We start from the raw sequence: 115,343 nt of genomic DNA, 5'->3' as shown, positions 1-115,343 counted from the left end.
CAGGTAAGGAACAAATAGAAGAACATGGTGTTGAAGACTTTGTTAAACAATGTAAAGACTCAGTTTTCACATATGTTAACATGTGGGAAGATATGACTAATAAGGTTGGATACTGGGTTGACATGGAGAATCCATATGTAACTTATCACAACCCATACATTGAATCAGTATGGTGGGCTTTAAAACAAATGTGGGATAAGGATTTACTATACAAAGGTCATAAGGTTATGCCTTACTGCCCTAGATGTGGAACTTCTCTTTCTTCGCATGAAGTTGCTCAAGGATATAAAGATGTAAAAGATAATACTGCAGTAGTTAAATTCAAGGTTAAAGGTGAAGAAAACAAATATATATTAGCATGGACAACAACTCCATGGACTTTACCATCAAACTTAGCTTTAACTATAAACAAAGCTTATGACTATGTAGAAGTTCTTTGTAACGAAGAGCGCTATATATTAGCTAAAGAATTAGCTCCAAAAGTATTAGGAGAAGATTATGAAATAGTTAAAGAGTTCAAAGGTGAAGAACTTTTAGGTACTGAATATGAACAATTATTTAAATTTGAAAAACCAGAAGGTAAAGCATTTGTAGTAATACATGGAGATTTCGTTACTTTATCAGATGGTACAGGAGTAGTTCATACAGCTCCTGCTTATGGTGAAGATGATAGTCTTGTATGTAAGAAGAATGATATAGCATTCTTAAACTTAGTAGATGCTGAAGGTAAATTTGTAGATTCGGTTACGCCTTGGGCTGGATTATTTGTTAAAAAAGCAGATGAGAAGATAATAGCTTATATGAAAGAACATAATATGCTATTCAAATCAGAAAAGCATACTCACTCATACCCTCACTGCTGGAGATGTGATACACCACTTCTTTACTATCCAAAAGCAAGCTGGTTTGTAAGAATGACATCTTTAAGAGATAAATTAATAGAAAATAATAATAAGATAAACTGGTATCCAGACAACATAAGAACAGGAAGATTTGGTAAGTTCTTAGAAGGAGTTATTGACTGGGGAATATCAAGAGATAGGTATTGGGGAACTCCACTTCCAATTTGGGAATGTGAATGTGGTCACAGAGAGCTTATAGGAAGTATAGCAGAACTTAAAGAAAAAGGAATAAATGTTCCAGATGATATAGAATTACACAAACCTTATATAGATAAAGTTAAGCTAAAATGTTCTTGTTGTGGAAAAGAAATGACTAGAACAGCAGAAGTTATTGACTGTTGGTTTGACTCAGGTTCAATGCCATTTGCTCAACATCACTATCCATTTGAAAACAAAGAATTATTTGAAGCTAATTTTCCAGGACAATTCATATCAGAAGCTGTAGATCAAACAAGAGGATGGTTCTATACATTACTTGCTATATCAACAGCTATATTTGATAAGAATCCATTTGAAAATTGCATAGTTTTGGGTCATGTTCTTGATAAGAAGGGCTTAAAAATGTCAAAATCAAAGGGAAATGTTGTATCTCCAGATGAAGTTATAGAATCTGCTGGAGCAGATGCTACAAGATGGCATTTCTATACTTCAAGTGCACCATGGATACCTACAAGACTTTCTAAAGAAGATGTAGAAGAAACTCAAAGAAAGTTCTTAAGTACTTTATGGAATGTATTTAATTTCTATGTTTTATATGCAGAGTTAGATAAATTCGATGCTACTAAATATAGTGATTTTGAATCAGAAAATGTAATGGATAAGTGGATAATATCTAAATTAAATACTTTAGTGATTGAAGTTGCAGATCACTTAGAAAACTACAGAATAACTCAAGGTGCTTTAGCTTTAGATGCATTCGTAGATGAATTATCTAACTGGTATGTAAGAAGTAACAGAGCTAGATTCTGGACTACAGAACTTAACGATGACAAGATAGGAGCATATACAACTTTATATAGAGTTTTAGTAACTTTAAGTAAGATATCAGCTCCATTTGTACCATTTATGAGTGAGCTTATATATCAAAGCTTAGTAGTAGGATTAGATGAAAATGCTATAGAAAGTGTTCATTTATGTAAATGGCCACAAGCTGAAAGTTCTTTAGTTAATAAAGAATTAGAAAAAGAAATGGACTTAGCATACACAATAGTTAAGCTTGGAAGAAGTGCAAGAAATGCTGCTAATATTAAGAATAGACAGCCACTTTTAGAAATGCTAGTATCAACAGATGCTATTCCAGCATACTATGGCGAAATAATAAAAACAGAATTAAATATAAAAGAAGTTTTATTTGGAGCTGACATTTCAAAATATGTTAATTTTGAAATAAAACCTAACCTTCCTGTACTTGGAAAGGCTTATGGTAAGTTAATACCTGGAATAAGAAAAGAAATAGCATCTAAAAATCAAATGGAATTGGCCGCTAAAATCCAAAGTGGTGAAAGCGTGGTTATAAATGTTAATGATACTGAAATAGAACTTAACAAAGAAAACTTGCTAATCACAATGCAAGGTCTTGAAGGTTATGCTTTTGCTAGTGAAGGTTCAGTTGGAGCTGTGCTAGAAACAACTATAACTGATGAACTAAGAGAAGAAGGTCATGTAAGAGAGATAATATCTAAAATTCAAAACATGAGAAAAGAAAGTGGTTTTGAGGTTGCAGATAAAATAAAATTATATGTAGCTAATAATGCTATGTTAGAAACTATAGTTAAAAAGTTCGAAGATGTTATAAAAAGAGAAACTTTAACAACAGAGATTATTTATAATTCAGAAGTTAATTATACTGAATGTATGATTAATGGAGAAAGTCTAAATTTAGCAGTAGAAAGAATGTAATTAATTTTGAATAGATAAGAGGCAGTGTACTTCACTGCCTCTTATTTTTTGCGATTTTGTAGTTTAAATTCTGCTTGTATTTAATAAAAATTGAAAAATAAATAATTTAAAATAGAAAAATAAAAAAATTAATAAAGAAAATTAAGATATTTTGTCAAAATATGAAATTTTATTAACCCTATATTATAGTTATAAATTTCATGATATAAATATTAATGGATTAAAAAAATAATATAGATAAATTCCAATAAAGATTATTCAAAAATCAAATTTGCTTTAACTCATAATTTATCATAAGTAAAAATCTAAATTTTAATTTAGTTATTTTAATTTACTTATATGAATGTAAATGAGTAGTAGTTTCATTTTATTAAGTCTTTTATGGAACTTATAAAATCAAATTAAATAGTATATATGATTTTAATTAGCTATTTTTAACTAAAAATGTTTAGTTGCTATTATTTGTTAGTAAATTTGTTTTTTATATAGGATATTAATTAGAACATATATATTTAAGAGAGGAAATTAAGACATGAGTAAACCACAAAATAAAGAGGGATTTTCTTCAGCATTAACCATATTTTTTGCTACATTAGGTTCAGCAATAGGTCTGGGGAATATATGGAAATTTCCGTATCTAACAGGTGTTAATGGGGGAGCGGCATTTATAATTATTTATTTAGGTTTTGTACTTATATTAGGTATTCCATTAATGCTTGCAGAATTCTACATAGGAAGGAGCACAGGCTCTAATCCAATAGGTGCTTTTGATAAAATAAAAGATAGTAAATGGCCTAAAGCAAATAAAATTTTTAAAGTATCAGGTGTATTTACTATGATTACTTCTATGTTTGTTATGTTCTACTACAGTGCAGTAGCCGGATGGGTATATTCATATCTATTTAAGGCTATAAAAGGAGATTTTAATGTTTTAGCTACAATGAATGTATCAGATGCTGTTAACTTTACTAAGACAAGCTTTACACAAACAGTATCTGATGGAAAGGTAGCTGTGTTTTGGCAATTTGTAGTTCTTCTTATAGTTACAATTGTTTTAGCAAAGGGGGTACAAAAAGGTATAGAGAAGGTTACATCTACTTTAATGCCAGTACTTCTAGTTCTTATAGTTGTTTGTGATGTTAGAGCATTAATGTTATCAAAAGCTGGTGAAGGTATAAGTTTTTTAATGAAACCTGACTTTTCAAAAGTATCAACAGATATGATATTAACAGCTATGGGGCTAGCATTCTTTAAATTAGCAATAGCAATGGGTGTGCTAATTGTGTTTTCTGGTTATTATAAAAAAGATACTAATTTAATAGGGATATCATTTAAGGTAGCTATATCTGATGTGGTTATATCAATAATGGCTGGACTTGCTATATTTCCAGTAGTATTTGAATTTGGACTTAACCCAAGCGAAGGAGCAGGGCTTTTATTCCAAAGTATACCGTTATCTTTTGCAAAGCTTCCGATGGGAAATATACTTTTAATAGCCTTTTTCTTATTAACAGCAATAGCAGCAACAACAGCTATGATATCATTATCAGAAGTACCTGTAAGATTTTTATCACAACAATTTAATATAAGTAGAAAGCTTTCAGTAATAATCAGTACTTCAATTATGTTTTTAATAGGAGCTCTTACAGTACATCCTAGTTCTATATTTGGTGGAGTAAGAATCTTCAACAAAAACTTATTTGATTTCTTTGATTTTACGACATCTAATGTATTAATACCAATAACAGGACTTTTAACAGCAATATTTGTAGGATATGTAATTAATAAAAAAAGCTTCGTAAATGAAATAACAAATGAAGGTGCTTTAGCAAAATATAAAGGCTTTGTAAATTTTGTTCTATTTTCATTAAAGGTGTTATGTCCTATACTTATAATTTTAATTTTTATAAGTTCATTTAAGTGAGAATATAAATTTTAATTTAGTTAATAGAGTTTACTTTGAAAGTATGCTTATACTAACAATAATGAATAGGCTTTTTATTAATAATTAAAAAAATAAAAAAGCGGTATAGTATTTATTGTACTATACCGCTAACTAATTTAAAAAAATTTTCTTATGAGCATTTCTTTTCTACAAATCTATTTTTTAAGTTTCAAATTCATATGTCCAGGCTGCAAAGCCATTAGCCATGTTATAAAGATCAGTAAACCCATTATCTTCGAGAATAATAGAGGCTTGATAGCTTCTGCCACCTCTTTGGCAATAAACGAGTACTGGAGTATTTTCATACTGTGCAATTTCATCTATTTTAAGTGGTAAAATAGCTAATGGAATATTAGTACTTTTAGGTAAATGTCCATCTGAATACTCTTCTATAGTACGAACGTCTAATATAAGAGCATTAGGGTTTTCATGTATAAAATTATAGGCTTCTTTTATAGTTAAATTTTTCATTGAAGGCCTCCGTTAAATAAATTTTATATTTATAGCAAATAATATAAATATGCATAAATAAACTTAATATTTATATTTTAGTATACGATATAAATATTATAGTATTCTCAAAAAAGTTTTGTCAATAAAGACAATTTAAAGAAGAAAAATGGAAAATAATAAAATTAATACAAAATATTGAAAACTTTACAGTAATTCTTTATAATTAAATAAAGAAAACGTTTCATGGGAGTTTTGTTAATTTGAATTTTATAATAAACTACAAAAAGTAGCAAAAAAGGAACAAAAAAAGTCAAAATTCTTGTATTAATCACTAGGAAACATTATAATATTAAAATGCTAGTATTATAGGCGTATAAAAGTTTATTAGTGATTACTTGGTTAATTAATAATAAGATGATTAAAATATATAATTTAGAAGAGGAGTGATAGTGTATGGCTACGTCAATTAAGGATGTTGCAAAAGAAGCAGGAGTATCTATTGCTACAGTATCAAGAGTGTTAAATGATATAGATGTAGTAAACGAAGAAACTAAGAAAAAGGTATTAGATGCGATAAAAAAGCTTGGATATAGACCTAACATAGTTGCAAGAAGTTTAAAAACACAAAGAACTAGAACTGTAGGTATATTAATTCCAGATATATCAAATCAATTTTACCCAGAAATAGTAAGAGGAGCAGAGGATGTTGCTAATATTTATGATTACAATGTAATGCTTTGTAACTCAGATTTTGACCCAGAAAAAGAAAAAGAATACTTAAGAGTTTTAAAAGAAAAAATGGTTGATGGCGTACTATATATGAGTTCATCATTAAGTGATGAAATTGTAGGTCTTATAAATGAATTAGATTTAAAAACCGTGTTAGTAGAGACAAAAGATAAAGAAGGTATATTTCCAAGTGTAACTATAGATAATGTTGCAGCATCTTATGATGCAACTAAACATCTAATAGAGAATGGATTAAAGAAAATAGGATTTATAGGAATAGATAAAGAAGCAGAAAATGCTTGGGGAAAAAGATATGAAGGCTATGAAAAGGCTATGCTAGAAAATGGACTTCAAATAGATGAAAATTTAGTATGCTTTAATGGACTAAAAGTCAAAGCAGGGCATAAAGGTGTTAAAGAAATGCTTCAAAAGAATGTTAAGCCAGAAGCTATCTTCTGTGCATCAGATGAAGTTGCTATGGGGGCTATAAATGCATTAAGAGAAAGAGGATTAAGAGTTCCTGAGGATGTTAGCGTAATAGGGTTTAATGATATAGATTTAGCTCAAGTTTTCTATCCAAAGTTAACAACAGTAGCGCAACCTATGTACGATATGGGGTCTGTGGCTATGAGAATGTTAATCAAGTTAATAAATCAAAAAACATTAGAAACTGGTCATTATATGCTTCCATATGATTTAATAAAAAGAGATAGTTCAAAATAATATAAACTGCCATGAAAATGGCAGTTTTTTAATATAGCAAACTATTAGTGGTATGCTGAGTTATATAAATACTTTACATTTTTATGAAGAAGTACAATTACAATAGAATTTATAAAAGTAATTTTTTATAACTATAAATTAGGAGTAATAAAATAATGGAGTATAAACTTATAAGAAGTAAAAGAAAGAGTATAGGTATAAAAATTTCCTTAGAAAAAGGTATAGAAGTAAGAGCGCCATTAAAAGCCAGTGAAAGAAGTATAAATAAAGTTATAATGGACAATAAATTATGGATAGCAGAAACTTGGGAGAAACTTTTAAAAGAAGAACGAGGTAAAAAAGTTATAAAATATGAAGAAGGTAATAAACTGTTCTTGTTCGGGAAATTGTTACCTATAGAAATAAGAGTTGGTAGTAATAATAAACTTAACTGTGAAAGAGATAAATTTATATTTACATTAGTAGAAGAAATAATTAGAGACCAGAAAACGAAAGAAATAATATGTAGAGATCTATTTGAAAATTTTTTGAGAAATACGGCAAAAACTTATTTAATAGATAGGACTATAGCTTTAGCAAAGATGTACAATTTTACTGTAAATAATATAAGAATCAAAAAGGTAAAAACTAGATGGGGAAGTTGTTCAAGTAAAAACAATATAAATTTGAACTTGAAATTGATAATGGCAGATAAAAAAGCTATTGATTATGTTATAATTCATGAGTTATGTCATACTAAAGAATTAAACCATTCAAAAAGATTTTGGACATTAGTGGAGGATTTAATACCGGATTATAAGGAACAACAAAAGTATTTAAAAGAAGTTAATAGTTATTTTAATGTTTTGGATTAATATGTTAATATAGTTTATAATAAGCCTTTGTTTTGGATATGAAACTTTTTAATTTAAAAAAATAATAATAAAATATACTAATAAACTTAGAATATATTTATATGAAAAATAGTTGCGTATGCAACTATTTTTTCATATAATAATAAAGTAAGAATTAAGAAAGGATGATTTTTTTGTCAGCAGATAATATTAAATGCGAAGCTCTAGGGAAATATATATCTATAGTTTATAGGCAAGGAAATGCATTTTTAACAAAGAAATTTAGTAAATATAACTTAAGTTCTGGGCAATATATGTTTCTAATACAGCTTTATGCAAAGGATGGATTGAGCCAAGAGGAATTAAGCTATAAGCTAAATATAGACAAAGGAACAACAGCAAGGGCAATTCAAAAATTAGAGCAAGAGGGATATATAATAAGAATTAAAGACGAAAAGGATAAAAGAACAAATAGAATATATTTAACCGAAAAGGCTAAAGAAATTAGAATAGGATTTTTTGATATATTAATAAATTGGAATAATATATTAACTAGTGGCCTTACGGAAGATGAAGTAGAAATTGCTATTATGTTAATGAAAAAAATAGCATATAATAATTTAAATGAAACTCCTACTCATATTGATTCATAGATGTAAATTCAAATTATAGAATTTAAGATTTTAATTTAAGGAGGGATAATATGGATAAACAAAAGAGACTTGGAGAAGAAAAAGTAAGTTCATTGTTAGTTACGTTTTCAGTACCAGCAATAATAGGGATGTTAGTTAATGCATTTTATAATATAGTAGATAGAATGTTTATAGGACATATACCAGAAATAGGGAAACTTGCTATTACAGGTGTTGGAATAACAATGCCTATCATGACTATTATGATGGGTTTTGGTATGCTTGTGGGAATAGGTACAGCTGCTGTAATATCTATAAAACTTGGACAAGGAAAGAAAGATGAAGCTGAAGAAATTTTAGGAAATGCCTTTACGCTTCTAATTATATTTAGCGTTATAATAACTATTTTAGGACTTTTATTTGTAGATAACATATTAGTTGCTTTTGGAGCAAGTTCAGATACTATTGTTTATGCTAAAGAGTTTATAACAATAATATTTATAGGAACAATTGTTAATATGGTGAGTTTTGGACTTAACCATTCTATAAGATCAGAAGGAAATCCAGGAGTTGCAATGGCAACTATGCTTATAGGAGCTATTTTAAATGTGATTTTAGAACCTATATTCATATTTGTTTTAGGACTTGGAGTTAGAGGAGGAGCTATAGCAACAGTAATATCACAGATGGTAGCTACTGTATGGATATTAAGATATTTTACTAAAGGAGATTCATTTTTGAAGCTTAAAGTTTCGAATATGAAATTAAAAAAGGAATATGTTAAAAGTATATTTGCTATAGGAATTTCACCTTTTGCGATACAAGTTGCAGCTAGTGCTGTGCAAGTAGTGTCGAATAATTCATTGAGAATTTATGGTGGGGATTTGGCTATTGGAGCAATGACTGTAATATCTTCTGTAGCTATGATATTCTTAATGCCTATATTTGGTCTTAATCAAGGTTCACAGCCTATAATAGGTTATAATTATGGTGCGATGAAATATGATAGAGTTAAAGATACTGTAAAATATGGAGTTATTGCTGCTACTACAGTAGTAGTTATAGGTTTTATAGTAATTCACCTTTTTCCGCAAGCTATAATAAAGATGTTTAATAGTGATGAACAGCTTATAGAAATTGGGGTAAAAGGGTTAAAGATATTTTTATTTATGATGCCTGTAATTGGATTTCAAATAATAAGTGCAAACTTTTTCCAATCCATAGGGAAGGCGAAAATATCAATATTTTTGAGTCTTTTAAGACAAGTAATAATATTGATACCTATGCTAATAATACTTCCTAAATTTTTAGGACTTACTGGAGTTTGGTTATCAGGTCCAATAGCTGATTTTACATCATCAGTTATAACAGGAGTATTTTTATTTAGAGAATTTAATAAGCTTACAAATCTTCAGAACCAAAAAGAATCAAAAAGTGAATTAGCAATATAAGAAAGACATGTTATCACAATAAAATGTGATAACATGTCTTTTTATTATAGTATTCCTTCACTTTTTAAAATATCTTCTAAAGCTTGAACTTTTTCAGTTAAAGTTAAAAATTTTTCTTTTAAAATTTCTTTTGGTAAATCTTCTTTATCCATATAAGTTTCCAAAGATTCTACTGCTTTTAGTGCTTCCTCAACATCTTGTTGAGCTAATTTAAGATTATCTTCATTCATTGTCAAAATCTCCTTTAGTATGTTAATTAGTACGATAATTTTAAAAAAATTTGGAAAATTTAAATTAAACAATCTATAGATTTATGTTAACACTACTAAAGCTAGCTTGCAAGACATATATTGTATAGAAAATGTAAAAAAGGAGAGATATGAATGATTAATTACATATGGTTTATACTTTTAGTATTTGGCATATTAGTAGGGATCTTTACAGGTAATGGTGAGGCTATATCCAAAGCAATAATAGATTCAACATCATCTACAACCAATTTGATACTTGGTCTTATGGGAATAATGTGTTTTTGGTGTGGAACAATGAAAGTTGCAGAAAAGAGTGGATTAACTTCTAAGCTAGCAAAGGTATTAACTCCAATTTTGAAGCTTCTATTTAGAGATGCATCTAAGAGTGAAAAGGCTATGGGAGCTATAGTTATGAATCTAACTGCAAATATGTTAGGTTTATCAAATGCAGCAACACCATTTGGAATAAAGGCTATGGAAGAATTAGACAAGCTTAATCCACAAAAAGGGCGAGCATCTAATGATATGGCTCTATTTTTGGTTATGAATGCAGCTTGTATTCAGATATTACCTTCTACAATTATATCTATAAGGGCAGCAGAAGGATCTAATAATCCAGGAATCATTATAATTCCAGCTATGATAGCTACAGCTACAGCAGCTACTGTTGGTATTTTATGCTCAAAGATACTTCAAAGATATTTTTAGGGAGGACAAGCATGTTTAATTATTTATTAAAAAGTATTATACCTATAATTTTTCTTGTAATTATAATCTATGGAATGTTTGCTGGTAGAAAGGTATATGAATGGTTTGTAGAGGGCGCTAAAGAAGGACTTAAAGTATGTTATAGGATATTTCCATATCTTTTATCTATGATAATAGCAATAAGAATTTTTAAAGAAGCTAAGCTTTTAGATTTACTAAATTCGATATTAGCACCAATAGTAGGCTTGATAGGTCTTCCTAAAGAACTTGTACCACTTATATTAATAAAGCCACTTTCAGGCAGTGGAGCGCTTGGAGTATATACCGAAATATTAAAGCAATATGGTACTGATACTAAGATAGGTCTCATAGCATCTGTTATAATGGGAACTACAGAAACTATATTTTATACGATAACTGTTTATTTTGGAGCTGTAGGAATTAAAAAGATAAGACATACTTTATGGGCTGCTATTTTTGCAGACTTAGCAGCTATAATAATGTCTGTAACAATTATTGGGATATTCTTAAGAAGTTCTTAAGGTTTTTTTAATAATTATATGCTACTATAAAAGAGAGATAAGACAAATCTCTCTTTTATAAATGAAAAATATAAAATTAGTTATGTTTACAAATAAAAAATGACATTTTGGGTTTAAAAACGTATAATTCAAAGATTTACTATAAATAAATTTAGAGATTCGTATTAAACTATATAATAAGGAAATGAAATTGTTACAAATTTATTACAATTTCGAAATTAACGGAACTTTTTTCACTTTAGATACGTCTAATAAGTAGAGAGGTATTTAATAAAAATATTAAATTTAAAAGTTAGGAGGAGAAAATATGGCTGAGAAAGTAAAAAGGATACTAGAGTTTACAGAAGCAGATGTTAAATATACAGCTTATGGTATTGTGACAGGTTGTGGTGTAGGAACAATATTAGGTTTGTTTTTTGAAAATGTTGTATTAGCATTTTCATTGGGAGGAGTTATAGGAATAATTGCAGCTACCATATTTTCTACGATAAAAAAACTTACTTAATGATGTATTAAAAAATAGAAGGCTACTGACTTTGAAAAATGTTGGTGGCTTTTATTTTTTGTATTTAAGAAATGAAGGTTTATTGAAAGTTATAAATAACTTTAAGATTTTTCTTATAGAATAAATTTAATTAATTGAATTTAAATTTAGAATACTACTTACCTTGAAATAAGCAAATTAAAGATTTAGCTTCTCTCTTAACTAGTGAATAATAGTTATTTAAAAACTTAATAATAATAAAGAAGTTTTCTACTTGTATTTATTAAAAGTAGAAGCCCTATATAATAAAAGTTCATAGTTAAGTATTAATTTAATTACTTAAGAAAAGGGGTGTAAATCTAATGAAAGTAACTAATATGGAAGAATTACTTGATAAAATAGATCAAGTTAGAGAAGCACAAAGAAAATTTGCAACTTATAATCAAGAGCAAGTAGATGAGATTTTTAGAATGGCAGCTATTGCAGCAAATAATGCGAGGATTAAACTTGCAAAAATGGCTGTAGAAGAATCCGGAATGGGGATTGTAGAAGATAAAGTAATAAAAAATCATTTTGCATCTGAATATATTTACAATAAATATAAGGATGATAAAACTTGTGGTGTTATAGAAAGAGATCAATCTTTTGGATTAACTAAGGTAGCTGAACCTATAGGAGTAGTAGCTGCAGTAGTACCTACAACAAATCCTACAGCCACAGCTATATTTAAAGCACTTATAGCATTAAAAACAAGGAATGGTATTATATTTTCACCGCATCCAAGAGCTAAAAATTCTACTATTGAAGCAGCAAAAATAGTTTTAGAAGCAGCAGTTAAGGCTGGAGCACCTGAACATATAATAGGATGGATTGATGAACCTTCAGTTGAGCTTTCACAAGTTGTAATGAGAGAATCTGATATAATCTTAGCTACAGGCGGACCAGGAATGGTTAAAGCAGCTTATTCATCAGGAAAACCAGCCATAGGGGTCGGAGCAGGAAATACTCCTGCAATTATAGATGAAACAGCTCATCTTAAAATGGCAGTAAGTTCTATATTGCTATCAAAAACTTTTGATAATGGTGTTATTTGTGCGTCAGAGCAAACAGTACTAGTTTTAGATGAAGTTTATGATGAAGTTAGAAAAGAGTTTAAAGAAAGAGGAGCATATTTTCTAAAAGATGATGAGTTAAAGAAGGTAGGCAATGTTATTTTAATAAATGGAGCTTTGAATGCTAAGATAGTAGGTCAATCTGCATTTAAAATAGCTGAACTTGCAGGGGTTAAGGTACCAGAACATACAAAGGTATTAATTGGTGAAGTTGAATCAGTTGAACTTGAAGAGCCATTTTCTCATGAAAAGTTATCGCCTATTTTAGGTATGTATAGAGTAAAGACTTTTGATGAAGCTTTAAATAAAGCTCAAAGATTAGTTGAACTTGGTGGATTTGGGCATACTTCAGTCCTTTATACAAATCAAATAAAGTGTAGAGATAGAATAGAAAAGTTTGGCTCAACTATGAAGACTGGAAGAACTATAATTAACATGCCGTCTACACAAGGAGCCATAGGTGATATATATAACTTTAAACTAGCACCATCCTTAACTCTAGGTTGTGGATCATGGGGCGGAAACTCAGTTTCAGAAAACGTTGGACCTAAACATTTATTAAATATTAAAAACGTAGCTGAAAGGAGAGAAAATATGCTTTGGTTTAGAGTTCCTGAAAAAATATATTTTAAATATGGTTCATTAGGGGTTGCTTTAGAAGAACTTAAAGATATGCATAAGAAAAAGGCTTTCATAGTAACAGATAGGGTGCTTTATGATTTAGGATATGTAGATAAAGTTACAGAGATATTAAGAGCTAGTAATATAGACTTTAAGGTATTCTTTGATGTAGCACCTGATCCGACTTTAGCTACAGCTAAGCAAGGAGCAGCAGAGATGGATAGCTTTAAGCCAGATACAATAATTGCTGTAGGTGGAGGCTCACCAATGGATGCAGCTAAGATTATGTGGGTTTTATATGAACATCCAGATGTTAAATTTGAAGATTTAGCTATGAGATTCATGGATATAAGAAAGAGAGTATATCCATTCCCTAAGCTAGGAACTAAGGCTATGATGATAAGTATACCAACATCTGCAGGTACTGGTTCAGAAGTAACTCCTTTTGCAGTTATAACAGATGAAAAGACAGGGGTTAAATATCCTTTAGCAGATTATGAATTAACTCCAGATATGGCTATAGTAGATGCAGAACTTATGATGAATATGCCAAAAGGGTTAACTGCAGCATCAGGAATAGATGCCTTAACTCATGCTATTGAGGCTTATGTATCAGTATTAGCATCAGAATATACAAATGGCCTTTCATTAGAAGCTATAAGACTTATATTTAAATATTTACCACAAGCCTATAATGAAGGAACAACTAATATAAAAGCAAGAGAAAAGATGGCCCATGCAGCAACTATGGCTGGTATGGCATTTGCAAATGCTTTTTTAGGAGTGTGTCATTCCATGGCACATAAGCTTGGAGCTATTCATCATATTCCTCATGGAACAGCAAATGGAATACTTATAAATCATGTAATAAGATTTAATGCTGTAGATACACCAACAAAACAAGCAGCATTTCCACAATATAAATATCCAAATGCTAAATGGAGATATTCTATAATAGCAGATTATTTAGGTTTGGGTGGAACAACTCAAGAGGAAAAAATAGAAAATTTAATAAAAGCTATAGAAGAGTTAAAGGAGAAAGTTGGTATACCTAAGACTATTAGTGAATTTGGAGTAAATAAAGAAAAGTTTTATGCTACTTTAGATGAAATGTGTGAAGAAGCTTTTGATGATCAATGTACAGGAGCAAACCCTAGATATCCTTTAATTGATGAAATTAAGCAAATGTACATTAATGCTTTTGAAGGAAATAATATGGATATTTAATAAAAGGTTAAAAATGAGATGTCATTAATTTATAATGATATCTTATTTTTTATGGGCTAAATTATAAATATTAAATAAAGTCTGCATTGTTAATTAAATTTTGGATAAAGTATATAAAAAAGTAAAATGTAAACGAGTATAAAGTATAGACATTATAATATAACGATTATATTACAAAAGTGTAAGAAAAGAAGTCAATACTGTAATTCAGCTGTAATGGTGATTTTTAAGCTTTCATTCTATAATAAGTACATAAGATAAAACAAATTAAAAAACAGGGGGAAAACAAAATGAAATTAAGAAATTTTTTAGACAAGCTTTTTTTAACAAAGGATGATAGTGATATTATAGAAGAGGTTAAAAGTTCTTTAGATGACAAAGAGTATGGTAAGGAAGTAGCAGATTTATTATTAAATATAAATACCAATACATTTAATTTTTAATATTTCTAAGGAGAATAACTATGCTTAGTTCTGTTAATAAAACAGTCTCGTGCCTATTAATTTAGAAGATAGGAAATGAGATTGTTTTTTTATTTTAATTCAAATAATAAAAGTATGATAAATATTAAGATAAGGGAATTTAATTCATTTAGGTATTATTAGTTTTTAGATATATAATATAATTGAATCAGACATAATTTTTGGTAATATGAAATATAAAGGTTTGTTTTAAATCTAATAGAATTTTAAAATAGATTATAATATAAAAAACAAATGAAATTTCGAACCATATTGAAAAATATGGTATACTTAATAAAAGAAATTTTATAAGAAGGGGCAGATAAAATGAATAACGAGGTTTTTAAAAAGAATAGAAAAAACTTAATGGAGTTGCTAGAAGATAACAGTTTAGCAATATTTTTCGCAGGAAATGCAGTTCAGAAGACAGCTGATGAGCAATATAGTTTTACTCCAAATAGAAATTTTTATTATGTAACTGGAATAGACGAAGAGGAACATATACTTTTACTTAAGAAAGTACAAGGTAAAGTAGAAGAAACTTTATTTATAAAAAGACCAGATCTTGTTATGGAAAAATGGGTTGGAAAGACTATAAGAGAAAATGAAGCAAAAGAGGTGTCAGGGGTAGAAAATGTTAAGTTCTTAGATGAATTTAAAGCAGCATTAAATGTTATATTTACTTCAGGGGAAGCTGAAAATCTTTATTTAGATTTAGAGAGAAGAAGTTTTGACGCTTCAAGTACTCAAAGAGAAAAATTTGCAGCTGAAGTAACAGCATTATATCCATATGTTAGAATTAGAAATATATATAATATAATATCAGAGCTTAGACTAGTCAAATCTCCAGAAGAAATAGAAGAAATGAGAAAGGCTATTAAGATTACAATTGAAGCAGTTGAAACCTTAATGAAAAGTTCAAGACCTGGTATGAAGGAATTTGAATTAGAAGCTTATTTTGATTTTATATGCAAACAAAGAGGGGTTAAGGACTTGGCATTTAATACTATAGCTGCAGCAGGAAAGAATGCTACTATATTACATTATGTAGATAATAATTCAGAAATGAAAGCTGAGGACTTAATGCTTTTTGACTTAGGAGCACAGGTAAATTATTATAATGCAGATATATCAAGGACTTTCCCAGTAGATGGTAAGTTTAGAGATAGACAAAGAGAAGTCTATGAATCAGTTTTATCAGTAAATAAAGCAGTTATAGAGATGATGAAGCCAGGAGCAAACTGGGGTAAAATCAATGAAAAAGCTACAGATTTGTTAGCAGAAGAATGTATAAAACTTGGTTTAATTAAAGAAAAAAGTGAAGTTAAGAAGTATTATTTCCATTCAATAGGACATAGTTTAGGACTAGATACTCATGATGTAGGTAAAAGATGGGGAGACTTAAAACCAGGTATGGTATTCACTGTAGAGCCAGGTATTTACATTGAAGAAGAAGGTATAGGGGTTAGAATAGAGGATGACGTGCTTGTAACAGAAAATGGTTATGAAGTTCTAACAAAAGACATGATAAAAGAAGTTGAGGATATAGAAAATTTCATGAAAAAATAAATTAATTTAAAGTATAGAGTTGATTATAAAAATTAAAATTTATATTATCAACTCTATATTTTTTTATAATATTTATGATAGTAATGATAGATTGATAAAAGTTATTAAATGGGTTAATATAGTTGATAATAATATTGCAAATAGTAACGAAGAATCTATTTGTTTACTTCAAAATATAATCTTTCAAGGAATTTAGAACAAACATCTTGGGAATTTTTAAAAGTTGATTCTGCAACCTTACTATAATCGTCTGATAAATAATAATAGACTAAGTTTTTCTTACTGAAACCAAACTTTCTAGCATTTGAGACACTATCATTAACTAATTTATTTAATGAGCTATTCCACTCAATGAAGTCATATGCTTTTATATCACAACTTGTTAACATGAAACTTTCACAGTTATTATCTACCCAATCTTCAAAGGCTGAATGGTCAGAGTTTACTGCTGTCATATTTTGAGCATGATGTGGTACATTCATATCAGCTAAATAATGCATTGCTGAGCCTATTAACCTATCTGTTTCCTCAGATGGATTATATATGTTCTTTTCAGACTTAAGAGCTTTTAAAGCATCATTTGCATATTTAATAAATCTATCTTTAGCATTAGGAGAACTAAATCCCATCCAATTCTTGCCGTTAGCACCGTAAAAATGTCCTACCCATGTATAAGTATCATTTTCATTCTCGTCTGGCCATGCTGAGTAGTTGGCTATAGATTTACCTAGTGTATAGGGTAGGCCTGATAGCTTTGCTGCATTTAGTTCTATTTGTCTATGGCTATTATATTTGCCACCTGTTCCCCATTTTGGCTTAACATTATTAGATGGTACAACTTCTGAATACTTATCAACAATTTCCTTAGGATATTGAATAGTTTGACCATTGTTTAGTTTTGCTTCTAAAACAGTTTCTCCGGATTCGTTAACATAAAAATCTATTTCAGGTTTTTCTTGATGAAAACCTGAATTTTTTACATCTGTTGTTTGTTTAATATCCTTTGTTGTTTGATTAATATCATTGGCGTGTGCAACAGTACTTACTGAAAGTACTATTGTTGAAATTAGACTTAGCGAAAGAATAGTGAATCTTTTCATATTATGAAAGTCCCCCTTTAATAATGATTTGTATAAATGATATGAACTACAAATTCATTGTAAAAAACCAAGATTACATTTAAATCAATAACAGGTTAACTTTGGGTAAAAAGTTAATGTGAAATATTTTTTTAATTTTATATTGGTTTCATTAGTAAACATTAGAAAATATATGATAGATTAAGAAAAATGTTTAATTTAAAGGGGACTAGAGGTTTTTTTAATAATTAGCTTTGAGATTTAACTTCTTCAATATCAAGAATTATTATTTCAGTTCTATTATAATCTATAATGCCTTCTTCTTTCATCTTTATAAGTTCTCTAGATAAAGATGGCCTCTGAACACCTAGTTTTTCTGACCATTCCTTTTTAGACATTCCAAGTGGAATAACTAAAGAATTAGATTTTTTATATTTAATCATCAGAAAGTGGCAAATCATTTGTCTAAGCGACTTCATACTAACTTGTTTTAATTTACTACTAAGAGATAAAGCCTTATTTGATAAAACTCTAAGTAGTTGGGTTAAAAACTCGGAATCCGTTTGACAAAGAGAATATATTAGAGATTTTGGAAGATGAATAACCTTGGCGGCAGTTTTACAAACTACAGACATAGGATATTGATTTCTATCCCCAAATAATAGATTCTCACCAAATACATTTCCGGAGGATAAAGTGGCCACGGTAAGCACATTACCTTCAGGATCTAATTTTTGAATTTCTATTATCCCTGTAATTATAATACTTAAATAATTGCAAGTGTCATCCTCGTTAAAAATAATATCAGAAGAATTATAAGTTTTTGATATTAACTTATCATTTTTAAAAAGCGAGTTTATCTTATCTTCATTAAAATGAGAAAACAATCTGCATTTTTGAATAGAAGTAATTATTTCGTTTAAATTATTCATCTTTAAATACCTCTCAGAAGTTTTTAATTATATTATCGCAATAAAATCTAAAATTGCAAGTAATGTCAATTAAAATTTAAAATATGAATAAACTTATAAATAATGTTAAAAATATAGAAAGCTATGAAAATTTGAAACAGAAATCAAAAACATAATTCCATTATTATCAACATTATATGTTTAAATATTAAGTAAAATGGTATAATTATCTTAAGACTTCAAAGTAAGACATAATTTTATTAGTCATATAAACAAAATATTTTTAATGGGGTGTTTAGAATGATAAATGAGTTAAAAAAAGTTATGTTAGCAGGTGTCGGAGCTGCTGCAAATACCTATGAAAAGGCAAATAAATTAGTAGATGATATGGTTGAAAAAGGAAAGATTACAGTTGAAGAAGGTAAGGAACTTTCAGAAGAACTAAAAAGAAATTTCACAAATAAAACCACTGCTACTACAAAAGTTGTTTCAGAAAAGTTTAATGAAATTAAGCCACTTACTAGAGAAGACGTTAAAGAACTTTTATCAGAATATGAAGTGGTAAAAAAAGATGAGTTCGATACTCTTAAACAAATGGTTTTGGAATTAAAAGAAAGAATAGATGCTTTAGAGAACAAATAAGTAAGAATCCAAATTTCAATTTGGTTGATGTGAACTTACTCTGTAAGAGTACTCCTATGAATGATGATGAATAGGAGTTTCATTTTAAAATAAGAGGTGTAGGTATGCTTAGATATTTATACACCTCTTTTTTGCAATTAGGGTTAAAGGATGAGAAAAGGAGGTCAAGGATGAAAAGAAAGGGAGCCAAAAGATTTAGTGAGATTGTAAGAGTTTTTGCAGGTTATGGTTTTGGATATTTACTAGACTCAAAAAATAATAACTCTAAAAGTAAGTCTCCAGAAAATCTTAGAAAAGCCTTTGAAGAGCTTGGTCCTACTTTTATAAAAATAGGTCAAATTTTGAGTACAAGACCTGATATTTTACCAAAAGAATATATAGATGAACTAGAGAAATTACAAGATTCTATAAATAAAGATAGGATAGAGAAGGTTAAAGATACATTTTTTAATGAATTTAACATAAGTATAGATGATGCCTTTAATTATTTTGAAGAAGAACCTATAGCTTCAGCATCGATAGCTCAAGTTCACAGGGCACAGCTTAAAGATGGTAAGTCTGTTGTAGTAAAAATACAACATGAAGACATAAAAGAAAAAATGGATTTAGATATAAAAATACTTATGAAACTTGCTAGAATAACAAAATCAAGATTTAAGAATTCAATAATAGATCCTATAGAAGCATTACAAGAAATTAAAGATGCTACAGAGGCGGAATTGGATTTTAACTTAGAAGCAAGTAATATGATTAAGTTTAAAAATTTAAATAAAGGTGTAGTGTGCGTTTATTCACCTAGTGTTATAAAACAGTATTCAAAAGTTAAAGTTATAACTATGGAAGCAATAGAGGGATTTAAAATTAATGATATAAGAAGGCTGGAGGGCTATGGGTATGATAGAAAAGATGTAGCTAAGAAGCTTGCATTATCATTTTGTAAGCAAATATTTAATGATGGATTTTTTCATGGAGATCCTCATCCAGGTAATCTTTTAATATATGATGGTTGTATTTGTTATATAGATTTTGGAATAGTTGGAGAACTTTCAGATAATATTAGAAAATGGATGAATGAGGCAATTATAGCTATTGCAACAAAGGATATAGACAAGGTTATTAGCTTTATAATGGCAGTAGGTATAAAAAAAGGTAAAGTAACTACTAATAGATTATATGAAGATTTAGATTATTTATTTGAAAGCTATTTAACAACATCCCTTAAGAATATAAGAATATCATTATTACTTGAAGAAATTTTTTCAATAGCAAAAAATAATAACATACAGCTACCTAAGGATTTAGTTTCCTTAATAAGAGCAATGGTTGTTTTAGAGGGTGTTGTAGCTCAAATAGAACCAGATATTGAAATACTTGATGTTATAATTCCATTTGTTAAATCAAAAAATAAGGCTTATATAAAAGAAAAAATAGATAAAGATGAATTGGCCTTTAAATTATATACTTTCACAAATGATACTATAAAATTGCCGTCTAAAATAGTAGATTTTATAAATACGTGTACAAGGGGACGTCTTAAGGTTCAATTAAAAGTGGATAGTTTGAATTCATACATCAATCAGTTAAATAAGATGGTAAATAGAGTGGTTTTTGGATTTATAGTTGCTGCGATGATAGTATCTTCCTCAATGATTTTAAATTCTAATGTAGGACCCAAGGTACAAGGGGTATCCATAATAGGAATAACAGGATATGTAATAGCTGCAGTTTTCGGACTTTGGCTTATGATTTCAATAATAAGATCAGGATTTATGTAAAAAAGTGATTAAGCAAAATGCTTAATCACTAAATTTTTAATCAATTGATTTTTCAGGTTCATCTTGTGGAACTATGAGTTTATTAATAATTATAGCTACGATTATACCTACAAAAGTTTCGAACATTCTATTAATACTATAAACAAAAGGTGTAGTATCCCTAAGATTAACCATAATAGCTAAGAAAACTATACAACTTATAGAAATAGAAGAGTGCCTTTTTAAAGCAGTTCCTATATATATAAGAGAAATTATCCCTAAAAACACTATTAACGGATTTAAGAAGCCTATATTTAAATATTCTTCTAAATATGCTAATAGCATACCAAACATACCACCTATAATAGTTCCTATCATTCTATTTTTCCCAGCAGTATAAGAGTTTTTTACAGTATCCTGCATGCAAATTACTGCAGCTATACAAGCATAAAATGGATAAGAAAATCCTATTAATTTTAAAAGTAAAATACAAGTAAGTACAGCTAAAGCTGTTTTGATATTTCTCATTCCTACTTTAGGTAGCTTTTTAAATTTGCTAATTAAATAGTCTTTTATTTTATAAAGTTTCTCTGTATTGATACTTATCTTATAGTGTTTATTAAGTTTCACAAAATCACTCCTAATAGAATTTATGAATATTTCGATGGATAAATTATAGCATATATTTCACCAATTTTAAATTTAATAGGTTATAATATTTATAGTTTAAATTATGTGTTTGGAGGAAAACACACATGTTTTTTGAAGAAAGTGAATTAATACATTACGCAGATGAATTAATATATGAAAGAGGTTTAAAACTTTATGAAGATAATAAAGTCATAGCAGTTAAAACGGATGTAAAGCCTTGGGATAGTACAGGGATTAAAGCTTATATTTTAGAAGCTAAGGTTACTGGAAGTAGTGATAATAGCTATAAGGTACAAGTAAGATTTAATGATAAAACAGGATTTACTTATTTTGATTGTGATTGTAGGTATTTTAAAGATAATTATAGACGAAGAGGAGTATGTAAGCATATAATTGCAGCTCTTATAAAAGATAAAAGAGATGAAGTATCTAACATTAAGCAGAAAATAAGTGATTTTAATTTTAATAATTTAGTTAAGAATATTGAAGCAAACAAAGATCTTTTAAATAGAGTAGAGCTTAAAATAAAACCTGTTCTTGAGTTTTATACCTTAAAAAAGATAAAAGCGAATGTAGAGTTTAAACTTGAAGCTGATAAAGCTTATAAGGTACGAGACATTAAAGCTTTTATTAATGCTTATGAAAATGGGGAACAAGCGCTAGTTATAAGGGATTTTATATATTCAAGTTATAAATATTTCTTTGGAAATAGAGATAGAAGCTTCATAAGTATTGTTAGGGAAGCTATAGAACAAGAAAGTTTATTTAAACAAACAGTGGATTATAGTTTGTTACAGCATAGCTTAATTAAGGAAAGTAAGCTTTCTTGTAGTGATTTATTAGTTAAGAGAGTATTTGAACTTTTTGCAGATGTAGGTATAGAAGTTATTATAAATGATAGAAGTTATGGTAGTGTTCCTATATATATAAATAGGGGAATTCCGCTAGATATAAAATTAGTTAGAAACATAAACTCTTATGTATTAACGTATGATTCAAATGAACCAATATTACTTAGTAATAAGGGGGATATTGTTTTTTATAAAGATTCTATATATATTTTAGATGAATTGGAGAGTGCTAGATTTAAGGTTTTTTATGAAGCTTTAAAGACTAAAATAAATATAGACAGTAATTATAAAGAAAAAGTTAAACAGATAATCTTACCAGAACTTATTGATCTTAATGCAAGACTTAATGTTAGTGATGGGATAAGAAAAGAATTTGATATAGATAGACTTAAAATAAAATTTTATGTTGATAAAAGGAAGGATATAATATTCGTAAAACCTGTTTTTAATTATGGTGATACAAGTATTACATTGAAAAACCAAAAGATAAAAAATGATGTAGTAAGGGATAAAATAGGAGAGAGAAGGGCTATAAAATATTTAGAAGTTTTAAACTTTAAAATTTTAGATGACGAATTTTTTATAGAACAGGAAGACCATATTTTTGACTTTTTAAATATCGGAGCTACAAAGCTCAGAGAAATAGGAGAAGTATTTTATTCTGAAGGCTTTAAAAGTATGAAATTACATAATAAGAGTTCTTATAGAGGTGATGTTAGATTAAATGAAAAAGGTCTCTTAGAATTTGATTTTTCAATGGAGGGAGTAGATCCAAGAGAGCTATTTGAAATATTTAGAGGAATTAAAAATAAGAAAAAATATTATAGGTTAGCTAATGGCGATTTTGTAAATCTTCAGGATGATGAACTTATTAATGTTTATGAATTATTAGAATATGATGGACTTAATTTTAAAAGAAAAAATTTTAATAATATAGTTTTACCTAGGTATAAGGAATATTTGCTTAAGGAAGAATGCTTATCTTTTATAAAGGGAGACAATAAAGTAATAGATTTAAATAAAGTTAATGAAACAAGTATTCCAAAAGAGCTTCTAAGTGTTCTTAGAGTATATCAAAAACAAGCTTTTAGTTGGTTTATAAATTTAAGTGACAATGGTTTTGGAGGAATATTAGCAGATGAAATGGGACTTGGAAAAACTCTTCAAGCCATAAGTTTTTTATATGCTAAAAAACAAAATGGATCCTCTTTAGTAATTGCTCCTAGTTCCTTAGTTTATAATTGGTATGAAGAAGCTACTAGATTTTTAAAGGACTTTAGGGTAATAGTTGTAGATGGAAATAAGGCTAATAGAGAAAAAATAATAGAAGCATATAAAGATTATGACTTGCTTATAACATCCTATGCGTTACTTAGAAGAGATCAAGAAGCCTTTGCAGGTAAGGATTTGAACACAATAATAGTAGATGAGGCTCAGTATATTAAAAATCCTAATTCAATGAATGCAAAAGCTTGTAAGAGTCTAAAAGCAGAAAATAAATTTGCATTAACAGGAACACCTATTGAAAATAATTTAGGAGATTTGTGGTCAATCTTTGACTTTTTAATGCCAGGTTATTTACTAAGTAAAAAAAGATTTATAGTGAGATATGAAACACCAATAGTAAAAGAGAGCAAAACAAAAGCTTTAGAAGAATTTAATAGAAGAGTTTCTCCATTTATACTAAGAAGAGAAAAGTCGATGGTAGCAAAGGAATTGCCACCTAAAATAGAGCATAATGTAAGTATAGAACTAAATGATAAACAGAAGAAGTTCTATGCAGCATATGCAAAGGCAGTAAAAAAGGACTTTAAAAAACTCGATTTACAAATAAACGAAAACAAGTTTAAATTTTTAGGTGCATTAACAAGACTTAGGCAAATATGTAGTATGCCAGAGGTAGCATTTGAAGAGTATAGCGGGGAGAATTCAAAACTTACAGCACTTTTAGATATAATAAATGAAGCAAAAGAGAATTATAAAAAAGTTATAGTATTTTCAAGTTTTACTACTTCACTTAAAAATATAGGGCAAAAGCTTTTGGAAAATGAGATAAAGTATTTATATCTAGATGGTGATACAAAAATTAAAGATAGATTGCCTATGGTAAATGAATTTAATGAAGGTTCTGCTAATGTATTTTTAATATCACTAAAAGCTGGTGGAACCGGACTTAACATAACATCTGCTGAAGTAGTAATCCATTATGATCCTTGGTGGAACCCTGCTGTGGAAGATCAAGCTACTGATAGAGCCCACAGAATAGGTCAAAAAAATCAAGTAGAAGTAATAAGACTTATAGCTAGAGGCACCATAGAAGAAAGAATTTATGAATTACAAGAGAAGAAAAAGAGTATGGTAGATCTTGTAGTTGGAAATGAAGAGGTAGGAAATTTTAAAGTTAATTTAGAAGACATAAAAGAGTTTATATAAAACTTTTACTATGTTATTATTTTAAAATTACCATTGACATATAACTATATTTGGAATATCATAATAGTAAATTGAAATACATTGAAGAAAAGAGTAGTAAAGTAGAAAGTGCAAAAGAGAGCTAGGATAGGTGAAAGCTAGCCATGGGAAGCTTTATGAATATGGTTTCGGAGTAGATTTTCTGAGAGAGTAGTCTTTAGGAAAATACGGTAGCAACCGTTATATTGCAAGGTGATGGCATTTTAAAATATTAATTTTTAAGATAAGTCACTTACAGAGGTATTTATGGTAACATAAATATAAATTTAGAGTGGTAACGCGTATATAATGACGTCTCTATGAGCATAGTTCTCATAGAGACTTTTTTAATATTTAAAAAAGGAAAAAGGCACCACGTTTTGGTGGTTGCAAGTAAGAGGAGGAATTTAGAAATGTGTAAAAAACCATATTATATTACTACGCCAATTTATTACCCATCAGCAAAATTGCATATAGGAAACACTTATACTACAGTAGCAGCTGATGCCTTAGCAAGATTTAAGAGATTAACAGGTCATGAAGTTATGTTCTTAACAGGAACAGATGAGCATGGTCAAAAAATACAAAGAATAGCAGAAGAAAAAAGTGTTACTCCAAAAGAATATGTTGATGAAATAGTTGCAGGAATAAAAGATCTTTGGAAAGTTATGAATATAAGTTATGACAAATTTATAAGAACTACTGATGATTACCATGTAAAAGCAGTTCAAGATATATTTAAAAAGTTATATGATCAAGGAGATATATACAAGGCTTCTTATGAAGGTTTATATTGTACACCTTGTGAATCTTTCTGGACTGAAACTCAATTGGTAAATGGTAACTGCCCAGACTGTGGAAGACCAGTAGAGAAAGCTCAAGAAGAAGCTTACTTCTTCAAAATGAGTAAATATGCAGATAGATTAATAAAATATATAGAAGAAAACCCACATTTTATTCAACCAGAATCAAGAAAAAATGAAATGTTAAACAACTTCTTAAGACCAGGTCTTCAAGATCTTTGTGTTTCAAGAACAAGTTTTAACTGGGGAATTCCAGTAACATTTGATGATAAGCACGTAGTATATGTTTGGATAGATGCATTATCAAACTATATTTCAGCTCTAGGATATGGATCAGAAAACCAAGATTTATACAAGAAATTCTGGCCAGCAGATGTTCATCTAGTAGGTAAGGATATAATAAGATTCCATACTATATACTGGCCAATAATGTTAATGGCTTTAGGTTTAGAATTACCTAAACAAGTATTCGGTCATGGTTGGCTTTTGGTTGATGGTGGAAAGATGTCAAAATCAAAAGGTAATGTAGTAGATCCAGTAGTTTTAGTAGATCACTTTGGAGTAGATGCTGTTAGATATTTCTTATTAAGAGAAATACCATTTGGTTCAGATGGATTATTTAATAATGAAATATTCATAAAGAAGATAAACTCAGATTTGGCTAATGATTTAGGAAATCTTCTTTCAAGAACAGTAGCAATGGTTGATAAATATTTTGATGGAGTTATACAGGCACCTGCTGCTAAAGAAGATATAGATGATGAACTTATAAACTTAGCTTTAGCTACACCTAAAAAGGTTGAAGAAGCAATAGATAAATTAAAATTGCCAGAAGCCTTAGAAGTTATTTGGGAGCTTATAGGTAGAGCTAATAAATATATAGATGAAACAACTCCTTGGATATTAGCTAAAGATGAAGCTAAGAAGGAAAGATTAGGAACAGTATTATACAATTTAGTTGAAAGCTTAAGATTTGCATCTGTTTTAGTATCTGCATTCTTACCAGATACAAGCGTTAAGATTAACGAGCAAATAAATACTGAAGTTACTTCATGGAATAGCTTAGCAAGCTTTGATGGAACTTCTGCTGGAACAAAAGTTAATAAGGGAGCAGTAATTTTCCCAAGAATAGATGTAGAAGCTAAGATTAAAGAATTTGATGAACTTAAAGCAGCTCAAGATAAAGCAAATGGGAAAAGAGATATGATTCCACTAAAAGAAGAAATAACTATAGATGATTTTGATAAACTTGATTTAAGAGTAGTTAAAGTATTAGCTTGTGAACCTATAAAGGGAGCTAAGAAGCTTTTAAAATTAAAAATAGATTTAAATGGAGAAGAAAGACAGGTAGTATCAGGAATAGCTAAATACTATAAACCAGAAGATTTAGTAGGTAAAAATGTAGTATTGGTTGCTAATTTAAAACCTGTTAAATTAAGAGGAGAACTTTCACAAGGTATGATACTTGCAGCTTCAACAGATGATGATTCAGAATTATTTGTAGTAAATCCAGGTGAATTACCAACAGGAAGCCAAGTAAGATAATAATATAGGTAAGGAGGTCAGCTTAAGCTGACTTTCCTTGTAATACATTAAATTAAATAATACAGAGTACAAGATTTACATTTAATCTTAAAATATACAATTTCAAATAAAAATATTATAGGGAATATATAAAGTTTATAATAAGAGGGGGCTAAAAAATGAAAGTTATAATAGGTAGTGCTTGGCCTTATGCTAATGGCTCATTACACATAGGGAGATTATCAGCGCTTATACCTGCTGATGTTTTGGCGAGGTATCATAGAGCAAAAGGGGATGAAGTTGTATTTGTATCAGGTTCAGACTGTCATGGTACCCCAATTTCTATAAGGGCAAGAGAAGAGGGAAAAAGCCCTAAGGAAATAAGCACCTTTTATCATTCAGAATTTAAAACTTGTTTTGAAAAGCTAGGTTTTTCTTATGATTTATTTACCAAAACAGATACTCCTAATCATCATCAGGGTGTTAAGAAATTTATACTTGAGTTATATAATAAGGGTTTTATATATGAAAAGGATATAGAACAAAACTATTGTGAGCATTGTGAGCAGTTCTTACCTGACAGATATATTGAAGGAATATGTCCACATTGTAATGGAGTAGCAAGGGGAGATCAATGTGAAGAATGTTCAGAACTATTAGATCCAGAAGATTTAATAGATAAAAAATGTAAGATTTGTGGGCAGGAACCTGTAATCAAAGAGAGTAAACATTTATTTTTTGCACTTTCAAAATTCCAAGAGGATATTAAAAAGCTTGTGGATGAGGATCATGGTTGGAGAGATAATGCAATTAAAATAACTAAGAGATATTTGAGGGAAGGTCTTAGAGACAGAGCTGTAACTCGAGATTTAGAGTGGGGTGTAGATGTACCTCTTGAAGGCTATGAAGGTAAGAAGATATATGTTTGGATTGAAGCTGTTATGGCGTATCTTACTGCATCTTTAAAGTGTATAGAGGAGAGGGGACAAGATTTTAAAGAATATTGGAATACGGATGAAAGTAGAGTTTATTTCACTCATGGTAAAGATAATATACCTTTCCATACAGTAATTTTCCCAGCACTTCTATTTGGACTTGGAATAGATAAATGTAATATTAGAATAATATCTTCTGAACATTTGAATTTAGAAGGTAAAAAGTTTTCAACCTCAAGAAATTGGGCTGTATGGGTACCTTACATTATAGAAAATTATAATGCTGATTCAATAAGATATTTCTTGATAGCTAATGGAGCAGAAAAAAGAGATTCTGATTTTTCATGGCGAGAGTTTATAAATACTCATAATGGAGAACTTTTAGGTGGCTTTGGTAATTTTATTAACAGAAGTTTAAGTTTTATCCACAAATATTTAGATGGAGAACTAAAAAATTGTGAATTAAATTTAGCTTGGAAAAGAGATTTAACTAAATTATATGTAAACTTTGGTGACAATATTGAAAAAGGAAACTTTAAAGAAGGAATTCAAGAAGTTTTTTCTATGGTAAAAAAAGCAAATAAATTTTTTGATGATAAGAAGCCATGGATAACTTTAAAGGAAGATAGGAAAGAATGTGAGAATACATTATATACATGTGTTCAGATAATAGCTAATTTGTCGAATATATTAGAGCCTATAATGCCTTTTGCTTGTGAAAAAATAAGAGGATTTTTAAATATAGAAAAACCTACTTGGAAGTTTATTGAGCTAAAAGAAGTTAGGCTTAATAAGATAGATATTCTTTTTGAACGAATAGATAAAAAGAAAATATTAGAAGAAGTCCAAAGACTTAAAGAAAAAAGAATATAAATATAACCCGTTTAAAGTATGTGTAAGGGGGACAGACTTTAAAACGGGTTATATTTTTTGATTTTAAGGGGTAAAATTAATTTAGTGCTTTAGCTACTTTACAAGTATAAATATACATCTTGAATATGTCAGTTATGTGACAAAAAAGACAATAAATTATTAAGAAGGAGGCAAAATATTTATTAAGTAATAATTATTATTGTTTAGCTTAAGATAATATGTTATACTTTATAAAAAGAATTAAAGGAGAGATTAATTTATGAGTAAAATATTATATATAACAGCTAATCCAAAGAGTGAAGATAAATCATTTTCATTAACTGTAGCAAGAAATTTTATAGAGGAATATAAAAGAGTTAATCCACAAGATGAAGTTAAGGAAATAGAAGTTTATGATATTGAATTACCATTAATAGATAGGAATATGCTAGAGGCTTGGGATGAGTTATCACAAGGAAAAGAATTTTCTAAATTAACACAGGATAAACAAAAACAATTAGCTAGATTTGCAGAATTAACAGATGAATTTGTATCAGCTGATAAGTATGTTTTTGTAACACCTTTATGGAATTTTGCAGTTCCTGCGATGATGAAAGCCTATATAGATACGACATGTGTGGCAGGAAAAACTTTTAAATATACGGAGCAAGGGGCTATAGGTTTATTAAAAAATAAAAAAGCCTTACACATACAAGCAAGTGGTAGTGTATTTTCAAAAGGTGATTTGTCAAAGGTTGAGCATGGAGATAAGTATATTAGGGATATAATGAGTTTTATAGGTGTTACAGATTTTGAGGCAGTGTTTGTAGAAGGCGTAGCTTATGATCCGACTTTGTCACAAGAAATAAAAGAAAAGGCTATTGAACAGGCTTTAAATGTAGCAAGGAGATTCTAATTAATATATTTTAGAGGCAGCTTATTAGTTTTAAGATGCCTCTTTTTCTGTATAGAAAAACATTTATAGTTATATGTTTAATTGTTTTGATTAGATAATATTAGTTAAATTATATTATAAAATAAATGAATATGCTAAAATAACTATAGTAATGTAATATTTATTAATAAAATCTTTAAAGAGGTGAATTTTTATGTATAAGATTTTTGATACACATGCTCATTATGATGATGAAGCATTTGATGAGGATAGAGAAGAATTATTAAAGGATTTAAAAGTTTCAGGTGTTTGTGGAATACTGAATTGTGGTTCAAGTTTAGAAGGGGCTAGAACTTCTTTTAAACTAGCAAATGAAAAAGAATTTATTTATGCCGCAGTAGGTATTCATCCAGAGCAAGCAAATGAATTAACAGATAGTGTTTTAGAAGAAATAAAAGAAATGGCAAAGAATGAAAAGGTAAAGGCTATAGGTGAAATAGGACTTGATTATTATTGGGATGAAAATCCCCCTAAAGAAGTTCAAATAGAAGTCTTCAGAAAGCAAATGTCTTTAGCTAAAGATTTAAAGCTACCAGTTGTAATTCATGATAGGGATGCACATGCAGATACTTTAACGATTCTTAAAGAATTTCCAGAGGTTACTGGAGTTATACATTGCTTTTCAGGTTCTTTAGAATTTGCTAAGGAGTGTATAAAATTAGGTTATTATATAGGATTTACAGGAGTGGTAACTTTTAAGAATGCCAAAAAATTAGTAGAAGTTGCGAAAAATATTCCATTAGAAAGAATGTTAGTAGAAACAGATTGTCCATATATGGCGCCAGAGCCCAATAGAGGTAAGAGAAACCAATCAAGTAATATTGAGTATATAATAAATAAACTTGCTGAGATAAGAAATATGACAGGTGAAGAAATAAATAATCAATTCTTAAAAAATGCAGAAAAGTTTTTAAGTATTAATATTAAATAAAAATGGATGGGGTATCAAACTCCATTCCTTTTTTGTCATATACATTAATTGCTTTTAAAGTGTGCACGAAACAGGGAAAATAAATTTGTAATAATTATAAAAAAGAATGCATATTTTTAAATGTAGGATATATTTGGACCATTTATCAAGACACTCATCTTATAGACTGTTTAGAGTATTAATATTGCTATCGTTAATAAGTATAATCCATATCTGTGGATTGATATTAAACAGTTAATTTAAGTGTGCAAGAGTTACCGATTTGACAATTAGTCACAGACTGGTTATAATTTTATGGTACTCTGCCAAAGGAGGAGAAATAAATGGTGAAAAAATTTAGAACTTACCTCACGGAAAAAATTCCAACAAGTCCTAAGGCAAAAGTTGTAGCCTGCCTAGTAGTATCGATTGGGCTTATGGTTACTATAGCTAGCATGAAAAAGACATTGATAGTTAATATAGACGGAAAAGAAAAGGAAATAGTGACTTATAAAGGGACTGTAGAAGGTGCACTTCAGGATAATAAAATAATTTTAGATTCTAAAGATAAGGTGACACCTGAGCTTAATAGTAAAATAGGTAAAAATGATAAGATAACTATAATTAGAGCAAAAAGTATTGTAGCTTTAGTGGATTCAAAGAAACTAAGTATAAAAACTGCAGAAGCTAATGTTAAGGATATGCTGAAAGCAGAAGGAATAAAATTAAATGAAGAAGACAGAGTTGAGCCAGCTGTAAATACAAAAATAACGGAAGGCTTACAGGTAGAGGTTACAAGAGTTGAAACTAAACTAGTTAGTGAAAAACAACAAATAGATTTCGATACAGTGGTAAATCCAGATGAAAATCTAGATAAGAGTGTTACTAAACTTATCCAAGAAGGTGAGCTTGGGGAAAAAGAGGTAACTTACAAGGTAGTTTATGAAAATGGACAAGAAAAGAACAAGAAGGTAGTTGGAGAAAAAGTATTAAAAGATCCTAAAAATAAGGTGTTGGTTAAGGGAACTATAAGTACATTGGTACTTTCAAGAGGTGGGGATATGCTTAAATATAAAAAGCAAATGTCCATGGTAGCCACAGCTTATGCAGGTGATGGAATAACAGCAACAGGAGTAGTTCCAAGAAGAGTTTTAAATGGGATGAGCACTATTGCAGTAGATCCCTCAGTAATTCCTTTAGGAACGAAGGTTTATGTTCAAGGTTATGGTTATGCTATAGCACAAGATACTGGTGGGTTAATTAAGAATAGAAAAATTGATTTGTTTATGAATTCAGAGTCAGAAGCAAATACATGGGGTGTAAGATCGGTAAATGTATATATTGTTGCTTATCCAGGAGAATGTTAAACTTACAAAAATAGAGATAACGAAATAGTTATCTCTATTTTGCTTTTTTCAGTAAATAATATTAAAATAGGTAGTGTGGATTTTTAGAAAGTCATAAAGTATTGAAAGGGAGTTGTGTACCTTGATTAAAGAAGTTATAGTAGTAGAAGGTAGAGATGATATAACTGCAGTAAAAAAAGCTGTTGATGCAGAAGTTATTGCTGTAGGTGGATTTGGTATAAATAAAAAAGTAATTGATAGAATAAAAGAGGCTCAAAAAAGAAAAGGGGTTATAGTTTTAACCGATCCAGATTTTGCTGGAGAAAAGATAAGAAAAATAATATCGAAAAGGGTTGAGGGCATAAAGCATGCTTATATTTCTAGAGCAGAAGGCACTAAGGGTGATGATATAGGTGTTGAAAATGCAGAACCAGCTGCAATAATAAAAGCGCTGGAAGAAGCAAAAGCTACAGTAGGAGAAAAAAGAGAGGAATTTAATATACAAGATTTAATATTTTTTAAGCTTTCAGCAGATCCAAAGGCTAAACTTAGAAGAGAGCTTGTTGGAAAAGAGCTTAGGGTAGGATATGGAAATGCTAATCAACTATTATCGAGACTAAACAACTATGGAATAGGAAAAGCCGAGTTTGTAGAAGCTATAAAAAAAGTAGATAAATTATTAGAAGCAGGAGAAAATTAATGGATATTAAAGATGTAAAAACTCAAGAGCTTGTAAAAAAGTATAATTTTAAATTTTCCAAGTCTTTAGGACAGAACTTTCTTATAGATGATTCTGTACTTGAGGATATAGTAAATGGTGCAGATGTAAACTCAGAGGATTTAGTTATAGAAATAGGTCCTGGAGTTGGAACACTAACGGCTCAAATATTAAAAAAAGCAAAGAGAGTTGTGTCTATTGAATTGGATTCAGATTTAATTCCTATCTTACAAGCAGAACTTGGGGAAAATCAAAATTTTCAATTAGTACATAAAGATGCTTTAAAGGTAGACTTTAATGAAATAATAGGGGATGAGAAGAGTGTAAAATTAGTTGCAAACCTTCCTTATTATGTTACTACACCTATAATAGCTAAATTATTAAATGAAGGTTATAATTTTAAGTCACTTACAATAATGATTCAGAAGGAAGTAGCAGAAAGAATAAATGCAGAACCAAATTGTAAAGATTATGGCGCTCTTTCATTATTAGTACAATATTACTGTACTACTTCAATAGTGAGAAAAGTAGCTCCATCTTGCTTTATACCTAGACCAAAAGTTGAATCTACAGTTATAAAATTAGAGAAGCTAGAAAAACCAGCGGTAGAAGTTGATAATGAAAAATTGTTTTTTGAAGTTATAAGAGCGTCTTTTAATATGAGAAGAAAAACTTTATGGAATGGTGTTAAAAGTATAAGTTTAAGTAAAGAACTTATGGAAAAAGCTTTTGAAGATGCCAAGATAGATCCTAAGAGAAGAGGGGAAACTTTAAGTATTCAGGAGTTTGCAAATCTTTCTAATGCAATAAATAAATATATGAAAAATTAAATTAAGAGCTAAAAGTGAAGAAATAAAACTTTAAGCTTCAAATATTTATTTAGAAATCACAGAAGAATTATTCTGTGATTTTTTTGCATGTAACAAAATCAAAAATTTTAAATAATATATAAGGTATAAACAATTCTTATTTTAGAAGGAGCATCATATAATATAAGGAATAAATATAAGCGGAGGGACCATAAGTTGGCACACAGTAAATTATATAGAAGCTTTATAATACTTCAAGAGGATGAAAAGGGACATTCAATAGCAGGAGATAAACCTTTATCTGGTTATGCTAAGATAGAGGTTAAAAACGACAGATGTAAGATAGCATTTTATGCTCAAAACTTAAAACATGATTATGATAAATGCCATATGGTATTAATTTGTAGCAAAAAAGATGCTAAACAAAATATAAATTTAGGAAATATGAACATAAATGAACAAGGAAAGGCTGAAGCCACAGTAGAGCATATGGCAAACAATATAGGAGGTACTGGGGTAAACTATGAAAAAGTAGTTGGAGCTGCCTTGTGTAAACAGCTTAATGGAAGAATGGTAATTTTAATGTGCGGATTTTTAAATGGAGAGCAGCCAGAGGATGATTGGAAAAAATACAAAATGATGATGGTTAGTGATGGTGCTAAAGGTGGAAATCAACCTGTTACTCAAAATGTTAAGGTGACTAAGAAGGTGCAGGAAAAGAAAATTGTTAAGGAAGAACCACAAAGCACTATGGATCAATCAAAGCAAATTGATATGAATGAAGCACAGCAACAAATGATGGACAATATGAAACCAAATATTATGAATAATGCAAATCCAAATACTATGAGTGAAGATATGGATTATAATACTGGTGAATATCAAGAAAGAACTTTAGAAAGTAAATATGATGATTATGAAAGAGAAATAAATAATACCAGAGTGGTAGAAGATGACATCCAGTTAAAAGGAACTATGGGCGACTTCTTTGGCGCTGTAGTAGAAGGTTTTGATCCTATGACTAATATGACTTCAGATATAAAAAATACGAAATGGTATAGAATACCTGTAAAGAGCATTGATGATATGCTTAATATTACAAATTATAATAAATATACAGTAGTTTATTATCCAATGGTAAATTATTATCCATATATAAAGAAGAAAGACTACTTTTTATTAGGTTTAAAATGTGACGAAGAAGGCAATGTTAAATACTTAATTTATGCAGTACCAGGAAATAAGGATAAGGATTCTCAACCTTATGGTGGGAAAACTGGTTTTGTGACTTGGACAGAGGATCCTAATGATCCTAATTCAGGATATTGGTTAATGTTTTACGATTTCAAAAATTCAATGATAGTAATTCCTATGAAATAAAATTAAAGGGAAGTCAAATTAAATGACTTCCTTTTAATTTTAATTATAAAGCTTGTACAAAAAACATTCATAAACAAATAGCAAAAAGAATATATTTTATTAAGTAAAGAAGTCGTATAACATGAATGGGGGAGAAGATATGGAGAAATTTATGAATAAAAAGCAGCTTAAGGTTACTCTTATACTTATTGGTTTAATGATTGTGCTAGTTGCTTCAGAAAGTATTTTTAGTAATAAAATGAAGTTTGTAGCTCTTATGAATAATAATATAAGTGACTTAAAAAAATATGAAGCTATGGATAATAAATATACTTATAACATACCAACATTATGGAATGCTCAGGAGAAAAAATATCCAGGTAATTATATAGTTTATGATAATGACTTTAAGAGTGATGATATGGGGATATTTGGGAGCGTACAGGTTATTAATACACCTAAAAGTGTTGCTGAGGTTATAGAAGAAGAAAAAAATACTTTTGTAGATAATGGAGATTATAAAAACACAAAAGAAAAAATAAATGATATTAATATGAATAAAGTTAGGTTTTCAAATAATTTGGATGGAAAGAAGAATTTTGTTAATACAATATATTATTTTCAAACAGAAAAAAATAATGTAATAAAGATTAGTTTTAAATGTAATAAAGATAAGTATAAGGAGAATTATGACACCATTTATAAAGTTATTGTAGAAAGTTTTAAAAAAAGTAAATAAAATTTGATTTAGAAATAGATAAGTATTATAATTTAATGTAAGGAAATAGGAGAAGCTAAGATAGCTTCTCCTATTTGGATAATAAGGTATACTTAAAAAATAATATTCTAAGATATATATTTTAATATATTGTTTTATATGTTATATGCCTAAATTAAATTTTGGAGGTACTAATGAAACCAGTTCTTATTAAAATATTTGGACTAAATGTGTATGGTTACGGTCTTATGATAGCATTAGGTATAATTGTAGCTATGTCTATTTTGAGTAGAAAAGCTAAGTCTAAAGGCTATAATGAAGACAGTATATTTAATATGACTATATTAGCTGTTATATGTGGTATTCTAGGGGGAAAGATATTATATATAATTACAGAATTTAGTGATATTGTAAAAGATCCATCTAAGATATTGATTGAATTTGGAAATGGATTTGTTATATATGGTGCTATTATAGGAGGAGCTATAGGAGTATATTTATATTGTAGAAAGAAAAGTTGGAGTTTTTTAGATATTTTCGATATGGTTGTTCCAGGAGTTGCTATAGCCCAAGGTTTTGGAAGAATAGGTTGTTTTTTAGCAGGTTGTTGTTATGGTGCAGAGACAACAAGTAAACTTTCAGTGGTATTTCCTGATGATAGTTTAAGCTTAGCGCCAGCTGGTGTACATTTGCATCCAACACAAATTTATTCTTCGATTTTTGATTTCTTATTAGGATTATTTTTAATATGGTATAGTAGAAAAACAGATAAAAAAGGTAGAATATTTAGTCTATATCTTATTATTTATAGTATAGGTAGATTCCTAGTAGAAATAATAAGAAATGATCCTAGGGGAAATGTAGGAAACTTAACAACATCGCAATTTATAGCTATATTTACACTTGCTTTAGGAATAATACTATACAACGTAGATAAATTTAAAGGGAGATTGTTAAAAAGTGAAAATTAGGAGATTTATCATAATAGCGACTGTGTTTATTTTAGTAGCTACAACTTTAACTGGCTGTAATTTAATTGATAAAGCTAGTCAAAAGCTTGGTTTTAAAAATAGCGATTTTGAATATATAAAACAAAATAAGGTTGATAAGGTAGTTATACAAAGTACTAGAGATACAGGTTTTAGGTTTATAGTAAGTGAAAAGAATAATATTAAGGATATTTATGATATACTTTCATCAGGGAAACCTGCTACTACTAAAACTAGTTTAGAGGCTGATTATATATTTGAAATTCATAGTGGTTCTGATGTTAAGAAATTTAGTTATGTTGCTGGGCTTCATGATAACAAGCAAGGGAATTTTTATGATGAAAATAAAAGCTATGTAATATCTAAAAGATTAGATAACTATATTATTCAGAATCTTTCTTTTATAAGAAAGCCTAGAGAGTTTGAAAATATTTATTATAATTCTTTACTTAAGGTTATAGAAAATAACAAGTCAAAGTTGGATGTTAATGGACTTAAGGTTGGTGTTGACATATTAGGGGATACTGAGTGTACAAAATATATGATTTCAGTAGATATTGATGATTTTAAAAGAAGGCTTAAGGAGATACTTCCGAGTGCTGATATTGTAAATAAAAATAGGGAAAATTTTGATGTAATTGTATCTATAAATAACTATGGATATAAGACTAAAACTTATAAATCTATAGTTACTATTGAAAATAGAAAAGAAAATTCGCAAAAAAAATTCTATATAACTGGTACTTATGATAGTAATTGGACCACAAGTATAGAGGAAAAAATGCCAAACGATTGGAGATAAAGGAGAGAGAGAATGGGTAATGATTTAAATAAAGATAAAAATGAAAAGAAAAAAATAGTTTCAAATATAACATTAACTAAAAAAGGCGAAAATCCAAAAGTGCAAAAGCCTATGAAAACTAATGTTAATGTTAAGGTATTACCGAAATATGGCGATATAAAAAATATAATAGGTGTTATAAGTGGTAAAGGTGGAGTTGGAAAGTCAACTGTTACTGGAATAATGGCTACGCAACTTGCTAATAAAGGTTATAAGGTTGGAGTTTTAGATGCTGATATTACAGGACCATCTATGCCTAGGTTTTTTGGAATAAATGAAAAAAGAGCACAAATGGTTCCTATAGATAATAACAATAATTTTAAATTTATGCCTGTTGAAAGTAGCTTAGGTATAAAAGTTATGTCAATGAATTTATTAACTGCTGTAGAAGATCAACCTGTTATTTGGAGAGGACCAGTTATAAATGGTGTGCTAAATCAAATGTATCAAGATACTGTTTGGGAAAATCTTGATTACTTATTAATAGATATGCCACCAGGAACAGGGGATACAGCACTTACAGTAATGCAAAGTTTTCCTCTTACAGAACTTATAATAGTATCTACACCTCAGGACATGGTATCTATGATAGTTAAAAAGTTAGTTATTATGGCTGAGAAGATAGGGGTTCCTATTAGAGGTGTTGTAGAAAATATGGCCTATATCAATTGTGGTGATTGTGGAACTAAGATGAAAATATTCAGTAAAAAATCAGCGGAAGAACATGCAGAATATTTGGGAATACCATTAATAGCGGAACTTCCTATTAATATAGAATTAACAGAAGCTCTTGAAGAGGGTAAGGCATCTGAATATGTGGCACAAGATTCATTATATACAATGTTATTTGGTGGCTTATATTAATATTTCATAAAGAAGTAACTTGAATTTAATCAAGTTACTTTTTGATTTTATCAATTAAATTATATAGATGATTTATGATATTAAAATTTTAAAAGTAATTAAATAAAAGTTCGTAATTTACTTTTTTTAAAATATTGCAGAATTTATAAATATTAAATTTAAATATGGATATAATAAAATTGGTTAATGAGATAAAAAAAGGAGTGAGTCATATGCAAGCTAAAGTTGATAAAGAAACCTGTATTGGATGTGGCCTTTGTCCATCAATATGTCCAGAATGTTTTGAAATGGATGATGATGGAAAAGCTAAAACTATAAAAAGTGAAGTTCCTGAAGGAGCACAATCAGAAGCTAAAGAAGCAGAATCAGGATGCCCAGTATCTGCTATAATAGTAGAGTAGAAAAAGAGATGATGGATTTAAAGTCTATCATCTCTTTTTTTATTATGCAGTTTTAAATGATTCCATTTTTGTTTTACTATTTAGCTTTATAAGTCTTTGAATAGGTAAGAAATACATAATAACTAGGCAAATAAATGTTTCAGTCCCTATTAATGATGCATTAATAGTTAATGAGTAAAGCCAAGGCGAAGTACCTTTAGGTGCATAATTTCCAAAAAAGGCTACACCTGATATGAAATGACATATAAATCTACCAAACATAGCTAAAAAGGTTCCAAGCATTTTTTTATTTTTAAAGAAGCCAGCAATACCTAATGCTAAAAATGGTAGTGGATAATCAAAAAGTACTTGTATAGGTGTTAAAATATAAGGATTCATAAATAAATTTATAATTCCAAATAAAAGGCCTGTTAAGCAGCCTATAAGAGGACCGTAGATAAATGCTATAAGTATTATAGGTATCATACTTCCCAGTGTTACGCTGCCACCTTGAGGAAAATGATATAATTTAAACATATGAAGTATAGTAGCTAAGGCTAAAGCCATACCTATCCTTGATATGAGTCTAGCATCCATTTTTATATGCTTAGTCTTTATAATTACTACCAGCAAAACTAGTAAACCTAATATAGTAATTAACGATAATGGATTAGAAAAGATTTTATGTGAATTTTCAGGTAGTTTGGAAAAGAATTTGTACAAATTAGTACTAAATTCATAAAAGATTTTTTGTAAGTAGTTCATAGTAAACCTCCTTGATGCGCTAAGAGGTGATATTTGTTATAAAAATAAAAAAACGCATTCCAAAGGAATACGAAATATTTGAATAACGCTTCCCTACGCTGGTACTAGCCAGATCAGGTTATAGTATTTCAAAATAAATTATTAACTATTTATTTTTTCAATACTTTGAGGGTTAATGGATAATCCATCTCTCAGCCAATTGGCACCCCTAGCACACTATTAATTTGTAAATACAATTAAAGTTTACAATAAGTGTTAAAAAAAATCAACTATTTTATTATTGCCGAGAGTATCATGGTTAAATACGTTGTTATTTAATGATTCTAAAGTCGAAAATGGAATATCTACCATATCTCCTATGTTTATATGTATAGGGAGCTTGCTTAAAGATATGTCCATAGTACTCCCGTCATTTAAACTGACTATAGCATCACTTTGAGTAATATCTAAAACTTTGCCTTTCATAGAATCACCTCATAATAATATTTAACAATATTATTAGCTTATGAGTAAGATATTATGCAAAAAAGACCTGTACTAAGAATACAGGTCTCCATAAATTATTTTAAAAACTTCTAAAGCTTCTTCTATTTTAACTTGGAGTAAATTCTTTTTGTTGTTAAGTTCTTCATAACCTAATGGAGTCAAAGAATAAATTTTTTGAAATTTTTTCTTAGGATCATCCCATTCTCCCACTATGAAGCCCTGTTTTTCAAATTTTTTAAGTAGGGGATAAATTCCACCAGTACTTGGAATCCAAAGTCCTTGAGTACGTTCGCCTATTTGATTGGCTATATCATTGCCGTTCGTAGGACCTAGACTAAGTATATATAATGAATATAGTGGTAACAGTCCCTTTGTAAATACTTGCCCTACAGCTTCATTTTCTTTTTGAATCTTTTTTAGTTCAGATAATTTACGTTTGTATTCATCATAAAGGCGTTTTTCTTCTGCTTTAATATCCTCTATGTTATGAAAGCTAAATTGGTCCATGAGATTAACTTAACCTTTGAATTCCGAGTCCTATAAGTCCAGGACCAGTATGAACTCCCAACGCTGGACTTATTGTGGAGAGATCTAAGTTCTCTATGTTTTCAAAGTCCTTAACAGAATCTAAGAACTTTTTTGCATCCTCCATAGCGCCACCTTCAATTATCCAAACATTACATTTATGATTTTTTAAATTTTCATTTAGAATCTCTTTAAGTTTATTTAAGGATTGTTTTCTACCTCTTGCCTTAGCGTGGGTATAGTAAACGCCTTCGTCGCTAACGCCTATAATTGGTTTTATGTTAAGCATTTCAGCTATAGAACCTGCAACTCTACCTATACGACCACCTCTTTTTAAATACTCTAATGTTTCAAGTGTATAATGTATAGATACGGTTTCTTGTATTTTTGGAATAATTGTTATTATTTCTTCATAAGTTTTTCCTTTAGCTATAAGTTTAGCTGTCTCTAATACAATAACACCTTCAGCAATGCCTAGAATTTTAGAGTCAAATATATAGCTTTGAAGTTTAGGATGGTTTTCAGCCATTAATCTAACAGAGTTAAAAGTTCCAGATAACCCACTAGATATAGTTATTACAATAACATGAGTAAATCCATCTTGTTCTAATGATACTAAAGTATCCTCAATGCATTCCATACTTGGAAGTGAAGTTGTAGGTATTTCTGTATCTAATCTTTTATAGATTTCTTCAGGTGTCACGTTAATTTTGTCTAAGAACTCTGTATCCTTATATATTATTCTAAGTGGTAATAGTTTTATATTATAATTTTGTAAAATTTCTTGTGGTAAATCACAAGCGCTATCTGCAATTAAAGCAATCTTTTGCAAAATTTAATCCTCCTAAAAACATTTTTTAAGTGCAGTCAAAGAAATAATGTAGCAAGGATATAAATATATTGCCACGTTATTTCTGAAATATGCCTTAATAAAATTATAGCATAAGTGATAACTATATCAATAGTGATATAGTTTAATAGAAAAATATTTATATATAAGTTTTAATAAAATGAGAGTGTCCAAAAGTAAAGAGCTAGAAGTGACTAAACATCAAGGGGTTAAGATTGAGAATTTTATAAATAAAATAAAGTAATAAAAACTTCATAATAGGTTCTTTTATAATAAAAAAACATACCTATAATTAACAAGTTTAAGTAATCAAAAAAGCCCAATGTCAACATTAGAAAAAACACAAAAAAAGCTAAAAATTAAAGAATGGAAGACATAGCATTAATTAAATTAGGAAAAAAGAAGTATTTAAAATTGGTATATATATATATAGTGAAGTATAATATGTCAGTACCATATATTGTGTAATGGGGGTAAGTAATATGCTAGATGTTGTAAAAAGGGACGGTAGAGAGGTTGTTTTTAATACAGAAAAAGTAAGTAATGCTATTAAAAGAGCTGCAGATGAAGTAGGTTATAACTTAAAAGAAAGTCAGGTTATAGAGACTGTTCAAAGAGTTATTAACTATATAGAGATGTCGGAAAAAGAAAAAGTTACAGTAGAAGAAATTCAAAATCTTGTTGAAAAAGCTCTTAAGGATAATGGGCATAAAGAAGTAGCGAGTGTATATGCTTATTATAGGGAAGAGAGAACTAGAGTTAGAGAAATTAAGTCAGATCTTATGAAAGCAATAGGTAAAATTGGAGTAGAAACAGATAGAGATAATGCTAATGTGGGAAACAACTTTTCATCAAAGCTTTTAAGAATTGCTTCAGAATCTAACAAGTGGCATAATTTAGCTTCTATGCCTAAAGAATTAGCTAAAGCTCATGAAAATGGAGATGTTTATTATCATGACTTAGATAGTTATAATTTAACTACAAATTGTTTACACATACCAACTAGGGAAATGCTTGAAAATGGATTTAATACAGGATACGGAACTATAAATAAACCAAGAAGAATAGAGACAGCTGCAGAGCTTTCATGCATACTTCTTCAATCAACTCAAAATGATATGTTTGGCGGTCAGGCACATCCTGATTTTGATAATGATATGTCAATTTTTATTGAGCCTACAAGGCAGGAAATAAAAGAAGAATATATAGAGCTTGGTATAGAAGGTGATAGATTAGAAGAGCTTACTAAAAAGAAGCTTAATGAGAGAGTACATCAAGCTATGCAAGGTGTTGTATATAATCTTAATACAATGCATTCAAGAGCAGGTTCACAGGTTCCTTTTAGTTCTATTAATTTAGGTATACCAATGAATGAAGATGCAGCCTTAGTTTGTGAAGTATTTTTAGAAGAATATGAAAGAGGACTTGGCAAAGGTGAGCAACCAATATTCCCTAATATAATTTTTAGAGTTAAGGAAGGCGTAAATAGAGAAGTTAACGATCCATATTTCTACCTTTATGAATTAGCATGTAGAGTTGCAGCTAAAAGAATGAATCCAACATTTATGAATATAGATGCAGATTTTAATAAAGAGTATTACGATAAGGGATATATGCCAGCAACTATGGGATGTAGAACTTACTTAATGAAAAACGTAAACGGTGAACCAGGATGTAAAGGTAGAGGAAATATAGCACCAGTAACTATAAATATGCCAAGAGTAGGTATATTAGCTAAGGGTAGTATAGATAAGTTCTTTGAACTATTAGATGCAAGATTATTACTTTCAAAGGAAGCTTTAATGCATAGATATGGAGTTTTAAAGAATTTAAGAGTCAAAGATTTACCTTTTGTGGCTGGTCAAGGTCTTATGAAAGGGTCAGAAGGATTGTCACCAGATGATTCTATTGAGCCAATATTAAAACAAGGAACATGGGGTATAGGCTTCATAGGTCTTGCAGAAACTCTTATAGCACTTACTGGTAAGCATCATGGGGAAGATGAGGAAACTAGAGAATTAGGTGTTAGAATAGTTACCCATATTAGAGAATACACTGATAAATTAACAGAGGAAACAAGACTTAATTGGAGTACTTATGCAACACCAGCAGAAGGACTTTCAGGAAAGTTTATAAAACAAGATCAAAAGATATTTGGTAAACTTAAAGGCGTAACTGATAAAGATTACTATACAAATAGCTATCATATTCCTGTTTATTATCCAATATCAATTAAACGAAAAATAGATATAGAGGCTCCATATCATAGTCTTTGCAATGCTGGACATATAAGTTATCTTGAAGTAGATGATTGTCCAAATGGAGAAGCTATAATGGATATATTAAATTATGCTTATAAGAATACTAATATAAGCTATCTAGGAATAAACTTTCATATAAGATATTGCAGAGAGTGTGGAACTTATCTTCATAATCATGAACATAAGTGTACTAATTGCGGAAGTTCTAATATACAAGGTGTATCAAGAGTGACTGGATACTTAAGTCTAGATGAAAGGTTCGGACCTGGTAAGTATGAAGAAAGAGAAGCTAGAATTTCTCATTTAGATAAACATAAGAAAGCATATTATTGCGTTTAAATATAATAAGTTGATTAAAGTGGATTTAGCTTTAATCAACTTATTTTTTATTGGAATAAAATTACCAATATGAGCTAGATTTAAAAAGTTTTAATGAATTTTTGATAAAAATATGAATATGTATAAAATAAGGATCGGTTAATTGACCGGTCCTTACTTTATATTCAATTTCTAATTGTAATATGATTTTTATAAATTAAATTTAATATTGTCTTTATTTTATGTTTAACAAGTATATTAATGTAAATTTAAATTTTAAATTGTAACATATATAGGTCCTAATTAATTTTTTAAACTCAAATTACTCAAGATTATAGACTTTTCTAAAATTTATGGCGTAGATTATTTATTAGAATCTATATATTATTAATTTATTAAAAAAACAAAAATATGTGGAAATTGAATTATTGCTATGATAAAATTGTATTTAACAAACAATTCCATATACTTAAAAAGTGTCTGGAGTATTGTGAATAGTAGAATACTGGTTGGAGGTGATATAAAATAAAGAGTAAAAATGAAGCGTAAGAGTTGTTATCATTCAAAAAATGGAGGGCTAAGGTTAGATTTAAAAAAAGGGGGCTAAGGTTATGACTATTAGAAATAAGAAGGATAATAAAAATATTTATATAGTTGACACGACTCTTAGAGATGGAGAGCAAACTGCAGGTGTAGTATTTGCTAACCATGAAAAGGTGACTATAGCTCAAATGCTTAGTGATTTGGGGATAGATCAATTAGAGGTTGGAATTCCAGCTATGGGTGGTGATGAGAAAGAAGCTATAAAATCAATTGTTAAGAGAAATTTAAATAGTAGTATCATGGCGTGGAATAGAGCTGTTATAAAAGACATACAAGAATCTATAGATTGTGGGGTAGATTCAGTAGCAATTTCTATTTCTGTATCAGATATTCATATAGAACATAAGCTTAAAACTACACGTGATTGGGTTTTAGAAAATATGGTTAAATCAGTAGAATTTGCGAAGAAAAATGGACTATACGTATCTGTAAATGGGGAGGATGCTTCAAGGGCTGATATAGATTTTTTGACTAAATTTATAGAAGTTGCAAAACAAGCTGGTGCAGATAGGTTTAGGTATTGTGATACTGTTGGCATTATGAATCCCTTTAAAATAAAGGAAAATATAAATATTTTGACAGCTAGAACCAAATTTGATATAGAAATGCATACTCATAATGATTTTGGTATGGCTACAGCAAATGCATTAGCAGGAGTAATGGGAGGGGCTAGTCATATAGGAGTTACAGTAAATGGACTTGGTGAGAGAGCTGGTAATGCTGCATTAGAGGAGGTTTTAATGGCTCTCAAATATGTACATGATTATGATGTTAATGTAGATACTAGGATGTTTAAAGAGGTATCGGAATATGTTTCTAAGGCTTCAGGTAGAGAGCTTCCAGCTTGGAAGGCTATAGTAGGTTCTAATATGTTCGCACATGAATCAGGTATACATGCAGATGGTGCTATAAAGAATCCTTTAAATTATGAAGCTTTTGAGCCAAGCGTAGTTGGTCTTGAAAGACAAATAATAATAGGAAAGCATTCAGGTAGGGCTTCAATAGTTAATAAGTTTAAAGAGTATGGTATAGAACTAGATAGTGCTGTGGCTGAATACATGCTAGTTAAGGTTAGAGAATTGTCTGTAATGCTTAAGAGATCTCTTTTTGATAAAGAGTTAGTACAAATTTATAAAGATGGAGTTGAAAATGGGAACATTAAAATAAGCAATAAGTAAATATAATAATAGTTTAATAAGCAATAAATAAAGAGGCTTAATAAGAGGAGGGCTAAATTGTGGGCTATAATTTAGTATATAAGATATTAAAAAATCATTTAGTTGAGGGAGAGTTAAAGGCTTTAGAGCCTATAGGAGTAAGGATTGATCAAACATTAACTCAGGACTCAACAGGAACCATGGCTTATTTACAATTAGAAGCTATGGGAATAGAAAGAGTCAAAACTAAAAGAAGTGTAGCATTTGTAGATCATAATATGCTACAACAAGGTTTTGAAAATGCAGATGACCATAAATTTATACAAACTGTTGCTTCTAAATATGGGGTTTATTTTTCTAAGCCTGGTAACGGAATTTGTCATCAAGTATTTTTAGAGAGATTTTCTCATCCGGGCGAGACTTTAATAGGTTCAGATTCCCATACTCCTACGGCAGGTGGGGTTGGAATGCTTGCGTTTGGAGCTGGTGGTTTGGATGTAGCTATTGCTATGGCTGGTGGAGCATACTATATAAATACTCCTAAGGTTTGTAAGGTGAATTTAACTGGCAAATTAACTCATATGGTTACTGGGAAGGATATAGTTTTAGAAGTTCTTAGAAGACTGACTGTAAAAGGTGGGGTTTCAAGGGTTTTTGAATATAGTGGAGAAGGATTAAAATGTCTTTCGGTACCTCAAAGAGCTACAATAACAAATATGGGAGCGGAATTAGGAGCAACTACATCAATATTTCCAAGTGATGAAAAAACGCTTGAATATTTTAGGGCTCAAGGTAGGGAAAATGAATTTATAGAACTTAAAGCAGACAAAGATGCTACTTATGATGAAGAAATAAATATAGATTTGAATAGTTTACAACCTTTAGTAGCTAAACCTCATTCTCCAGATAATGTGGAAGAGGTTTCTAAGGTAGGAAAAATAAAGGTAGATCAAGTGGCTATTGGTAGTTGTACTAATTCATCTTATGAGGACTTAATGAAAGTAGCTAAAATACTTAAAGGCAAAAAGGTTCATAGAGATGTAAGTTTAGTTATTTCACCAGGTTCGAGACAAGTAGTAGAGATGTTAGCTAGGAATGGAGCTCTAGCAGATATAATAAGTTCTGGAGCTAGAATTTTAGAAAATGGTTGTGGACCATGTATAGGTATGGGTCAAGCACCTGGAACTAATGGTGTTTCTTTAAGAACTTTTAATAGGAATTTTTATGGAAGAAGTGGTTGTCTAACAGCTCAAGTTTATTTAGTAAGTCCAGAAACTGCTGCTGTATCTGCTATAAATGGGTACTTATCAGATCCAAGAGAGTTTGATGGAGATATTAGTATAGATTTTCCAGAAAAATTTATAATAGATGATTCTATGATTATAGATCCTTCAGAGGATGGTAAGGATGTAGAAGTAGTAAGAGGACCAAATATAAAACCATTTCCAATAAATAAAGAGCTGAATGATATAGTAGAAGGTAAAGTGCTATTAAAGGTTTCTGATAATATCACAACAGATCATATTATGCCTTCAAATTCTAAGTTGCTTCCTTATAGAAGTAATATTCCTTATCTTGCGGAATATTGTTTTAATACGGTAGATAAAGATTTTCCTAAGAGAGCTAAAGAATATAATGGTGGCTTTATAGTTGGAGGAAATAACTATGGTCAGGGTTCAAGTAGGGAACATGCTGCATTAGCACCTTTATATCTTGGAATAAAAGGGGTTATAGCTAAGAGCTTTGCTAGGATTCATAAAGCTAATTTAATAAACAATGGAATAATACCAATGATTTTTGAGAACCCAGAAGATTATGATAAAATAAGAGATCTTGCAGAGATAACCATTAATGATTTATTGAATAGTTTAAATAATAATAACTTAAAATTAGATGTAAAGAACAATGAAGGAGAAAGTTTTTCTATAAATGTTAGAGTTGACTTAACCTCAAAAGAGATAGCTATATTAAAAGCTGGTGGAAGACTTAATTATATAAGGTAGAGTTTTACGGATTCTTTAACTTTTAAAACTTTAAGTTCATTTTTTATTATAGTTTAAGTTTAAATTGGAGGGGCTAAAATGAATAGGATAGAAATGACCACACCATTGGTTGAAATGGATGGAGATGAAATGACAAGGGTAATATGGAAGGATATAAAGAATGAACTTATACTTCCGTATGTAAATCTTAAAAGTGAGTATTATGATTTAGGGTTAGAATATAGAAATGAGACTAATGATAAGGTTACTGTAGATGCAGCAGAAGCTATCAAAAGATATGGAGTAGGAGTTAAATGTGCAACTATAACTCCTAATGCAGATAGGGTTAAAGAATATAATTTAAAGGAAATGTGGAAAAGCCCTAATGGAACTATAAGAGCAATCTTAGATGGTACAGTATTTAGAACTCCTATAATAGTAAGTAATATAAAGCCGTTCGTTAAAAATTGGACTAAACCTATAACTATAGCGAGACATGCATATGGTGATGTTTATAGAGACGTTGAGTTTAAGGTCCCAGGAGAAGGTAGAGCAGAACTCGTATTTACAAGTTCTGAAGGTGAAATCACAAGACAAGTTATTCACGATTTTAAAGGTGAGGGCGTACTTTTAGGGATGCATAATTTAAATAAATCTATAGAAAGTTTTGCAAGATCATGCTTTAATTATGCCTTAGATTCTAAGAAAGATTTATGGTTTGGAGCAAAAGATACAATATCCAAAAAATATGATCACACTTTCAAAGATATATTTGAAGATATATATGCAAGTGAATATAAAGAAAAGTTTGAAGCAAAAGGAATAGAATTTTTTTACACTTTAATAGATGACATAGTTGCAAGAGTTATAAAATCAGAGGGCGGTATGATTTGGGCTTGTAAAAACTATGATGGAGATGTAATGAGCGATATGGTAGCAACGGCCTTTGGTAGTCTTGCTATGATGACTTCTGTTTTAGTATCTCCAGAAGGAAATTATGAGTATGAAGCAGCTCATGGAACTGTTCAAAGGCATTATTATAAGCATTTAAAGGGTGAAGAAACTTCTACAAATTCAATGGCTACTATATTTGCATGGACTGGGGCTCTGAAGAAAAGAGGAGAGTTAGATTCGAATAATGAATTAGTTGAATTTGCTATGAAGCTGGAGAAAGCGGCTATAGATACTATTGAAAATGGAACAATGACTAAGGATTTAGCATTATTACTAGATAATAAAGATGTTAATGTTGTTAATACAGAAGGGTTTATAAAAGCTATAAAAATAAGATTAGAAAGCTGTTTATAGAATCAAAATGTTATAAAAATTTAATTATTAAAAAGACCTTTAAGGTCTTTTTTTATGTTAAAATATATATACATTATGGATATTTTTTCGTATGGCAAATCTTATAAGAATAATTTTTTATATGGTACATTACAAAAGAGAAATATAGTAAGGATATAAAGATTATATCTTTTAAATTTAGAAATGGAGAGTGTAGTTTAATGGATAAAAGCATAAGATTATCTGGAATAGCTTATGAAAGTCTAGTTAATGGACCTGGAATGAGAAGAGTGTTTTTTTCGCAGGGATGTCGTCATAATTGTAAAGGTTGTTTTAATGTAGATACTCATGATTTTAATGGTGGAGAACTTTTAGATATGGATGAACTTATTTTAGATGTAAAAGAAAATCCTATGTTAAAAGGAATAACTTTCAGTGGGGGAGACCCGTTTGAACAAGCAGATAAATTCACATATATGGCTAAAGCTTTTAAAAAAATGAACCTTAATATATGGTGTTATACAGGATATACGTTTGAATACTTAAGAGAGAATACTAGTGATAAGAATAAATGGCAAGAATTATTAGAGAATATAGATGTATTAGTTGATGGTAGATTTGTTGAAGAGCAAAAACAAGAGGGACTAAGGTTTAAAGGTTCTTCAAATCAAAGAATTATAGATGTTGAAAAAAGTTTAAAGGAAGATAGCGTTATAGAGCTGTCATTTTAAAATGATATGGTTAAATATATTTTAGTAGCAATTTTTATAATTATTTTGATAACTATATTTATATATTATGAAAATAATGTTATAGATGAAACAAAGGTTAACATAATAAACAAAAAAATACCTAAAAATTTTAATGGATATAAAATAATACACATTTCGGATTTACATTCTAAAAGTTTTGGGTATAAGCAAAAACGACTTGTTGATAGAATTAAATCAAATAGACCGGATTTAATATTTATAACAGGTGATTTTGTAGATAGTAGAAATTATGATGAGAAACCCTGTCTAGCCTTAATAAAAGAAATAAAGAATATAGCACCTATTTATTATGTTACTGGTAATCATGAATCTAGAAGTGGTAAAAGTAAAGAATTTTGCAACAAATTAAGTAAATTTGGAGTAAATATACTTTTGGATAAATACGAGTATATATCGCTTGGAGAGGATAGGCTTAATATATTTGGTATTTTTGATGCTAGTGTTAAAATTAGAGATTCTAAAAGAGAAATAGAAACTAGAGTTAATGAGAAGTTAGATAAAATAAAAGGAATAAGAGAAACAGAACTTAGGATTTTACTAGCACATAGACCTGAATATTTTAAAAATTATAAAGAAGCCGGATTTGATATTATATTTTCTGGTCATGCACATGGTGGGCAGTGGAGACTACCTATAATAGGTGGGTTAATGGCGCCAGCACAAGGTTGGTTTCCAAAATATACCTCTGGAGTACATGTTGAAGATGGAAAACAATTGATTATTAGTAGGGGATTAGGAAACAGTGCTTTTCCAATAAGGTTATTTAATCATCCAGAATTAATAATAGTAAATTTAAAGGATAAATAGTAGTTTACTTATATAATTTTAGTGAGGTGGATGGGGGAAAATGGGTAAAAGGATAAGAAACAATAAGAAGTTTATGAGAAAAAAACAAAAGGTTATATTTTATTTAACTGCTGTGACACTTATATTTATAGTGATTTTAAGTATTGATAATTTTAAGCAAAAGCAAAAAGATACTTTACTTAGTACGACTAATACACAGGAGGAACAAAGAAAATTTGTAGTGTGTTTAGATGCAGGTCATGGTGGTTATGACAATGGATGTACAAGCTATACAGGTATAAAGGAAAAAGACACAGTTTTAAAAATTACATTAGCTTTAGGTAAAAGATTAGAGAAACAAGGCTTCAAGGTTATATATACTAGAACTAGTGATGATGTTACTTGGCCAGCGAATGAAAAAAAAGATATAAGAGAGAGAGTTAATATATCTAATGAAAGTAAGGCCAATATATTTTTATCTATTCATTGTAATATGTATAAAAGTTCACGATTTAAAGGTTTCGAAATTTGGTGTAAGAATCCAAATTCAGAAGAAGAAAAATTAGCTAAAGAAATTAGGGATGAATTTTCGAAATTAAAATATACAGATTGTGAAGGTATTAAATATGAAAGTCAAAAATCCTTAGGTGTATTAAGAAATAATAATGCAACATCTGTATTAGTAGAGCTTGGTTATGTCAGCAATAAAAATGATGATAAATATGTAAATTCTATTGAAGGGCAGAATAATCTAGTACAAGCACTTGAAAAAGCAGTTATAAATTATAAAGACTCAATTAAAAAAAGATAAGAAATAAGCAGATAAGGTTAACCTTATCTGCTTAAAAATGCGTTAATTTCTTTTAATACAATTTCTTTAGTTTCTAAATGTGGATTATGCCCTGTTTGGGAAAGTAAAACTAACTTAGAATTTTTTAAAGTATCATTTAATTTATAACTATCTGAGAAAGGTAATATTTTATCATTCATTCCCCAAAGTATAAGAGTAGAAGTATTTATATTCTTTAAATCTTCTTCTTTAAAACTAATATCAACTAAGTATAATTTACTTAAACTTTTACTAGGCTTTTGAGACGTGTAATAAAAATTTTCTTCAAAAGTATTAAAATCAATGAAATTTTTATTGTAAAAACTATTGTAATAATGTATTAAAGAAGAAAAATAATTTAACTTTAAAGCTTTTAGAATAATAGGAGGAAAAATATTTTTGTTAGGTTTTGAAAAAATATTTGGACTTAATAATATTAGTTTGCTTATTGAATTAGGATAGAGTTTAGTTATCTCGGTGCATAAATTTCCGCCTGTAGAATGCCCAATAAGTGAATACTTAGAATAACCAAGTTTATTCATAAGATCGTTACAAGTTTTAGCTAGATTTTCCTTAGAGTAATTTATATTCTCATCCGTAGAAGACAATCCACAACCAGGTAAATCCAATAATACAATTTTATTTGTTTTACTTAGAAGTGTTGAAATTTCATTAAAATCTACAGAGGAAGAGTTAAGATCATGAATTAAAAGAACAGGAGAACCTTCTCCTAAAATCTTATAATTAATATCTATATTATTAACTTTTTGTGTATTAGTTTTTGAAAATACTCCATCATAGTGAAGAAAGATTGACAAATAAGCTATTAGATTACCTAGAATTATAAAAAGTAAAAGAAAACTCATAATAAAAAAGAAAGCTCTTGATAATCTTTTCATCCGTTAGACTCCTTAAGTTTAAATTTTTGTTTAGTAACTATTTTTTTATTATATCAAAAACATAATTAGAATTAAACGGGGATAAATAGATATAATATTAAAAGTAAATAACTTTTAATTAAGTATTAAAAAAGTTATAGAGTTTTTAAATACTATATGCTATATTATTAATAGATAATGGTTTTTAACTAATAATACAAATTGTGGGGTGATAGTATGAAAATAGCAATAAAGAGTTTTAAGTGTACAGATGCTGATGTTACTATAATACCAGTATTTGAAGGAAAATTAGAAACTCCAAATGAAGAAATCACAAAAACGTTAACTCGTTTAGAAAGTAGGGGACAATTTAAAGGGGAGTTTCTAGAGGTTGTAAACTTTACAAGGAACGTAGAAAACAACCTAAAAGATGTTATAGTTATAGGTATTGGAAAGGAAGAAGATGTAACCAAGGAAAAAGTTAGAAAAATTTATGGAAAAGTACAAAAGAAAGCTAATGAATTAAAAACTAAGAAGGTATTTATAAGGGCTATTGATACAAATATTATTTCTTTAGAGGATATAATTAAGGCTTCGGTAGAGGGATTTGTACTTGCAAGTTATAAATTTGATAAATATAAAAGTGATAAAAAAGAGAACATAGAATTTGAAATTTCTATAGGTGGTAAACATATAGGTGATGATAAAATTAATGAGTTAGAAGGATATTTACAAGAGGCTAAAAGTTTAGCAGAAGCTACTATTATAGCTAGAGATTTAGTGAATGAACCTTCTAATGTTATATATCCAGAAACATTAGCTGAAAAAGTTGAAACTCTAGGAAATGAATATGGATTTGAAGTTCAGGTTTTTGAGAAAGATCAAATAGAAGAATTAGGGATGAAGGCATTCTTAGAAGTAGCCAGAGGTTCAAAGAAAAAACCAAAACTTATAGTTATGAGATATTTTGGGGACAAAGAAAATGAAGATAAAAGATTAGGTTTAGTAGGTAAAGGATTGACATATGATTCAGGCGGATATTCGTTAAAACCAAATGATGGAATGGTAACTATGAAATCTGATATGGGTGGTGCAGCTGCGGTTATAGGAACTATGGTTGCTACAGTTAAGAATAAATTAAAGAAAAATGTTATAGCAGTAGTTGCTGCTTGTGAAAATATGATATCAGGAGATGCATATAAACCAGGTGATATTATAGGGTCGATGGCAGGAAAGACTATAGAAGTATTAAATACAGATGCTGAAGGAAGATTAACCTTAGTAGATGCTGTAACTTATATAATAGAAAAGGAGAAAGTAAGTGAGGTTGTAGATATAGCAACTCTTACAGGGGCAGTACTAGTAGCTTTAGGAGCAACTACAACAGGAGTTGTTACAAATAATTGTGAGTTTTATGGAGATTTAGATAAAGCATCAAAGATATCAGGTGAACCAGTTTGGATGTTACCAGCGTTTGAAGAATATAAAAATCTTATAAAGGGTGAGATAGCAGATCTTAAAAATATAGGCGGTAAACATGCTGGAACTGTAACAGCAGGATTATTTATAGGCGAATTTGTAGGTGATAAACCATGGCTACATCTTGATATAGCTGGAACAGCTTGGGCAGATGCTGTAGGTGAATATAATATAAAGGGTGGAACAGGAACAGGTGTTAGAACTTTATATGAATTAGCAAAAATAAGATAGAAGAAAAGGCTAGCTTTAATTTAAAACTAGCCTTTTTAATGATTTTTAGAATTCTGAAGTTCCAGTAGTTCTTGGGAATGGTATTACGTCTCTGATGTTTGACATACCAGTTATATACATTATAAGTCTTTCAAAACCTAGACCAAATCCAGCATGCTTAGTTTCTCCGTATTTTCTAAGCTCTAAATACCACCAGTAATCTTCTTCGCTTAAGTTAAGTTCAGCAAGTCTTGCCTTAAGCATATCAAGTCTTTCTTCTCTTTGGCTTCCTCCGATGATTTCACCGATTCCTGGAACTAGACAGTCCATAGCAGCAACGGTCTTTCCATCGTCATTTAATCTCATATAGAAAGCTTTGATTTCTTTAGGGTAGTTAGTTACGAATACAGGTTTTTTGAAGATTTCTTCTGTTAAATATCTTTCATGTTCAGTTTGAAGATCTATACCCCATTCAACTGGATATTCGAATTCTTTACCACAAGTTTTTAATATTTCTACAGCTTCTGTATAAGTTACCTTACCAAATTCTGAGCTTACTACGTGATTTAATCTTTCTGATAATCCTTTATCTACGAATTGGTTAAAGAATTGTAATTCTTCTGGACATTCATCCATAACATACTTAATAACATACTTAAGCATTGCTTCTGCAAGGAACATATCATCCTCTAAATCTGCAAATGATATTTCAGGTTCTATCATCCAGAATTCAGCAGCATGTCTTGCTGTGTTTGAATTTTCAGCTCTAAATGTTGGTCCAAATGTGTAGATATTTCTAAATGCTAAGGCGAAACATTCACCATTTAACTGACCTGAAACTGTAAGATTAGTTTCTTTTCCGAAGAAATCTTGTTTATAATCTATAGCTCCTTCTTCAGTTTTTGGAATGTTGTTTAAATCCATAGTTGTAATTCTAAACATTTCTCCAGCACCTTCACAGTCTGAACCTGTGATTATTGGAGTATGAGTATATACAAAGCCTTGTTCTTGGAAGAACTTATGAATAGCATATGCAGCTACACTTCTTACTCTAAACACAGCTGAGAAAGCATTACTTCTAGGTCTTAAGTGAGCTATACTTCTTAGGTATTCAAAAGTATGTCTTTTCTTTTGAAGAGGGTAATCAGTGTTACTCATACCTTCGATTATTACTTCTTTAGCTTGGATTTCAAATGGTTGTTTTGAATCCGGAGTTTCTACTAATGTTCCTATAACTGATATTGATGAACTTATAGGAAGTTTTGAAATTTCTTTAAAGTTTGCAAGGTTATTATCAAAAACAATTTGAACATTTTTGAAGAATGAACCATCATTAACTTCTATAAAACCAAAAGCATTAGAAGCTCTTAATGTTCTTATCCATCCTGAAATTTTCACATCTTTTCCTGCGTATTCAGCAGTGTGTCTGTAAAGACTTTTAACTAAAATTACTTGATCCATTTTTTTAGACCTCACTTTCGTTATTATTATTCCAAAATCTAGTGTTTTAATTATGGAATTTTAAATATAAAAAAACCCTTCATCCACATAATGGGACGAAGGGTAAAATTCGCGTTACCACCCAAATTGTCATAAAAATTTATGACCACTCTAATCAGTACAAGTAATACTGTTCAAAATATAACGGTTTGACTCCGTCTAAGTCTACTCTCTAAAAAGATTTCGGTTAGAAACTCAGAGATGTTCTTCAATATAGGTCTCGTTATGGGACTTACACCATCACCCACTCGCTATAACTACTTCCTAAATCTACTCTTCTCTTCAACGTAATAAATTATTTAATTTGATTAATTATGATTTTACACTAAAATTGTAATATTTGCAATAATATAAATATGAAATATTATATTATTTTAAGTGACAATCAAATCTTTACTTTAATTATTGGAGCTAGGAATGATTTTGAAAATATTATATGAATAGTAAATTATTATGTAGTATGTTTTTTTAAAATTATTCTAAGCCACTTTCATATGATTTAACTAAAGGAACGGGGAAATCTTTCAGTTCCATATCTTTCATAGTTCTAGTAAACTCGTATTCTACAGATTTTATGATTACTTTAGGCATTCTTTTATTTTCAATTTCTAAAATGGCATAAGTTGCATTTGGACTACCATTCTTAGGTTTTCCAACACTTCCACAATTCACGATTATTTTGTTATTAATTTCTTTGTGATATGGGATATGAGTATGGGCACAAACTAGAATATCACAGTTTGCAGAATTAATAACTTGTTCCATTTCAACATAATCTTCAGTTACATATTCATTAATTTTTCTAGGACTTCCATGAACAAATAGTATGTCCTTATTTTGGATATTAAGTGAAATAGAATTAGGAAGATTATCTAAATAATATTTATTAGATGTTCTAAGCTCATCAGCAGTCCAAGGTAAAGAAAAAGAATTTGTATTAGTTTCTCTTATATAAGTAAAATCATTATCAACTACAGAAGCATCATAGTTTCCTTTAATACACAAAATGTTTCTTCTGCGTATAAGAGAAACAACTTCATTAGGATGAGGTCCATAGCCAACTAAATCGCCTAAGCAAACTATAGTATCAACATTTTCCGTATCTATATTTTCTAAAACCCTCATTAAAGCATATATGTTTCCATGTATATCAGATATAACAGCAATTCTCATAATAAAATCTCCTTATAAATTTAATAAAATAATAACAAAAATATTATAACACCTAAATAGAGGAATAAAGAGGTTATGAAAATTTTTTAAAGATTTATTAATATTTTTATCAATATAGCTATGAATTATAAATAGAAATTATGATATAATTATGAAAAGAATTCTAAGGAGGGTACATAATGAAGAATTTAAGATTAAAAAGAGTATTAGAAAAGATGGAATCTTGCGATATACCACAGATGGTGATCTCATCACCAGCGGCTATTTTTTATTTAACAGGAAAATGGATAGAGGCTGGAGAAAGAATGGTAGCCTTATATATAAATACAAAAGGTGATAAAAAACTTGTAATAAACGAGTTATTTCCAGTAAATGAAGATTTAGGTGTTGATTTAGTTTGGTATAAAGATGTAAATGATCCTGTAGAGATATTAGCAACATTTACAGATAAAACTCAAGTCTTAGGAATAGACAAGAACTGGGCAGCTCATTTTCTTATAAGATTAATGGATAGAAAAGGTGCTTCTGGATATGTTAATGGTTCATCAATAATAGATGAAATAAGAAGTATTAAAGATGAAGAAGAAAAAGAATTAATGAGAGATGCATCTAAGGTAAATGATAAAGTTATGGCTGAAATAATAAAACATGTTTCTTTAGAAAAAACAGAAAAACAAATGTGCACAATACTTGGTGATCTTTATGAAAAAGAAGGAACTCAAGGTTTTTCGTTCTCACCTATAATAGCTTATGGAGCAAATGGTGCAGATCCACATCATGATACAGATAATTCACGTCTAAAAAAAGGCGAGGGAGTTATAATAGATATTGGATGTAGAAAAAATGATTATTGTTCAGATATGACTAGAACAGTATTTTTTGGAGAACCATCTGAAAAAGCTAAAGAAGTGTATAATGCTGTTTTAGAAGCAAATCTTAAAGCTATATCAGTAGTTAAACCAGGAGTTAGATTCTGTGATATAGATAAAGCAGCAAGAGATGTTATAGAAGGTTATGGATATGGCAAATACTTTACTCATAGAACAGGTCATAGTATAGGTATAGAAGTTCATGATTTTGGTGATGTAAGTGCGGCAAATACTGATACGGTTAAACCAGGTATGATATTTTCAATAGAGCCAGGAATATATCTTCAAGGCGAAGTTGGAGTTAGAATAGAAGATTTAGTTATGGTAACTGAAGATGGTTGCGAAATTTTAAATAGTTATCCAAAAGAATTAATAATATTATAAAAGATAAAGTGTATTTATCCAAATAATTTTAATCATAAATTAATTAATAATTTTAATTTAAAACTACAAATTATATTATAAAATTAATGAAAAAACATAAGGCTATTGGTAAAATTACCAATAGCCTGTTTTACTTTATGTTTCGAGTTTTAATTGTAAAAAACTGGTTGAAAGATGTCGATTTTTATTAAAAATTTTACTCTGAAAAGATAATAATAAAAATTTTATCTAGAAAAATTTGTTGCATTTTATAAAACAAATGAATAAACAAAAAAAAAGTGCAAATAATAATAAATTTACCATTGAAAAAAGAAATGAAAAGCTATACAATAGTATTAAGAAAGTTTTTGTAACTAAAGATTAATTAACAGTGAAAGCGTTATCAAAATTATTCAAACTTACAAAAAGGAGGTTTATTATGTCTATTACAATTAATGACATTGCAAAAGAAGCAAATGTTTCACTTGCAACTGTATCTAGAGTTTTAAATGATTCAGGATATGTTAAAGATGAAACAAGAAAAAGAGTTGAAGAGGCTATTGAAAGATTTAATTATACTCCTAGTGCGATAGCTAGAAGTTTATCTAAAAATGTAACATCAACTATAGGAATTGTAGTTCCTGACATAACAAATCCATTTTTTGGAGAAATAATAAAAGGGATCAGTGAAGTTGCAGAAGCTAATAATCTTAATATTATATTATGTGATTCCAATGAAGATATGGACAAAGAATTAAAAGCCATTAAAACTTTAAGAGAACAAAGAATTAGAGGTCTTATAATTAGTCCAACCTCTGTGGAAAATGACATAAATAGTGAATATCTTAAAGCTTTAAATAATTTAGGAATACCAGTTGTTCTTGTAGATGGACATTTAAAATATTCTACTTTTAGTGGTGTATTTGTTGATAATCTAACAGGAACGTATGATGCAATAGAAGCTTTAATTAAAGAAGGGCATAAAGATATTGGAATAATAACTGGTAGAATGAATTCCAAACCTGCAAAAGATAGACTTTTAGGTTATGAAAAAGCTTTAATGATGAATAATATTAAAATAAATAAAGAATTTATTTTATATGGAGATTATAGTATAGAAAGTGGTTATAATTTAACTAAACAATTATTAAAAAAGGAAAATAAACCAACTGCTTTGTTTGTATGTAATAATTTTATGACATTAGGTTGTTTAAAAGCGCTTAATGAGATGAATATGAGTTTTCCAGATGATATATCATTAATGAGCTTTGATAAAATAGATGTTTTAAACTTTTTAGGAATGAATTTAAGTCATGTTGAAGGTCCTTCTTTAGAGCTTGGAAGAATAGGAATGGGCTTATTAGTAGATAGTATAAATGATAAAGAAAATAGTGAAATCAAAAATATTACATTGACTCCTGAGTTGAGACTTAAAGGTTCTGAAGTGTTTATAAAAGAAAAAAGTATATTAAAATAAATGAGGTAACTCATTTGTTTTATAAAATTAACGGTAAGCGCTTTCAAAAATAATTTAAAAAGTGTAATATTTATTAATATAATATAATTTAAGAATTTAAAATATGAGGTGATATTATGATTAAAAGAGTTATATGGATAGTTTTAGATTCAGTTGGTATGGGAGAATTACCAGATGCAGATAAGTATGGAGATAAAGGGTGTAATACAATAGCGCATGTAGCAGCCTTTAATAATGGACTTAATATTCCTAATATGGAGGCTATAGGTCTTGGAAATATAGATGGAATGATAGGGTTAAATAAGGTAGAAAACCCAACTGGATGTTATGGAAAGCTTCATGAAGCTTCAAATGGTAAAGATACAGTAACAGGACATTGGGAAATGGTTGGCATAAAATCAGAAGTTGGCTTTCCAACCTATCCAAACGGATTTCCAGCTGATGTAATAAATAAATTTGAAGAATTAACTGGAAGAAAAGTTATAGGAAATAAACCAGCGTCAGGAACAGAAATTTTAGATGAACTAGGTAAGGAACAAATGGAAACAGGAGCTTTAATAGTTTATACTTCAGCAGATAGCGTTTTCCAAATAGCTGCTCATGAAGAAGTAGTTCCTGTAAAAGAACTTCATAGATATTGTGAAATGGCTCGTGAAATGTTAACTGGAGAACATGCTGTGGCTCGTGTTATAGCTAGACCATTTATAGGAACACCAGGAAACTTTACAAGAACTCCAAATAGAAGAGATTATGCATTGCTTCCACCACATAAAACAGCTTTAGATAATTTAAAATCTAAAGGTTTAAGTGTAATGGCAGTAGGAAAAATAGAAGACTTATTTTCAGGTGAAGGTGTAACAGATGCAGTTCATACAAAGGATAATATGGACGGTGTAGATAAGACTATAGATTATATGAAACAAAATAAAGATGGTATTATTTTCACAAATCTTGTTGACTTTGATATGAAATGGGGACATAGAAATGATCCTAAGTCTTATGGTAGAGGATTAGAAGAGTTTGATGCTAGAATGCCAGAAATACTAGCTAATATGAATGACACAGATGTATTATTCATAACAGCTGACCATGGTTGTGATCCAACTTTCCCAGGAACTGATCACACTAGAGAATATGTACCTTTCTTAGCTTATGGAAAAGCATTGAGAGAAAATGTTAATATGGGTATTAAAAATGGTTTCTATACTATAGGTCAAACAATATGTGAAATTTTTGGAGCAGAGCCAATTATAAATGGAGAAAGCTTCTTAAAAGAAATACAAAAATAAAATATAAAAACAATATAGATAAAATTCCAGTGTAATTATAAATATTATTACACTGGAGGATTTCAAATAATTTATGAGGTGAAGATAATGGAATTAATGAACAAAATTAAAGAAGCAGCAGATTTTATATTATCAAAGTCAAAATACAAGCCACAAATAGGACTTATATTAGGTTCCGGATTAGGTGCTATAGCGGATCAAATCGAAGATGCAGAGTATTATTCATATAATGAATTACCAAACTTCCCAGTATCAACAGTTGAAGGTCATGCTGGAAGATTAGTTATAGGGAAATTTCAAGGTAAAGAAGTTGTAGCTATGCAAGGAAGATTCCACTTCTATGAAGGCTATAATATGAGTCAAGTAACTTTCCCAATTAGAGTTATGAAGCTTATAGGTGTCGAAAAAGTAATAGTTACAAATGCAGCTGGTGCTGTTAATACATCATACAAACCAGGAGATTTAGTTCTTATAAGTGATCACATTAATTTCTCAGGTACAAATCCGTTAATAGGTGGAAACCTAAGTGATTTTGGAACTAGATTCCCTGATATGTCAGAAGCTTATAACAAAGAATTAAGAGCTAAAGTTAGAGAAATCGCTAATGGATTAGGAATAGATTTAAAAGATGGGGTGTATGCTATGTTCACAGGCCCTACTTATGAAACACCAGCAGAAGTAAGAATGGCTAGAGTTATGGGTGCAGATGCTGTTGGTATGTCAACAGTTCCAGAAGTTATAGTGGCAAATCACAGTGGAATGAAAGTTCTAGGTATTTCTTGTATGACTAACATGGCAGCAGGTATACTTGAACAACCATTAAATCACCAAGAAGTTATGGAAACTTCAGAAATGGTTAGAGAAAAGTTTATAAACTTAATGACAAATGTAATTAAAGAAATATAATATAAAAATAGTGTGGAAATTAAATTTTCCACACTATTTTTTTAAAAGTTTATTTACTTTAGGTTGTTTACTATAAGTTCCTATTCAAATACTTTGATTTGGTAATAGGAGTTTCCTTATATCAATTATTGTTTAAGCACCTTCGTTAAGGAAATTGTACTGAGCCATATAAAGATTGTAATAAATACCTTTAAGTTTAAGAAGTTCATCATGAGTACCAGCTTCTTTAATCATACCGTCATCAACAACCATTATTTTATCACAATCTCTTATGGTTGAAAGTCTATGAGCAATAACAAATGAAGTTCTTCCATGAAGAAGTTTTTCTATTCCTTTTTGTACTAAACGTTCAGTTTGAGTATCTATATTTGAAGTGGCCTCATCAAGAATTAATATTCTAGGATTTGCTAGAAGAGCTCTAGCAAATGAGATTAGTTGTCTTTGCCCTAATGATAACCTAGAGCCTCTTTCATTAACTTCTGTTTGGAAGCCTTTTTCTAGTTTTATTATAAAATCATATGCATTTACAGCTTTTGCAGCAGCAATAACCTCTTCATCTTTAGCATCTAATCTACCATATCTTATATTTTCCATGATTGTAGTTGAGAATAAGAAGGTATCCTGAAGCATTATACCCATTTGCTTTCTGTATGATTCTAAGTCAACATTTTTTATGTTTTTACCATCTACAAGAATTTCTCCAGAGGTAGTGTCATAAAAACGACTTAGAAGTGAGATTATAGTAGTCTTACCTGCACCTGTAGAACCTACTAAGGCTATATTTTCACCAGGATTTATCTTAAAGCTAACATTATTTAAAACTATGCCACTGTCTTCTTCATATTTAAAAGTAACATTTTTAAATTCTACACTACCTTTAATTTGGGGCATCTTAGGGGCATCTTCTAAACTAATTATATCAGGCTCTATATCAAGTATATCAAAAATTCTATCTGCTGCAGAAAAATTGGTTATTAGAGTATTATAGAAATTTGATAGATTCATTATTGGACGCCAGAACATACCTATATACATAGAAAATGCTATAAGTGTTCCTACAGTTAAAGTTCCTGAGTTTATCAAGGTATAGCCAGTATAATAAACTATAACTATACCAACACCCCAGGAAAGTTCTACTAAAGGCCAAAAGAAATCATTAAGACGTACTGCCTTAACAAATTTATCTATAAGTTCATTTAGTGTTTCTTTGAAGCCTTCAGAGTTATCTTTTTCGGTAGCAAAAGCTTGAATAACTTTCATACCAGAAAAGTTCTCATGTGCTAATCCAAGCAGATTAGAACGTTTTTTTCTATAAGCATCCCATCTTACTCTAGAATGAGTTTCTATATAGAACATGGATATACATAAAACTGGCAGTAACATGATGGTTGTTAAGGCTAATTTAAAGTTCAATAAAAACATCATTATAGTTACACATATAAGGCTTAAAAGTTCAGGTATTAAGCTGGTTATGCTATTTGTAAATAAAGTTTGTAGAGCATTTACATCCCCCATAACTCTTGCTAGTATCTTACCTACAGGTCTATTGTCGAAGAAAGAAAAAGAAAGCTTTTGAATATGGGCGTATAATTCATGCCTTATATTTACTAAAATATTATTAGTTATAGAAGACATCATAACTAACCTAACTTTAGAAGCTATCATAGACAAAAGATTCAAGATAATTAGAATTAAACCTATATAAATTAGTCCGTTAACATTAGGTGTTTTTATATCAACATATTTATCTATAGCTATTTTCAATAGGTATGGATTTAATACTCCACAAAGCATAACAAATACAAGAAGAGTTAATACTATTACTGTTTTAAACTTATACGGTTTTAGATAACTGAGCAACCTTTTGATTATCTCTCCTTTACTTCTAATCATTTGTTCTTCATCTTGTTTTGTTGTATTCTTAGCCAATTAAACCACCTCCTCGTTTATAGATTTTTCAAAGTCTTTAAATTGTTCACAATAAATATCATAATAAAATCCTTTTTTAGCTAATAGTTCTGAATGAGTTCCCTTTTCTTTTATCTCGCCATCTTCAATATAAAGAATCATGTCAGCATTCTTAACAGCTGAAATTCTATGAGCAATTATAAAGGTTGTTGCATTTGTTTTTCTACTATTAAGATTCTTTAATAGTTCATATTCAGTTTCCATATCTAGTGCAGAAGTAGAATCATCAAGAATTAGTATAGGAGCATTTCTTATTAATGCCCTAGCAATAGCTATACGTTGCTTTTGACCACCTGAAAGTCCAATACCTCTCTCCCCTATTTGAGTTTCAAATCCATCTTGTAATTCTTCAATAAATGAAAGAGCACAAGATGCTTTACAGGCTGATAATAACTCTTCTGTAGAAGCTGATTTATTACTGAATAAAACATTATTTTTTATTGTATCTGAGAATAGGAAGGTATCTTGAGGAACAATAGACATATTCCTCCTTAAGGTCTTAAGGTCTAAATTTTTAACGTTTATACCATCAATTAAAACCTCGCCATCAGCTACATCATAGTATCTTCCTATAAGATTTAGAATAGTTGATTTACCTGAACCTGTAGTACCCATTATTGCAACTGTACTACCAGGATTTATATGAAGATTTATATTTTTTAATATTAGCTCATCATTATATTTAAAGTTAACATTTTTAAATTCTAGCTCACCATTTATAGTTTCAGGTATTATAGGGGCTTCGCAATTTTTAATTTCAGGTTTTCTATCTAGTATTTCAAAAATCTTTTTCGCGGAGGCTTGATTCTGAGCTAAAATATTTGTAAGCCATCCAAGCATTCTCATAGGCCAAATTAAACTCCAAATATAGGTGCTGAATGCGACTAGGGTACCTAGAGTAAGTTCGCCTTTAATAATAAGATAACCACCAAAGATTATCATAATAACTAATGAAATATTAGTTAGGAATTCCATTGGAGGAAAATACTTGCCTATAGTCTGAGCTTGTTTCATATTTAAATCATAATAAGTTCTATTAAACTTAAGAAATTTTAATATTTCGTGCTTTTCTCTTGCAAAAGCTTTTACGAGTCTAACACCTGCAATGTTTTCTTGTGCAGCCGTATTAATTTCAGCAGTTTGATCACTTATCTCCCCATAACAATCGCCGAATTTTTTTTCAAGCTTTATAGCCATATATCCAATTGGTATCATAACTACAATACAAGCTAAGGCCAATTTATAATTTAGACAAAATAATATGACTGAACTTATAACAAAGTATAAAATGTTTTCTACAAACAGTCTAAGACCGAAGGCAATAGTTTGCCAAATATTCTCTATATCTTCACTCATTCTAGACATAAGTTCTCCAGTGTTGATATTATCAAAAAACTTAAATTCTAAGCTTTGTATATGCTCAAAAAGTTCAATTTTAATATCTTGATGAACTTTAGCAGAAAGAACATCAAAAAGATATTCTTTAACATATCCCAAAACTGTTTTTGCTAGAGTGATACCTAAAATTCCTAGGATTATAGGCATTAAAAGATTGGTTTCCTTACCTATAATGACATTATCAATTATCATTTTTTGTAAATAAGGTGTAACACTATCTATTGCTATAATAACTAGCATGGCCAGTGTTGGAATTAATAAAAGTGCTTTGTGTTTTAATAAATATTTTAGTATCCTTTTCAATAGTTAAAACCCCCTTTTTATTTTAAAGCTAAGAAAAGTAGTTTTTTAGTGCAAAAAAGGCTGTGGATAGCCACGGCCTTTTATATTTTAAGAAAATAAAAAAAGGTTGTGGCAATAATAACCCACAACCTGTAATATGCATTAAAAGCTAGATATTTAATAACAAAATATCTTGGAGTATGGGCTACTGTTATTTAAATTTGAAGAATTATTAATTTTTTGATTTACAAATAATCTGTTTAACATTTTGCCGACCTCCTTTTTAAAAATCCGTTATAGTACAATATTACAACTAATGTAATATTGTGTCAATATAAAAATTAATAAATTTATTAACTTTTTGAATTTTATTTAAGTATATAATTATAGTAACAATTTCAATTAATATTAAGTATTATGTAGGAGGATAGCTATGAAAAAGAAGGTAGTTAGATTGGTTACAGGGTTAGTGGCATTTATATTGGCTTTTCAAGTTTATATTTATATGCTTCCGATTACTACAAGCGAAAAGAAATGTTCAGCAATACTTATTTTAGGTTGTAGAGTTAAGGGTGAGGTTCCAAGTGCTTTCTTAATGGAGAGGACAAGGCATGGAGCAGAGCTGTTTAAAAAGGGCTATGGCGAATATATAATAGTATCAGGTGGAAAAGGTAGTGGAGAAGATATTTCTGAAGCAGAAGCTATGAAGCGTATATTAATTGAAGAAGGAGTACCTAAAGAAAAGATAATAGAAGAAAACAAATCTACAAGTACAGCTGAAAATTTAAAGTTTTCATCAAAAATAATTAAAGAGAAAGATTTTAATGATGTGCTAATAGTATCAAATGAGTTTCACCTTAGGAGAGCTTCTATTTTGGCAAAAAAGAACAATATAAAAGCTAGTTATTCAGGTGTTTTTGTAAGCGGATACAAGTATTTAGAACTTTATGGTGGGATTAGAGAAATCCCAGCAATAATAAAAGATGTGCTTCTTAATTAGTGGGTCTGCATAAAAACTATTTTTTAGTAAAGGATAACTTAAAACACAAACTAAAACAGGCGATTGGAAGCTTCAAGTTTACCAAGCGCCTTATATTTTTTATTAATTTAGTAATATAGTTTATAACTTTAAATTAGATTTATTGATTAATTCATGAGGCAAGTTATTCTGATGTAGCAGCCTTATATTTTTTTAGGTATAGGATGTTGAAATATAGAAATAGTGGAAATTTTGTTGCTAAAAAGAAGATAAAATTTGGGCTTATAATATTAGGGGATATTAGAAAGTTGATTTTTATCAATAGAATTTAAGTAGTTCAGGGTATATAATATATGTATTAATTATGACAATTAGATGATAAGGTTAAAACGTGATTAACTAAGGAGGATATATGAAAGCGAATTTATTTTTAAGTATAATAATACCTATGTATAATACAGAGGATTATGTTACTAAATGCTTAGAATCTCTTAATAAACAAAAAGATAAAGACTTTGAGATTTTATTAATAGATGATGGGTCAACAGATAAATCTTATTTAACAGCTATTAGATATTTAGAAAACACTGATTTAAAATATAAGATAACTAAGCAATCTAATAAGGGGCAAAGTATAGCTAGAAATGTTGGGATTACAGAAGCTAGTGGAGAATATATATTATTTCTAGATTCAGATGATTTTGTAAGCGAGAATTTAATTAGTTGTTTAAAGAATAATATTAAAAAAGAAAAGTTTGATGTTGTTTTATTTAATTATAATAGAGTAAATAGTGACTATAAGGTTATGAATAATAAAAAAGTAAATTTAGATTTTTCAAACATTTCAGGAATGGATATTTTATATGCTTATAAAGACAATAAATTTAGTTTATGGACTTCTAGCTTAGTTTATAGTAGAGGTTTTTTGCAAGAAAATAAGATGAATTATTTAGAAAATGTTTATGGTGCGGAAGATTTGAATTTCATTTTTAAAGCTCTAATATTAGCTAATAAGATAACCTATATAGATAAAGAATTAAGCTATTATTATCAGAGAAAAAATTCACTTACAAATTCACCTAATATACTTAAAAATATAACTGTAATTGATGCGTTTGAGGATGTCGTTAAATTTGTAGGGGAGAATAATATAGACAGTGAAATAATTGATATTATAGAAAGAGAATTTATACCAGAACATATAATGTATCAAATATTAGGTACATTAAATAAAGATACAGTTTCAGATGTTAAAGGTATCCTGAACTTAAAGACTGTTAAGGGGTATTTAAAAAGAGCAAAATATGAAACTACAAGATATGGAAAGATATTTTTTGTATGGATAAAGCTTGCAGCTTATGTACCTAATATATTTATTAAACAGTATTTAAAAAAGAAATCTTAGTTCTATAGATATATTTCAAATGAAGATTAGTATATAAACTCTATTTAGGATTAATTTTTAGTAATAGATCTTAAATAGAGTTTTTATATCAAATAAGTGTAAATTTAAAGTTGCTATTTAAATTTACTTTTTAAGAATTTTTTGTAAAATAAATATTAACTATTTTTACATTGAATTCGTATATAGAGTAAATACTACTATTAAATTCTATATTAACCATTGAAAGGAGTGTACATATGAAAAAAGTATCATTTAAGTTAATGTTCATGATTTTTATCTTAATTATGGGTATAGTTTTAATTGGTTGTAATAAAACTTTATCTAAAAAGGATGAAGCAAAGGCAGAAGCTACCTCTGTTAAGGTTATAAAAGAGGCTGATGTTAAAAAGGATGAGGATTCTGGATTGTCTTTTAGTGTATTAGGTGATGTGCATGAAGATGTGAATAATTTTAATGAGGCTGTGGATGATTTATATAATATAGATAACAAACAAGATGCATTAATTTTAAATGGAGATGTAGTTGGTCAAGGGCTAGATGAACAATACGTTTCTATGAATAAGGCTATAGAAGCTAATAAATCTAAGTTACCAAAGACAATTATAAAAAATATAGGAAATCATGAATTTTTTGATTATAGAAAAGATAGAAATACACAAGATGATGTTAACGAGTTTATAAAAAGATATCTTGATTTTTCAGGTGAGGATAGAGTTTATCATGATAAATGGATAGAGGGATATCATTTTATATCATTAGGTTCTGAAAGTGGAAACACTAAAGAGCTAGGATCAGTAAAAGCATATTTATCAAAGGAGCAACTTAAATGGTTTGAAGAAACTATTAAGGAGAAATATGAAAAAGGAAAGCCTATATTTATTTTCTTGCATCAGCATATAAATGATAGTATAAAGGGGTGGAATGGTAGTGACCAAAGAGAAAAAGTTAAAAAGATATTATCAAAATATCCAGAAGCAATAATATTTACTTCACATACTCATCTTCCTTTGGAGAAGATTAACCTATCATTAAATAATCCATATACAATGGTTCACACAGGGGCTGTTCAATACAGTCTTGTGATTGATAATAATGGTAAAATTACAAGACCATCATATAATGAAGGAATTTATGTTTCCGTAAAGCAAAATAAAGTTACTATAAAAGGTAGGAGATTTAAGGAGCACAGATGGATTTTTTCAAAGGATATAGAATATAAAAAGTAAAATATAATAAAAAAATGTTTAGTCTTGTTATTTCAATGTTTTAAGACATATCAAAAAAGCCAATTTTGTGACAACAATAAGGCATAGGTATCACAAATTCCAAAAAAGAGAAAGGTACGGAAAGGTTCTAATAAAATTAAGATTTATTACTTTAAACCCAAAAGGGGCATCGCTCATGATTAAAATTTAATCATTTTGCGACACTCCCTTTTAAATTTACTTTAAAAACATTTCTCCAACTTTAACCACATCACCAGCACCAACTGTAAGAAGAAGATCTCCGTCTTTAACTTTTGTTTTGACATAGTTTAAAGCTTCTTCATGAGAATGGACATTTGTGCATTTAACACCATGACTTCTTATAGCATCTCCAAGTTCGTCTGAACTTACTATACCAGTATCTTTTTCTCTAGCTGCATATATATCCATAAGGATAAGTTCATCGCAGTCATAGAAGGCTTCTGAGAACTCGTTAAATAATGTTTTTGTTCTTGTGTAAGTGTGAGGTTGGAATATACAATAAATGTTTTTGTGGTCAGTTTTTTTAGCTGTACTTAAAGTAGCCTTAATTTCTACTGGATGATGAGCATAATCATCTACTACAGCAACACCGTTCTTGTTGCCCTTAAATTCATATCTTTTATGAGCACCTTTAAAAGCTTGTAAACCATCTATTATAGCATCATATGATAAATTAAATATAATACCTACACAAACAGTTGAAAGTGCATTTGAAACATTATGCTTTCCTGGTACATTCAAGCTTAGGGAAAGAAGTTTATCTTCTCCTCTATAAACATCAAAAGTACCACAACCTCTTCTATCATAAGTTATATTCTTAGCTCTTATAATACCATTGTCAATACCATAGCTTAAAACATTACATTTTGCTTTGCTCATAATTTCAGAAACTCTAACATCATCAGCATTACCAACTAAATATCCATCATTAGGTATAAGGTCTACAAATTTTTCAAAGGTTTCTTGTATATGATTTATATCTCTATAGTAGTCTAAATGATCAGCGTCTATATTTAAAATCATTCCTACATATGGATAAAACTTTAAAAAACTTGCTTTATATTCACAAGCTTCAGTAACGAAGTATTCACTATTGCCTATCCTGAAGTTACCATTTATTAAGTCTAAATCACCACCAACTAATATAGTTGGATCTAAGTTAGCACTTAATGTTATATGAGAAACCATAGAAGTACAAGTAGTTTTGCCATGAGTACCAGCTACAGCTACATTATATTTATGACCTTTCATAATCCTACCCAAGAATTCGGCTCTATCCATAAGTGCTATATTGTCAGAAGTAGCTTTAACTATTTCTGGATTATCTGAAGGTATAGCTGCTGTATAAACAACTAAATCTACATTATTTAGGTTGTTAGCTGAATGACCTATGTATATTTCAGCGCCTTTAGCTTTAAGTCTATCTGTTATTTCTGATTCTTTAGAGTCAGAACCTGATACCTTATAGCCGTTATTTAAAAGTACTGCAGCTAGACCGCTCATACTTACGCCACCTATACCTATAAAATGAACTTTCTTATGCTTATCGTTTAATAAATCGAAAGACAAAATATCAACTCCTCTATTGATTCAATAATTCAACCTTTAATTTTGGGATTGAATTTACTATTATTAATTATATACATTTTTTGTGAAAAACACACGCCAAAATAAGTATATACAACTTATTTTATGATAATTTATCGATTTTGTGAACCAAAGAAAAAAGAAAAAGCTAATTGTTTTCCTCTTTTTGAGTTGAATAACATATATGGGGTGAATTGTGCCACTATAAAAACCTTATAATATATCTCGGATTATAAGATTTTTTTCTTTTGCCAGATCTATTAGCTTACCGTTCATTTCAATCCAAGGATTTGGTATATTGTTTATATCAATCTTTATTATTTTACCAAGTTCTCCTGTGTTTAATTGAACTATTTCGCCTATATAATAGTTTAGAATATTATTTATAAAAAGTGAGGCTATAGCAGGATCCAATTTCCCAAATATCTCATATTTTATGCTATCAAGAACATCCAAAGGACATAATTTACCTCTATAAACTCTATTAGAAGTCATAGCATCAAAAATATCTGCTATAGCAACTATCTTTGCAAATAGTGGTATTTTATCTGATTTTATACCAAGTGGATAACCTGAGCCATCTTCCCTTTCATGATGAAGAAGAACAGCCAGAGCTACCGATTTATCTAAGAAGGGAATCTTTTTAACAAGCTCATAACTATATTGAGCATGGGTGTTGCATATAGCTCGTTCTTCTGGAAGAAATGCACCAGGTTTGTTCAAAATCTTGCTTGGAATTTTACATTTACCTATATCATGAAGCATTCCAGAGTAAGATAATAAAATAATATCCTGATTGTCCAATTTAAGCCATTTGCCTATTAGAGCCGAAAGTGAAGAAACATTTAATGAGTGTCTAAATAGGTATTCATCTATTTGCTGGCCTTCTATTATATTTTTGATAACTGGACCGCTATCATTTAATTCTTTTAACATGGAATCACAAATATTTCTAACATCTATCATATCTATTAAATCGTTTTCCTTGGTCTTTTTAAAGATATTTTCAGTAGCTGTTGAGAGTACTTTGAATTTCTTTTGAGACTTTTTTAATCTAACTGAATTGCGATTTTCAAAAAGTTTTTTATTTTCTGGATTATTTTCATCATAAATATATATGTAATTTAATGGATAATTAGTTTTGAGTTTTTCTATTAATACAGGTGTTATTTCGATGCCACCATTTAATAATTTTATTCCATTTATAATAATGTCTTTAGCTAAAATCATTCCTGGTTTTAAATCGCTAGGATTTAATTTTGTTATAAGTTCCATAGAATTATCCTCCTACAATAATTAAACAATACATACTTTTGTATACATTATTATAAAATTATTGAAAAAAACTTTCAACAAAATAAGAAAATATTAGTTAAAATTATTGCTATTGGGTATAATATTGAATAAAATATGAATAATAAGAGTTTTTTTTATCTTAAAGTTCGGGAAAATATAAAGAGATGTAGGTGATTGTTTTTGGAAAAATTAAGCAGAAATAGTAGGGTTGTAGCCATTACTAAGATATTATTAGAAAATCCCAATAAAGTTATAGGTTTAAATACATTTTCGGATTTATTAAATGCAGCAAAATCTACAATAAGTGAAGATATTGTAATTGTTAGAGAGGTATTAGAAAAGCTATCTATGGGAAGTGTAGAGACCATAGCTGGAGCCGCTGGTGGTATAAAGTTTATAAGTGCAATGGCTGAAGAAGAAAAAAAGAAGTTTGCGAGTGATCTCTGTGAACTTCTAAGTGATAAGAGTAGAGTTGTGCCAGGAAATTTTATATATGTTACTGATATTATGTTTAATCCTAAAATAATAAGCAGGGCAGGTGTTATATTAGCTTCATTCTTTCAAAATAAGGGTGTAGATTATGTAGTTACTGTAGAGACAAAAGGTGTTCCATTAGCATATGAAGTAGCAAAAAATTTAGGGGTTCAATTAGTTACTGTAAGAAGAGATAGTAAGGTAACAGAAGGATCTACTGTTAATATTAATTATGTATCAGGAAGTTCTGGTAGGATACAACAAATGTCCTTATCTAAGAAATCTTTAAGGCCACACTCAAAATGTATTTTTATTGATGACTTTATGAAAGGCGGAGGAACTGCTAAGGGTATAACTGATCTTTTAAATGAGTTTGATTCTGAGCTTATAGGAATAGGAATATTAGTAGATAATAAGGAATCGACTAAGAAAATGGTAACAGAATATGTTTCAGTTGTTGAAATAAATAGTGTAGATGATTTTGGAACTGTAGAAATGAAACCTTCAAAATTCTTTGAATAAAAAATTTTCAAAAAATTTAAAGAAAAAAAGAGGAATTTAATCTTATTTATAGAAATATATTATCATTAAGCAACTGGAGGTGTAGTGAAGTGCAAATCACAGACGTTAGAATCAGAAAGATAGCTTCTGAGGGCAAAATGAAGGCTATAGTATCAGTTACCTTTGATAATGAATTTGTAGTACATGATATCAAGGTTATAGAAGGTCAAAACGGATTATTTATTGCTATGCCAAGTAGAAAAACTCCTGATGGAGAATTTAAGGACATAGCTCATCCAATAAACACTGATACTAGAGAAAGAATACAAAATGCTATTTTAGATGAATATGAAAAGGTTAAAAATATTGAACCTTTACAAGAAGTGCAAGAATAAAGATAAGAGGAAGGTAAACCTTCCTTTTATTTTTTTGCACAAATTTAATATAATCAAATTTAATATAATATTGAAATAAATTAATTAATAAAATATAATAGAATAGGTATATGTATGATGGGCTATTGCAAATTAAATTGTATAGCTCATTTAATAAATGTTTATCATAATGAGGTGAAAGTATGAATAAATGTGCTATAATATTAGCAGCGGGACAAGGAAAAAGAATAAAATCAAATTTACCTAAAGTTTTACATAAGGTTTGTGGAAAAGAAATGGTAAACCATGTTATTGATACTATGAGAGCAGCGGATATTAACGATGTTAATGTTATAATTGGTAAAGGTGCTGAACTTGTAAAAGAAAGAACAACAGAGAAAAAAGTTAGTTATTCATTACAAGCAGAACAATTAGGAACAGGCCATGCTGTTAAATGTGCAAAAGATTTTCTAAATGGCAAGTCTGGGATAGTGGTAATATTTACTGGTGATGCTCCTCTAATAAAAAATGAAACTGTTGCTAATCTTGTAGATACTCACATAAAAGAATCAAATAAGGCTACTTTATTAACTTCTATTATAGAAAATCCAACAGGTTATGGAAGAATAATAAGAAAAGATAATAGTGTAGAAAAAATAGTTGAGCATAAAGATTGTAATGAACATGAGATAAAAGTAAATGAAATAAATGCAGGAATGTATTGTTTTGATATAAAAAGCTTGGTCAATGCATTAGATAAACTTTCTAATGATAATGCGCAGGGCGAGTATTACTTAACAGACGTTATAGGAATACTTAAGAGCGAGGGAGAAAAAGTAGGAGCTATGGTTACTGAGTTTGAAGAAACTATAGGTGTGAATTCAAGATCTGAATTAGCTGTAGCTGAGAAAATATTAAGAGATAGAATTAATAAAAAACATATGGATAATGGAGTAACTATAATAGATCCTGCATCTACATATATAGGCATAGATGTAGAAATAGGTCAGGATACTATAATATATCCTAATAATGTTATTGAAGGAGATACTTTAATAGGAGAAGACTGTATTCTTTATCCAAATTCAAGAATAGAAAATGGCAAAATAGGAAATAGTGTTTCAATACAAAGTTCTGTTATAGTTGATAGTTCGGTAGGAAATGAAACTACAGTAGGTCCATTTGCTTATATTAGACCAGAATCTACAATAGGAAACAATGTTAAAATTGGAGATTTCGTTGAAATCAAAAAAGCTTCAATAGGCAATGATACTAAAGTATCTCACTTAACATACATAGGTGATGCCGAAGTTGGAACAGGCTGTAACTTTGGTTGTGGAACAGTTGTTGTAAATTATGATGGCAAGAAAAAATATAAAACTATAGTTGGAAATAATGCTTTCATAGGTTGTAATACAAATCTAGTTTCACCAGTAGAAGTTGAAGATAATGCATATATTGCAGCTGGTTCAACTATTACAAAAAAGGTTCCAAATGGAAGTCTTGCTATAGCTAGGGCTAAGCAAACAAATATTGAAGGTTGGGTTTCAAGAAAAGGTCAAAAGTAAGCTTTTGATATATTAACAAAGGTTAAATTTAAACTTGTAATTATTTTAAGGAGGTCTTCATTGTAATGATAAGTCAAGGAAGAAATATTAAGATTTTCACTGGGAATTCTAATCCAGAACTTGCCGAAGAAGTAGCTAAAATTTTAGGAGTTCCAGTAGGAAAAGCTCAAGTTGGTACTTTTAGTGATGGAGAAATATCAGTAAATATTTTAGAAACTGTTAGAGGTGCTGACGTATTTGTGGTTCAATCAACATGTAGTCCAGTTAATAATAACCTTATGGAGTTATTAATAATGATAGATGCTTTCAAGAGAGCTTCTGCAGGTAGAATAACAGCAGTTATTCCTTACTATGGTTATGCTAGACAAGACAGAAAAGCTAAATCAAGAGACCCTATTACAGCTAAGTTGGTTGCAGATATATTAACATCAGCTGGTGCAAATAGAGTTTTAACAATGGATTTACATGCAGCACAAATTCAAGGATATTTTAATATTCCAGTGGATCATTTATTAGGAGCTCCAATTTTATCTAAGTACTTCTTAGAAAAAGGTTTAGGGGATAGAGATGACGTGGTTGTAGTATCACCTGATTTAGGATCTGTAACAAGAGCAAGAAATTTTGCGGAAAAATTACATGCACCTATAGCTATAATAGATAAAAGAAGACCAAAAGCTAATGTTTCAGAAATTATGAACATAATAGGTGAAGTTAAAGGTAAGGTATGCATACTAATAGATGACATGATTGATACAGCTGGAACTATAGCAAATGCAGCAAATGCACTAAAAGATTTAGGAGCTAAGAATGTATACGCTTGTTGTACTCATGGTGTTTTATCAGGACCAGCTTTTGAAAGAATAAATGATTCAGCTATAGAAGAATTAGTTATGTTAAACACTATATCATTGCCAAAAGATAAAGATCTTAGAAAGACTAAAGCATTATCAGTAGCACCACTTTTAGCAGATGCTATAAATAGAATTTATGATGATGAACCTTTAAGCAAGTTGTTTGAAGGACTATAAGATAACATATAACAAGTGAGTTCCTATTATTGAGTTAGTAGGAATATAATACAAAATTAAGTTTAAGCAAGTAAATCGAAAATTTGAATTTTTACTTAAATTCAAATCTTTGAGTCTAAAATTTAGGTTTTTAATTAAAAAAGTCAGCCTTTAAGGCTGACTTTTTTAGAATTATTTAAGGTAAGCTTGAGATACTAAGTAATAGTTGGAAAAATTAATTCTAAACTTTGAACTATTTTTAATTAAGGTGAATAATTTGTAACATTTTCACAAAAGTATATTAAAAGGTTAAATAGTTATGGTAAATTAAGAATATAAATATTTATTAGGAGTGATACAAATGGAAGGTATAATGGGAAAAGTTCTTATTGTAGATGATGATGAAAATATATGTGAAGTTATAAAAATGTATTTAGAAAATAGCAATTATGAAACAAGGGTAGCTAAAGATGGAAAGATGGCTCAGGAATTATTTTTAGAATATAAACCAGATTTGGTTGTTTTGGATGTGATGTTACCACATATAGATGGATTAGACGTTTTAAAGTGGATTAGAAGAGAAGGAGAAACCCCAGTTATTATGCTAACTGCAAGGGGGGAAACTTTTGACAAGGTATTAGCTTTAGAGATAGGTGCAGATGATTATATGGTAAAGCCTTTTGAACCAAAGGAACTTATAGCTAGAGTTAAGGCTGTAATGAGAAGATATACAGTGGATTCAACTAGTAAAGAAACACTGCAATTTAATGATTTGATTATAGATGCTAATTCTTATGGAGTTACATATAAGGGTGAAGAGGTAAAAATGCCTCCAAAGGAATTTGAACTTTTATATTATTTAGCCCTAAATAAAAATAGAGTATATACAAGAGAACAACTTCTTTGTGAAGTTTGGGGTTATGATTATCCAGGAGATTCTAGAACTGTAGATGTCCATGTAAAGAGACTTAGAGAAAAACTTCAGGGTGGATTAAGTTGGCAATTAGAAACAGTATGGGGTGTAGGTTATAAATTTGAGGTGAAGTAAATGAAAAAAAATAGTTTAGTTGCTAAGCTGTTATTTACATTTACGCTTATTATAGGAATAACCTTTATAATTATAGCAAGTGTGCTTTCTGCTTGGTTTGAGGATTATTATTTTGAACAAAGAAAAGGTGAGTTTGATATTCAAGCTAACATAATAGAGAAAGCTGTGGGGGAGCAGATTTACCGTAATCCAAGACAATATACTTCAAGTGATTTGAATAGCATTCTGAGTATAGTTTCTAATTCTATACAGTCAGATATATTATTAACAGATAGTTATGGGTATATATATCGAGTTACTAATCCAGCTCATAGTAATTTGATACCTAAGAAATTAGACATTAAAAATATGGAAGAGCTTAAGTTAGGTAACGCTATAGAGGAAAAAACTACTGAAAATAAAATGTTTTCAGGAAATCAATATATATATTACAAACCAGTAATGTATAATAATATATTTAGGGGAGTAATTGTTATGATTACACCTATGGAAAAAGTTAAAGAGCCACTTAAAAAAGTATATTCAATAATTTGGACGACTGCAATTATAGCATTGGCTGGGTCTACCTTTATAATATATTATTTTTGCCAAAGGATATTGATAGCACCATTAGCTAGTATTAATTTAGCCGCAAAAAGGTTAGCTAAAGGAGAAATAGGAAATAGAGTAGTTATAAATTCTAATGATGAAATTGGAGAACTTGCAAATTCATTCAATGTTATGGCCGACTCAATAGAAGAGGTAGAACAAAATAGGAGGGAGTTTATTTCTAATGTATCACATGAAATAAGATCTCCTATAACATCTATAAAAGGGTTTATAGCTGGTATTTTAGATGGAGTAATACCTAAGGATAAGGAAAATTATTATTTAGAAATTGCATATAATGAAATTCAAAGACTTACAAGATTAGTTAATGATTTATTGGATTTATCAACTATGCAAGCGGGTAAATTAAAACTTGATTTTACTGAGATTGATATAAATGGAATAATAAAAAATTGTGTAATAAGTACAGAACAAAAAATTAAAGAAAAGAAAATAAATGCAGAGGTTGTACTTGAGAATCAACATCTTTTTGTAATTGGTGATCGAGATAGACTTATACAGGTTATGACAAACCTTGTTGATAATGCCATAAAGTATTGTAGTGAAGGTGGAAACATAAAAGTAACGTCAAGAGCTAAAGGGAACAAAGTATGGATTGATGTATTTAATACAGGTTCAGCTATTTCTGAGGATGAAAAAAAATATATTTGGGATAGATTTTATAAATCAGATAAATCTAGGACAAATAAGGTTAGTACTGGATTAGGCTTGCCTATAGTGAGACAGATATTGACTCAGCATGGTGAAGATATTTGGGTAGAAAATAAGAGTAAGGATTCAGGTGTTGTTTTTACGTTTACTTTGAAGAGGTCATTATAGGTATGGCATTTTGAGAAACATTCAATATAGTTTATTATTAGGTTTTTATATGCTTAAATAGTTCGCAGGAGGTTGGTTAATGGAAAAAGACAGAAAGATAATTAGAGAAGTTATTAAAAAAGTCAAGCCAAAAGACTCTAATGAAGATTCTGGAAGCATAAAAATAAAACAGAACAGAACTAAATATAATATAAAAAAATCTTTTAAATTAATTAGTATTGTTCTTATAGCAACACTTTCTGGAGCAGTTGGAGGAGTTTATTTTATTCAAAGAAAATACGGAAACAATATTTCCATGGGAAATAAAACAATATTTCAAGTAATTAATAGAAATGACACTGCTATTTATGATGAAAGTATTATAAATAAGGCTATAAAACAAGTAGCGCCGAGTATAGTTAGCATTGGTTCAGATAAGAAAAATATGGAGCTTGGTAATGAAAGCGAATTAAATGGTAGCGGAGTGATAATAAAAAATAATGGGTATATAGTGACCAATTATAGTCTTGTGAATAATAACCAGGATATATTTGTTAAATTGTCTGGAGTAGGTTCGAAACCATTTAAAGCAGAGCTTATAGGGAGTGATATAGTTTCGGATTTGGCAGTTGTAAAAATAGATACTAATAATCTACCTGTAGCCAAATTTGCAGATACAGATCTTATAAAACCCGGTGATCAAGTTATAGCTGTGGGAAACTCCGAGGGCGATGATTATATAGGTTTTGTAACATTTGGGGAAGTAAATTCAAAAAATAAAAAAATTGAAGTGGGTAGAGAAGAGTCGGCTGATAAGAAAAGTTATAAAGTTATACAAACTAGAGCTATAATAGAACATGGAAATACAGGAGGAGCTTTAGTAAATGTAAATGGAGAAGTAGTTGGAATAAATAGCAGGACATTAACTCAAAAGTATCTTAAAAATAGTAGCTTTGGATATGCTTTAGAAATAAAAGAAGCTCAAAAGATAATAGATTCTATATTGAATTATGGAAAAGTAAAGAGAGTAAGACTTGGGTTTGATGGAGCAAGCATAACATCTAAGAAAGATGAAGATATAGAGGGTGTATATGTAAAGAATGTAGAAAGAAACGGAAGTGCAGCTAAAGCTGGTATGAGACCTACTGATATAATAGTAGAAATTGATGGGAAAAATGTTAAAAAGCTAGAAGATATATTATCAGCTTTAGATTCTCACAAAATAGGTGATACAATTCCATGTAAGGTTTTAAGAGATGATGAGAAGCAAGATTTATCAATAGTGCTATTAGAAAATAAATAAAAATTTACCTGTTATAATGACAGGTAAATTTTTATTATTTGTAAGGTACTTGTAATAACTATAATTAAACATATATGATATAATTAAAATTAGATTTTTATTACTAAAATGGAGGGCGGATAATGTTTTTAATAGTAGGACTTGGTAATCCAGGGAAAGAGTATGAAAATACTAGACATAATATAGGTTTTGAAGTAATAGATTATTTAGCTAGCAAGTATAATATTGATATAAATAGGGAAAAATTTAAAGGTGTGTACGGCGATGGGTATATAGGTGGTGAAAAGGTTATACTTTTAAAACCTACAACATATATGAATCTTTCCGGAGAAAGTATAAGGGAAATAAAGAACTTTTATAAAATAGAAAATGAAGAGATTATTATAATATATGATGACATAAGTTTAGACGTTGGTAAGCTTAGGATAAGAGCAAAGGGAAGTGCTGGAGGTCATAATGGAATAAAGAGTATTATTTCAAATTTAAACAGTGATGTTTTCCCAAGGATAAAGGTTGGAGTTGGTGCTCCAGAGCATGATTTGGTATCTCATGTTCTTGGAAAATTCACAAAGGAAGAAAATGAAATTCTAGAGAAATCTATTAAGGCTTCAGTAGATGCTATAGAAGTTATAATAAAAGAAGAACTTCAAAGTGCAATGAATAAATTCAATGGATTTTCAGCGAATTAGTATATATTCAAAGATAATAGACCAAGTAGGTGTCTATTATTTTCTTCGTATATCTAAGCTTTTTAGTTAGAAAGGGTGTGGAATTGTATGAGACTTGAAGGATTAATTAATCCACTAAAAGAGGATTTGAAATTTAAGCAAGTTATTGAAAACATACAAGATAGAGAATTGCCTGTTGGAATATTAGGACTTTCAGAATCAGGTAAAAGTTATTTTATTAATGCTATATATGAAAAACAAGAAAAGTCTATAGTTATAGTTACTCATAGTGATGTAGAAGCTAGAAATATTTATGAAGACTTAAATTTATATATGACAGATGTGTATTATTTTCCTACTAAAGAAGTGGTATTTTATAATATAGATGCTATATCTGGAGACTTAAGGTGGGCTAGGCTAAAAGTAATAAAGGAAATGTTAAACTCAAGAAGAAAGGTAATAGTAACTTCTATAGAGGCATTTTCAACTATATATACTCCAATAGAGTTATATAAAAGTCACAGCTTTTCTTTAAAAGTAGGAAAAGAGATTGATCTTAGAGAGCTTAGTAAAAAACTAGTAGAGTGTGGATATGAAAGAATGGAAGTAGTCGAAGGAAAAGGGGAATTTTCTTTAAGGGGGGGGATACTAGATGTGTTTCCTCCTCATACATCACATCCTTTTAGAATTGAACTCTTCGGAGATGAGATAGATTCAATAAGAAGCTTTAATGTTGAATCTCAAAGAAGTATAGATAAGGTTAAAAGTATAGAAATATTTCCTGCTAAAGAGATTATCTTAAGCGATGAAGCTATAAATAAAGCTATAAATAAGATGCAAAAAGAACTTGAAGAGATAATGAAATCTTCAAATGACAAGGAACGCATAGTTAAGATTAATGAAACAGTAAATAAGAATATAGAGGCTATAAAAGAAAGCTGGAGTTTTGAAACTATAGATAGTTATATTAATTATTTTTTTGATAAACCAGCTACCTTTTTTGACTATGTTAAAGATTTTCTTGTAGTAGTTGATGATACACAAAGATGTAAAGGTAAACTTGAAAGCGTAGTATATGAATTTGAAGAGAATTATTCTGCATTCTTACAAAGAGGTAATATACTGCCTTCGCAAGGAGAATTAGTTATTAGCTTGGATAGAATCAGAGCGGGGTTTGAACTTGTGGATGTCATTACATTAAATAGCTTTGAGAAAAATAATGATTTTTTGGGTGATATTAAACAGTATAATTTCTATCAAACGACTAGTAATAATTATCATGGGCAGCTAGAACTATTAATAGATGATATCAAAAGCAAGAAATCTAAAGGATATAAAACATTAATACTTTCAGGTACAAGGCCGAGAGGGGAAAGATTGGTTGATACGCTGAGAGATAGGGGTGTAGAAAGCAATTATAGGGACAAAGTTGATAATATAGAGTTTGGAGAGGTAGTTATAACCTTTGGAAACCAATTGAAAGGATATGAGTACCCAGATCTTAAACTTTGTGTAATATCAGATAAAGAGGTTTTTGGAGAAGCAAAAAGAAAAATTTCTAAAAAGCAGAACAAACAAAAAGGTGTTTCAAAAATAAAAAGCTTTGCAGAATTAAAGCAAGGTGATTATGTTGTTCATGTAAATAATGGTATAGGTGTATATAAGGGAATTAAACAAATAGAGGTAGAAGGTCATAAAAGAGATTATTTAGATATTGAGTATTCTAAAGGTGATAAGCTTTATGTTCCTGTAGATCAGTTAGATTTAGTACAAAAATATATAGGTTCTGAGGGAAAGGCACCAAAGGTTAATAAACTTGGTGGAACTGAATGGCAGAAAGCAAAGGCAAAGGTTAGAAGTTCTATAAATGAAATCGCAGAGGACTTAGTTAAATTATATGCGGCAAGAAGTACACTTAAAGGGCATAAATTTTCAAAGGATACAGAATGGCAGAAACAATTTGAGGATGAATTTCCATTTGAAGAAACACCAGACCAATTAAGTTCGCTAGAAGAAATTAAAAAGGATATGGAATCAAATAAGGCTATGGATAGGTTGCTTTGTGGAGATGTAGGGTATGGTAAAACTGAAGTTGCTGTAAGAGCTGCATTTAAGGCTGTAATGGATGGCAAGCAGGTAGCTTTTTTAGTTCCTACTACAATTTTAGCTGATCAGCATTATAAAAACTTCAAAAAAAGGTTTTCTGATTTTCCAGTTGCTATAGATATGATAAGTAGATTTAGGACTACAAAACAGCAAAAGGAAACGTTAAAGGCTGTCAAGGAAGGGAATGTAGACATACTTATAGGAACACATAGATTAGTTTCTAAGGATATTCAATTTAAGGATTTAGGTCTTTTAATAGTAGATGAAGAACAACGTTTTGGGGTAACTCAAAAAGAAAAAATAAAAAATATAAAAAAGAATGTAGATGTTTTAACTTTGAGTGCTACACCTATCCCAAGAACACTTCATATGTCTTTAACTGGAGTTCGTGACATATCGGTTATAGAAACACCTCCAGAGGAGAGGTATCCAATTCAAACTTATGTTGTAGAACAAAATGAACAACTTATTAGGGATGCCATACTTAGAGAGAAAAATAGAGGTGGGCAAGTGTTCTTTGTTTATAATAGAGTAGAACATATACAAGGAATGGCTAGTTTTTTACAAAATTTAGTTCCTGAATGTAAGATAACTGTAGCTCACGGACAAATGACAGAAAGACAATTAGAAACTGAAATGATAGCTTTTATGAATAAAGAAGCGGATATTTTACTGTGCACAACTATAATAGAAACAGGTATAGACATACAAAATGTTAATACTATGATAATATATGATGCGGATAAGATGGGATTATCTCAACTTTATCAGTTAAGAGGTAGGGTTGGTAGAGGTAATAAAATAGCCTATGCATATTTCATATATCAAAAGGATAAAGTACTTACAGAGATAGCAGAGAAGAGGTTAAAGGCACTTAAGGACTTCACTGAACTTGGTTCGGGATTTAAGATAGCTATGAGAGATTTAGAAATAAGAGGAGCTGGAAATATGATGGGGTCAGCCCAGCATGGTCATATGGCTTCTGTTGGATATGATTTATATTGTAGAATGTTAGAGGATACAGTAAAGCTTATAAAGGGTGAAATAGAGCAAGAGCCTGTAGAAACAACTATAGATATAAAGGCGGATGCTTTTATAGATACTGATTTTATAGAAGACGAAACTCAAAAGATAGAAGTGTATAAGAAAATAGCTGCAATAGAAAATATAAAGGACTACATGGAAGTAAAGGATGAATTAGAAGATAGATTTTCTATTATACCAAGGCCAGTATATAATTTGATGGATATTGCGTATATTAAGAGTAAGTGTAGGCTCTTAAATATAGAAGAAGTAAAAGAGATGAATGGGCAAATAGTATTTAAATTTCAAAGTAGAGAGAGAACAGATAAAGTTATATTTAAAAGATTATTAGAAGAATATAAAAACAATATAGTTTTTAAGTTTGGAGATAAACCATACTTTGCTTATAGAATGAGGGACACAAGGTCTGAGGAACTTCTAGAAGTATTTAAAAAGTTTTTAGATGAGTTAACATAACTTAAATAATTTACAAATTGTAAATTGAATTCTGTATAATAAATTGATATACTAAATATTAGCTGTAATCTTATAATATGTTAAATAAAAGAAATGAGGGAAAGAGATGAAAAATGTTAAGAAAGTAGTTGTAACTGCTATAGCAGGAGTTCTTATGTTCTCTGTTTTCGGTTGTGATATGATACAAAAGACACCAGAGGCAGTAAGAAAAACAACAGTAGCAAAGGTTGATGGGGACAAAATAACTTTAGGCGAAGTAGATGATAAGATGAAACCACTTATAGAACAGATGAAAAGTCAATATGGTGATAAGTATGACCAAAATCAAGAAGCTAAAGATGCATTAGCAAAGCAAAGAAAAGATATATTAGATGGTATGGTTAATGAAAAGGTAGTGATTAAAGAAGCTGCAAAACTTAAAGTAGGTCAAGATAAAGCTGATGCGGATAAGTTTGTAGATGAGAGAATAAAGCAAGTTAAAACTGCTTATGGAAATGATGATAAGAAGCTAGAAGAAGCTTTAAAAACTAATGGAATGACTATGGATACATTTAAGGAATATATGAAGAATCAATATATTCAACAAAAATTACAAGAATATATAGGAAAAGATTTAAAAGTTACTGATGCAGAAGTGGATAAATATTATGAAACAAATAAAGAACAATACACAAAAGATCCAGGTGCTACAATATATCATATAGTAGTACCAACTGAAGATGAAATAAAAAAAATAAAAGAGGAATATGATAAGGGAGCTAAATTTGAAGACTTAGCTGCTAAATACGGAACTGATGGAACTAAGAACACTGGTGGAAGTTTAGGCTTTGTACCATTTAGTACGGATAAAATGGATAAAGACTTTATGGCTGCTGCTAAGAAGTTAAAAGAAGGAGAAGTATCTGGTCCGGTAAAATCTCAATTTGGATGGCATTTAATAAAAGTTGCTAACGTTAAGGATAGTATTAAACAAAACTTATTAAAACAAAAGGAACAAGAAGAAACAACTAAAAAGCTTGAAACTTGGAAAAAAGAATTAAAGGTTGAAGTTTACGAGGATAAAATAAAATAATTTAAATTAAGGATATTGAATGAATTAATATTTATTCAATATCCTTTTTTTGTATTTTTATATAGGTAAATAAGATAATACTTTTGTGAATATAATTTTAAAAAGTAAAAAAGTAAATAAGATAATACTTTTTTATTTTTTATTCATAAATTCAAAAAAATAATCTTATATAAATATAACCAATTCTGTGTATAAAATTTCAAAACTGAAAAATAATATGAATGTAATAAGACAAGTGAAATTAAATCTTTAAGGAGGAACGACTGATGAAAGCTACAGGTATTGTTAGAAGAATTGATGACTTAGGAAGAGTTGTAATACCAAAAGAAATTAGGAGGACTCTAAGAATAAGAGAAGGAGATCCTTTAGAAATTTTTACAGATAGAGAAGGTGGAGTGATACTAAAGAAATATTCTCCAATAGGAGAACTTACAGACTTTGCAAAAGAGTATGCTGAATCTTTACAACAATCTATCGGACATATAGTATTAGTTGCAGATAAAGATGCATTTATAGCAGCTAGTGGAGTTAGTAAAAAGGATTTTTTAGAAAAGAAAGTTACTAATGAGTTAGATACTATTATGGATGAAAGAAAATCTGTTTTATTAGGAACAGGTGAAAGAAAAGTTGTTTCATTATATGGAGAAGAAGACGTAGAAAATAAATATTCATGTCAAGTTATTGCTCCTATAATAGCTGAAGGCGATGCAATTGGTGCAGTTATAATTCTATCAAAGCAATCTGGAGAGATTTTTGGGGAGCTTGAAATGAAGCTTGCTGAAACAGCAGCATCATTTTTAGGCAAACAAATGGAACAATAAACTAGCACCAATACATCTAAACCCTTTAGATTATTGACAACATAAATAAAATATATTCATAATTTTTAAAAAAATATGTATAATACCTCCAACTTTACAATAATAATTAATAGTTATTAAGTAATTTGGAGGTGTTTACAGTGAAAAAACAATCACTTATAAAGGGTAGTTTAATATTAGGTGTAGCAGGTATATTAACTAGATTTTTAGGTATATTTTTTAGATGGCCATTGATTATGTTAATAGGTGATGAAGGGGTAGGATATTACCAAATGTCATATCCTCTATATATGTTTTTTATAGCCTTAGCATCAGGAATACCAATGGCGGTTTCAAAAATAGTTTCTGAAAAAAATGCTACTGGCAAGTCAGAAGAGTCCTTTATGGTTATGAGAGCATCACTTATTATAATGTTAATTTTAGGGACAGGCATGACTATAATGTTAGGTGGGTTTGCAAAACCTATAATAAGTTTTTTAAAGTGGGATCCAAAAGCTTATTACTCTTTATTAGGAATATGTCTAGCACCTATTTTGATAGCTATAATGACAGCTATTAGAGGCTTTTTTCAGGGATTACAGAATATGACCCCATCAGCTATATCTCAAGTTATAGAACAAATAGGAAGGGTTGTAGTGGGGGTTGGACTTGCATTCTTACTTCTTCCTTATGGAATAGAGTATGCAGCAGGAGGAGCTGCTTTTGGTGCAGCAGCAGGAGGCTTTTTAGGTGGTATATATTTATTGTTTAAATATTTAAAAGTAAGACAAGCATATGGAATAAAGAAGGTTAAAAGTAATCCTAAAATAATGGATGAAATTTTAAGGGTTGCAATACCTATATCATTAGGAGCTACAGTTGGAGCGGTTATGAGTTTAATAGACTCTATATTAGTGCCACAAAAGCTTCTACAGGCTGGATTCAGTGCAAAAGATTCTACGATATTATATGCCCAATTAACAGGTAAAGCAACGGTTTTAACTAACATCCCACTGACTTTATCAATGGCACTTAGTATATCATTAATACCAATAATAGCTGAAAAGTTTATTTTGAAGGATAAAATAGAATTAGAAAGAAAGATTGATTCAGCAATGAAGTTTTCATTTGTTATAGCAATACCTTGTTTTTTAGGTCTATACTTTATGGCAGAACCTGTTATGAAGCTTATATTTCCGGGTAGGTATGAAGGGTATACTATATTAAAGTATTTATCAATAAGTATACCGTTTATAATAATGGCTCAAACTACAACTGCTATATTACAAGCTATAGGACATTACATTAGACCCGTAATAAACCTTGTAATAGGCTGTATTGTTAAGATAATATTAACGCTAATACTTGTACCTATACCGACTTTAAATGTTTATGGTGCAGTTGTAGCAACGGTAGGAGGGTATGTTGTAGCATCCATATTGAATATAATTTGTCTTCATAAAGAACTTATGGTTTCGATAAATTATAAGGATGCATTGATTAAACCAGCTTTGGGGGCTTTGGTTATGATAAATATAGTTCTTGTAGTTTATTATAAGTTGTTTTCAATGTATCAAAGTAATGGGTTTGCAACCTTGATTTCTATATTTTGTGGTATTATTATATATATATTGTTAATTGTAATATTAGGTGTTTTTAGTTATGGAGAAATTAAAGACAGATTAAAAAGACCAAAAAAATCATAAAATATCTGAAGGAGAGTGTAAAATGCTTAAGATAATAGGACTAGGACCAGGAGCACCAGAAGCTTTAACTATTGGAGCTTTTAAAGAATTAAAAAGTAATGATAATATATATTTAAGAACTGAAAAGCATCCAACAGTAGAGTTTTTAAAAGAAGAAGGTATAAACTTTAGTACTTATGACTATGCTTATGAAACTTCAGATAGTTTTGATGAAGTTTATAAAAAGATAGCAGAGGATATTTTAGTTAAGGCAAAGTCAGAAAAAGATTTAGTTTTTGCAGTTCCTGGGCATCCATTAGTTGCAGAAAAATCTGTAGTGAATCTAATAGAACTTTGTGATAAAAATAATATAGAGTATAAGATTTTGCCAGCGGTAAGCTTTGTAGATGCCATGGTTGAAGCACTAGAGGTAGACCCTATAGAAGGCGTTAAAATAATAGATGCTTTTGATATGGAGAATCAAATTTTAGATAGAAGAATAGGCACTATAATAACTCAAGTATATAATAACTTTATAGCTTCAGAGGTTAAATTGAAGCTTCTAGAATACTATAATGATGATACTGAAATTTATTATGTGAGAGCAGCAGGAGTTAAAGATCAAGAGGTAGTAAGAAAAATTCCTATTTATGAATTAGATTGGCAAGAAGATATAGATTATCTAACATCCATTTATATTCCTAAATGTGAAAATAATAAAAAAGATTTTTATGACTTTGTGAATATAGTAGAGACATTGAGAAGTGAAAATGGTTGTCCTTGGGACAGAGAACAAACTCATGAGAGTTTGAGAGAATGTCTTATGGAAGAGTGCTATGAAGTTATAGATGCAATAGAAAAGAAAGATGATGCAGGTTTGATAGAAGAACTTGGAGATGTATTATTACAAATTGTTCTTCATGCAACTATAGCTAAAGAAGACGGATATTTCAATTTAAGCGACATAATAGATGGAATAAGTAATAAGATGATAACAAGACATCCACATGTTTTTGGGGATATAAAGGCAGATACAAGTTCAGAAGTACTTGTAAATTGGGATGAGATAAAGAAAAAAGAGAAAGGTTTGTATACTATAACAGATGAAATGAATTCTATAGCAAATGCTTTTCCAGCTTTGGTGAGAGCATATAAGCTGCAAAATAAAGCCAAAAAGGTTGGTTTTGATTGGGATAATGTAGAAGATGTTATGGAAAAAGTAAAAGAAGAATTAAATGAAGTAAAAGATGTATACAATGGAGAAAATAGGGCAATGATAGAAGATGAGATAGGTGATTTACTATTTTCATGTGTTAACGTTGCTAGATTTCTTAAGGTTAATAGTGAATTAGCTCTTAATAAAAGTTCAGATAAATTCCTAAAAAGATTTGAATATATTGAGAACAAAGCTAAGGAAGAAAATAGAAATTTAAAAGACATGACGCTAGAGGAAATGGATTCTTTATGGAATGATGCAAAAAAAACAGAAAAATAGTGTGTTCAAAGAAGGAATTTGACCTTTTATGAAGAATATAATTAATCAGGAATTTAAAATTTGTTGTCATAGTATATAATTTAATAAAAAAGTGCATATAACTATAGACTATATAAAAAAGTGGTTATATAATATGATAATGTAAGTAGTAGTACTTTTATACTTAATTGTTGTACTCTAACACTTATAGTAAATTACTTCAATTTTAAGGAGGATGTAAAAAGTGAATAAATCAGAATTAATAACAAGCATGGCAGAAAAAAGTAAATTAACTAAAAAAGATGCTGAAGCTGCATTAAAGGCGTTTATAGAAAGCGTTGAAGAATCTTTAGAAAAGAACGAAAAAGTTCAATTAGTTGGATTCGGTACTTTTGAAACTAGAGAAAGAGCTGCTAGAGAAGGTAGAAACCCAAGAACTAAAGAAGCTATCCAAATACCAGCATCTGTAGTTCCAGTTTTTAAAGCAGGAAAAGAATTCAAAGAAAAAGTAAATAAATAATTCAATTATTTATAATAGAACCCGGGAATTTCTCGGGTTCTTTGACTAACTATAAAGGGGAGAATCTAATGAGGCTAGATAAATATTTAAAGGTTTCAAGAATAATAAAGAGAAGAACTGTAGCAAAAGAAGCCTGTGAAGGTGGAAGAGTAAGTATAAATGAAAAGGTTGCTAAGCCATCCACTGATGTAAAAGAAGGCGATATTATCAAAATAGTTTTTGGTAATAGAGAACTTAAGGCTAGAATAATAAATATAGCTGAACATGTAAGGAAAGAAGATGCTAAGGCTATGTATGAGATTTTAGAGGGTGAAGAAGATAAAGAATAAGGCTATAAGGGTTACCTGATAGTCTTATTCTTTTTTATATAAATGTTTTAGAAATATTTATAATTATAATATAATACCAATATTTTCAGATGTTATAAATAAAATATAATAATTTTTGAAAAATATTTATATTTTCTATTGGATTAGTATTATTACGTTGTGGAAATAATTACAATAGTATTCATATTAGCATAATGGATGTCCTGTAGTCATATATTCTTAATATAGAAGAATTAATTACAAGAATTCTATTTATATTTAAAATTTCTAACTACAGGGGGAATTAGTGTGGAGAATAAAAAAGAAATAAAACAAGAAGATGTAAAAAGCAATCTAAGTCTAGAAAATAGAAAAAAGTTAAATTTAACAGGCGTAATAGAAGTTTTGAGTTTTGATGATGAAAAAATTCTATTAAATACAGTATTGGGAATGCTTACTGTTAAGGGTGAAGGCTTAAAAATGAATAAGTTAGATGTGCAAAATGGAGATGTAATAATATCAGGTAATGTTTCATATATAGTTTATTCTGGTAGTGAAATTAAGAAAAAGCAAAAACAAAGTCTTTTCTCAAGACTGTTTAAGTAGGTGATAGTATTATGTTATTACCACTTGAAATTCAAATTAGAATAGTTTTATCATCTTTAGTAGCAGGTTTAATTATAGGTGTAGTTTTTGACTTATATAGATTGTTTAGGGGGTTTAGGGTCCCTAAATTAATAATAGTAATAGAAGATATATTGTTTTGGATATTATGTGCTATGCTAGTATTTATTTTTCTTCTATATGTAAATTATGCACTTTTAAGTGTATATGTATACTTTTTTATTCTTATAGGTGATATAATATATTTAAAATTAGTATCACCATATTTTATAAGTGTAGAAAATAAAATTGGAAGAGGTTTTCTAAAAGGCATCAGAGTAGGGTGTAAAAATTTAAGTTATGCTTTTAGAATTGCATTTTTTAATAAAAATTCAAATAAAAAATGAATTTAAAAATATCTTGAATTAATTATCTATACTGTTTAAAATATAGGTAGAATGTATATACTGAATATGAAAAAGGGGTTTAATATGAAGAAGAGGCTTACCCTAAGGAATGTTGTTATACTTGTTTTACTTTGTATTTTTTCAGTGAGTTTTATACGACAAGAAATTGCCATGAGGCATCTTAAAATAGAAATTCAAGAAAAAAGCGGAGAGCTCGATAAGCTTAAAGAGAAGAATGAAAGACTTAAGGATGAAGTTCAAGGAACTAAAACTGATGATTATTCAGAAAAGATGGCTAGAGAAAGACTTGGAAGTATTAAACCTGGAGAAAAGGCAGTAATTAGTTCTGAAAAGAAATAATCACTAAAGATTTGGTTATTATAAAAATAACATATATTTATATTTTAAGGAGGAATCTTTTTAACATGACCTTAATGGCAGGAAACATATTAGAAGGTACAGTGATAAACATCACAAATTTTGGTGCATTTGTGGAGGTTGAAGGCAAAACTGGCTTAGTACACATTTCAGAAGTTGCTGATTCTTTTGTTAAAGATATTAGAGTGCATCTTAAAGAACAAGACAAAGTAAAGGTAAAGGTGTTAGCTATTGATGACAATGGTAAGATAAGCTTATCAATTAAGCAAGCTATGCCAGCACAAAAAAAATCAGTTAAACCAGTTGAGATAGATTGGTCCTCTGAAAATAAAAAGCAAAATCAAAATAACTTTGAAGATATAATGTCAAAGTTTTTAAAAGAAAGTGAAGAAAAGCTTCAAGATGTAAAAAAACATCAAGACTTTAAATCAAAAGGTAAAAAAAATTTCTAATAAAATATAAAAGAAAACTCTTCTAGTGAATTTTAGAAGAGTTTTATTTTAAAGTTATATAAGAATAATGTAGCAAAAGTAAGAAATACGTTGATTTGGAAAATAAAATAGACTTGTTTGTTTTTGTTAGTTAAAAAGTTTGAAAAAAAGTGTTGACATATCTTAAGGTATACCATATAATAAATCTTGTCGCTGAGAGATGCGGCAAAATAATGTGCTTGAGTGGCGGAACTGGCAGACGCACAGGACTTAAAATCCTGCGGTGCTAAAACACCGTACCGGTTCGATTCCGGTCTCAAGCACCACATAATATCGCGGGGTGGAGCAGTTGGTAGCTCGTCGGGCTCATAACCCGAAGGTCGTAGGTTCAAGTCCTGCCCCCGCAACCATAATTTTTGGCGGGATAGCTCAGTTGGCTAGAGCATTCGGTTCATACCCGAAGGGTCGCAGGTTCGAATCCTGTTCCCGCTACCATAAACTTTGGCGGGATAGCTCAGTTGGCTAGAGCATTCGGTTCATACCCGAAGGGTCGCAGGTTCGAATCCTGTTCCCGCTACCAAAGTGCTTAAATAAGCTTCATGCTTGAGTGGCGGAACTGGCAGACGCACAGGACTTAAAATCCTGCGGTGCTAAAACACCGTACCGGTTCGATTCCGGTCTCAAGCACCAAGAAAATTCATACTTAGGTATGAATTTTTTTTTGTCCTTTTTACGTATATGAAAATATAAAACTTTTAAAAGTTAAAAGTTTGATAAAGTTTAAGATAAAATAAATAAGCGTTGTGTAATCACTTTGTTTTGTATAAGAATTTTATATAAGCCCACCTTCTTAGTATATATGCATGTTTTTAGTTTTATTCTAATAAAATTATTTTAAAAAATCACATTATATAAGTAATAGCGACAAAAAACTTAGGTATTTTGGATAAAGTATAAATATAATACTAATTGGATGATATTAACAAATTATTACATTAGCTAAGTTATAGTCGCATAAAAAGAACTTAATCTAATAATGTTAAAAATAAATACTAAATAGAATATTGAGATTTTCTGTCTTACGAAAAAAAATATTCCCTCCACTTTATTACAAATATTTCCAATTGATTTTGGTATAATAATCTTGAAGTTAAGTAGTAGGAGGGATATAGATGCAATATGGAATAGACATATCTACATATAAGAGGATGAATAATAAGAAAAATGAAAAGAAGTTTATAAATTTGAAAGGGAATGTAAAAGAGCTAATTATTGCTACGATTATAGGTTTTTTTGTTACCAGAGTTGTTTTGGGATTAAGTTTAAGTCCTATACAAAGTATAGCTCCATTTGGACTAGCTTTTATGTTGGCAAGTAATTATAAAAATAAAAAGGAATTTGTAGCATCAAGTTTTGGAGTACTTGTAGGATATATTACTTTGTTTAATAAAATAGAAAATATGCCTATGTATTTAATTGCTGTATTAATATTGTTTATAGTGAATAATCTACCTGTTGACATAAAAAATAGAAAAATGATTTATGTAAGTTTTGGCACAATATTTTGTTCTTACTTAGGATATGGATTTTTTGTGAATCATTATTCTCTATTAGCAAACTTAATAAGCTCATCAGTTGAAACTGTTGTAGTATATCCAATATATTACGTAATAAATTATGGTCTTAAATGTATTGATGATATAAATACACAGCATTATTTTACTAATGAAGAACTTATAAGTATATCATTATTAGTATGTTTTATTATTTCAGGTATTGGAGGAATAAGTATACAAAATGTGACTATAAGAAATGTTGTAGCTATAGCATTTGTTATGTTAATTTCATATATTACAGGAGCGGGAACTGGAGCAAGCGTAGGACTTACAATAGGAGTTGTTTTAGGATTTACTTCGGATAATTTCCTATTATATATATCTGTATATGGTGTTTGTGGTATGGTATCTGGCGTTTTCAAAGAAACTGGCAAAATATTGAGTGCAATATCCTTTGTTATGGTGTTTTTGATTCTTATAATTTACTCTAAGGCATTTACTATATACAAGATGGCAGAGGTGTTAGCTGGAGCTTTAATATTTTTAGCTGTACCAAGCAAAATGTATGAAGTTTTTTTAATTGAGTTTGATAATGAAAAAAAGCAAGATAACTTAAATGAATTAAATTTTAATAAGATAAAAAACCAATTAACAAATAGGTTAAGAGATTTTACAGATGTATTAAGTACTATGAGTATAACTTTGAATGATTTAGTGGATAATGAAAAATTATTAATTAAAAATAAGAGTACAGCTATGATTGAGAATGTAGCAGATAGAAGTTGCGGTACTTGTGATATGAAGCACAGTTGTTGGAAGAGAGAATTACATTTAACTTATAATGCATTTTCAGAGCTTGTGAAAGGTTATGAAGAAGGAGAGGACACTTTTCCGCAAGAATTAGAAAGAAAGTGTATAAGGAAATTTGCAGTAATAAAGAATACAGAGGAAATTATTAATAATCATGTTATGAATGAGATGATAAAAAGGAGATTAGGAGAAGGAAGAAAACTTTTAGCATCACATATAAATAATATGGCTATAACTGTAGGGGAAATAGTGGATGATTTTGATAATGATTTAACCTTAGCTGGTGAAATAGAAAGAACAGTTAAGAAGGCATTGATTAAGAATGGTATAAATTTTTATAATGTATTTTGTTATAATGATAAATATGGTCGCTTAAATATAAAGCTAGATATGGATAACTGCCATGGAAGTAATTATTGTATAAAAGATGCACTTCCTGTTATTAATCAAGTTGTAGGAAAGGCTATGAGTGTTTCAGGTGATTCTTGTTTTGTTGATCCAATAACTAATAAATGCAGTGTGCTTATAGAAGAAGCTCCTAAGTATCATATAAAATCTGGAGTTGCTGTAAATCCTAAGCAAGGAGAGAAATATACAGGAGATTCTTATAGCTTTGGTAAAACGAAAGATGGACATTATATGGTGATAGTATCAGATGGGATGGGATCAGGGCCGGAAGCTGGAGCAGAAAGTAAAGCTTGTGTAGAGCTTATGGAGAAATTCTCGGAGGCAGGTTTTGATGAATTGACAGCAATAGATACAGTTAATTCTATTATGGGGATACGATTTAGTGAAGAAGAAAAATTCACAACATTGGATATGCAAAAAATAGATTTATATACTGGTGATTCTAAATTTATGAAGGTAGGTGCTGTAGAAAGTTTTATAAAAAGGGGTAATAAGGTTGAGGTCATAAAATCAAAAACATTACCATTTGGGGTATTAGAAGCAACAGATATAGATATAGTGGAAAAAAAGTTATCTAATGGGGATATAGTAGTAACAATTAGTGATGGTATTTTAGAGCTTGATAGAAGTGAAGAAACAAGTGCAAATTGGCTGTTAGAATTTTTGAGGACCACTAAGATTAAGCAGCCAAAAGATTTATCAATAGCTATATTAGAGAAGGCTAGGGATATTAGTAATGGGCATTGTAGGGATGATATGACGGTTGTTGTATCTAAAGTTATTGCCCTTTATTAAGTACGCAATAAAATAGATTATATTTAGGTATGGCTTAGCCATACCTAAATATATTTATAATATAGATTTTTTGGTTAATAATAGGTTTAGTGAATCTGTTATGATATAATGAAGTATAAATTATATATATGGAGTGTGGTTTGATATTGAAGGATAAGGTTTTAAAATATATAATAGAGAACTCCATGGTTAAACAAGGAGATAAGGTGCTTGTGGCTTTGTCGGGAGGTCCTGATTCTGTATGCCTTTTACATATACTAAATTCGCTCAAAAATGAACTTGATATATGTATATATGCAGCTCATATTAATCATTGCTTAAGGGGTGAAGAAGCTGATAAAGATGAAGGATATGCAAAAGAACTTTGTCGTAAGCTTGATATTAAGTTTTATTCAAAAGCTATAGATATTAACAATATTGCAAATGAGAAAGGTATATCTACAGAATTGGCTGGTAGGGAAGAGAGATATAAATTTTTTAATGAGCTAAAAGATGAATTGAAGCTTAACAAAATAGCTATAGCTCATAATTTAAATGATCAAGCTGAGACAATAATTATGAGAGCTATAAGAGGAACAGGATTGGAAGGCCTAATTGGTATAAGGCCGGTTAGGGAGAACCTATATATAAGACCTATTTTATGTCTAAGTAGAAAAGAGATAGAGTTTTATTGTGGAAAGGAAGATTTAAGACCAAGAATAGATAAAACAAATTATGAGGATATTTATGCTAGAAATAAAATAAGATTGAAGGCAATTCCATTTATTGAGGAGAATTTTAATAAAGATATAGTAAATACTTTAAATAGATTAGCTTATATGTGTAATGTGGATAATGAATTTATAGAGTCTATGGTATTAGAAAGTTATAATAAATATTGCTTAGAATACAATAAGAGTTTAATTATAAAAAAAGATGCATTTAAGGAAAAGGAAGCTTTATTAACAAGAGTGTTGAGGAAAGCTTTGATGAATTTTTCTGGAGTTTGTAATAATTTTGAAATGAAACACATATATGATATAATATCTTTTCAAAAGGGTTCCACAGGTAAAAGTATAAATCTTCCTAACGACGTTAAAGCTATTAATAGTTATGGTGATATTAAGTTAGAAAAAAATAAACCAAATAGATTGAAGTTTGAAGATAAGTCTATTACAATGAAAATTAATGATATAATAAGTGAAACTTTAGATTTTGGTTTAGGTAATGCAAAATATTCAATATGTTTCGAAAAAATAAAATTTGAAAAACATATAAATTTTAAAGATAATGAATTGATAAAATACTTTGATTATGACAAAATTAAAAATGTTATAATTATTAGAAAAAGATTAGATGGAGACAAAATAGTTCCAATTGGTATGACTGGAACAAAAAAAATAAAAGATATATTTATAAATTTAAAAATACCAAAAGATAAAAGGGATGAAATTCCTATAGTAACCTTCGATAATAAAATAGCATGGATTGTAGGTATTAAGGTTAGTGATGAATTTAAAATAAATAAAGATACTAAAAATTTATTAAAAATTAGTTTTTTAAGAAAGGAATTTTAAAATGGAATACAACTTAAGAAATGATATTAGTAGTGAACTGTTTACAGAAGAAGTTATAAGACAAAAGGTTCAAGAAATGGGGAAATGCATAAGTAAAGACTATTATGGTAAAGAACTTGTAGTAGTTGGTGTTTTAAAAGGCTCTGTAGTATTTACGTCGGACCTTATAAAATACATAACTATTCCGTGTGAATTAGATTTTATGGCTGTATCTAGTTATGGAAAATCAACTCAAACGTCAGGTGTTGTAAGAATACTTAAGGATTTAGACAATGATATAGAAGGAAAGCATGTTCTTATAGTAGAAGATATTGTAGATACAGGGATAACTTTAAGTTATTTATTAGATTACTTAAAAGCTAGAAAGGCTGCAAGCATAGAAATTGTGTCTTTATTAAATAAACAGGCTAGAAGAAAAGCAGACTTAAATGTAAAATACATAGGGTTTGATGTACCAGATGAATTTATAGTTGGGTATGGAATTGATTATGCTGAAAAATATAGAAACTTACCTTTTATAGGAATATTAAAGAGAGAAGTATATGAAAAGTAAACTTCAAATTATTGTAAAAAAATATTTGCTGTGGTAAAATTTTATAGAACATAATAGAACATAGAAGAGAGGGGGGCCAAAAATGAAAAAATTTTCAAGTTTAACGGCCTGGATAGTTATTTGCGTAATGGTAGTTGTTACTGCTTATGCTGTATATAGAAATAGTATACAAGGAAACAACATAGCTTATAGTGAATTTCAAGTAAGATTAAAAAATCAAGAAATTAAGAGTATTCATGTTAAGCAGGATAAAATGACTGTAGAAGGCACATTAAAAGATGGAAAACTTTACAATACATTTGTGCCTGTAGAAGTATTAACACTAATAGTAAAAGATTTAGATGGAAGTGCTATAAAGATAGATTTTGAACAACCAACTAATTTTTCGGCTTGGGTTCAGATAATACCAACTATACTTATAATATTCTTATTACTAGCGTTTTTCTTCATTTTTATGCAGCAATCACAAGGTGGTGGCGGTAACCGAGGGGTTATGAACTTTGGCAAAAGTAGGGCTAAAATGGCAGCTCCGGATAGAAAAAAGGTTACATTTAAAGATGTAGCAGGGGCGGATGAAGAAAAGGCAGAACTTGCCGAAATAGTTGATTTCTTAAAGCAACCTAAGAGATATATCGAAATGGGTGCAAGAATACCTAAAGGTGTTTTATTAGTAGGGCCTCCTGGAACAGGAAAGACTTTACTTGCAAAGGCTATAGCGGGAGAAGCAGGAGCTCCGTTTTTCACAATATCAGGTTCAGATTTTGTTGAAATGTTTGTAGGTGTTGGAGCTTCAAGAGTTAGAGATTTATTCGAGCAAGCAAAGAAAAATTCACCATGTATAATCTTTATAGATGAAATAGATGCAGTAGGTAGACAAAGAGGAGCTGGTCTTGGTGGAGGTCATGATGAAAGAGAACAAACATTAAATCAATTACTTGTAGAGATGGATGGTTTTGGTGCTAATGAAGGTATCATAATGATAGCTGCAACTAATAGACCAGATATCTTAGATCCTGCTTTATTAAGACCAGGCAGATTTGATAGACAAATAGTAGTTGGAGCACCTGATGTAAAAGGAAGAGAAGAAGTTCTTAAGGTTCATACTAAGGCTAAACCTCTTGCAGATGATATTAAGTTAGATGTATTGGCTAAGAGAACTCCAGGATTTACAGGAGCTGATTTAGAAAATCTAACAAATGAAGCTGCTTTACTTGCAGTTAGAAAAGATAAGAAAATTATAACTATGGAAGAGATGGAAGAAGCTATAACTAGAGTCATAGCAGGTCCAGAAAAGAAGAGTAGAGTAATAAGTGAACATGATAGAAGACTTACAGCTTATCATGAAGCTGGTCACGCTGTTGTAGGAAAATTATTACCTACAGCAGATCCAGTTCATCAAATAAGTATAATACCAAGAGGAATGGCTGGTGGATACACTATGCATCTTCCAACAGAAGATAGAAGTTATACTTCTAAACTTAAGCTTAAGGAAGAAATGGTTAGTTTATTAGGTGGTAGAGTAGCAGAAAAACTTATAATTGGAGATATAAGTACTGGAGCCAAAAATGACATAGATAGGGCTAGTAACATAGCAAGAAAAATGGTTATGGAATTTGGTATGAGTGATGTCATAGGACCTATATCCTTTGGAACAGATCATAATGAGGTGTTCTTAGGCAGAGATATAGGAAGAAGTAGAAACTTTAGTGAGGAAATAGGCGCTAAAATAGATACTGAAATTAAGAGGCTTATTGATGAGGCATATCAAAATGCAGAAAGACTTCTAACTGAAAATATAAATAAACTTCATGCAGTAGCAGGAGCTCTTCTTGAAAAAGAAAAGCTTGAGGCTGATGAGTTTGAAGAAATATTTGAAAATGCTATGTAGTATTATTGAATGAAACTCCTATTCATTATCATTCGTAGGAGTAAGTTTGAATAACTAAATTAAAAATTTAGATTTTTACTTAAAAGAGACCGAAAGGTCTCTTTTTTATATATAAATTACTTTAAATAATATTTTATATAAATAAATTTGTTTTTGATTATATGGATTTAGGATGTAGAATAAATTAAAATTTTTTGATAATAATAAATTAGTAAAAGAAGAGTTATATATATTATCAGAATTTAAAACATGGAGGTGATAGTAAATGGCAAAGAAAGGTATGAGAAGACCTGATATTTCAGATCCTCATGGAACTGAATCTAATCATAAAAATAAATTTTCTAAGAACGATTTTCCGCCAGTACCTGAATTTCAAGGTAAAGTTAAGGCTGGTAATCAAAAGGCGAAAGAAAAAGAAATATGAAGAATTTAAATTAGTCCTCTTGAGAGGACTTTTTTTAATTGATAAGAAAATATATAAAATTTAATGTTCTAAAACATAGAAAAATGAAGGGATTACGATTTGAAATTTTAAAATTACTACCTCAAATGAAGTTTTAATAAGATTTTGTAGAAACTCTCTTTGAAAATAAACGAATTATATTTGAATTCATTATATTAATGTATGTTTATTTGCGAAAATAGTGGGCTTTTAAAAGAAAAAAGTACGTATAAAATGCAAAAATTACTTTATTTTATTCGTATTTAAATATATAATTTAAAATATGATATAAATTTAAAAAAGTTTAAAGGGGGATTCAAATGTATACAGATATAGAAATAGCTCAAAGAGCTAAAATGGAACCAATTATAAATGTAGCCGCTAAGCTTGGGTTAAAGGATGAGGATATAGAACTTTATGGTAGGTATAAATGTAAAATATCTATAGAAGCATGTAATAAAGTAAAAGAAAAAGGAAAACTTATATTAGTTACAGCGATAAATCCTACACCAGCAGGTGAGGGAAAATCTACAGTGACAGTAGGGTTGGGAGATGCATTTTCAAGAATAGGGAAAAAATCGGTAATTGCATTAAGAGAACCTTCATTAGGGCCTGTATTTGGTGTTAAAGGTGGGGCAGCTGGTGGTGGCTATGCACAGGTTGTGCCAATGGAGGATATAAATCTTCATTTTACAGGAGACATGCATGCAATAACAACTGCAAATAATTTATTGGCAGCAGCTATAGATAATCATATACATCAGGGTAATAAACTGAATATAGACTCAAGAAGAATAATATTTAAAAGAGTTATGGATATGAATGATAGAGCGCTTAGAAATGTAGTTGTAGGTATGGGTGGTAAAGTTAATGGCTTCGTAAGGGAAGATGGGTTTATGATAACTGTAGCATCAGAAATTATGGCTATATTATGTTTAGCTAAAGATTTAAATGATCTTAAAGTTAGAATGGGAAATATACTTATAGCTTACAATTTAAATGGAGAGCCTGTTTATGCAAAAGAGCTTGAAATACAGGGTGCAATGGCTCTTTTGATGAAGGATGCTATAAAACCTAATTTAGTTCAAACTTTAGAAAATACTCCTGCTTTAATACACGGGGGGCCATTTGCTAATATAGCTCATGGATGTAATTCTATAATAGCTACTAAAACAGCATTAGGACTTGGAGATATAGTTGTTACTGAGGCAGGATTTGGAGCAGATTTAGGGGCAGAGAAATTTTTTGATATAAAATGTAGGTATGGCAACTTAAAGCCAGAATGTGTTGTGCTTGTAGCGACAGTTAGAGCATTAAAACATCATGGGGGAGCTAAGAAAGAAGAATTAAACATACCAAGTGTAGAAAAGCTTTCAATGGGAATTCAAAATTTAGAAAAGCAAATAGAAAACATAAAGTCTTTTGGAGTACCAGTAGTGGTAGCGATAAATAAATTCATAACAGATAGTGATGAAGAGGTTTCATACATTAATGATTTTTGTAACAAACTAGGTGTTAAGGTTAGTTTAACTGAAGTTTGGGAAAAAGGTGGAGAAGGGGGAGTAGATTTAGCTAATAAGGTTTTAGAAACTATAGCTAAAGAGGAAGAAAATTTTGCACCTATATACTCTGAAAAGGAAAGTATTAAAGATAAGATATCAAAAATAGCAAAAACAGTATATGGGGCTAAAGGAGTTCAATATAGTCCAGCAGCAATTAAACAAATAGGAGAATTAGAGAAGTTTAATATGGACAAATTCCCTGTTTGTATGGCTAAAACTCAATATTCTTTATCTGATAATCAATTTCTTCTAGGAAGACCTAAGGATTTTGATATAACCGTTAAAGAAGTTAGAGTCTCAAATGGAGCAGGATTTATAGTAGCTTTAACTGGAGATATAATGACAATGCCAGGACTTCCTAAGGTTCCTGCTGCCAATAGAATGGATATATTAGATGATGGAGAAATAGTAGGATTATTTTAATTAAAGAAGATATTCTTGGAGTAAATTCTAGAATATCTTCTTTAAACTTTTAGTAAAGGTGTACATTAGCATATTGATAATTGCTTGACAAATGAGTTTTAGTTGTTAAAATTATATTGTTAACAAATAAATATGAGTTTTTTAGCAGCAGTTTGGCTGCTTTTAATTATATTAAGGTGGTGTAATATATGATTTTACTTGTGGATGTAGGAAATACCAACATAGTTTTAGGTGTACATAGTGGTGGTAAATATATAGCAGGTTGGAGAATATCAACAGATCCTAAAAAAACCTCTGATGAATATAGTATCCAAGTAACTCAACTATTTGCTCAAAACAACTTAAAACCTTTAGATGTTGAAGGAATAATAGTTTCTTCAGTAGTTCCCAATATAATGCATTCTTTAGAAAATATGCTAAGAAAGACTTTCAATATAAACCCTATACTTGTAGGTCCTGGAATAAAGACGGGAATAAATATAAAATATGATAATCCTAAAGAAGTAGGAGCAGATAGGATAGTGAATGCTGTAGCAGCTCATGAGATATATAAAAGACCAATTATAATAATTGATTTTGGAACAGCTACTACATACTGTGCTTTAACTAAGAGTGGAAATTATTTAGGTGGGGTTATATGTCCAGGTCTTAAAATAGCTTCAGAAGCATTATTTGAAAGAGCTGCAAAACTTCCAAGAGTTGAACTTGAAAAGACTAATACATTAATTTGTAAAAATACAATTACGAGTATGCAGGCAGGAATTGTATATGGTTATATAGGTCAAGTAGAATATATAGTTAATAGAATGAAAAAAGAAATGATAGAGCTTGGAGAAGAGGAACCTTTTGTGCTTGCAACAGGAGGATTAGCAAAGTTAATAGGTGACGAAACAAATGTCATAGATAAAATAGATGCGCAATTAACATTAGAAGGTCTTAAAATCCTTTATGAAAAGAATAAGGAGTAATAATAGATGAAAATAGGCAATATAACTTTTGAAAACAATGTCTTTTTAGCACCTATGGCAGGAGTTACAGATATTGCTTTTAGAGGGTTATGTAAGGAAATGGGTTGTGATCTTGTGTACACTGAAATGATAAGTGCTAAAGCTTTATATTATGGAAGTGAAAATACTAAAGATTTAATGAGGATAGCTAAAGAAGAAAAACCAGTAGCTATTCAAATGTTTGGTAGTGATCCAAGAATAATGGCAGAGATAACAGAAAAACATTTTAATTTGAATGATGATATATGTATAGTAGATATAAATATGGGTTGTCCTATGCCTAAAATAACTAAAAATGGTGAAGGTTCCGCGCTTATGAAGAATCCAAAACTTGCAGCAGAAATAGTTAAAGAAGTAAAAAAGGTATCTAATAAGCCTGTAACAGCGAAGTTTAGAAAAGGCTATGAAGATCATAATATAAATGCTGTAGAATTTGCAAAGTATTTGGAAGATGCAGGAGCAGATGCTATAGCTGTACATGGTAGAACAAGAAGTCAAATGTATGAAGGTAGGGCTGATTGGGATATAATTGGTAAGGTTAAGCAAGAGGTAAGTATACCTGTTATAGGAAATGGTGATGTTGTTACGGTAGAGGATGCATTGGAGTTAAAACGAATATCAAATTGTGACGGAATAATGGTTGCAAGAGGTAGTATGGGGAATCCATGGATATTTAAACAAATTACAGAAGGATTAAAGGGTAATACTATAAGTTATCCGACAAGTTCTGAAAGAATAGAAATGTGTATAAGACATTATGATTTAGCTATAAAATATCATGGAGAACATAAAGCTGTTAGAGAAATGAGAAAACATGCATCTTGGTATCTTAAAGGATTGAAAAAGTGTACAGAAGTAAGAGATAAAATTAACATAGAAAAAGAGGCTGCTAATGTTATAGGATTATTAAGGGAATATGAAAACTATTTAAAGAGTTTGTAATAAATCTTATGAAAGAGAATAAATATAGGGTATAAATATTTATTAAGGGGTAATACTGAATTGCAAGAAGATTTAAATTTAAAGAATATAATATTAAAATATTAGTAACCTTTAAATATAGATTTGTTGACATATTCATGGCAAAGTTTTATAATGTTTTAAATATCCGAAAGTTTAAAAGAATTTAAACTTTAAAATCTGTATGATGTTTAAAATAAATATGATATATTATAATAGTATGATTATTAAAGGGGAGAAAGAAATGAGCGAATCAAAAAAGTACATTATGACTTACGAAGGTGTTAAAAAACTTGAAGAAGAATTAGAATATTTAAAAACTGTTAAGAGAAAAGAAATAACAGAAAAGATAAAGGTTGCATTAGGATATGGAGATTTAAGTGAAAACTCAGAATATGATGAAGCTAAAAACGAGCAGGCATTTACAGAAGGTAGAATAATACAATTAGAAAATATGCTTAAAAATGCAACAGTTGTAGATGAATCAGAAATATCTACAGACAAGGTAACTGTTGGTTCAATTGTTAAGGTAAAAGATTATGAATTTGATGAAGAAGTTGAATACAGTATAGTTGGTTCAGCGGAAGCAGATCCTATAAATTATAAGATATCAAATGAATCACCTGTAGGTGCAGCACTTATGAATAAAAAAGTTGGAGAAGTATTTGAAGTTAGTGTTCCAGGTGGAACAACTAAATTTGAAGTATTAGGAATTAGAAGAGCATAAACGGAGGGATTTTTATGTCTAATGAGGAAATGAATATTAACGAATTAGAAGCTCAATTTAGCGAACAAGAAGCGTTAAGAAGACAAAAGCTATCTGATTTACAAGCAAAAGGAAAAGACCCATTTGATGTGTACAAGGTTGAAAGAACACATTCATCTCAAGAAGTTAAAGATAACTTTGAAGAGCTAGAAGGTAAAATTGTTACAGTTGCTGGTAGAATTATGTCTAAGAGAGGTCAAGGTAAAGTTGTATTCTCAGACATACATGACAGAGATGGGAAAATACAATTATTTATAAAGATAGATGCAGTAGGGGAAGAAAACTTAAAAGAATTCAAAACTTACGATCTAGGTGATATTTTAGCTGCTACTGGAGAAATTTTTAAAACTAAAATGGGAGAGATATCAGTTAAAGTTTCAAAATTTGAACTTATCTGTAAATCATTAAAACCATTACCAGAAAAATGGCATGGGTTAAAGGATCCAGATTTAAGATATAGACAAAGAGAAGTGGATATAATAACTAACCCAGAAGTTAAAGATACTTTCTTTAAAAGAATTAAAATAGTAAAGGCGATAAGAGAATTCTTAGATAATAGAGGATATTTAGAAGTTGAAACACCAATATTATCACCAATAGCAGGTGGGGCAGCGGCTAGACCATTCATAACACATCATAATGCATTAGACATAGATATGTATTTAAGAATAGCTACAGAATTATATTTAAAGAGATGTATAGTTGCAGGATTTGAAAAAGTATATGATATGGGTAAAAACTTCAGAAATGAGGGTATATCAGTAAGACATAATCCTGAATTCACAATGATAGAGTTATATGAAGCATATGCAGACTATAATGATATGATGGAAATCATGGAAAATATGGTAGCTTACGTATGTGAAAAAGTTAATGGAACTACAAAAGTTAGCTATCAAGGAACCGAAATAGACTTTACACCACCATGGAGAAGAATAACTATGGTAGATGCTGTTAAAGAACATGCAGGTGTAGATTATTATGCAATTAAGTCTGACGAAGAAGCTCAAGCTATAGCTAAAGAAAAACATCTTGAATTCAAAAAAGACTTAAAGAATGTTACAAAGGGAGAAGTTTTAAATGCTTTATATGAAGAATATGCAGAACAACATATGATTCAACCAACATTTATAACTGATTACCCAGTTGAAATATCACCTCTTACAAAGAAAAAGAGAGGTAATGAAGCATTTACAGAAAGATTTGAAGGTTTCATATATGGAAGAGAAGTATGTAATGCTTATTCAGAATTAAATGATCCAATAGTTCAAAGACAAAGATTTGAACAACAAGCTAATGAAAGAGACCTTGGAGATGATGAAGCGTATATGATCGATGAAGATTTCATGAGTGCTTTAGAAACAGGTATGCCTCCAACAGGTGGTCTTGGTATAGGTATTGATAGAATGGTAATGTTCTTAACTGATTCAACATCAATAAGAGACGTTATACTATTCCCAACAATGAAACCACAAGCATAAAAATTAAACCACAAAATAAATTTAAAATAATTTATTTTGTGGTTTTATATTAATTTAGAAAAATATTGTTATAAGTGGCATAACATGATTAAGCATATACTTATGTGAAAATTAAAAGATTACTCATAGAGTCAAAATAAATATAAATATAAATGATATAAATCAAACTTATGATTTATATTCCATGTTTGAAAGAAGAAAGGGCTAGATAATTATATTAATCATGAAAGATATAAAAAAATTCAGATTTTATAAGTAAAGTTAGAGAAAAAAGGGTTGGTATAGGCTTTGAAATATAGATTTAAATGGCTTATAGACTGATTTTGAGATAAGTTAAAGATAAAGTAACAAAAAAGTTTAAAAAAAATCAAAAAAAGACTTGCGTTTTTAAAAAATGCTGATATAATAATATTTGTGATGAACGTTCCGCGATAGCTCAATGGTGGAGCACTCGGCTGTTAACCGATAGGTTGAAGGTTCGAATCCTTTTCGCGGAGCCATTTTAATTGATTTCTAGTTAGGAATTAATTAAAATGGCTTTTTTTATTTTTATGAGTTTTTAGTAATGCTTATTGACATTTTAAGTTGTTTTGATAAAATTATATGTATAATTTAATATGGCATGGAGATTAAGAAGAGTAACCTTAAATACTTTTTAGAGAGATGATGGCAGGTGTAAATCATTAAGTGATTATGGTGAAGGGAGCTTTTGAATGCCTTTAGTTTGAAAGATGGGCTTTAGCCAAAAAGGGTGGAACCGCGGAAAGAATTTTTCGTCCCTTTGTTGGTATAGGCTTTTTTTATTTTCTTAAATAATTAAATTAGTATTTAATTTGATTTTAATGTCAACAATTAAGTGATAAGCTAAAATCTAGATTTACTTATTTGAACCTACAATGAAAGAGTACTCTTATGAGCAATAGTGAGTAGGAGTTTCCTTATACTACATAATAAATAATATAAATGGAGGTAAAGATTATGGCAGTAGAAAAGACTATGGATAAAGTAGTAGCACTTTGTAAAAATAGAGGAATTATATTTCCAGGATCAGACATATACGGAGGACTTGCGAATTCATGGGATTATGGTCCATTAGGAGTTGAGTTCAAGAATAACGTTAAAAAGGCTTGGTGGAAAAAGTTTGTTCAAGAAAGTAAGTACAATGTGGGCCTTGATTGTGCAATACTTATGAACAAGGAAGTTTGGGTGGCATCAGGACATATTGGTGGATTTTCTGATCCATTAATGGATTGTAAAGAATGTAAGGCGAGATTTAGAGCTGATAAAATAGTAGAAGATCATATGACTGAAAATGGAGCAGAAGTAGCTTCAGCAGATGGTTGGACAAATGAACAGTTAAAAGAATATATAGAAAAGCACAATATAGTTTGTCCTAAGTGTGGAAAGATGAATTATACAGATATAAGAAAATTCAATCTTATGTTTAAAACTTTCCAAGGTGTTACTGAGGATGCTAAAAATGAAATATACTTAAGACCAGAAACAGCTCAAGGTATATTTGTTAACTTTAAATCAACTCAAAGAACTGCAAGAAAGAAAGTTCCATTTGGTATAGCTCAAATAGGTAAATCATTTAGAAACGAAATAACTCCAGGTAACTTTACATTTAGAACAAGAGAATTTGAACAAATGGAATTAGAATTTTTCTGTAAACCAGGAACAGATTTAGAGTGGTTTAATTATTGGAAAGATTATTGCTGGAAATTCTTATTAAACTTAGGGGTTCAAGAAAGCAATTTAAGAATGAGAGACCATGCACAAGAAGAATTAAGCTTCTACTCAAATGCAACTTCAGATATAGAATATTTATTCCCATTTGGATGGGGAGAACTTTGGGGAATAGCTGATAGAACAGACTATGACTTAAATAAACATCAAGAACACTCAGGAGAAGATATGAACTATCTAGATCCAATAACAAATGAAAAATATATACCATATGTTATAGAACCTTCATTAGGTGCAGATAGAGTAGCTTTAGCAATGCTTGTAGATGCTTATGATGAAGAAGAATTAGAAGGCGGAGATGTAAGAACAGTTCTTCACTTACATCCAGCATTAGCTCCATATAAAGCTGCTGTATTACCACTTTCTAAGAAACTTTCAGAGAAAGCTGATGAAGTATATGCTGAACTTAGTAAGAAGTTTAACATTGAATATGATGAAGCTGGTAGTATAGGTAAGAGATATAGAAGACAAGATGAAATAGGTACTCCATACTGTATAACAATTGACTTCGATACATTAGAAGATAATTCTGTAACAGTAAGAGATAGAGATACTATGAATCAAGTTAGAATAAAAATAGAAGAGCTAGAAGCTTATATAGCTAAAAGTTTAGAATTTTAAGAAAAAACACGCCAAGGTTGATTTTCATCCTTGGTGTGTTTTTATATTTTTTAAAGTGGTAGGCATTTTGTAATTAATCAATATTGTAACTAATTAGTTTTATACAGAATATTGTAATGATATAGAATTTTAGTCAGAGGTGTTTTAAATGAAGGTTGTAATAATAGGAGGAGGCTGGGCAGGATGTGCAGCAGCTATTTCTGCTAAAAAGGCTGGCGCTGATGTTTATTTGTATGAAAGAACTGATTTATTGCTTGGTGTTGGAAATGTTGGTGGAATTATGCGCAATAATGGAAGATATACAGCAGCAGAAGAGTTAATTAATATGGGAGCTGGTGAGTTTATAAGTATAATGGACTCTATAGCCATTCATAAGAATATAAATTTTTCAGGTCATAAGCATGCATGGTTATGTGACGTAAGTAAAGCTGAACCATTAGTAAGAGAGTTTTTAATAGATAGTGGAATTAATATAACTTTTAAATCTAGAGCTACTGGTGTCCAAAAAGTAAGTGATAAAATAAAAAACATACAATTTGCAGACAAGAGTATTGTTGAGGCTGATGCATTTATAGAAACTACAGGTTCAACAGGTTCAATGGATAACTGTACAAAGTATGGTAATGGATGTGCTATGTGCGTGTTAAGATGCCCAACCTTTGGAATGAGAGTGAGTTTAAGCTCAAAGGCAGGAATAAAGGATATACAAGGTGAAAGAGAAGGTGGAGTACCAGGAGCTATAAGTGGTTCTTGTGAACTTCCTAGGGAATGCTTATCAGAGGAAATACTTAATGATTTAGATACAAAAGGTGTAGTATTGTTACCTGTACCAAAAGAAGATATAAACATGAATAAGCTTGGTCAGAAAGTATGTCAGCAATATGCATTAAAGGAATATGCCGAAAATGTTATATTATTAGATACTGGACATATAAAGCTTATGACATCATATTATCCATTAGAAAAATTAAGGAAGATAAAGGGATTAGAAAAAGCTAGATATATAGATCCTTATTCAGGTGGTATAGGAAATTCAGTTAGGTATCTGGTAGCTACACCTAGAAATAATTTTATGCAAGTCTTAGGGATAGACAATATGTTTTGCGCAGGTGAAAAATCAGGATTTTTTGTAGGTCATACAGAAGGTAGATGTTACAAACAACAACTTTTAGATTAAAGAATATTTAAGAATTATTTATTTAGATAATTTTTAAATATTCCTTATTATATATATGAATTATTATGGTGTGAAAATAAAGATAATTGCTGTGATATTATGAATTGATTTCACACATATATGAATATAATAGTTAAGACTATAATTACTACTGATAAATCATTTGAAACGGCATATGAAACCTTTGCAGAAAATATTATTAATAATATCAAACACCGCGGCATGTTTATGGAGATTATGATACGCCTGAGTATAGAATCATCAGAACAGTTTGAAAAAGTGAAGGATACTAAAGACAAGAACAGCTATGCAGAAGTTATTAATACAATTGAAACAATAAATCTATCAGGGAGCCTTATGAAGTTAATTAGTGAGTTTCAGTAGGAATAGTTTGATTCTAGTTTCAATTCAACAAATTCCAGTTTGGTGTTGAGTAAAATAAATGGTAATTTGACGGATGTATGTTATGCAATATGAAGTATCAAGTGGAGCAGTAGTATTTACACGCAAAGACAATGATATTTATTTCTGTATTGTGAAATCGTTAGAAGGATTTTATGGATTTCCTAAATGACATATTGAAGGAAATGAAACTGAAGAAGATATATGAAGAAATAGGTATAATAACACAAATTATTGCAGGGTTTAGGGCAACTGATAAGCATCCAATTCCTAATAAGAAAGATGTGATTAAAAGAATTCTATATTTTATTGCAGAGTATGATAACCAACAACTATGTTATCAAGCAGAGGAATTAGAAGTTGCTTATTTAATGACATATGAGGAAGCAATGAAACTTTTTCAATTTGAGAGTTCAAAAAGAATACTAAATGAAGCAAAGGAGCTTATTGAATAAGTTTCAATTTAGTAAAGTAGATTTCTAGGTGCTGTTTTTTCATTTTATTATTAATTTACTCATAAAAATAGGCAAGATATTCTTCACTCAGGAACATTTTGCCTATTTGAGTATGATTATTTTATATTAATGGTATGGTTGTACCATTTATTATTTGATTATAACATTTTTAAATAATAGTTTTTAACAAATCCACGTATAAATTGCCCACTAGAATTGGTATATGATACACAAGCCCATGATGGATTTGCATCAGTTTCATAAGAATGATCAACCATAACTACTTGATCTTTTTGAAGCCATCCAATAGTTGTAGAGCTAACAGAAGTACTTTTGTGTACCTCTAAAGAATAACAATTAACTACTTTTGCTTCTCCAATACCTTCATAAGCTCTATTTATAGTTAATTTAGTTGGTGTTTTAGTTTCTGCTGCCATTACAGATGTAGCTGGAATATAACTTAATAACATTGATGTACCTATTACTAAACTTAATATTTTTTTATTAATCATTTATATCTCCCCTTTTTAATTTAATTAAATATGACCATATTTTTATTTAATCCAAGTTTTATAATTACATTGTGTAATTTTTATTAATTATTCACTAACCTATCCAGTTTTACATTTGTAATTTAATTTTACCCAACCAGATTTTGTACTTAAAAGGGTAAACTCATAATCTTTTAGTATTTATGAAAATTATCCTATTGATAACTTTCTTATTATATTAATCTTCCCCCCTATAAGTTTGATATTTTATGAAAAAAATATTGTGTTAAATTATAAAATACAATATTATCCATAACAATATATAGTTTAGCACAATATCCAATAATTGTAAATTATTCATAAAACAAATATTATATGATTTATATTTATAATATATGGAAAACATGCTGATATAATCAGGAATGAAAAATAAGGGGGAATAGAAATGAAAGTATCGTATCAAAAAAGAATAGTAATAATGATTACACTTATTTTTTCATTATTACTGGCGCTGTTAAATGTTGTTAAAACAAATGGGGTTATTAAGGAGGGGGATACGGTACAGAAGTAAAAGCGTTGCAGCAGAAATTAATTCAGTTGGGATTCGATTTAGGATCATATGGGGCTGATGGAAGTTTTGGACAGTGTACTTTAGATGCAGAAAAGGGTATTCAGTCTGCTAGTGGAATCACAACAGATGGTATTGTTGGTTCAGCTACTAATAGTAAAGTTTCAGAATGGTTATCAAAACCCAGTTGTGGTGCAAGTACACCACATTTTTCTCAATCAGAGTTTAAATGTCCGTGTTGTGGTTCATTAGGTGGAGGAATGAAGACATCTTTGTTACTTAGACTAGAGGCTTTAAAAGCAAAATTAGGTGGAAAATCAATTAGAATAAACTCAGGGTATAGATGTGCTAAGCATAATGCAGAAGGAATTTTGGGAAATGGTGGATTAGGAAGATATAATTCACTTTATCACCTGAAATTCCTTTTTTTACAATAAAGATGAAGTTTACAAAGTTACCTTTAGAATACAAATAATAAATCGATAGATTTTAACTATATTAAAACATTAAATAATAAGAACTATAACACTAACTAAAGTAAACATAAATGAGCTAATAAAGAGTGGTGAAATAATGCTTACTATATAAACAGAGTAGGCGCTTATTATTAATATCTAAATTAATTACAAAAATATTAATTTAGGTAATTTATATATCATTAAAATACATATAATTTTTGAATTTAATATCCAAAAAGCATAAACTCTTTTTATAAAATATGTTATAATACTACATAAATTTTAAAGTAATTGTTCTTTGTTAGGGCGACCAGAGGCTATAGTAACAGGAACATTGGCAGGTTTTAATGCAGTAAAATATATAAGGGGAGAAAGCATGGTGACTCTATCTAGGGAAACAGCTATAGGGGATATAATAGCATATGCAAATGAAAGGTTAAATACGGAGGGAGGGAATGCTGTAAGGCATACTTTTTCAGGTGCTGAATATTTTGAAAGAATGAAAGAGTTAGGACTATATAGTACAGATAATGATTATATAGAAGCGAAAATAGAAAGACTTGGTTTGAAAAATATATTCAAGTAATGAATGACTTATAAGGTATGTTTATAGGAGTGCATACTTTACTTTTATATTTTAAGAAATATAACATTATATTAAGCGTGATATATTTAATTAAATGATGTAATCAATAACAATTTATAGCTTTTATAAATTATCAATAAAACTATATGATTAATAGAATAAATTTTTTATAAGTGTTATAATTAGAAAGAAATGGGATACCATTAATTAATGAGTGCGTAATTAGTATAAATTTGGAGGCAATTATGAAGAAAAATTTTAATGAATTTAAGAGTTTTATAAAAGGGAAGAATGTAGCCGTTGTAGGTATAGGAGTTAGTAACATTCCTTTAATAAACTTTTTAATAAAATTAGATGCTAAAGTAACAGCTTTTGATAAAAAAACAGAAGAGGCTTTAGGGGAAGTGGCTATAGACTTTAAAAATAAAGGTGTTAAATTAAGTTTAGGTGAAGATTATTTAAATAATTTAACAGGATTTGATGTTGTATTTAAAACACCTTCTATGAGAATTGATAGTGAGGCTTTAGTAAGAGCAAAGAATGAAGGTTCATATATAACTTCTGAAATGGAGGAGTTTGTTAGATATTGTCCTGGTAAAATATATGGAGTCACAGGTAGTGATGGAAAAACAACAACAACAACAATAATATCTAAGATACTTATAGAGGAAGGGTATAAAACTTGGGTTGGAGGAAACATAGGAACCCCTTTATTTTCAAATATAGAAGAAATAAACCCAAATGATAAAATAGTATTAGAACTTTCAAGTTTTCAGCTTATGACTATGTCATTACCTATAGATGTGGCTGTTGTTACTAATTTGGCCCCTAATCATTTAGATATGCATAAAGATATGAATGAATATATAGAAGCTAAAAAGAATATATTTAAGTTCCAAGAAAATAATCAATTGTTAATTATTAATAGAGAGAATGATATAACTAGAAACTTTAGAAGTGAAGCGAAGGGAATAGTTAGAGAATTTACATCTAAACAAAAGCTTATAGAAGGTGCTTATTTTGAAAATGGAAAGCTTTATGTTATGGGAAAAGAAGTTTGCAAAAAAGAGGATATAGTTATAAGAGGAATGCATAATGTAGAAAATTATCTAGCAGCATTTTTAGCTACAGTAGATGATGTAAGCATAGAATCTATGAAAAATGTAGCTACAACGTTTGGTGGAGTTATGCACAGAAGTGAATATATAAGAACCTTAGACGGTGTTAAATATTATAATGATTCAATTGCTTCAAGTCCGACTAGAACATTAGCTACATTAAAAGCTTTTGAACAAAAGGTAATATTAATAGCTGGAGGATATGATAAGCATATACCATTTGAACCTTTAGCATTTGAAGGTTATGATTATATAAAGCATTTAATAGTTTTAGGGGCAACAAAACCTAAGATATTAGATGTATTTAATAAATTAAAAGAAGAAAAAGGCATATCTGTTCATATAATAGAAGTAAATACATTAGAAGAAGCTGTACAAAAGGCTAAAGCCATAGCAGAAGAGGGAGATATAGTAGCACTTTCGCCAGCCTGTGCTAGTTTTGATATGTTTGCTAACTTTGAGCAAAGAGGTAATGCATTTAAAGAAATTGTAAAAAACATTAAATAATAAATAAAAAATCCATCTGATAAAAATATATATTTAATATCAGATGGATTTTTTTATTTCAATTTACTTGAGAATATAGAATTTTTATTAGTTGTTCCACTGTACATTATACTATCGTTAAAGATATAATATGTATCTACTCCAGTTTTTATTAGGGGAGTAGCAGAAATTTTATCAGAAGATTTAAAGCTGTAAAGATTCTTAGCGTCAGAATTATTTATAAAATAAATAGTATCTTTATAAGAAACAATGTTTTCAGCATTTACTTCTAATACTTTTTTTGTTGATAAATCTTTTAAATCAATAGCATAAATATTATTGTTATCAGCAGTATTTACGCAATAAATAATATTATTGGCAATACCAAAGCTTTCTACTGCAAATTTAGATAGCTTGATTTTATTATTACCAGTTGTATCAATTGCATACAAATTAAAATTATCGGAAGCATTTTGGTAAAATGCTATATTATCAGAAGTTATGAATTTACCAACTGAGTCTTGGCTTAATGCTGATATATTTTTTTTATCATAATTATATTTGCATAGTTTATTATCCTGAGATTTATTTATATAATATACTCCATCTGTTTTGGCTACTATACTAGTAACACTATCTTCAGATATTTTTTGTGGTTTAGTATCTGAAAATGTCATCTTATATAGTGCAGAGCTATCAGAAGCATTGGCAAAGTATATATCATCACCAAAAGCTGATAGTGAATAAGAAGAAAAGTCTAAGGGTGATTCTGCTTTTGATATATCTTGAAGTTTTAAAGTATCAGCCATTTTACTTTTATAAATTTTAAAATTATCACCCCAGTTTGAAAAAATTAGATTATCAGAACTATTTACAAAAACATTGGGAAAAGAAATATCGCCTGATATAGTTAAAGTTGTAGGTGGTTTTGTTGAATTGTTTTGATCTCCACTATTATTACTTTGAGAAATACTAAAAGAAGAATTTGAATCTTTAGTTTTTTCAGTACTTTTATCAGTAGAGGAAGATTTAGCTTGTGAACAAGATACGACAAATAAACTTAATATTAATGGAAAAATTAGTCTTTTTTTCATTTTTTCTTACCTCCGGTTTTAGATTGATATATTAATTTTACACAAATATAAGAGATAAGTTAAGTGGTATAAAGAAATTTATAATAAGAATAACGTAAACATAGCCAAGAGTATCCTTATATATATACTAACGTAAAAAGGATATAATTGAAGCAATTCTGAAATATATTTGAAAAATCGAAAATTAGAAATTAAATATATTATTAAGGCATGATACTATAATAAACGTCGCTGAGATGAGCAATAACAAATAATAAGTTTACTTTTGAAAGTGAAAAAAATTTAGAAAAGTTATTGACAAAGAAAAGTTTTGGTGATAATATAGTAAAAGTCATCAAGTGATGGCGATTAGGTCTTTGAAAATTAAACAGAGCAAGAAAATATATGACCAGCAATTCTTTATGATTTAAATCATAAGACATACAACAGTAATGAGCTACAAACTTTAAATTGAGAGTTTGATCCTGGCTCAGGACGAACGCTGG

96 protein-coding genes, 6 tRNA genes, 1 pseudogene and 3 other annotated features (1 of these 106 running past the window's edge) are annotated in these 115,343 nt (G+C 29.4%); of the genes and pseudogenes, 85 read left to right on the top strand and 18 right to left on the bottom strand.

Annotated features, from left to right (window positions below):
- Together ileS and BUB01_RS15425 are read left to right on the top strand one after the other, a co-directional pair.
- A protein-coding gene (gene ileS, locus BUB01_RS15430; RefSeq protein ID WP_072989879.1) for an isoleucine--tRNA ligase crosses the window boundary here: on the top strand, window positions 1-2,801 show its 3' portion. The gene continues 307 nt to the left of window position 1, outside the view; 2,801 of the gene's 3,108 nt are visible here — the last part of the coding sequence; its start codon lies off the left edge, out of view; it ends in the stop codon at window positions 2,799-2,801.
- Window positions 2,802-3,333: 532 nt separating this feature from the next.
- Window positions 3,334-4,725 (top strand): sodium-dependent transporter, encoded by a 1,392-nt coding sequence (locus BUB01_RS15425; protein ID WP_072989874.1) that lies wholly within the window; start codon window positions 3,334-3,336, stop codon window positions 4,723-4,725.
- A gap of 183 nt (window positions 4,726-4,908) precedes the next feature.
- Here the strand turns inward: BUB01_RS15425 and BUB01_RS15420 are convergent, their stop codons facing one another.
- On the bottom strand, window positions 4,909-5,217 hold the full coding sequence (locus BUB01_RS15420; RefSeq protein WP_072989870.1) for a rhodanese-like domain-containing protein: 309 nt from the start codon (window positions 5,215-5,217) through the stop codon (window positions 4,909-4,911).
- Window positions 5,218-5,652: 435 nt separating this feature from the next.
- Between BUB01_RS15420 and BUB01_RS15415 the strand changes: the two genes are divergently transcribed.
- From BUB01_RS15415 to BUB01_RS15400, 4 genes are all read left to right on the top strand, one after another.
- A complete protein-coding gene (locus tag BUB01_RS15415; RefSeq protein ID WP_072989867.1) occupies window positions 5,653-6,651 on the top strand; it encodes a LacI family DNA-binding transcriptional regulator in 999 nt (332 codons plus the stop codon).
- Between the two features lie 155 nt (window positions 6,652-6,806).
- Window positions 6,807-7,505, top strand: a complete 699-nt coding sequence (locus BUB01_RS15410; RefSeq protein ID WP_072989864.1) for a M48 family metallopeptidase — start codon at window positions 6,807-6,809, stop codon at window positions 7,503-7,505.
- Window positions 7,506-7,678: 173 nt separating this feature from the next.
- Entirely contained in the window at window positions 7,679-8,137 is a 459-nt protein-coding gene (locus BUB01_RS15405) for a MarR family winged helix-turn-helix transcriptional regulator (RefSeq protein WP_242958418.1), read from the top strand.
- 50 nt (window positions 8,138-8,187) lie between these two features.
- Window positions 8,188-9,567 carry an MATE family efflux transporter gene (locus BUB01_RS15400; protein ID WP_072989858.1) on the top strand — a complete coding sequence of 460 codons (1,380 nt, stop codon included), beginning with the start codon at window positions 8,188-8,190 and terminating at the stop codon, window positions 9,565-9,567.
- A 44-nt stretch (window positions 9,568-9,611) separates the two neighbouring features.
- Here BUB01_RS15400 and BUB01_RS15395 read toward each other — a convergent pair whose 3' ends face one another.
- Window positions 9,612-9,797: a hypothetical protein gene (locus BUB01_RS15395; RefSeq protein ID WP_072989854.1), complete on the bottom strand. Its 186-nt coding sequence runs from the start codon at window positions 9,795-9,797 to the stop codon at window positions 9,612-9,614.
- Window positions 9,798-9,950: 153 nt separating this feature from the next.
- Between BUB01_RS15395 and BUB01_RS15390 the strand changes: the two genes are divergently transcribed.
- The 6 genes from BUB01_RS15390 (at window position 9,951) to BUB01_RS15370 (ending at window position 16,542) form a co-directional block, all read left to right on the top strand.
- Window positions 9,951-10,526: a nucleoside recognition domain-containing protein gene (locus BUB01_RS15390; protein ID WP_072989850.1), complete on the top strand. Its 576-nt coding sequence runs from the start codon at window positions 9,951-9,953 to the stop codon at window positions 10,524-10,526.
- Between the two features lie 11 nt (window positions 10,527-10,537).
- The gene (locus BUB01_RS15385) at window positions 10,538-11,068 is read left to right on the top strand and encodes a spore maturation protein (RefSeq protein ID WP_072989846.1); all 531 of its coding nucleotides are present in this window, start codon (window positions 10,538-10,540) and stop codon (window positions 11,066-11,068) included.
- Window positions 11,069-11,375: 307 nt separating this feature from the next.
- On the top strand, window positions 11,376-11,573 hold the full coding sequence (locus tag BUB01_RS15380; RefSeq protein WP_072989843.1) for a hypothetical protein: 198 nt from the start codon (window positions 11,376-11,378) through the stop codon (window positions 11,571-11,573).
- 341 nt (window positions 11,574-11,914) lie between these two features.
- Window positions 11,915-14,512, top strand: a complete 2,598-nt coding sequence (adhE, locus tag BUB01_RS15375; protein WP_072989840.1) for a bifunctional acetaldehyde-CoA/alcohol dehydrogenase — start codon at window positions 11,915-11,917, stop codon at window positions 14,510-14,512.
- A 290-nt stretch (window positions 14,513-14,802) separates the two neighbouring features.
- Entirely contained in the window at window positions 14,803-14,955 is a 153-nt protein-coding gene (locus BUB01_RS23285; protein ID WP_159433266.1) for a hypothetical protein, read from the top strand.
- A 345-nt stretch (window positions 14,956-15,300) separates the two neighbouring features.
- Window positions 15,301-16,542: an aminopeptidase P family protein gene (locus BUB01_RS15370; RefSeq protein WP_072989837.1), complete on the top strand. Its 1,242-nt coding sequence runs from the start codon at window positions 15,301-15,303 to the stop codon at window positions 16,540-16,542.
- A 155-nt stretch (window positions 16,543-16,697) separates the two neighbouring features.
- Here BUB01_RS15370 and BUB01_RS15365 read toward each other — a convergent pair whose 3' ends face one another.
- Both BUB01_RS15365 and BUB01_RS15360 read right to left on the bottom strand, forming a co-directional pair.
- Window positions 16,698-17,642: a phospholipase C/P1 nuclease family protein gene (locus BUB01_RS15365; protein ID WP_072989834.1), complete on the bottom strand. Its 945-nt coding sequence runs from the start codon at window positions 17,640-17,642 to the stop codon at window positions 16,698-16,700.
- Between the two features lie 227 nt (window positions 17,643-17,869).
- Window positions 17,870-18,553: a Crp/Fnr family transcriptional regulator gene (locus BUB01_RS15360; protein WP_072989832.1), complete on the bottom strand. Its 684-nt coding sequence runs from the start codon at window positions 18,551-18,553 to the stop codon at window positions 17,870-17,872.
- A 279-nt stretch (window positions 18,554-18,832) separates the two neighbouring features.
- On the opposite strand from BUB01_RS15360, the gene BUB01_RS15355 reads away from it, so the two are divergent.
- A complete protein-coding gene (locus BUB01_RS15355) occupies window positions 18,833-19,174 on the top strand; it encodes a phasin family protein (protein WP_072989827.1) in 342 nt (113 codons plus the stop codon).
- 170 nt (window positions 19,175-19,344) lie between these two features.
- The gene (locus tag BUB01_RS15350; protein WP_072989824.1) at window positions 19,345-20,949 is read left to right on the top strand and encodes an ABC1 kinase family protein; all 1,605 of its coding nucleotides are present in this window, start codon (window positions 19,345-19,347) and stop codon (window positions 20,947-20,949) included.
- 36 nt (window positions 20,950-20,985) lie between these two features.
- Here BUB01_RS15350 and BUB01_RS15345 read toward each other — a convergent pair whose 3' ends face one another.
- On the bottom strand, window positions 20,986-21,558 hold the full coding sequence (locus BUB01_RS15345; protein ID WP_242958417.1) for an FUSC family protein: 573 nt from the start codon (window positions 21,556-21,558) through the stop codon (window positions 20,986-20,988).
- 125 nt (window positions 21,559-21,683) lie between these two features.
- On the opposite strand from BUB01_RS15345, the gene BUB01_RS15340 reads away from it, so the two are divergent.
- The 14 genes from BUB01_RS15340 to BUB01_RS15275 all read left to right on the top strand — a co-directional run bounded on the left by BUB01_RS15340 (window position 21,684) and on the right by BUB01_RS15275 (window position 38,905).
- Window positions 21,684-24,863 (top strand): DEAD/DEAH box helicase, encoded by a 3,180-nt coding sequence (locus BUB01_RS15340; RefSeq protein WP_084108860.1) that lies wholly within the window; start codon window positions 21,684-21,686, stop codon window positions 24,861-24,863.
- A 72-nt stretch (window positions 24,864-24,935) separates the two neighbouring features.
- Window positions 24,936-25,204: a binding site (T-box leader), on the top strand.
- A gap of 90 nt (window positions 25,205-25,294) precedes the next feature.
- A complete protein-coding gene (metG, locus tag BUB01_RS15335; RefSeq protein WP_072989821.1) occupies window positions 25,295-27,229 on the top strand; it encodes a methionine--tRNA ligase in 1,935 nt (644 codons plus the stop codon).
- 158 nt (window positions 27,230-27,387) lie between these two features.
- Window positions 27,388-29,016, top strand: coding sequence for a methionine--tRNA ligase (metG, locus tag BUB01_RS15330; protein ID WP_072989818.1), 1,629 nt, complete (start codon window positions 27,388-27,390; stop codon window positions 29,014-29,016).
- A 259-nt stretch (window positions 29,017-29,275) separates the two neighbouring features.
- Complete coding sequence (locus tag BUB01_RS15325) at window positions 29,276-29,911, top strand: FMN-dependent NADH-azoreductase (protein WP_072989815.1); 636 nt, start codon at window positions 29,276-29,278, stop codon at window positions 29,909-29,911.
- A gap of 193 nt (window positions 29,912-30,104) precedes the next feature.
- On the top strand, window positions 30,105-30,881 hold the full coding sequence (locus tag BUB01_RS15320) for a TatD family hydrolase (RefSeq protein ID WP_072989811.1): 777 nt from the start codon (window positions 30,105-30,107) through the stop codon (window positions 30,879-30,881).
- A 323-nt stretch (window positions 30,882-31,204) separates the two neighbouring features.
- Complete coding sequence (locus tag BUB01_RS23835) at window positions 31,205-32,227, top strand: ubiquitin-like domain-containing protein (RefSeq protein ID WP_072989808.1); 1,023 nt, start codon at window positions 31,205-31,207, stop codon at window positions 32,225-32,227.
- Window positions 32,228-32,348: 121 nt separating this feature from the next.
- Entirely contained in the window at window positions 32,349-32,906 is a 558-nt protein-coding gene (rnmV, locus tag BUB01_RS15310; protein ID WP_072989805.1) for a ribonuclease M5, read from the top strand.
- Entirely contained in the window at window positions 32,906-33,754 is an 849-nt protein-coding gene (gene rsmA / locus BUB01_RS15305; protein ID WP_072989802.1) for a 16S rRNA (adenine(1518)-N(6)/adenine(1519)-N(6))-dimethyltransferase RsmA, read from the top strand. The genes rnmV and rsmA overlap by 1 nt, the downstream gene beginning before the upstream one ends.
- A gap of 195 nt (window positions 33,755-33,949) precedes the next feature.
- Complete coding sequence (locus BUB01_RS15300) at window positions 33,950-35,113, top strand: DUF7922 domain-containing protein (protein ID WP_072989799.1); 1,164 nt, start codon at window positions 33,950-33,952, stop codon at window positions 35,111-35,113.
- A gap of 139 nt (window positions 35,114-35,252) precedes the next feature.
- Window positions 35,253-35,831 (top strand): hypothetical protein, encoded by a 579-nt coding sequence (locus BUB01_RS15295; RefSeq protein ID WP_084108857.1) that lies wholly within the window; start codon window positions 35,253-35,255, stop codon window positions 35,829-35,831.
- A 173-nt stretch (window positions 35,832-36,004) separates the two neighbouring features.
- Window positions 36,005-36,781 carry a prolipoprotein diacylglyceryl transferase gene (locus BUB01_RS15290; RefSeq protein WP_072989796.1) on the top strand — a complete coding sequence of 259 codons (777 nt, stop codon included), beginning with the start codon at window positions 36,005-36,007 and terminating at the stop codon, window positions 36,779-36,781.
- On the top strand, window positions 36,771-37,601 hold the full coding sequence (locus BUB01_RS15285; protein WP_072989793.1) for a YhfM domain-containing protein: 831 nt from the start codon (window positions 36,771-36,773) through the stop codon (window positions 37,599-37,601). The genes BUB01_RS15290 and BUB01_RS15285 overlap by 11 nt, the downstream gene beginning before the upstream one ends.
- A gap of 111 nt (window positions 37,602-37,712) precedes the next feature.
- Window positions 37,713-38,504, top strand: coding sequence for an Mrp/NBP35 family ATP-binding protein (locus BUB01_RS15280; RefSeq protein ID WP_072990187.1), 792 nt, complete (start codon window positions 37,713-37,715; stop codon window positions 38,502-38,504).
- Window positions 38,505-38,716: 212 nt separating this feature from the next.
- Entirely contained in the window at window positions 38,717-38,905 is a 189-nt protein-coding gene (locus BUB01_RS15275) for a ferredoxin (RefSeq protein WP_072989790.1), read from the top strand.
- A 42-nt stretch (window positions 38,906-38,947) separates the two neighbouring features.
- Here the strand turns inward: BUB01_RS15275 and thiT are convergent, their stop codons facing one another.
- From thiT to BUB01_RS15255, 4 genes are all read right to left on the bottom strand, one after another.
- Complete coding sequence (thiT, locus tag BUB01_RS15270; RefSeq protein WP_072989786.1) at window positions 38,948-39,649, bottom strand: energy-coupled thiamine transporter ThiT; 702 nt, start codon at window positions 39,647-39,649, stop codon at window positions 38,948-38,950.
- A 255-nt stretch (window positions 39,650-39,904) separates the two neighbouring features.
- A complete protein-coding gene (locus BUB01_RS15265) occupies window positions 39,905-40,114 on the bottom strand; it encodes a hypothetical protein (RefSeq protein WP_072989783.1) in 210 nt (69 codons plus the stop codon).
- Window positions 40,115-40,186: 72 nt separating this feature from the next.
- A complete protein-coding gene (locus BUB01_RS15260; protein WP_072989780.1) occupies window positions 40,187-40,642 on the bottom strand; it encodes a PadR family transcriptional regulator in 456 nt (151 codons plus the stop codon).
- A 4-nt stretch (window positions 40,643-40,646) separates the two neighbouring features.
- Entirely contained in the window at window positions 40,647-41,492 is an 846-nt protein-coding gene (locus BUB01_RS15255; protein WP_072989777.1) for a DegV family protein, read from the bottom strand.
- A gap of 500 nt (window positions 41,493-41,992) precedes the next feature.
- Between BUB01_RS15255 and nrdD the strand changes: the two genes are divergently transcribed.
- The 7 genes from nrdD to BUB01_RS15220 all read left to right on the top strand — a co-directional run bounded on the left by nrdD (window position 41,993) and on the right by BUB01_RS15220 (window position 51,488).
- The gene (gene nrdD / locus BUB01_RS15250; RefSeq protein ID WP_072989774.1) at window positions 41,993-44,110 is read left to right on the top strand and encodes an anaerobic ribonucleoside-triphosphate reductase; all 2,118 of its coding nucleotides are present in this window, start codon (window positions 41,993-41,995) and stop codon (window positions 44,108-44,110) included.
- A gap of 590 nt (window positions 44,111-44,700) precedes the next feature.
- Window positions 44,701-45,870: a homocitrate synthase gene (gene nifV / locus BUB01_RS15245; RefSeq protein WP_072989772.1), complete on the top strand. Its 1,170-nt coding sequence runs from the start codon at window positions 44,701-44,703 to the stop codon at window positions 45,868-45,870.
- 59 nt (window positions 45,871-45,929) lie between these two features.
- The gene (locus BUB01_RS15240) at window positions 45,930-47,852 is read left to right on the top strand and encodes an aconitate hydratase (protein ID WP_072989770.1); all 1,923 of its coding nucleotides are present in this window, start codon (window positions 45,930-45,932) and stop codon (window positions 47,850-47,852) included.
- A 78-nt stretch (window positions 47,853-47,930) separates the two neighbouring features.
- On the top strand, window positions 47,931-49,139 hold the full coding sequence (locus BUB01_RS15235; protein ID WP_072989768.1) for an NADP-dependent isocitrate dehydrogenase: 1,209 nt from the start codon (window positions 47,931-47,933) through the stop codon (window positions 49,137-49,139).
- A gap of 200 nt (window positions 49,140-49,339) precedes the next feature.
- Window positions 49,340-49,849: an anaerobic ribonucleoside-triphosphate reductase activating protein gene (gene nrdG / locus BUB01_RS15230; RefSeq protein ID WP_072989765.1), complete on the top strand. Its 510-nt coding sequence runs from the start codon at window positions 49,340-49,342 to the stop codon at window positions 49,847-49,849.
- A 45-nt stretch (window positions 49,850-49,894) separates the two neighbouring features.
- On the top strand, window positions 49,895-50,698 hold the full coding sequence (locus BUB01_RS15225; RefSeq protein WP_207649998.1) for a metallophosphoesterase: 804 nt from the start codon (window positions 49,895-49,897) through the stop codon (window positions 50,696-50,698).
- A 40-nt stretch (window positions 50,699-50,738) separates the two neighbouring features.
- Window positions 50,739-51,488, top strand: a complete 750-nt coding sequence (locus BUB01_RS15220) for an N-acetylmuramoyl-L-alanine amidase family protein (protein ID WP_072989758.1) — start codon at window positions 50,739-50,741, stop codon at window positions 51,486-51,488.
- A 23-nt stretch (window positions 51,489-51,511) separates the two neighbouring features.
- On the opposite strand, the gene BUB01_RS15215 is transcribed toward BUB01_RS15220, so the two are convergent.
- Entirely contained in the window at window positions 51,512-52,405 is an 894-nt protein-coding gene (locus BUB01_RS15215; protein ID WP_072989755.1) for an alpha/beta fold hydrolase, read from the bottom strand.
- A gap of 216 nt (window positions 52,406-52,621) precedes the next feature.
- On the opposite strand from BUB01_RS15215, the gene BUB01_RS15210 reads away from it, so the two are divergent.
- Window positions 52,622-54,094, top strand: a complete 1,473-nt coding sequence (locus BUB01_RS15210; protein WP_072989752.1) for a leucyl aminopeptidase — start codon at window positions 52,622-52,624, stop codon at window positions 54,092-54,094.
- A 45-nt stretch (window positions 54,095-54,139) separates the two neighbouring features.
- On the opposite strand, the gene asnS is transcribed toward BUB01_RS15210, so the two are convergent.
- Window positions 54,140-55,534, bottom strand: coding sequence for an asparagine--tRNA ligase (gene asnS / locus BUB01_RS15205; RefSeq protein WP_072989749.1), 1,395 nt, complete (start codon window positions 55,532-55,534; stop codon window positions 54,140-54,142).
- A gap of 88 nt (window positions 55,535-55,622) precedes the next feature.
- Window positions 55,623-55,868: a binding site (T-box leader), on the bottom strand.
- Between the two features lie 179 nt (window positions 55,869-56,047).
- Window positions 56,048-56,746, bottom strand: a complete 699-nt coding sequence (locus tag BUB01_RS15200) for a metallophosphoesterase family protein (RefSeq protein ID WP_072989731.1) — start codon at window positions 56,744-56,746, stop codon at window positions 56,048-56,050.
- A gap of 179 nt (window positions 56,747-56,925) precedes the next feature.
- Here BUB01_RS15200 and BUB01_RS15195 point away from each other — a divergent pair, with 179 nt between their 5' ends.
- The 4 genes from BUB01_RS15195 (at window position 56,926) to BUB01_RS15180 (ending at window position 61,650) form a co-directional block, all read left to right on the top strand.
- The gene (locus BUB01_RS15195) at window positions 56,926-57,999 is read left to right on the top strand and encodes a M24 family metallopeptidase (RefSeq protein WP_072989728.1); all 1,074 of its coding nucleotides are present in this window, start codon (window positions 56,926-56,928) and stop codon (window positions 57,997-57,999) included.
- Window positions 58,000-58,417: 418 nt separating this feature from the next.
- The gene (locus tag BUB01_RS15190; protein ID WP_072989725.1) at window positions 58,418-59,455 is read left to right on the top strand and encodes a LacI family DNA-binding transcriptional regulator; all 1,038 of its coding nucleotides are present in this window, start codon (window positions 58,418-58,420) and stop codon (window positions 59,453-59,455) included.
- A gap of 116 nt (window positions 59,456-59,571) precedes the next feature.
- Window positions 59,572-60,744 carry a phosphopentomutase gene (locus BUB01_RS15185; RefSeq protein ID WP_072989722.1) on the top strand — a complete coding sequence of 391 codons (1,173 nt, stop codon included), beginning with the start codon at window positions 59,572-59,574 and terminating at the stop codon, window positions 60,742-60,744.
- A gap of 87 nt (window positions 60,745-60,831) precedes the next feature.
- Entirely contained in the window at window positions 60,832-61,650 is an 819-nt protein-coding gene (locus tag BUB01_RS15180; RefSeq protein ID WP_072989719.1) for a purine-nucleoside phosphorylase, read from the top strand.
- 132 nt (window positions 61,651-61,782) lie between these two features.
- Here BUB01_RS15180 and BUB01_RS15175 read toward each other — a convergent pair whose 3' ends face one another.
- Together BUB01_RS15175 and BUB01_RS15170 are read right to left on the bottom strand one after the other, a co-directional pair.
- On the bottom strand, window positions 61,783-63,543 hold the full coding sequence (locus tag BUB01_RS15175; protein WP_200802887.1) for an ABC transporter ATP-binding protein: 1,761 nt from the start codon (window positions 63,541-63,543) through the stop codon (window positions 61,783-61,785).
- Window positions 63,544-63,579: 36 nt separating this feature from the next.
- On the bottom strand, window positions 63,580-65,319 hold the full coding sequence (locus tag BUB01_RS15170) for an ABC transporter ATP-binding protein (protein ID WP_072989713.1): 1,740 nt from the start codon (window positions 65,317-65,319) through the stop codon (window positions 63,580-63,582).
- Window positions 65,320-65,731: 412 nt separating this feature from the next.
- Here BUB01_RS15170 and BUB01_RS15165 point away from each other — a divergent pair, with 412 nt between their 5' ends.
- From BUB01_RS15165 to BUB01_RS15155, 3 genes are all read left to right on the top strand, one after another.
- Window positions 65,732-66,298 carry a YdcF family protein gene (locus BUB01_RS15165; RefSeq protein ID WP_072989710.1) on the top strand — a complete coding sequence of 189 codons (567 nt, stop codon included), beginning with the start codon at window positions 65,732-65,734 and terminating at the stop codon, window positions 66,296-66,298.
- Between the two features lie 391 nt (window positions 66,299-66,689).
- The gene (locus BUB01_RS15160) at window positions 66,690-67,682 is read left to right on the top strand and encodes a glycosyltransferase family 2 protein (RefSeq protein ID WP_072989706.1); all 993 of its coding nucleotides are present in this window, start codon (window positions 66,690-66,692) and stop codon (window positions 67,680-67,682) included.
- Window positions 67,683-67,918: 236 nt separating this feature from the next.
- Window positions 67,919-68,908 (top strand): metallophosphoesterase family protein, encoded by a 990-nt coding sequence (locus BUB01_RS15155; protein ID WP_072989703.1) that lies wholly within the window; start codon window positions 67,919-67,921, stop codon window positions 68,906-68,908.
- 216 nt (window positions 68,909-69,124) lie between these two features.
- Here the strand turns inward: BUB01_RS15155 and murC are convergent, their stop codons facing one another.
- Window positions 69,125-70,498 (bottom strand): UDP-N-acetylmuramate--L-alanine ligase, encoded by a 1,374-nt coding sequence (gene murC, locus BUB01_RS15150; protein ID WP_072989700.1) that lies wholly within the window; start codon window positions 70,496-70,498, stop codon window positions 69,125-69,127.
- 231 nt (window positions 70,499-70,729) lie between these two features.
- Window positions 70,730-71,791 (bottom strand): HD-GYP domain-containing protein, encoded by a 1,062-nt coding sequence (locus BUB01_RS15145; RefSeq protein ID WP_072989696.1) that lies wholly within the window; start codon window positions 71,789-71,791, stop codon window positions 70,730-70,732.
- Between the two features lie 201 nt (window positions 71,792-71,992).
- Here BUB01_RS15145 and purR point away from each other — a divergent pair, with 201 nt between their 5' ends.
- The 39 genes and pseudogenes from purR to BUB01_RS14955 all read left to right on the top strand — a co-directional run bounded on the left by purR (window position 71,993) and on the right by BUB01_RS14955 (window position 110,057).
- A complete protein-coding gene (gene purR / locus BUB01_RS15140) occupies window positions 71,993-72,808 on the top strand; it encodes a pur operon repressor (protein WP_072989693.1) in 816 nt (271 codons plus the stop codon).
- Between the two features lie 89 nt (window positions 72,809-72,897).
- Window positions 72,898-73,182: a septation regulator SpoVG gene (gene spoVG, locus BUB01_RS15135; RefSeq protein WP_072989689.1), complete on the top strand. Its 285-nt coding sequence runs from the start codon at window positions 72,898-72,900 to the stop codon at window positions 73,180-73,182.
- Between the two features lie 182 nt (window positions 73,183-73,364).
- Complete coding sequence (gene glmU, locus BUB01_RS15130; protein ID WP_072989685.1) at window positions 73,365-74,729, top strand: bifunctional UDP-N-acetylglucosamine diphosphorylase/glucosamine-1-phosphate N-acetyltransferase GlmU; 1,365 nt, start codon at window positions 73,365-73,367, stop codon at window positions 74,727-74,729.
- Between the two features lie 65 nt (window positions 74,730-74,794).
- Window positions 74,795-75,757, top strand: coding sequence for a ribose-phosphate diphosphokinase (locus tag BUB01_RS15125; RefSeq protein WP_072989682.1), 963 nt, complete (start codon window positions 74,795-74,797; stop codon window positions 75,755-75,757).
- A gap of 340 nt (window positions 75,758-76,097) precedes the next feature.
- A complete protein-coding gene (locus BUB01_RS15120; RefSeq protein WP_072989678.1) occupies window positions 76,098-76,784 on the top strand; it encodes a response regulator transcription factor in 687 nt (228 codons plus the stop codon).
- Window positions 76,785-78,212, top strand: a complete 1,428-nt coding sequence (locus BUB01_RS15115; RefSeq protein ID WP_072989675.1) for a sensor histidine kinase — start codon at window positions 76,785-76,787, stop codon at window positions 78,210-78,212. It abuts the gene before it with no gap.
- 79 nt (window positions 78,213-78,291) lie between these two features.
- A complete protein-coding gene (locus BUB01_RS15110) occupies window positions 78,292-79,494 on the top strand; it encodes a S1C family serine protease (RefSeq protein WP_072989671.1) in 1,203 nt (400 codons plus the stop codon).
- Between the two features lie 122 nt (window positions 79,495-79,616).
- Window positions 79,617-80,183, top strand: a complete 567-nt coding sequence (gene pth / locus BUB01_RS15105; RefSeq protein ID WP_072989668.1) for an aminoacyl-tRNA hydrolase — start codon at window positions 79,617-79,619, stop codon at window positions 80,181-80,183.
- Window positions 80,184-80,270: 87 nt separating this feature from the next.
- Window positions 80,271-83,768, top strand: a complete 3,498-nt coding sequence (gene mfd, locus BUB01_RS15100) for a transcription-repair coupling factor (RefSeq protein ID WP_072989665.1) — start codon at window positions 80,271-80,273, stop codon at window positions 83,766-83,768.
- 106 nt (window positions 83,769-83,874) lie between these two features.
- Window positions 83,875-84,840, top strand: coding sequence for a peptidylprolyl isomerase (locus tag BUB01_RS15095; RefSeq protein ID WP_072989662.1), 966 nt, complete (start codon window positions 83,875-83,877; stop codon window positions 84,838-84,840).
- Between the two features lie 266 nt (window positions 84,841-85,106).
- Complete coding sequence (gene spoVT / locus BUB01_RS15090; RefSeq protein WP_072989657.1) at window positions 85,107-85,661, top strand: stage V sporulation protein T; 555 nt, start codon at window positions 85,107-85,109, stop codon at window positions 85,659-85,661.
- 140 nt (window positions 85,662-85,801) lie between these two features.
- Entirely contained in the window at window positions 85,802-87,346 is a 1,545-nt protein-coding gene (locus BUB01_RS15085; protein ID WP_072989654.1) for a putative polysaccharide biosynthesis protein, read from the top strand.
- A 22-nt stretch (window positions 87,347-87,368) separates the two neighbouring features.
- On the top strand, window positions 87,369-88,820 hold the full coding sequence (gene yabN, locus BUB01_RS15080) for a bifunctional methyltransferase/pyrophosphohydrolase YabN (RefSeq protein WP_072989652.1): 1,452 nt from the start codon (window positions 87,369-87,371) through the stop codon (window positions 88,818-88,820).
- 223 nt (window positions 88,821-89,043) lie between these two features.
- A complete protein-coding gene (locus BUB01_RS15075; RefSeq protein WP_072989650.1) occupies window positions 89,044-89,319 on the top strand; it encodes an HU family DNA-binding protein in 276 nt (91 codons plus the stop codon).
- Window positions 89,320-89,387: 68 nt separating this feature from the next.
- A complete protein-coding gene (locus BUB01_RS15070) occupies window positions 89,388-89,648 on the top strand; it encodes an RNA-binding S4 domain-containing protein (RefSeq protein WP_072989648.1) in 261 nt (86 codons plus the stop codon).
- A gap of 288 nt (window positions 89,649-89,936) precedes the next feature.
- On the top strand, window positions 89,937-90,233 hold the full coding sequence (gene yabP, locus BUB01_RS15065; RefSeq protein ID WP_072989646.1) for a sporulation protein YabP: 297 nt from the start codon (window positions 89,937-89,939) through the stop codon (window positions 90,231-90,233).
- 11 nt (window positions 90,234-90,244) lie between these two features.
- Window positions 90,245-90,637, top strand: a complete 393-nt coding sequence (yabQ, locus tag BUB01_RS15060; RefSeq protein WP_072989644.1) for a spore cortex biosynthesis protein YabQ — start codon at window positions 90,245-90,247, stop codon at window positions 90,635-90,637.
- 84 nt (window positions 90,638-90,721) lie between these two features.
- On the top strand, window positions 90,722-90,997 hold the full coding sequence (locus BUB01_RS15055; protein ID WP_072989641.1) for an FtsB family cell division protein: 276 nt from the start codon (window positions 90,722-90,724) through the stop codon (window positions 90,995-90,997).
- Window positions 90,998-91,062: 65 nt separating this feature from the next.
- Window positions 91,063-91,467: a S1 domain-containing RNA-binding protein gene (locus tag BUB01_RS15050; protein ID WP_072989638.1), complete on the top strand. Its 405-nt coding sequence runs from the start codon at window positions 91,063-91,065 to the stop codon at window positions 91,465-91,467.
- 216 nt (window positions 91,468-91,683) lie between these two features.
- Window positions 91,684-91,772: transfer RNA gene (locus tag BUB01_RS15045), tRNA-Leu, on the top strand.
- A gap of 8 nt (window positions 91,773-91,780) precedes the next feature.
- A tRNA-Met gene (locus tag BUB01_RS15040) sits at window positions 91,781-91,856 on the top strand.
- Between the two features lie 8 nt (window positions 91,857-91,864).
- Window positions 91,865-91,941, top strand: a tRNA-Met gene (locus BUB01_RS15035).
- A gap of 8 nt (window positions 91,942-91,949) precedes the next feature.
- A tRNA-Met gene (locus tag BUB01_RS15030) sits at window positions 91,950-92,026 on the top strand.
- A 21-nt stretch (window positions 92,027-92,047) separates the two neighbouring features.
- Window positions 92,048-92,136 (top strand) — tRNA-Leu (locus BUB01_RS15025).
- Between the two features lie 482 nt (window positions 92,137-92,618).
- The gene (spoIIE, locus tag BUB01_RS15020; RefSeq protein ID WP_072989635.1) at window positions 92,619-95,015 is read left to right on the top strand and encodes a stage II sporulation protein E; all 2,397 of its coding nucleotides are present in this window, start codon (window positions 92,619-92,621) and stop codon (window positions 95,013-95,015) included.
- Window positions 95,016-95,161: 146 nt separating this feature from the next.
- Entirely contained in the window at window positions 95,162-96,571 is a 1,410-nt protein-coding gene (gene tilS / locus BUB01_RS15015) for a tRNA lysidine(34) synthetase TilS (protein ID WP_072990184.1), read from the top strand.
- 1 nt (window position 96,572) lies between these two features.
- On the top strand, window positions 96,573-97,124 hold the full coding sequence (gene hpt, locus BUB01_RS15010) for a hypoxanthine phosphoribosyltransferase (RefSeq protein ID WP_072989631.1): 552 nt from the start codon (window positions 96,573-96,575) through the stop codon (window positions 97,122-97,124).
- 82 nt (window positions 97,125-97,206) lie between these two features.
- Complete coding sequence (ftsH, locus tag BUB01_RS15005; protein WP_072989628.1) at window positions 97,207-99,012, top strand: ATP-dependent zinc metalloprotease FtsH; 1,806 nt, start codon at window positions 97,207-97,209, stop codon at window positions 99,010-99,012.
- Window positions 99,013-99,277: 265 nt separating this feature from the next.
- The gene (locus BUB01_RS23505; RefSeq protein ID WP_200802881.1) at window positions 99,278-99,436 is read left to right on the top strand and encodes a hypothetical protein; all 159 of its coding nucleotides are present in this window, start codon (window positions 99,278-99,280) and stop codon (window positions 99,434-99,436) included.
- Window positions 99,437-99,774: 338 nt separating this feature from the next.
- Complete coding sequence (locus BUB01_RS15000; RefSeq protein WP_072989624.1) at window positions 99,775-101,439, top strand: formate--tetrahydrofolate ligase; 1,665 nt, start codon at window positions 99,775-99,777, stop codon at window positions 101,437-101,439.
- A gap of 188 nt (window positions 101,440-101,627) precedes the next feature.
- The gene (locus BUB01_RS14995; protein ID WP_072989621.1) at window positions 101,628-102,407 is read left to right on the top strand and encodes a type III pantothenate kinase; all 780 of its coding nucleotides are present in this window, start codon (window positions 101,628-101,630) and stop codon (window positions 102,405-102,407) included.
- A 6-nt stretch (window positions 102,408-102,413) separates the two neighbouring features.
- The gene (gene dusB / locus BUB01_RS14990; RefSeq protein WP_072989618.1) at window positions 102,414-103,388 is read left to right on the top strand and encodes a tRNA dihydrouridine synthase DusB; all 975 of its coding nucleotides are present in this window, start codon (window positions 102,414-102,416) and stop codon (window positions 103,386-103,388) included.
- A gap of 262 nt (window positions 103,389-103,650) precedes the next feature.
- Window positions 103,651-104,133: a transcription elongation factor GreA gene (greA, locus tag BUB01_RS14985; protein WP_072989614.1), complete on the top strand. Its 483-nt coding sequence runs from the start codon at window positions 103,651-103,653 to the stop codon at window positions 104,131-104,133.
- A 14-nt stretch (window positions 104,134-104,147) separates the two neighbouring features.
- Window positions 104,148-105,653, top strand: coding sequence for a lysine--tRNA ligase (gene lysS, locus BUB01_RS14980; RefSeq protein ID WP_072989611.1), 1,506 nt, complete (start codon window positions 104,148-104,150; stop codon window positions 105,651-105,653).
- A 425-nt stretch (window positions 105,654-106,078) separates the two neighbouring features.
- Window positions 106,079-106,153 (top strand) — tRNA-Asn (locus tag BUB01_RS14975).
- 116 nt (window positions 106,154-106,269) lie between these two features.
- Window positions 106,270-106,437 (top strand) — a binding site (T-box leader).
- A gap of 194 nt (window positions 106,438-106,631) precedes the next feature.
- Window positions 106,632-108,023, top strand: coding sequence for a glycine--tRNA ligase (locus tag BUB01_RS14970; RefSeq protein WP_072989608.1), 1,392 nt, complete (start codon window positions 106,632-106,634; stop codon window positions 108,021-108,023).
- A 148-nt stretch (window positions 108,024-108,171) separates the two neighbouring features.
- Window positions 108,172-109,167 (top strand): annotated as a pseudogene (locus BUB01_RS14965) (FAD-dependent oxidoreductase); the annotation flags it as partial.
- Window positions 109,168-109,320: 153 nt separating this feature from the next.
- Window positions 109,321-109,584, top strand: a complete 264-nt coding sequence (locus BUB01_RS23605; protein WP_072989605.1) for a hypothetical protein — start codon at window positions 109,321-109,323, stop codon at window positions 109,582-109,584.
- A 173-nt stretch (window positions 109,585-109,757) separates the two neighbouring features.
- A complete protein-coding gene (locus BUB01_RS14955) occupies window positions 109,758-110,057 on the top strand; it encodes an NUDIX hydrolase (RefSeq protein ID WP_072989602.1) in 300 nt (99 codons plus the stop codon).
- A gap of 158 nt (window positions 110,058-110,215) precedes the next feature.
- On the opposite strand, the gene BUB01_RS14950 is transcribed toward BUB01_RS14955, so the two are convergent.
- Window positions 110,216-110,569 carry a hypothetical protein gene (locus BUB01_RS14950; protein ID WP_072989600.1) on the bottom strand — a complete coding sequence of 118 codons (354 nt, stop codon included), beginning with the start codon at window positions 110,567-110,569 and terminating at the stop codon, window positions 110,216-110,218.
- Between the two features lie 555 nt (window positions 110,570-111,124).
- Here BUB01_RS14950 and BUB01_RS14945 point away from each other — a divergent pair.
- The 3 genes from BUB01_RS14945 to murD all read left to right on the top strand — a co-directional run bounded on the left by BUB01_RS14945 (window position 111,125) and on the right by murD (window position 113,785).
- The gene (locus BUB01_RS14945) at window positions 111,125-111,553 is read left to right on the top strand and encodes a peptidoglycan-binding protein (RefSeq protein WP_242958416.1); all 429 of its coding nucleotides are present in this window, start codon (window positions 111,125-111,127) and stop codon (window positions 111,551-111,553) included.
- A 319-nt stretch (window positions 111,554-111,872) separates the two neighbouring features.
- Window positions 111,873-112,160 carry a hypothetical protein gene (locus BUB01_RS14940; protein ID WP_072989597.1) on the top strand — a complete coding sequence of 96 codons (288 nt, stop codon included), beginning with the start codon at window positions 111,873-111,875 and terminating at the stop codon, window positions 112,158-112,160.
- Between the two features lie 245 nt (window positions 112,161-112,405).
- Window positions 112,406-113,785 (top strand): UDP-N-acetylmuramoyl-L-alanine--D-glutamate ligase, encoded by a 1,380-nt coding sequence (gene murD / locus BUB01_RS14935; protein ID WP_072989593.1) that lies wholly within the window; start codon window positions 112,406-112,408, stop codon window positions 113,783-113,785.
- 53 nt (window positions 113,786-113,838) lie between these two features.
- Here the strand turns inward: murD and BUB01_RS14930 are convergent, their stop codons facing one another.
- Window positions 113,839-114,858 (bottom strand): DUF5050 domain-containing protein, encoded by a 1,020-nt coding sequence (locus BUB01_RS14930; RefSeq protein ID WP_072989590.1) that lies wholly within the window; start codon window positions 114,856-114,858, stop codon window positions 113,839-113,841.
- Window positions 114,859-115,343: the final 485 nt, after the last annotated feature.

Origin of the sequence: Clostridium cavendishii DSM 21758, assembly GCF_900141845.1 — a bacterium.
GTDB classification, from domain to species: domain Bacteria; phylum Bacillota; class Clostridia; order Clostridiales; family Clostridiaceae; genus Clostridium_AG; species Clostridium_AG cavendishii.
Note: the sequence above shows the minus strand (reverse complement) of the source record. Positions and strands in the feature narration are given on the sequence as shown.

What these genes read in the sequence shown, in the direction of transcription:
- BUB01_RS15190 (WP_072989725.1), top strand. Translation starts at nt 58,418, where the DNA reads ATGTCTATTACAATTAATGACATTGCAAAAGAAGCAAATGTTTCACTT.
- BUB01_RS15395 (WP_072989854.1), bottom strand. Translation starts at nt 9,797, where the DNA reads ATGAATGAAGATAATCTTAAATTAGCTCAACAAGATGTTGAGGAAGCA.
- asnS (WP_072989749.1), bottom strand. Translation starts at nt 55,534, where the DNA reads ATGGATCAAGTAATTTTAGTTAAAAGTCTTTACAGACACACTGCTGAA.
- mfd (WP_072989665.1), top strand. Translation starts at nt 80,271, where the DNA reads ATGAGACTTGAAGGATTAATTAATCCACTAAAAGAGGATTTGAAATTT.
- BUB01_RS15275 (WP_072989790.1), top strand. Translation starts at nt 38,717, where the DNA reads ATGCAAGCTAAAGTTGATAAAGAAACCTGTATTGGATGTGGCCTTTGT.
- BUB01_RS14950 (WP_072989600.1), bottom strand. Translation starts at nt 110,569, where the DNA reads ATGATTAATAAAAAAATATTAAGTTTAGTAATAGGTACATCAATGTTA.
- greA (WP_072989614.1), top strand. Translation starts at nt 103,651, where the DNA reads ATGAGCGAATCAAAAAAGTACATTATGACTTACGAAGGTGTTAAAAAA.
- BUB01_RS15420 (WP_072989870.1), bottom strand. Translation starts at nt 5,217, where the DNA reads ATGAAAAATTTAACTATAAAAGAAGCCTATAATTTTATACATGAAAAC.
- nrdG (WP_072989765.1), top strand. Translation starts at nt 49,340, where the DNA reads ATGGATAAAAGCATAAGATTATCTGGAATAGCTTATGAAAGTCTAGTT.
- BUB01_RS15200 (WP_072989731.1), bottom strand. Translation starts at nt 56,746, where the DNA reads ATGAGAATTGCTGTTATATCTGATATACATGGAAACATATATGCTTTA.
- BUB01_RS15055 (WP_072989641.1), top strand. Translation starts at nt 90,722, where the DNA reads ATGAAGAAGAGGCTTACCCTAAGGAATGTTGTTATACTTGTTTTACTT.
- BUB01_RS15280 (WP_072990187.1), top strand. Translation starts at nt 37,713, where the DNA reads ATGAAAACTAATGTTAATGTTAAGGTATTACCGAAATATGGCGATATA.
- BUB01_RS15125 (WP_072989682.1), top strand. Translation starts at nt 74,795, where the DNA reads ATGATAAGTCAAGGAAGAAATATTAAGATTTTCACTGGGAATTCTAAT.
- nifV (WP_072989772.1), top strand. Translation starts at nt 44,701, where the DNA reads ATGACTATTAGAAATAAGAAGGATAATAAAAATATTTATATAGTTGAC.
- pth (WP_072989668.1), top strand. Translation starts at nt 79,617, where the DNA reads ATGTTTTTAATAGTAGGACTTGGTAATCCAGGGAAAGAGTATGAAAAT.
- BUB01_RS15365 (WP_072989834.1), bottom strand. Translation starts at nt 17,642, where the DNA reads ATGAAAAGATTCACTATTCTTTCGCTAAGTCTAATTTCAACAATAGTA.
- glmU (WP_072989685.1), top strand. Translation starts at nt 73,365, where the DNA reads ATGAATAAATGTGCTATAATATTAGCAGCGGGACAAGGAAAAAGAATA.
- BUB01_RS15400 (WP_072989858.1), top strand. Translation starts at nt 8,188, where the DNA reads ATGGATAAACAAAAGAGACTTGGAGAAGAAAAAGTAAGTTCATTGTTA.
- BUB01_RS15000 (WP_072989624.1), top strand. Translation starts at nt 99,775, where the DNA reads ATGTATACAGATATAGAAATAGCTCAAAGAGCTAAAATGGAACCAATT.
- BUB01_RS15185 (WP_072989722.1), top strand. Translation starts at nt 59,572, where the DNA reads ATGATTAAAAGAGTTATATGGATAGTTTTAGATTCAGTTGGTATGGGA.
- BUB01_RS15390 (WP_072989850.1), top strand. Translation starts at nt 9,951, where the DNA reads ATGATTAATTACATATGGTTTATACTTTTAGTATTTGGCATATTAGTA.
- BUB01_RS15350 (WP_072989824.1), top strand. Translation starts at nt 19,345, where the DNA reads ATGAAAAGAAAGGGAGCCAAAAGATTTAGTGAGATTGTAAGAGTTTTT.
- BUB01_RS15380 (WP_072989843.1), top strand. Translation starts at nt 11,376, where the DNA reads ATGGCTGAGAAAGTAAAAAGGATACTAGAGTTTACAGAAGCAGATGTT.
- BUB01_RS14930 (WP_072989590.1), bottom strand. Translation starts at nt 114,858, where the DNA reads ATGAAAAAAAGACTAATTTTTCCATTAATATTAAGTTTATTTGTCGTA.
- BUB01_RS15425 (WP_072989874.1), top strand. Translation starts at nt 3,334, where the DNA reads ATGAGTAAACCACAAAATAAAGAGGGATTTTCTTCAGCATTAACCATA.
- BUB01_RS15415 (WP_072989867.1), top strand. Translation starts at nt 5,653, where the DNA reads ATGGCTACGTCAATTAAGGATGTTGCAAAAGAAGCAGGAGTATCTATT.
- rsmA (WP_072989802.1), top strand. Translation starts at nt 32,906, where the DNA reads ATGGATATTAAAGATGTAAAAACTCAAGAGCTTGTAAAAAAGTATAAT.
- yabN (WP_072989652.1), top strand. Translation starts at nt 87,369, where the DNA reads ATGCTTAAGATAATAGGACTAGGACCAGGAGCACCAGAAGCTTTAACT.
- BUB01_RS15165 (WP_072989710.1), top strand. Translation starts at nt 65,732, where the DNA reads ATGAAAAAGAAGGTAGTTAGATTGGTTACAGGGTTAGTGGCATTTATA.
- BUB01_RS15095 (WP_072989662.1), top strand. Translation starts at nt 83,875, where the DNA reads ATGAAAAATGTTAAGAAAGTAGTTGTAACTGCTATAGCAGGAGTTCTT.
- ftsH (WP_072989628.1), top strand. Translation starts at nt 97,207, where the DNA reads ATGAAAAAATTTTCAAGTTTAACGGCCTGGATAGTTATTTGCGTAATG.
- BUB01_RS15320 (WP_072989811.1), top strand. Translation starts at nt 30,105, where the DNA reads ATGTATAAGATTTTTGATACACATGCTCATTATGATGATGAAGCATTT.
- BUB01_RS15120 (WP_072989678.1), top strand. Translation starts at nt 76,098, where the DNA reads ATGGAAGGTATAATGGGAAAAGTTCTTATTGTAGATGATGATGAAAAT.
- BUB01_RS23505 (WP_200802881.1), top strand. Translation starts at nt 99,278, where the DNA reads ATGGCAAAGAAAGGTATGAGAAGACCTGATATTTCAGATCCTCATGGA.
- BUB01_RS23285 (WP_159433266.1), top strand. Translation starts at nt 14,803, where the DNA reads ATGAAATTAAGAAATTTTTTAGACAAGCTTTTTTTAACAAAGGATGAT.
- adhE (WP_072989840.1), top strand. Translation starts at nt 11,915, where the DNA reads ATGAAAGTAACTAATATGGAAGAATTACTTGATAAAATAGATCAAGTT.
- spoIIE (WP_072989635.1), top strand. Translation starts at nt 92,619, where the DNA reads ATGCAATATGGAATAGACATATCTACATATAAGAGGATGAATAATAAG.
- BUB01_RS15220 (WP_072989758.1), top strand. Translation starts at nt 50,739, where the DNA reads ATGGGTAAAAGGATAAGAAACAATAAGAAGTTTATGAGAAAAAAACAA.
- lysS (WP_072989611.1), top strand. Translation starts at nt 104,148, where the DNA reads ATGTCTAATGAGGAAATGAATATTAACGAATTAGAAGCTCAATTTAGC.
- BUB01_RS15265 (WP_072989783.1), bottom strand. Translation starts at nt 40,114, where the DNA reads ATGAAAGGCAAAGTTTTAGATATTACTCAAAGTGATGCTATAGTCAGT.
- hpt (WP_072989631.1), top strand. Translation starts at nt 96,573, where the DNA reads ATGGAATACAACTTAAGAAATGATATTAGTAGTGAACTGTTTACAGAA.
- BUB01_RS14970 (WP_072989608.1), top strand. Translation starts at nt 106,632, where the DNA reads ATGGCAGTAGAAAAGACTATGGATAAAGTAGTAGCACTTTGTAAAAAT.
- BUB01_RS15160 (WP_072989706.1), top strand. Translation starts at nt 66,690, where the DNA reads ATGAAAGCGAATTTATTTTTAAGTATAATAATACCTATGTATAATACA.
- BUB01_RS15360 (WP_072989832.1), bottom strand. Translation starts at nt 18,553, where the DNA reads ATGAATAATTTAAACGAAATAATTACTTCTATTCAAAAATGCAGATTG.
- BUB01_RS15115 (WP_072989675.1), top strand. Translation starts at nt 76,785, where the DNA reads ATGAAAAAAAATAGTTTAGTTGCTAAGCTGTTATTTACATTTACGCTT.
- BUB01_RS15370 (WP_072989837.1), top strand. Translation starts at nt 15,301, where the DNA reads ATGAATAACGAGGTTTTTAAAAAGAATAGAAAAAACTTAATGGAGTTG.
- BUB01_RS15215 (WP_072989755.1), bottom strand. Translation starts at nt 52,405, where the DNA reads ATGAAAAGATTATCAAGAGCTTTCTTTTTTATTATGAGTTTTCTTTTA.
- yabQ (WP_072989644.1), top strand. Translation starts at nt 90,245, where the DNA reads ATGTTATTACCACTTGAAATTCAAATTAGAATAGTTTTATCATCTTTA.
- BUB01_RS23605 (WP_072989605.1), top strand. Translation starts at nt 109,321, where the DNA reads ATGAATATAATAGTTAAGACTATAATTACTACTGATAAATCATTTGAA.
- BUB01_RS15325 (WP_072989815.1), top strand. Translation starts at nt 29,276, where the DNA reads ATGAGTAAAATATTATATATAACAGCTAATCCAAAGAGTGAAGATAAA.
- BUB01_RS15210 (WP_072989752.1), top strand. Translation starts at nt 52,622, where the DNA reads ATGAAAATAGCAATAAAGAGTTTTAAGTGTACAGATGCTGATGTTACT.
- thiT (WP_072989786.1), bottom strand. Translation starts at nt 39,649, where the DNA reads ATGAACTACTTACAAAAAATCTTTTATGAATTTAGTACTAATTTGTAC.
- metG (WP_072989821.1), top strand. Translation starts at nt 25,295, where the DNA reads ATGTGTAAAAAACCATATTATATTACTACGCCAATTTATTACCCATCA.
- BUB01_RS15050 (WP_072989638.1), top strand. Translation starts at nt 91,063, where the DNA reads ATGACCTTAATGGCAGGAAACATATTAGAAGGTACAGTGATAAACATC.
- BUB01_RS15340 (WP_084108860.1), top strand. Translation starts at nt 21,684, where the DNA reads ATGTTTTTTGAAGAAAGTGAATTAATACATTACGCAGATGAATTAATA.
- BUB01_RS15175 (WP_200802887.1), bottom strand. Translation starts at nt 63,543, where the DNA reads ATGATTAGAAGTAAAGGAGAGATAATCAAAAGGTTGCTCAGTTATCTA.
- BUB01_RS15110 (WP_072989671.1), top strand. Translation starts at nt 78,292, where the DNA reads ATGGAAAAAGACAGAAAGATAATTAGAGAAGTTATTAAAAAAGTCAAG.
- BUB01_RS15385 (WP_072989846.1), top strand. Translation starts at nt 10,538, where the DNA reads ATGTTTAATTATTTATTAAAAAGTATTATACCTATAATTTTTCTTGTA.
- BUB01_RS15145 (WP_072989696.1), bottom strand. Translation starts at nt 71,791, where the DNA reads ATGGAACTTATAACAAAATTAAATCCTAGCGATTTAAAACCAGGAATG.
- BUB01_RS14995 (WP_072989621.1), top strand. Translation starts at nt 101,628, where the DNA reads ATGATTTTACTTGTGGATGTAGGAAATACCAACATAGTTTTAGGTGTA.
- murD (WP_072989593.1), top strand. Translation starts at nt 112,406, where the DNA reads ATGAAGAAAAATTTTAATGAATTTAAGAGTTTTATAAAAGGGAAGAAT.
- BUB01_RS15290 (WP_072989796.1), top strand. Translation starts at nt 36,005, where the DNA reads ATGAAACCAGTTCTTATTAAAATATTTGGACTAAATGTGTATGGTTAC.
- BUB01_RS15260 (WP_072989780.1), bottom strand. Translation starts at nt 40,642, where the DNA reads ATGGACCAATTTAGCTTTCATAACATAGAGGATATTAAAGCAGAAGAA.
- BUB01_RS14955 (WP_072989602.1), top strand. Translation starts at nt 109,758, where the DNA reads ATGGATTTCCTAAATGACATATTGAAGGAAATGAAACTGAAGAAGATA.
- BUB01_RS23835 (WP_072989808.1), top strand. Translation starts at nt 31,205, where the DNA reads ATGGTGAAAAAATTTAGAACTTACCTCACGGAAAAAATTCCAACAAGT.
- BUB01_RS15235 (WP_072989768.1), top strand. Translation starts at nt 47,931, where the DNA reads ATGAATAGGATAGAAATGACCACACCATTGGTTGAAATGGATGGAGAT.
- BUB01_RS15295 (WP_084108857.1), top strand. Translation starts at nt 35,253, where the DNA reads ATGGAGAAATTTATGAATAAAAAGCAGCTTAAGGTTACTCTTATACTT.
- dusB (WP_072989618.1), top strand. Translation starts at nt 102,414, where the DNA reads ATGAAAATAGGCAATATAACTTTTGAAAACAATGTCTTTTTAGCACCT.
- BUB01_RS15180 (WP_072989719.1), top strand. Translation starts at nt 60,832, where the DNA reads ATGGAATTAATGAACAAAATTAAAGAAGCAGCAGATTTTATATTATCA.
- BUB01_RS15155 (WP_072989703.1), top strand. Translation starts at nt 67,919, where the DNA reads ATGAAAAAAGTATCATTTAAGTTAATGTTCATGATTTTTATCTTAATT.
- BUB01_RS15355 (WP_072989827.1), top strand. Translation starts at nt 18,833, where the DNA reads ATGATAAATGAGTTAAAAAAAGTTATGTTAGCAGGTGTCGGAGCTGCT.
- nrdD (WP_072989774.1), top strand. Translation starts at nt 41,993, where the DNA reads ATGCTAGATGTTGTAAAAAGGGACGGTAGAGAGGTTGTTTTTAATACA.
- BUB01_RS15070 (WP_072989648.1), top strand. Translation starts at nt 89,388, where the DNA reads ATGAGGCTAGATAAATATTTAAAGGTTTCAAGAATAATAAAGAGAAGA.
- spoVT (WP_072989657.1), top strand. Translation starts at nt 85,107, where the DNA reads ATGAAAGCTACAGGTATTGTTAGAAGAATTGATGACTTAGGAAGAGTT.
- metG (WP_072989818.1), top strand. Translation starts at nt 27,388, where the DNA reads ATGAAAGTTATAATAGGTAGTGCTTGGCCTTATGCTAATGGCTCATTA.
- BUB01_RS15195 (WP_072989728.1), top strand. Translation starts at nt 56,926, where the DNA reads ATGAAGAATTTAAGATTAAAAAGAGTATTAGAAAAGATGGAATCTTGC.
- BUB01_RS15410 (WP_072989864.1), top strand. Translation starts at nt 6,807, where the DNA reads ATGGAGTATAAACTTATAAGAAGTAAAAGAAAGAGTATAGGTATAAAA.